Source organism: Halonotius terrestris (assembly GCF_006861665.1).
GTDB lineage: Archaea > Halobacteriota > Halobacteria > Halobacteriales > Haloferacaceae > Halonotius > Halonotius terrestris.
Genome location: NZ_RKLU01000006.1, coordinates 1 through 113,376, shown reverse-complemented (window position 1 = coordinate 113,376; position 113,376 = coordinate 1). Strand labels below are relative to the sequence as shown.

At 51.9% G+C, this 113,376-nt stretch carries 86 protein-coding genes and 2 pseudogenes; 61 read left to right on the top strand and 27 right to left on the bottom strand.

Features of this window, described 5'->3' with window-relative positions; all coding sequences use genetic code 11:
* The 8 genes and pseudogenes from EGH24_RS12465 to EGH24_RS12425 all read left to right on the top strand — a co-directional run.
* Positions 1-1,665, top strand: a 1,665-nt coding sequence (locus EGH24_RS12465; protein WP_142980465.1) for a prenyltransferase/squalene oxidase repeat-containing protein, incomplete at its 5' end; no start/stop codon positions are given.
* A gap of 411 nt (positions 1,666-2,076) precedes the next feature.
* The gene (locus EGH24_RS12460) at positions 2,077-2,580 is read left to right on the top strand and encodes a winged helix-turn-helix domain-containing protein (RefSeq protein WP_142980464.1); all 504 of its coding nucleotides are present in this window, start codon (positions 2,077-2,079) and stop codon (positions 2,578-2,580) included.
* A complete protein-coding gene (locus tag EGH24_RS15520; protein WP_142980463.1) occupies positions 2,577-3,023 on the top strand; it encodes a hypothetical protein in 447 nt (148 codons plus the stop codon). Before EGH24_RS12460 ends, EGH24_RS15520 begins: the two co-directional genes overlap by 4 nt.
* Positions 3,024-4,039: 1,016 nt before the next feature.
* Complete coding sequence (locus EGH24_RS12445) at positions 4,040-5,032, top strand: transposase (protein WP_142980461.1); 993 nt, start codon at positions 4,040-4,042, stop codon at positions 5,030-5,032.
* A gap of 64 nt (positions 5,033-5,096) precedes the next feature.
* Positions 5,097-6,791 carry a DUF2254 family protein gene (locus EGH24_RS12440; RefSeq protein ID WP_142980460.1) on the top strand — a complete coding sequence of 565 codons (1,695 nt, stop codon included), beginning with the start codon at positions 5,097-5,099 and terminating at the stop codon, positions 6,789-6,791.
* A gap of 137 nt (positions 6,792-6,928) precedes the next feature.
* Positions 6,929-7,726 (top strand): hypothetical protein, encoded by a 798-nt coding sequence (locus tag EGH24_RS12435; protein ID WP_142980459.1) that lies wholly within the window; start codon positions 6,929-6,931, stop codon positions 7,724-7,726.
* A gap of 250 nt (positions 7,727-7,976) precedes the next feature.
* Positions 7,977-8,267: pseudogene (locus tag EGH24_RS12430) on the top strand (hypothetical protein); the annotation flags it as partial.
* Positions 8,268-8,851: 584 nt separating this feature from the next.
* Entirely contained in the window at positions 8,852-9,748 is an 897-nt protein-coding gene (locus EGH24_RS12425; protein WP_142980458.1) for a DNA-binding protein, read from the top strand.
* A gap of 325 nt (positions 9,749-10,073) precedes the next feature.
* Here EGH24_RS12425 and EGH24_RS12420 read toward each other — a convergent pair whose 3' ends face one another.
* The 3 genes from EGH24_RS12420 to EGH24_RS12410 form a co-directional block, all read right to left on the bottom strand.
* On the bottom strand, positions 10,074-11,009 hold the full coding sequence (locus tag EGH24_RS12420) for a hypothetical protein (protein WP_142980457.1): 936 nt from the start codon (positions 11,007-11,009) through the stop codon (positions 10,074-10,076).
* A 1,080-nt stretch (positions 11,010-12,089) separates the two neighbouring features.
* Positions 12,090-13,472: a hypothetical protein gene (locus EGH24_RS12415; protein ID WP_142980456.1), complete on the bottom strand. Its 1,383-nt coding sequence runs from the start codon at positions 13,470-13,472 to the stop codon at positions 12,090-12,092.
* A complete protein-coding gene (locus tag EGH24_RS12410; RefSeq protein ID WP_142980455.1) occupies positions 13,465-15,642 on the bottom strand; it encodes an AAA family ATPase in 2,178 nt (725 codons plus the stop codon). Before EGH24_RS12410 ends, EGH24_RS12415 begins: the two co-directional genes overlap by 8 nt.
* 239 nt (positions 15,643-15,881) lie before the next feature.
* Between EGH24_RS12410 and EGH24_RS12405 the strand changes: the two genes are divergently transcribed.
* From EGH24_RS12405 to EGH24_RS15625, 13 genes and pseudogenes are all read left to right on the top strand, one after another.
* Positions 15,882-16,307 carry an SWIM zinc finger family protein gene (locus EGH24_RS12405; RefSeq protein WP_142980454.1) on the top strand — a complete coding sequence of 142 codons (426 nt, stop codon included), beginning with the start codon at positions 15,882-15,884 and terminating at the stop codon, positions 16,305-16,307.
* A 69-nt stretch (positions 16,308-16,376) separates the two neighbouring features.
* Positions 16,377-17,306: a transcription initiation factor IIB gene (locus EGH24_RS12400; RefSeq protein ID WP_142980453.1), complete on the top strand. Its 930-nt coding sequence runs from the start codon at positions 16,377-16,379 to the stop codon at positions 17,304-17,306.
* 73 nt (positions 17,307-17,379) lie between these two features.
* Positions 17,380-18,459: a TrmB family transcriptional regulator gene (locus EGH24_RS12395; RefSeq protein WP_142980452.1), complete on the top strand. Its 1,080-nt coding sequence runs from the start codon at positions 17,380-17,382 to the stop codon at positions 18,457-18,459.
* Between the two features lie 184 nt (positions 18,460-18,643).
* A complete protein-coding gene (locus EGH24_RS12390; protein WP_185903319.1) occupies positions 18,644-19,993 on the top strand; it encodes an extracellular solute-binding protein in 1,350 nt (449 codons plus the stop codon).
* Positions 19,994-20,045: 52 nt separating this feature from the next.
* Entirely contained in the window at positions 20,046-21,038 is a 993-nt protein-coding gene (locus tag EGH24_RS12385) for a carbohydrate ABC transporter permease (RefSeq protein ID WP_142980450.1), read from the top strand.
* Positions 21,035-21,979: a carbohydrate ABC transporter permease gene (locus tag EGH24_RS12380; RefSeq protein ID WP_142980449.1), complete on the top strand. Its 945-nt coding sequence runs from the start codon at positions 21,035-21,037 to the stop codon at positions 21,977-21,979. The genes EGH24_RS12385 and EGH24_RS12380 overlap by 4 nt, the downstream gene beginning before the upstream one ends.
* Positions 21,979-23,160: an ABC transporter ATP-binding protein gene (locus tag EGH24_RS12375; RefSeq protein WP_142980448.1), complete on the top strand. Its 1,182-nt coding sequence runs from the start codon at positions 21,979-21,981 to the stop codon at positions 23,158-23,160. The genes EGH24_RS12380 and EGH24_RS12375 overlap by 1 nt, the downstream gene beginning before the upstream one ends.
* On the top strand, positions 23,153-24,112 hold the full coding sequence (locus EGH24_RS12370; protein ID WP_142980447.1) for a carbohydrate kinase family protein: 960 nt from the start codon (positions 23,153-23,155) through the stop codon (positions 24,110-24,112). Before EGH24_RS12375 ends, EGH24_RS12370 begins: the two co-directional genes overlap by 8 nt.
* Positions 24,109-25,434, top strand: coding sequence for a glycoside hydrolase family 68 protein (locus EGH24_RS12365; protein ID WP_142980446.1), 1,326 nt, complete (start codon positions 24,109-24,111; stop codon positions 25,432-25,434). Before EGH24_RS12370 ends, EGH24_RS12365 begins: the two co-directional genes overlap by 4 nt.
* Positions 25,435-25,532: 98 nt before the next feature.
* Entirely contained in the window at positions 25,533-26,411 is an 879-nt protein-coding gene (locus EGH24_RS12360; protein ID WP_142980445.1) for a biosurfactant protein 1, read from the top strand.
* A 153-nt stretch (positions 26,412-26,564) separates the two neighbouring features.
* Complete coding sequence (locus EGH24_RS15635) at positions 26,565-26,843, top strand: DUF7389 domain-containing protein (RefSeq protein WP_142980444.1); 279 nt, start codon at positions 26,565-26,567, stop codon at positions 26,841-26,843.
* Between the two features lie 52 nt (positions 26,844-26,895).
* The gene (locus tag EGH24_RS15630; RefSeq protein WP_142980443.1) at positions 26,896-27,117 is read left to right on the top strand and encodes a hypothetical protein; all 222 of its coding nucleotides are present in this window, start codon (positions 26,896-26,898) and stop codon (positions 27,115-27,117) included.
* Between the two features lie 186 nt (positions 27,118-27,303).
* A pseudogene (locus EGH24_RS15625) lies at positions 27,304-27,547 on the top strand (IS5/IS1182 family transposase); the annotation flags it as partial.
* Between the two features lie 30 nt (positions 27,548-27,577).
* On the opposite strand, the gene EGH24_RS12340 reads toward EGH24_RS15625, so the two are convergent.
* Positions 27,578-30,277 carry a restriction endonuclease gene (locus EGH24_RS12340; protein ID WP_142980442.1) on the bottom strand — a complete coding sequence of 900 codons (2,700 nt, stop codon included), beginning with the start codon at positions 30,275-30,277 and terminating at the stop codon, positions 27,578-27,580.
* Between the two features lie 565 nt (positions 30,278-30,842).
* On the opposite strand from EGH24_RS12340, the gene EGH24_RS12335 reads away from it, so the two are divergent.
* From EGH24_RS12335 to EGH24_RS15620, 3 genes are all read left to right on the top strand, one after another.
* On the top strand, positions 30,843-31,769 hold the full coding sequence (locus EGH24_RS12335) for a DUF955 domain-containing protein (RefSeq protein ID WP_142980441.1): 927 nt from the start codon (positions 30,843-30,845) through the stop codon (positions 31,767-31,769).
* A gap of 304 nt (positions 31,770-32,073) precedes the next feature.
* Positions 32,074-32,931, top strand: a complete 858-nt coding sequence (locus EGH24_RS12330) for a ParA family protein (RefSeq protein ID WP_142980440.1) — start codon at positions 32,074-32,076, stop codon at positions 32,929-32,931.
* Positions 32,931-33,362, top strand: coding sequence for a hypothetical protein (locus tag EGH24_RS15620; RefSeq protein ID WP_246057989.1), 432 nt, complete (start codon positions 32,931-32,933; stop codon positions 33,360-33,362). Before EGH24_RS12330 ends, EGH24_RS15620 begins: the two co-directional genes overlap by 1 nt.
* On the opposite strand, the gene EGH24_RS12320 is transcribed toward EGH24_RS15620, so the two are convergent.
* Positions 33,359-34,660 (bottom strand): tyrosine-type recombinase/integrase, encoded by a 1,302-nt coding sequence (locus EGH24_RS12320; protein ID WP_142980439.1) that lies wholly within the window; start codon positions 34,658-34,660, stop codon positions 33,359-33,361. The genes EGH24_RS15620 and EGH24_RS12320 overlap by 4 nt on opposite strands.
* 313 nt (positions 34,661-34,973) lie before the next feature.
* On the opposite strand from EGH24_RS12320, the gene EGH24_RS12315 reads away from it, so the two are divergent.
* From EGH24_RS12315 to EGH24_RS12300, 4 genes are all read left to right on the top strand, one after another.
* Positions 34,974-36,707 (top strand): hypothetical protein, encoded by a 1,734-nt coding sequence (locus tag EGH24_RS12315; RefSeq protein ID WP_142980438.1) that lies wholly within the window; start codon positions 34,974-34,976, stop codon positions 36,705-36,707.
* Positions 36,704-39,661, top strand: coding sequence for an AAA family ATPase (locus EGH24_RS12310; RefSeq protein ID WP_142980437.1), 2,958 nt, complete (start codon positions 36,704-36,706; stop codon positions 39,659-39,661). Before EGH24_RS12315 ends, EGH24_RS12310 begins: the two co-directional genes overlap by 4 nt.
* A 186-nt stretch (positions 39,662-39,847) precedes the next feature.
* Entirely contained in the window at positions 39,848-42,436 is a 2,589-nt protein-coding gene (locus EGH24_RS12305) for a PD-(D/E)XK nuclease family protein (RefSeq protein WP_185903318.1), read from the top strand.
* The gene (locus tag EGH24_RS12300) at positions 42,433-45,294 is read left to right on the top strand and encodes a UvrD-helicase domain-containing protein (RefSeq protein ID WP_142980436.1); all 2,862 of its coding nucleotides are present in this window, start codon (positions 42,433-42,435) and stop codon (positions 45,292-45,294) included. Before EGH24_RS12305 ends, EGH24_RS12300 begins: the two co-directional genes overlap by 4 nt.
* 142 nt (positions 45,295-45,436) lie before the next feature.
* On the opposite strand, the gene EGH24_RS12295 is transcribed toward EGH24_RS12300, so the two are convergent.
* Positions 45,437-46,600, bottom strand: coding sequence for a hypothetical protein (locus tag EGH24_RS12295; RefSeq protein ID WP_142980435.1), 1,164 nt, complete (start codon positions 46,598-46,600; stop codon positions 45,437-45,439).
* On the bottom strand, positions 46,593-48,347 hold the full coding sequence (locus tag EGH24_RS12290; RefSeq protein ID WP_142980434.1) for a DEAD/DEAH box helicase: 1,755 nt from the start codon (positions 48,345-48,347) through the stop codon (positions 46,593-46,595). The genes EGH24_RS12295 and EGH24_RS12290 overlap by 8 nt, the downstream gene beginning before the upstream one ends.
* 781 nt (positions 48,348-49,128) lie before the next feature.
* Between EGH24_RS12290 and EGH24_RS12285 the strand changes: the two genes are divergently transcribed.
* Positions 49,129-52,344 carry a DUF499 domain-containing protein gene (locus EGH24_RS12285; protein ID WP_142980433.1) on the top strand — a complete coding sequence of 1,072 codons (3,216 nt, stop codon included), beginning with the start codon at positions 49,129-49,131 and terminating at the stop codon, positions 52,342-52,344.
* Positions 52,341-55,049 carry a DUF1156 domain-containing protein gene (locus EGH24_RS12280; protein WP_142980432.1) on the top strand — a complete coding sequence of 903 codons (2,709 nt, stop codon included), beginning with the start codon at positions 52,341-52,343 and terminating at the stop codon, positions 55,047-55,049. The genes EGH24_RS12285 and EGH24_RS12280 overlap by 4 nt, the downstream gene beginning before the upstream one ends.
* A 2-nt stretch (positions 55,050-55,051) precedes the next feature.
* On the opposite strand, the gene EGH24_RS12275 is transcribed toward EGH24_RS12280, so the two are convergent.
* The gene (locus tag EGH24_RS12275) at positions 55,052-57,490 is read right to left on the bottom strand and encodes an AAA family ATPase (protein ID WP_142980431.1); all 2,439 of its coding nucleotides are present in this window, start codon (positions 57,488-57,490) and stop codon (positions 55,052-55,054) included.
* Positions 57,471-57,665 carry a hypothetical protein gene (locus EGH24_RS12270; RefSeq protein WP_142980430.1) on the bottom strand — a complete coding sequence of 65 codons (195 nt, stop codon included), beginning with the start codon at positions 57,663-57,665 and terminating at the stop codon, positions 57,471-57,473. Before EGH24_RS12270 ends, EGH24_RS12275 begins: the two co-directional genes overlap by 20 nt.
* Positions 57,666-57,776: 111 nt before the next feature.
* Between EGH24_RS12270 and EGH24_RS12265 the strand changes: the two genes are divergently transcribed.
* Positions 57,777-58,160, top strand: a complete 384-nt coding sequence (locus tag EGH24_RS12265) for a hypothetical protein (RefSeq protein WP_142980429.1) — start codon at positions 57,777-57,779, stop codon at positions 58,158-58,160.
* Positions 58,161-58,177: 17 nt separating this feature from the next.
* On the opposite strand, the gene EGH24_RS12260 is transcribed toward EGH24_RS12265, so the two are convergent.
* The 3 genes from EGH24_RS12260 to EGH24_RS12250 all read right to left on the bottom strand — a co-directional run bounded on the left by EGH24_RS12260 (position 58,178) and on the right by EGH24_RS12250 (position 61,884).
* Complete coding sequence (locus EGH24_RS12260; RefSeq protein WP_142980428.1) at positions 58,178-59,938, bottom strand: 5-methylcytosine restriction system specificity protein McrC; 1,761 nt, start codon at positions 59,936-59,938, stop codon at positions 58,178-58,180.
* The gene (locus EGH24_RS12255) at positions 59,938-61,167 is read right to left on the bottom strand and encodes an AAA family ATPase (RefSeq protein ID WP_142980427.1); all 1,230 of its coding nucleotides are present in this window, start codon (positions 61,165-61,167) and stop codon (positions 59,938-59,940) included. Before EGH24_RS12255 ends, EGH24_RS12260 begins: the two co-directional genes overlap by 1 nt.
* Positions 61,168-61,464: 297 nt before the next feature.
* Positions 61,465-61,884, bottom strand: coding sequence for a TRAM domain-containing protein (locus EGH24_RS12250; RefSeq protein WP_142980426.1), 420 nt, complete (start codon positions 61,882-61,884; stop codon positions 61,465-61,467).
* Between the two features lie 49 nt (positions 61,885-61,933).
* On the opposite strand from EGH24_RS12250, the gene EGH24_RS15415 reads away from it, so the two are divergent.
* Positions 61,934-62,218, top strand: a complete 285-nt coding sequence (locus tag EGH24_RS15415; RefSeq protein WP_185903317.1) for a hypothetical protein — start codon at positions 61,934-61,936, stop codon at positions 62,216-62,218.
* 254 nt (positions 62,219-62,472) lie between these two features.
* Here EGH24_RS15415 and EGH24_RS12240 read toward each other — a convergent pair whose 3' ends face one another.
* Both EGH24_RS12240 and EGH24_RS12235 read right to left on the bottom strand, forming a co-directional pair.
* Complete coding sequence (locus EGH24_RS12240) at positions 62,473-63,333, bottom strand: GIY-YIG nuclease family protein (RefSeq protein ID WP_185903316.1); 861 nt, start codon at positions 63,331-63,333, stop codon at positions 62,473-62,475.
* A 217-nt stretch (positions 63,334-63,550) separates the two neighbouring features.
* Positions 63,551-64,276 (bottom strand): DNA replication initiation control protein YabA, encoded by a 726-nt coding sequence (locus tag EGH24_RS12235; protein WP_142980423.1) that lies wholly within the window; start codon positions 64,274-64,276, stop codon positions 63,551-63,553.
* A 296-nt stretch (positions 64,277-64,572) separates the two neighbouring features.
* On the opposite strand from EGH24_RS12235, the gene EGH24_RS12230 reads away from it, so the two are divergent.
* Positions 64,573-64,827, top strand: coding sequence for a hypothetical protein (locus EGH24_RS12230; RefSeq protein ID WP_142980422.1), 255 nt, complete (start codon positions 64,573-64,575; stop codon positions 64,825-64,827).
* Between the two features lie 538 nt (positions 64,828-65,365).
* Here EGH24_RS12230 and EGH24_RS15790 read toward each other — a convergent pair.
* The gene (locus EGH24_RS15790) at positions 65,366-65,497 is read right to left on the bottom strand and encodes a hypothetical protein (RefSeq protein WP_281284939.1); all 132 of its coding nucleotides are present in this window, start codon (positions 65,495-65,497) and stop codon (positions 65,366-65,368) included.
* Positions 65,498-65,915: 418 nt separating this feature from the next.
* Here EGH24_RS15790 and EGH24_RS12225 point away from each other — a divergent pair, with 418 nt between their 5' ends.
* On the top strand, positions 65,916-66,920 hold the full coding sequence (locus EGH24_RS12225) for a ComEC/Rec2 family competence protein (protein WP_142980421.1): 1,005 nt from the start codon (positions 65,916-65,918) through the stop codon (positions 66,918-66,920).
* A gap of 79 nt (positions 66,921-66,999) precedes the next feature.
* Entirely contained in the window at positions 67,000-67,971 is a 972-nt protein-coding gene (locus EGH24_RS12220; RefSeq protein WP_185903315.1) for a ComEC/Rec2 family competence protein, read from the top strand.
* On the opposite strand, the gene EGH24_RS12215 is transcribed toward EGH24_RS12220, so the two are convergent.
* Together EGH24_RS12215 and EGH24_RS12210 are read right to left on the bottom strand one after the other, a co-directional pair.
* Complete coding sequence (locus EGH24_RS12215; RefSeq protein ID WP_142980419.1) at positions 67,965-68,702, bottom strand: hypothetical protein; 738 nt, start codon at positions 68,700-68,702, stop codon at positions 67,965-67,967. The genes EGH24_RS12220 and EGH24_RS12215 overlap by 7 nt on opposite strands.
* 116 nt (positions 68,703-68,818) lie before the next feature.
* Positions 68,819-69,430, bottom strand: a complete 612-nt coding sequence (locus EGH24_RS12210) for a hypothetical protein (protein ID WP_142980418.1) — start codon at positions 69,428-69,430, stop codon at positions 68,819-68,821.
* 372 nt (positions 69,431-69,802) lie between these two features.
* Here EGH24_RS12210 and EGH24_RS12205 point away from each other — a divergent pair, with 372 nt between their 5' ends.
* Together EGH24_RS12205 and EGH24_RS12200 are read left to right on the top strand one after the other, a co-directional pair.
* The gene (locus EGH24_RS12205; protein WP_142980417.1) at positions 69,803-70,450 is read left to right on the top strand and encodes a rhomboid family intramembrane serine protease; all 648 of its coding nucleotides are present in this window, start codon (positions 69,803-69,805) and stop codon (positions 70,448-70,450) included.
* Positions 70,451-70,886: 436 nt separating this feature from the next.
* Positions 70,887-71,894, top strand: a complete 1,008-nt coding sequence (locus tag EGH24_RS12200; protein ID WP_142980416.1) for a hypothetical protein — start codon at positions 70,887-70,889, stop codon at positions 71,892-71,894.
* A 22-nt stretch (positions 71,895-71,916) separates the two neighbouring features.
* On the opposite strand, the gene EGH24_RS12195 is transcribed toward EGH24_RS12200, so the two are convergent.
* Positions 71,917-72,144: a hypothetical protein gene (locus EGH24_RS12195; RefSeq protein WP_185903313.1), complete on the bottom strand. Its 228-nt coding sequence runs from the start codon at positions 72,142-72,144 to the stop codon at positions 71,917-71,919.
* A 522-nt stretch (positions 72,145-72,666) separates the two neighbouring features.
* On the opposite strand from EGH24_RS12195, the gene EGH24_RS12190 reads away from it, so the two are divergent.
* The 4 genes from EGH24_RS12190 to EGH24_RS12175 all read left to right on the top strand — a co-directional run bounded on the left by EGH24_RS12190 (position 72,667) and on the right by EGH24_RS12175 (position 75,455).
* The gene (locus tag EGH24_RS12190) at positions 72,667-73,311 is read left to right on the top strand and encodes a hypothetical protein (RefSeq protein ID WP_142980415.1); all 645 of its coding nucleotides are present in this window, start codon (positions 72,667-72,669) and stop codon (positions 73,309-73,311) included.
* 430 nt (positions 73,312-73,741) lie between these two features.
* A complete protein-coding gene (locus tag EGH24_RS12185) occupies positions 73,742-73,909 on the top strand; it encodes a DUF1931 family protein (RefSeq protein ID WP_142980414.1) in 168 nt (55 codons plus the stop codon).
* A 296-nt stretch (positions 73,910-74,205) separates the two neighbouring features.
* Positions 74,206-75,141, top strand: coding sequence for a hypothetical protein (locus EGH24_RS12180; RefSeq protein WP_185903312.1), 936 nt, complete (start codon positions 74,206-74,208; stop codon positions 75,139-75,141).
* A 2-nt stretch (positions 75,142-75,143) separates the two neighbouring features.
* Positions 75,144-75,455 (top strand): hypothetical protein, encoded by a 312-nt coding sequence (locus tag EGH24_RS12175; RefSeq protein ID WP_142980413.1) that lies wholly within the window; start codon positions 75,144-75,146, stop codon positions 75,453-75,455.
* A 120-nt stretch (positions 75,456-75,575) separates the two neighbouring features.
* Here the strand turns inward: EGH24_RS12175 and EGH24_RS12170 are convergent, their stop codons facing one another.
* Entirely contained in the window at positions 75,576-76,292 is a 717-nt protein-coding gene (locus tag EGH24_RS12170) for a hypothetical protein (RefSeq protein WP_142980412.1), read from the bottom strand.
* 40 nt (positions 76,293-76,332) lie between these two features.
* The gene (locus EGH24_RS12165; protein ID WP_142980411.1) at positions 76,333-80,085 is read right to left on the bottom strand and encodes a hypothetical protein; all 3,753 of its coding nucleotides are present in this window, start codon (positions 80,083-80,085) and stop codon (positions 76,333-76,335) included.
* Positions 80,086-80,722: 637 nt separating this feature from the next.
* On the opposite strand from EGH24_RS12165, the gene EGH24_RS12160 reads away from it, so the two are divergent.
* Both EGH24_RS12160 and EGH24_RS12155 read left to right on the top strand, forming a co-directional pair.
* On the top strand, positions 80,723-82,888 hold the full coding sequence (locus EGH24_RS12160; RefSeq protein WP_142980410.1) for a type B DNA-directed DNA polymerase: 2,166 nt from the start codon (positions 80,723-80,725) through the stop codon (positions 82,886-82,888).
* 474 nt (positions 82,889-83,362) lie between these two features.
* Positions 83,363-84,589: an orc1/cdc6 family replication initiation protein gene (locus EGH24_RS12155; RefSeq protein ID WP_142980409.1), complete on the top strand. Its 1,227-nt coding sequence runs from the start codon at positions 83,363-83,365 to the stop codon at positions 84,587-84,589.
* A gap of 273 nt (positions 84,590-84,862) precedes the next feature.
* Here EGH24_RS12155 and EGH24_RS12150 read toward each other — a convergent pair whose 3' ends face one another.
* From EGH24_RS12150 to EGH24_RS12140, 3 genes are all read right to left on the bottom strand, one after another.
* Positions 84,863-85,186, bottom strand: coding sequence for a hypothetical protein (locus tag EGH24_RS12150; protein WP_142980408.1), 324 nt, complete (start codon positions 85,184-85,186; stop codon positions 84,863-84,865).
* A 323-nt stretch (positions 85,187-85,509) separates the two neighbouring features.
* Positions 85,510-85,797, bottom strand: a complete 288-nt coding sequence (locus EGH24_RS12145) for a PadR family transcriptional regulator (RefSeq protein ID WP_142980407.1) — start codon at positions 85,795-85,797, stop codon at positions 85,510-85,512.
* Between the two features lie 308 nt (positions 85,798-86,105).
* The gene (locus EGH24_RS12140) at positions 86,106-86,519 is read right to left on the bottom strand and encodes a PadR family transcriptional regulator (RefSeq protein WP_142980406.1); all 414 of its coding nucleotides are present in this window, start codon (positions 86,517-86,519) and stop codon (positions 86,106-86,108) included.
* Between the two features lie 127 nt (positions 86,520-86,646).
* On the opposite strand from EGH24_RS12140, the gene EGH24_RS12135 reads away from it, so the two are divergent.
* The 3 genes from EGH24_RS12135 to xseB all read left to right on the top strand — a co-directional run bounded on the left by EGH24_RS12135 (position 86,647) and on the right by xseB (position 88,723).
* Complete coding sequence (locus EGH24_RS12135) at positions 86,647-87,195, top strand: hypothetical protein (RefSeq protein ID WP_142980405.1); 549 nt, start codon at positions 86,647-86,649, stop codon at positions 87,193-87,195.
* A gap of 113 nt (positions 87,196-87,308) precedes the next feature.
* The gene (gene xseA / locus EGH24_RS12130; protein ID WP_142980404.1) at positions 87,309-88,547 is read left to right on the top strand and encodes an exodeoxyribonuclease VII large subunit; all 1,239 of its coding nucleotides are present in this window, start codon (positions 87,309-87,311) and stop codon (positions 88,545-88,547) included.
* Positions 88,544-88,723 (top strand): exodeoxyribonuclease VII small subunit, encoded by a 180-nt coding sequence (gene xseB / locus EGH24_RS12125; RefSeq protein ID WP_142980403.1) that lies wholly within the window; start codon positions 88,544-88,546, stop codon positions 88,721-88,723. Before xseA ends, xseB begins: the two co-directional genes overlap by 4 nt.
* A gap of 34 nt (positions 88,724-88,757) precedes the next feature.
* Here xseB and EGH24_RS12120 read toward each other — a convergent pair whose 3' ends face one another.
* The gene (locus EGH24_RS12120) at positions 88,758-89,786 is read right to left on the bottom strand and encodes a Cdc6/Cdc18 family protein (RefSeq protein WP_142980402.1); all 1,029 of its coding nucleotides are present in this window, start codon (positions 89,784-89,786) and stop codon (positions 88,758-88,760) included.
* Positions 89,787-90,171: 385 nt separating this feature from the next.
* Here EGH24_RS12120 and EGH24_RS15410 point away from each other — a divergent pair, with 385 nt between their 5' ends.
* On the top strand, positions 90,172-90,354 hold the full coding sequence (locus EGH24_RS15410) for a hypothetical protein (RefSeq protein WP_185903311.1): 183 nt from the start codon (positions 90,172-90,174) through the stop codon (positions 90,352-90,354).
* A gap of 60 nt (positions 90,355-90,414) precedes the next feature.
* Here the strand turns inward: EGH24_RS15410 and EGH24_RS12110 are convergent, their stop codons facing one another.
* The 3 genes from EGH24_RS12110 to EGH24_RS12100 form a co-directional block, all read right to left on the bottom strand.
* On the bottom strand, positions 90,415-90,711 hold the full coding sequence (locus EGH24_RS12110; protein ID WP_142980400.1) for a DUF3006 family protein: 297 nt from the start codon (positions 90,709-90,711) through the stop codon (positions 90,415-90,417).
* Positions 90,711-92,147, bottom strand: a complete 1,437-nt coding sequence (locus EGH24_RS12105) for a lamin tail domain-containing protein (RefSeq protein WP_142980399.1) — start codon at positions 92,145-92,147, stop codon at positions 90,711-90,713. Before EGH24_RS12105 ends, EGH24_RS12110 begins: the two co-directional genes overlap by 1 nt.
* 95 nt (positions 92,148-92,242) lie before the next feature.
* Positions 92,243-92,503: a hypothetical protein gene (locus EGH24_RS12100; protein WP_142980398.1), complete on the bottom strand. Its 261-nt coding sequence runs from the start codon at positions 92,501-92,503 to the stop codon at positions 92,243-92,245.
* Positions 92,504-92,723: 220 nt separating this feature from the next.
* Between EGH24_RS12100 and EGH24_RS12095 the strand changes: the two genes are divergently transcribed.
* The 14 genes from EGH24_RS12095 to EGH24_RS12030 all read left to right on the top strand — a co-directional run.
* Positions 92,724-93,152, top strand: a complete 429-nt coding sequence (locus tag EGH24_RS12095) for a hypothetical protein (protein ID WP_394348374.1) — start codon at positions 92,724-92,726, stop codon at positions 93,150-93,152.
* Complete coding sequence (locus EGH24_RS12090; protein WP_246057987.1) at positions 93,146-94,906, top strand: hypothetical protein; 1,761 nt, start codon at positions 93,146-93,148, stop codon at positions 94,904-94,906. Before EGH24_RS12095 ends, EGH24_RS12090 begins: the two co-directional genes overlap by 7 nt.
* A gap of 4 nt (positions 94,907-94,910) precedes the next feature.
* Positions 94,911-95,768, top strand: coding sequence for a hypothetical protein (locus EGH24_RS12085; protein ID WP_185903310.1), 858 nt, complete (start codon positions 94,911-94,913; stop codon positions 95,766-95,768).
* Positions 95,769-95,770: 2 nt separating this feature from the next.
* Positions 95,771-96,859: a hypothetical protein gene (locus EGH24_RS12080; RefSeq protein WP_142980397.1), complete on the top strand. Its 1,089-nt coding sequence runs from the start codon at positions 95,771-95,773 to the stop codon at positions 96,857-96,859.
* 12 nt (positions 96,860-96,871) lie between these two features.
* A complete protein-coding gene (locus tag EGH24_RS12075; protein WP_142980396.1) occupies positions 96,872-97,987 on the top strand; it encodes a hypothetical protein in 1,116 nt (371 codons plus the stop codon).
* Positions 97,980-100,181 carry a VirB4 family type IV secretion system protein gene (locus tag EGH24_RS12070; protein WP_142980395.1) on the top strand — a complete coding sequence of 734 codons (2,202 nt, stop codon included), beginning with the start codon at positions 97,980-97,982 and terminating at the stop codon, positions 100,179-100,181. Before EGH24_RS12075 ends, EGH24_RS12070 begins: the two co-directional genes overlap by 8 nt.
* Positions 100,174-103,971 carry an ATP-binding protein gene (locus EGH24_RS12065; RefSeq protein ID WP_142980394.1) on the top strand — a complete coding sequence of 1,266 codons (3,798 nt, stop codon included), beginning with the start codon at positions 100,174-100,176 and terminating at the stop codon, positions 103,969-103,971. The genes EGH24_RS12070 and EGH24_RS12065 overlap by 8 nt, the downstream gene beginning before the upstream one ends.
* On the top strand, positions 103,968-104,849 hold the full coding sequence (locus EGH24_RS12060; protein WP_142980393.1) for a DNA primase: 882 nt from the start codon (positions 103,968-103,970) through the stop codon (positions 104,847-104,849). The genes EGH24_RS12065 and EGH24_RS12060 overlap by 4 nt, the downstream gene beginning before the upstream one ends.
* Entirely contained in the window at positions 104,846-106,357 is a 1,512-nt protein-coding gene (locus tag EGH24_RS12055) for a primase-associated protein (protein ID WP_142980392.1), read from the top strand. Before EGH24_RS12060 ends, EGH24_RS12055 begins: the two co-directional genes overlap by 4 nt.
* 629 nt (positions 106,358-106,986) lie before the next feature.
* Positions 106,987-107,538, top strand: a complete 552-nt coding sequence (locus EGH24_RS12050; RefSeq protein WP_246057985.1) for a DUF7342 family protein — start codon at positions 106,987-106,989, stop codon at positions 107,536-107,538.
* A gap of 357 nt (positions 107,539-107,895) precedes the next feature.
* A complete protein-coding gene (locus tag EGH24_RS12045; protein WP_246057983.1) occupies positions 107,896-108,414 on the top strand; it encodes a DUF7342 family protein in 519 nt (172 codons plus the stop codon).
* Between the two features lie 285 nt (positions 108,415-108,699).
* A complete protein-coding gene (locus EGH24_RS12040; protein ID WP_142980391.1) occupies positions 108,700-109,845 on the top strand; it encodes a Fic family protein in 1,146 nt (381 codons plus the stop codon).
* 350 nt (positions 109,846-110,195) lie between these two features.
* Complete coding sequence (locus tag EGH24_RS12035) at positions 110,196-112,820, top strand: efflux RND transporter permease subunit (protein WP_142980390.1); 2,625 nt, start codon at positions 110,196-110,198, stop codon at positions 112,818-112,820.
* Positions 112,821-112,911: 91 nt separating this feature from the next.
* Positions 112,912-113,376 (top strand): hypothetical protein (locus EGH24_RS12030; protein WP_221886738.1); only part of this gene is annotated, 465 nt, incomplete at its 3' end.

Sequence of the window (113,376 nt, the reverse complement as noted above, 5' to 3'; positions counted from 1 at the left end):
GACCAGATTTGGGGAAACGAAGATGAACGTGACGACGCTCTCTCGTATCTGCTTGACCGGCGGTCGACCGACGGCGGCTGGAACGACACGGTAACCAACTTCGGGATGCTGCTGCTGTTCCACCAGATGGACGACCACCAATACGAGTCGGTGGTCGAAGACGTTCTCCGGGAGATCGACGCGAAAGACCAGTCGCTGATGACCTCCGAAGACGAGGCAGGCTTCACAGATCGGTTCCAAATGCGACTGCTGTATGCGGTGCTCTCGGACGACCACAGCTTCGACGAACTGTTCCCACGGGAGCTACCGATCCGGGCCGGCGAGTTGATGGCACTCACGTCGGCTTTCGACGGAGAGGCGGTTTCCGCGCAGGATCGGACTGCTCGGCCGGGCTACATCGCCCAACAGATGGCGTATTTCCTGCTTGGTGCGACCGCCTACGAGCGAGAACTCGACGAAGACGAAACACAACTGATCGAGGTCGCCGAGAACGTGCTCTTGAGTCGGCGTCTGACGAACGGCGCGTGGAACACCGTTCCGACGACGATTGTTGCGACGTTCGCGCTCGTCGAACGCGGCTATTCGTGGTTCGACGACGAGGTCGGCGTGCCCGTCCGCTGGATCACCGACAACCGGCTGACCGACGAGGGACGCGTCGAGAGCTATCGGCTCCCGGTCCGGGATACGGCACTGGTTCAGAAAGCGTTGCTCGCCGCCGGCAGCTCGCCGAACGCCGAGTTCCTACAGGAATCGGCCCAGTGGCTCTCCGAGGCGCGGACGCCACAGACGGTCGGTCGTGAGCTGGACCGCGAGCCAGCGCCGTTCCGACGCCACCACGGACACGGCTGGGGATACCTGCCGCACGCGTTCTCCGACTGGAACACCACTGCGGTCGCACTTGGCTCGCTGTCGGTGCTCACCGATCGTGATCTCGACGAACAGATTGACTTCCTCCGTCGTGTACAGAACCGCGACGGGAGCTGGTCGGCGTACACGACCGACTTCGCTCCCTTCCAGTCGGCGGAGGTCGCCAGCGAGGTTCGGTCGACGATCTGTGACGAACAGTATCAGCTCCGCTTCGGCTACATTCCCGCGCCAGACATCACTGGAAACGCCCTTTCGACACTCGGTATGCAGGGAGATACCGTCGACGACGATCGCCACATTGACGACGCCGTTTCCTATCTGCGTGAGAATCAGATGGACAACGGGCTGTGGCTCGGTGTCCGGGGACAAGGCTACACCTACGGCACCGCACGCGTAATGGAGGGGCTCCGAGCCGTCGATGTTGACTTGGATGACGACTTCGTGATCGCTGCCCGCGGAACATTACTCAGCCGACAGAACGACGACGGTGGCTGGGGCGAACAGACTCACTACGATCCGAGCCAGCCGGAATCGAGAAGCATTGAGTATCAACCGAGCGAGTCGACGCCGATACAGACCGGTTGGGCGCTGCAGGCCCTCCTTTATAGTGGCATCGGCCCCGATCGGGAGGCGGTCTGGGACGCCGTCGACTACCTGCTCGAAACACAGCAGGCCGACGGCTCGTGGGAGGTCGATCCCGTGCTGTACACCTTCGGCGGTCCGGGGTACAGCACCGAAGCGATCACACAGGCCGCAGCCCTCAGAGCACTCTGTCTATACGAGTCGACTATCGACTAATTGCGACCCAACAATCGAGGTTTTCACTTGTGTTAGGGTTTCAACTATTATAGTTTGAACTATAATTGCTGGCCCTCTACTCTCGGCTGCGCTTGTACATCGGGTCGACGCGTGGGTTTAACCAAGGCGAATGCCTCGGGGGTTGCCCCCGAGGCGGTTCACAAGGCACTTGCAAGCAATGTCTGAGCTTGTGTACGACCCAGCATTTTATCGCCCCCTGAGGGGTGGGGGCGCACAAAAACGCCCGCTATAACAATGTCTAGTGAATACAACTCATCGAAGAAGCACCTGAAATCGAAATCTGTCTCGACCGACTTGCCGAAGAACTCGGAAAAACAGTAGACGAGTGACTCTAAATAATATATGCGATTCTAGGAAAGATATATTTGTTTCGGGACCGAATAAGCACTCATGACCGATATCAACGAACAGGTAGTCGACGAGTGGACATCCGACACTACGGCTAGAGAACGTGTCAAAGAGATACTCGAAGAGACAACCACCTACTCGAAAGTAAGTACTATTGCAGACCGTGCTCGCGTGAGCGAACCGACTACTCGAAAGTACCTCAATGAACTCGTTGAGGAAGGGATTGGCACCACCGAACAGGAAGGTCGCACTACTCTGTACAAACGCAATCAGGGCCGACTCGTCGATAGACGTATCGAAGAACTCCGGGCGACGTGTTCACATCAAGAACTGGTTGAAGGCATCCAGGAGATGAAAGAATCAATCGCGGAGTTCCGCGAGACCTACGACGTCGAGAGTCCTGAGGATCTCGTGATCGGACTTGAACCCGGCGATGAGGGATGGAGTGATGTCGGAGAGTGGCAGTCGACACGTCGCAACCTTGCAATTGCGAAGGCTGCCATCCAAGTTGACGAAGCACACCGACTGGCCGAGGCTGAAGTGTGACAGACGACTGGGACCGAGTCGATACGGGTGCTCCAGATCCAGATATAATGGCGCGGGTTCGGACAGTCGCCGAGGACTACGAACCACTGGTTACCTCTAGCGAATTCGACAATCCACTCAATCCTGAAGCAGTTCATCTACATCTTGATGACGGTATTGAGAGAAAGTCCGGTCGATTCGACGTTACCTGGACGACCAAGGGATATTATCGATACCACTACACAGAGGGTGACGATTTCAATTATCGATATGATTGCCACCCTCGCGTCGAACTCCCAGATCCTCATTTTCACGAGCCACCACAGGCGGCCCATGATGATGCAGTTCCGTCTTGTATAGAGGTTCGAACCGTTCGGTTGGTTACGCTCGCCGTCCTCCAGCTGTGGCGAGATACAGTTGAGACTGGTGACCTTCGTCAACTCCAACAACCGAATCCACCCTAGTGCATTCGGTCGGCATACGGAGCTGTCCGTGTTTGTACTCGTAGACGACGCAGCATTTTATCGCCCCCTGAGGGGGTGAGGGCGCACAAAAACGCCCGCTACAACAATGTCTAGTGAATACAACTCATCGAAGAAGCCCCCGGAATCGAATCAGATCGACTGCCCCAGTGATCAAGCTTGGGCCGATCTCACATTGACTGTCCCAAACGAAGAGAGCCCACTTTCTATCGTCTCATTCGTCGAGTCGGTTCTCGTCGAGCTCACCCACGAACCCGTGGCTGCGGAGTACGTCTCCTCGCACATCTGGGGTGAAAAACGGACGCGATACTTCGCAGTCGATGGGTCTGGAGAGCACTTTGAAAAACGATATTCTGATGATCTCTTGGGGAGTCACACTACGCTACTCAATCGCCGGCGTGTTCGCACCGAACTCATGAATCGACTCTCACGGAATACAGTCACAACCACTGGCAGATTGAACGAGAGAGTTGAGGAGTCAGATACTTTCCGCGTACGGCCGCTTCGGGAGTTGGATCTCTAATGGATCGTGAATTCGACCCTGTCGATGGGGGTACCCTTGTATACAACGTTCGAAGTGAACACCGTGACCATCTTCCACATAAAGTCGAAGTCAGCCGCCGGCTGCTCGGGTTCGCAAACGTCACTGACTGGGAGAAGATTCGCTCGGAACTCACCCGACGTGGTCATGGCGTTGGTGCGATACATAATCTCCCAGTCTTCGAGGGGTAATTCTGAGGCATGTTCTAGTAGAATCGAATTTAAATGCACGCTTTTTAAATTGAGAAGAGGGTTTCAAAATAGCCCGGATCGCCCGCCGTTTAGCGAAACTACAGAGTCAATTAAAGAGATATGCTGGGCTGGAAGCCCTTGCTAACAGAATATAGTTGGAAACGTATGACTTAGCTGTAAATCTCAAGCCCTTGTTTTGATATCCACAGTAAGAGGGTGTCATAGAACGAGTAGCACACCAAAGAGCAGGGTGAATGCTGAGGTGGATGAGTTCAGCAACCCTGCAAGGTGATCCTTCGGTAGACTCGTTCTTCAATGTCGTGGAGACAGAGACATTAGCGTTGTCTGAGTACGTCTCCTTCGAGTTTCTCGAAGAGTTCGATGTGTTCGCCCCGGCGGAGACGGGGCGAACACGAGACCACGAGCCACCCGCGTTGATGCGCGGTTTTCTCCACTGTTACTACAAGGACATCTACGGCATTCGACCCGTTGCACGAGAGCTTCGGAACACGATCGTCTGGCTGGGCTGTGGGTTCGATCGACCGCCGTCGAGAGACGCGGTCGATCGCTTTCTCACCGACCTCGAACACGTTGTTGAGGATGTCTTCGAACGGCTCGTCGAGCAGGCCGCCCGCCGCGGCCTGCTCAACATGACGTACTGCATCGATTCGACCGATGTGAGGGCGATGCCCGCCGATTCAGACGCCTCAAAGTGCTATGATCCAACCGACGACGAGTATTACTACGGCTATGGTTGCACAATCGTCTCGACGGGGCAAAAGATCCCAATAGCAGCGGAGTTCACCGAGAGTAAACAAGCACCAGAGGAGACGGCGATGCGCGTCACACGTGACGCGCTCGCCGTCGGCAAACCGTTGTGGATGCTCGGTGACAGTGCCTACGACACGCTCGACTGGCACGACCACCTGCTGGCCGCAGGCGTCGTGCCAGTCGCTCCATACAACGCTCGAAACACTGATGACCCGAAAAACATCGAGTACAGGGTCGAAGATCGCATCACTGACCACAGCGAGGACATACAGATGAAGCAATCAACGCTGGACGAGACGTACAACCGGCGGAGTGGCGTCGAACGAACTAATGAATCAGTGAAGGACTGTGGCCTCGGGCGAACGCACGCCCGAGGCCGCGTCCATGCGCGAGCACAAGTTTTCCTCGCGCTGTGTCTTCGACTCGTCGTCGCAATCACCAACTACGAACGAAGAGACAATCCAGGAAGTACCGTGATCACGGTGTGAGAAGTGTTCTATGACACCCTCATCCACAGTAAATTAAACAAGCCGGTGTCATTGCCCTTACTAAATGGGTGAATATCTGCCATGGCCGATCACAGCAATCTTCGCAGTCATAACCGGATCCTCTCTACTAATAGCAGAACTCTCCACGTGGAACCCCTCCGGCAACGGGCAACAAGTACTGACCACCCTGGCATCGATACAAGCAGCAGTCTTCGCAATCGTATTCTCCGTAATAATCTTGGGAATCCAGTTGTCCACATCACGGTACTCAACAAGATTAGCCGACTTATTCAGAACTGACATAGTATACAAAAAGACAGTAGGCGTCTTCGCAACCTCCCTCGCTGTGGATGTAGCTGTTCTCACCGCGTTCAACCATCTTACTCCCTACCTTCTCAGGTTCTCACTTTCCTACGCTATCGGTTTAGCAACGGCCTCATTCTTCCTGCTATACTTTTTCGTCGACAGAACGCTGGAACAAACCACACCAGAAGGAATCATTAAACGAGTCAAACAAGAGCTCACGCCAAGCCAGATTATATCCGACGCAGAAAGTGCTGATAACGACTCATCGGAAACAGACCCGTTTCTCGTACCTGTATCCATCATCAGATCCGCAATCAATGATCGAGACGTACCCGCTGCAACACAAGGCCTCAACGTCATCGACGAACAAGTTGGGAGACTGCTAAAACACGTTTCCACAGACCAACTGAGAGAAGACAAATCGGTAGGCGACTCCGTCGAGGAACTTTGTAAAAACAGGCTTCACAATGCCGGAGAAAAAGCGGTTGAAGAAGACTTAGATGAAGTAGGCACAGAAACAGTCAGTACCATATCCTCTATCGGATGCAACGCCGTAGATCAACAACACGAACCAGTCGCAGTACACAGCTCTCAAGGCCTATCTAAACTGGTTGGCACAGTTGGTTTCGATACTGTCAGTGAAAAAACCCGTCAAAAAGCAGTAGACGACGCCGGTGAAATGCTGAAGGAAGCAGCAGATGCACAGCTTTGGGATACAGCTGGTACAGGTATCCGTTTGCTCGGTTGGCGTGCAGCCCAGTCTGTGATCCGTCGAGATCCTACAGCGATACATAAGCTTCCGTACGGCTCGTTGTCTATGAATTATATCCCTGACGTGTTCGAGCAAGTTGTCGAGGCCGGATCTGATAACGTGGATGAGGACAACCTGTTTAATACAGTTCGGAGAGACGGTGATAACACATCTGCTGTAGAGTGGGCACTATGGAGTTGCTATGCTTCTCTCACTGAGGTCACATCTGCTTTCATACGATTTGAGATAGAACACGGGGAAGAGATAGTGGATTGGACCTTTGTTGGTGCTGGTTGGAGAGACTGTCTTTCAGCACTGACTGAGTCATCTTTCAACTTGATTCTACAGCAGTGGTTGGCGACACTTCTGTACTTAGAATATATCGAGTTTGAAGTTGAAAGCGGTATGATGTCCGGATTCCGCTCTGTTGCCCAGTACGACGTTTCCCGTGAATTGATGAAGGACACGATAGATAAGATTCTAGATGGTGATTTGAAGCCTCAAAACCATGTTGACCGTCTTCCTGGAAGAGGTAATCCAGTCGAAAGGCCACGTTCTGGAGTTTCTGTAGCACCTGTTTCAGATCCAGGTTATGAGTTCAACGATTGGTTGAGACAGGTCAGGGGAAGATATCTGGACATCACAGAAGGAGAAGGCAAGTTTGCACAAGTGAGCGTTGAGAGCGAGGGGTCAGACTCTTAGCATCAGGTTTGGATTGGACACTCCGCTATCGATGTGAACAAAGATGGGATCCGAGAAAAACTGGTTTTAGCGGAAACTTGATACATGTCAGATCCGAACATGTGAATGTAATAGGCACATCCCGCCTCAATTTTGCAATGTCTGAAGACAACCAATCCTCCGGTGAAGACCGAGATCTCGACTCAGTGTTCGGTGTTCTGGATGATTCAGTGATTGCTGCCATCAATTTCTCCGCATTCAATGAAACACTCAAAGCAGTACAACACTTACAAGAGCTGAATTTCTTCACCAAACAATTACCAGCAATAGCAGCCATGCAGCAAGGCACACCGGATTCAGCGTACCTAAGCCTTCACCACCGGTTTCAACAAGACATACCGTCACTAACTGCAATCCACTGGCTTCAGCAACTTCCCGAACTGAAGCCGCAGAGGTCTCTTGGCCCTGCTCTCGTAAGTTCTACTCTAAACCAACATACTCTTTCGATTCAAAAAATGCTGCCAGCAATACGTAGCATTCAGCAGCCAGTTATGCCATCGATGCAGTTCTTCCAGGCTATCGACAACATTCAATCAATAAACTACGCAGTAAGCGAGTTCGCTACTACAGCAACATACAATACCAGTTTCGAGACCCAGCCGGAATCTGTAGATATCGAAGGTACAGAAGCAGAACCGGTTGTAACAGAGAAAAAATCGAATTTTCAGTGGACAAAATATGACTCACTTGAACTCTACTACAACTTTTCAGCAATCCTGCTGGATGAAGCAATAAATGCAACCGGTGTACGAGATCTTTCCGACAAGCAAAGAATCGGGATCTGCCTGACAGTTGCCATCATGTTCTATGTCTCCTCAAACAAGCGAGGAGCCTTCCAGAGTCTTACACCGGCAGCATTCCTTTACGCTATGCTTCGAGATCTTGGAAACGAGTAACCGGCGAGAGAGTTACTCCTCAGAAAATCCGTACGTTCCAACCGGTTCATCGAAATCGACTGTTACGAGTTCGTTGTAGTCATCCCACTCAGACCTGTATCTCGTCGTAACTTCGGGGGTGAAAAGCACTGTCTATTTCAGTGAAATTGAGCAATGAGCATGCCATAGTGAGTGGTGACCATGATACTCGCAGACCTGCTCAGAGAGACGATTGACCTACCAGAGCAAGAGAATTCCTCGTTGACGGCATGGGCTCTTGACCGCTTTAGCTCGGCACAATCTGAGCAGTGATCTCGACTACAATGATCGCAATTACATCGAGAAATGGTTTGATACGGTGACAATGCGAATCGACCGCTTTCACTCCATTTGGATGGGTAGTTCAGCCAGCGCACACTGCTGGCTGAACCGGTTCAGATACCGTTACAACCGACAGCGGCCCAATCAAGCACTAGACGGAAGTACTCCTGCCGAGGAGGTGCTCAACTACTCAGTGCCCCTGTTATATGTCGCGCGTGGTTTTGGATCTCGTTTCTACTGAAGATCTCTATTGATTGTTGAGACGAGGCATGCGATTGGAGCTCAGTTGATTTGCATTCGTTTTCGGCCCGTCCCGCTCGCCGTCGTCCGCCTCCGCGTCGCTCGCGACCGACCATTCCGGGCTGCGGCGAGCATGCTCGCCGTTCCGGGCTAAAATGAATATGGCTTCGACGCCATCGGGTATCCCCGTCGGTTGCGCCCCTTGTGGGTTTTCGCGTTCCACTGCTTTGTGCCGATCCGCTCGCCGAGCCACGCTGCGGCTCGCCGTGCTCTCGACAGTCTCAGTGGACACGAACCCACCCAACGGGCCGGACCGAGCGGGCATATCCCGATGGACGCTTGCTCTCGGCGGACACTGGGGCACTCACTCCTTCGTGCCCCGAGTCTCAACTCGCTGCGCTCGCTGAGACGGCGCGCGGTACTGGTTGGGTCTTCTCTTCGGACACGCTCTCACTCGCGCCCGAGGGCGCTCGTGAAGGCGCGAGCGAGAGCGTGTGATGGGTGAGTTGGTCGATAGAGAGAGCCACAGCTGGAGAGTCGTGGTGTCGGAAGAAGACGCCGAGTGAGCGCCTTCGGTGTTACCCAATGAGAAATAGGAACGTAACCAGTAATGAAGTTTCGGTCGATGAGCAGGCATTCAAAAATACGGATGAAGTGACGGTTGATGAGGAAGGATTCGAGGTCGTCGATGAGACTGTTGAGTTCCGGCCGTCGGTGGAGATGGAAATTCAGGCGAAAGTGGATTCAAACCACCCCAATGGGCGTCTCCAAGCAGGGCCAGATCATATCCACGGAAAAACTCTGGTTCAAGAAGAGCGAATTCAGGGGCGAGAGGCCGAGTTAGCATCGATCAGTGCGAAGGCGGTATTCGGGAGTCAAGACGGACGAGAAGAGCGGACGAGAGACGCGGTGGTTGAGCAAAGTGCGGCGCGGCGTGTGGAGTTCTTCAAGCGGGCGGGGTGTGTGAACCCGATGGTACATCCAGATCGGGCGGATCCTCGTGAGATGCTCAGTACTGAGCAGTTGGGTGCAGTGAATACGGAGGCGATGCGGTTGGCCGAGACATTGAAGGGCTGGTCGAGGGCGGCGATTGGTCGCCAATTGGCTGAAGCCGTGGTCGGTGGAACGGATCTATCGAGTGCAGTGGTTGGGACGTTCGAGAAGTTGCAAACGGCCCCTGGACAGGTGGTTCCAATTGGGAAACTGGAGGCGATCAATCGAGAAGAGGTGAGCATTCGTGGTCGTATCGTCCAACTTTGGGAGCCGGCGAGTCCAGCAATATCCCAAGTGGGGCTTATCGAGGATGAGACTGGGAGAACGAAATTCACGGTCTGGGTGCGGTCAAATGCGAAATCAGTCCATGAAGGCGAGACGGTGACTATTCTCGGCGCGTCGAAAAATTGGTACCAAGGGCGTGTCTCAGTAGCCGTCACTGGGTGGAGCACCGTGATGTTCCCAGAACGCGGTCGGTGGTGGGAATAGCCGGTCATCGCGGCTCTTTTTTGCTCTATGCCGGAGCCGACCCTAACCCCACCTCCCCACCCACCGCTCCGTGCTCGCTCGGTGAGACAACAGTCGTCTCACCGGCTCCCGTTCGCAGGCTCACGAGAACGTCGCTGTGCGCGCAGCCACGACCTTGACAGCACCGGCAGATTAGAGAGTATATTTCGTCTGTTTTGGTTCAACCCTACTATTTGGGTGGGCTGGTGATAAAGTAGACCTTAACCAACAATCGATCTGTGGTACGCCTCAGTGTTGGTTAATAGAAACTCTCGCATCTAAACCGTTGATTGTTTCATCATCAATACTACGTCAGGAGCTTATCCAACGATGCCCGGAATTCTACTATTGGTGGCTGAATCAAATTTAGTAACATCGAATTGACAAGCCTCATACCCTCACCAACAGCTTGATAGAACTCTTCGAAGTCCCGAAGCGTAATCGTTTCTCCCCGACCAGTTACATAGTGGCTGATATCATTACGTGCATCAATCACTAACTCATCTATTTTTGTAGTATCATAGTCACCACTCTCTGGATAGTGTTCTTCAATATCTTTCAATACTTGTCGGGGACTTGTTTCATCCAGATCGTAGCTTTCAGCCGCCACATAGGCATTAATGTAGTTTGCACCGACCTCCTCGATCATAGTAGAACAGGCGATAGTCGCAACGATCAGTGGCGGATGAGCAATGTAAGGAAAGGCACTTTCTGAGAATTGTTCGAAATCATGCTCGCCCATCAGCAGGCCTGCAAACCGGTTTGCTTGCCTGAGCGATTCATGGGTCCACAAAATCCAGAGATATGTATGAGCGAACAGTCGTACTCGGGGGATAATCGTAGTACAGAAATTGAGTCCCTCTTTAGCCACCTCTTCATAGATATCTGCAGCACTGAATGATGCGATCTCAGCGTACTGCTCGTGGGAGTCGACATACTGGTCTAATATTGGTTCAATCTCCTCCAGTAATCTGATCGTATCTAAAACACCGCCACTCAGACGAACCGGGTGTCTGATCGCAACAACTCGCCCGTCGCTATTGGCTTCAATATTGAGCTGATCGTAGTATGTTTCAATCGCTTGTTCAACGGTTGTCTGTACAAATTGGCATAGCTGCTGGGACTCGCGAATAATGGCAGCGTTCCATCGATCTTGAGGCATTTGAACTGAAGTCTTCCCATCCCGTTTGATACCGCTGTTGAGAGATATCCTGACTGCCTCAACATCCCCAAAATCCCTCATGATGTGTTAAAGACATGCTCGATAGATAACCATTACTGCTGAGTTAATACTATTAGAACTATGCTGCGAGAGCCAATCCAGGTGGCTATTGAGGTGGTTTGCAGGATGTCAGGAACGAGGTACCGGGGGTATTCAGTGCCTTACCTGATGGGGTCATAGAGCGATTCTTTGATCAAGAATGTCTGAGGATTTTGGTCGACTGATTTGAGTTGAGTCATTCAGAAACTTCGGTCATCGATATGGATAGGACAGATCCAGAGCATCGAGGCATTATTGACGTACTCAAATGGGTGCTGATTCTGTCAGCTCTAAGAACGCTTCCATCTCAAAGCTATAGATACGGCTCCGAGACCAGTTACCCCAGTCACAATTGTGGATAAACTCACAAATCCAAAGAGATTAGGATTGAATCGAAGAATCCAACCAAGATATCGGATCGTTCTAAAATCGGCTATAACCAAGATGACAGCGTATGAAGTTGCTCGAAGTGTTTCGATAGGATCTACGACTCCTAAGACCGATAGTGCAAATAGAATAACCAGAACACCACCAATAGCACTAGTACTGACTCTAAGTCCATGGATGAAGGCAGCTTCCTTGTTGTGGCGAAAGTCACCCAGTAGTTTCTTCCAGAAACTCATAGTTGTTGACAATATGTGTCTGCATATTATAGGTTTTCTGGAACAATCGGGGCGACAAGCTGCGCATTCAGTTGGCCGCCGTCTCAACACAGGCTGTCGACGGCAAAACCCGTGAGCATATCGAGTTTGTTGAGAACCTCCGGTGCCCGAACTGTTGGAGTGTCCCGTGTATGGGCGGAAGGGCCTTCCAGAGCGGATCATAGAGCACAACTGTCGGAGTAAGTCGACACACTAACTGAAGTCGAAACAACAAACGGAGAGAATGATTTTCCAGTCGAACAACCCTCGTCGACCATTCTGTATTCCTTACCCAACTTGACACCCGGGAGATTGGATGCAAATGCCGATAGACGAGCGAATAGGGTTGCTGATGAAAATTCACGCAATCTTCCCCAATCCGACTCTCTAATCTCAATACTCCCATCTATCTGCAGACATGCTAACTGCCGAATAGGGATTCAGGGATGTTTTCATTCGTTTCTAAAACGGTTACGCTGTCGTAAGTCCCAGAAACGCCAGTGGATTCATCGACAAATAGTCCTCCGTGTACCCAGTTTAGACTTGATCCAGAATCACTCATCAGATACTCATTGTCTCCTTGGCCAAGGTAGAGATATTCAAGTAATTCCTCAAGACCTCCAACAGCTGTACTCCGTTTATTAGTGTATTTCACCTCACCAATTAACACACCGGTTAATTCGTCTCCTTCGTGCTCTTCAAGTAATAAATCTGGACGACCCTGCCACTGTCTAAGCTGACTCTTCGTATCGAAGGCTTGGGTAGCAATGTCCCGCTTATTTTCCATTACTGCCATCCGTCGACGAAGATAGCCAAATGGAACCATCTCTGCAGTGGCTTCTGCTTCAGACTCCAAATCTTCGTTCGTGAGTCTGAATGATACTGCATCGCTGCCCGAAGAATTGTGCAGCATTCGATAGGTTTTCCCGTCTGCTTCCCACTCAGCGACAGTGTTTGTCCCGGCAGTTATAAGGTTGAACGTAGGATCCGAGAACCAATCTAAGACACGGAATACCCAGTAGAGTTCAAACAGTGTCTTTGTATCGTCATCGTCTGGGGCTATGAACAAGATTTGTAATAAACGATGAACCTCAGTTGTATGGATATCATATCGAAGCAAGCGTCTGAGATAGCCCAATAGTTCTGCTGCGTCTCGATATATCTGGTGCCGTGAGCGACCGGCCTTTTTTAGCATACGCTCTGTAATCCCTATCTCATCAGTATCGATACGTTGGACGTGGATATTATCCATTATATCTTCTTGAAACGTTTCGGCAGTGCTTCTCCCCCATTCGCCGATCCAGTCGTATTTGTCTGGCTGATCGACTGCATAGGAAAGTGGTCCGTCCAGTATGGTCTTGATCTCATCGAGCAGTGACTTCAAAACCAGATTCGAATCATCAGAGTATGACTCCTGATATGTCTGGACTTCATAATGTGTTGAATCAGCGGGATTTCTTCGCAACCGCTTTTTTTGTGTCTCATTCCAGTCCACTCGACCTTCGATATGCCTCGTGAAAGACGATTCACGAGCTGTCCCTGTTGGAAGTGTCTCTAACTCCTCCGAAAGTGTGTCAAGAAACTCACGCACACTTGTTGATGGTGCAGTGGGCCCGATTTCCTGGAAGTCGTCTTCCGTAGCCAATAGAAAATATATTTTCAGTAGGGTGTCAATATCGTGGATTTCGAGTGTGGGTTCACTGTCTCCAAGAATCGAACCGAATCGAACCCCCTTCTTTAGATAAGTGTTGAAATCCCCGGCAATCTGCTCGATTAGTTCCTGGTGGCTAGTCTTGTCACTCATGCTGTTCAAACCGATCTGCTTTGATACCAAAGTAGTCACTACAGAAATCTATTAACTGCTGGTCTGCTAGCTCCGAAAGCTCCAGCTGACGTAGGGCACGAACGATTTCCACTATACGCTGTGTGGCTAACCCCTCCAATTGAGGGAGCACATACATCATTAGGGGCCGCGTTAGGTCTTCGCTTTCAGACTCCTCAAGGTATGTGAGTACCCGTTCAAACAATGCGGGGCCGAGTGATCGTTCTGGTTGAATCACGTCCCAGATCTGAGCGATAGCATCCACCGGTGCTGATTCACCGACGTCCCACGTATCGGCATACGTTTGAACCACTTCTTCCGTAATTTCGGACGGTGGCTCAATGTGGACAAACGCGAATCGCCGCATGAATGCATAGCTCATCTCATAGAGTGACGTCTTGTCATAGGTATTCATCGTCGCAATAAGTCGCCAGCTCTCTGGAATATGATACCGCGACCCGCATACATCTTTGTCTGTATCGGTAGGGCCAAGAATTTCAACTGGTTCTTCATATGGTCCGTCGAATGGTGTCTCCACTGAATCGCCTACGATAGCAGAAAATAGTGAGCCGAAGGCTTTGTCAATATCCGCGCGATTAATTTCGTCAATGATCAGCCACTCATTTTTCGGTTTCATATCTGATGTTTGGAATCGATCGAGAAACACGCCTTCACGAAATTCTAACTTGTTGTCTTCTCCTTTTGGCCGATAGCCTCCAATTGTATCGAATGTTGACCAATCGGCAGTGGCTGTGACCATACTGTATTTTTCGTCGACAAAGTGTTCAGTCACCTGCCGTGCAAGTTCGCTTTTGCCAGTGCCGGGTGGACCCACTAGGATGATGTGATCTCCACAATAGAGTGATGTGATGATTTGTTCAACCAATCCCTCTTCGTCTTCATAGTGGAGTCCTTCTAGTGTCGGTTTTTCCTTCCTATCAGTGCTGAATGGTGAATTTTCATACTCGTATTGCTTATATGTCGTGTCTAAGTACCCAAATTTTTCGCGCTCCTCATTGTCTTCATCATCTGAAAAGCGAGATTCAGACTCTTCAGGAACATCCCCATCAGGAAATCCACTTTCTTCATCATTTGTGGATTGTTCAGGGTTGGTAGAATTAGAAAACGTATTTTCAGCATCATTGGTAGATGCTTCATCATAAGGATCGAATTCTTCGGGTCCTGGTAGTGATGGATATTTTGCTATGTTTTGAGTTACAGTTTGGTACAGTTCTGACCCTTTATTTAGAATAGTGACAGCATCGTCTGGACTTACTCTAAGTATACCACCTGTCTGCGGACCATCAAAATTAACATTTCGCGCACTGCTGAATTTCCGGAATTGTATAGTTATTATATCATAACTTCCGTTGTTATCATCAAATTTACCGCTTAATCTCCCATATCCGAGGCATTTGTTCTCGTCATAAAGCAAAAATATGGATTTATTAACATTTGTACCCAATCGATCTTCAAGAATTTTCTGATCTCTCGTATCCAGTTCATTATCAAAAAAGAGCGCTTGATCCTCTGGTATTGTCAAATCGAGTGCGGCAGTCTCAATCTGATAGAAATTAAATTCAAATTTATTATCGTATATTTGTCGTGGATGAGGTATTCCAGACTTACTACGTCCAAGCACGTATCTTATCCCATCATCTGTCAGTTCGTAGTGCCGCGAGCCTTCGACCATCTCAACAAATCCCAGTGACCGAAGCCAATCGACTCGTTTCTTGGTTTGCTTCGTACCGGACCAGTCAACATCGTAGTGCTGGCTAACGAACGAATCAATTTGTTCGATCGGTGTTGGCGCTGCAAGTAAGAAATACATAACATCGTAGAATCCGATTACATTGTCATCAAATAGATCCAAAACCCGTTGACGGTATGCGAATGTATAGTTCGGTTCTTGTCGTAGCTCCGAATCGATTGTCGCAAACCCTTCCGATGATTCTTGAATTACTGAAGTACGTTTAAGGAAATTTATAAATGGGTTGAGAGTACTTTCTGTATATTCGAACTCTTCATTTGCACGCGTGGCCACATTTTCATACAATATGTCTTCAGACTGGTAAATTTTCTCTAGAGTTTCAATATATGCCAGATCATTTTTACCCAAGCGGCTAACTGTTTTCGAACGTGAAACTGACATTAATCTACCATTCTATACCATCCAAATATGGATTTGGATATCGGAAACACATCTACCGACAAAGGCTCGCTTCATTCCCGTAAGATAATACAGGAAGGGTAGCTTTTGCTCTCCAATGTCGACGAGCTGGAAATCATCCTTGCCAAAGTTTACTCAAATAGCTCGAAAAACGAATCCGCCAGAAAATTTTTTCGTGCCCCGAGGGGCGCGGACACTCAATTATCGAGTTCCGTTCCTCAATGACTCAAACTGTACTGGAAAGACTTAGCCCGACGAATCGTGTTCTCAAACGAGCTCAGTACGAGGCTTTCGCGTTCTCGTTGTACGATGGCGATGTCCTTGTTCGCAACGAGAGCCACCTCAAACCAGCTGAGCACGAATACCGCGTCACCGTCGTCGACGGGATCCCAACTGCCTGTGAATGCCCTGCAGAAGAGCGATATGAGGGCCCTTGCAAGCACCGAACGGCAATCGCAATCCGGCCTAAAATCTTGGACGTAGCCACCCAAATGCAGCTGGTCGCAGACGGTGGAGTGCGTACCGAAAATACACCGATTGTAGCGGAAGACGACACAGACCTCCAAGAGTGCGACTGCCAGTACCTCAACGATGACTTCCCCTGTTGGGAGTGTGTGAAGACCGGGCGACGCGAACTGCCCGACTAGACAGCCCTGCGTATTTTGTCACCCCCCAGAGGGGTGCGGGGTGTCCAGAACGCACTTCGTGTGTTACCGATGGCTACGAGAGAAATCTACGGACAAACCTTCGATGAGGATGTAACGAGTGATCAATCTGCTACCTGCGTTGAGTGCGGTGGTCAAGTACGGACAAATAGTATGGAAACTGCTTGCGAGGGCTGTGGTCTACTCATTGATGAGCAGCGGATCGACCACGGCCCAGAGTGGCGAAACGTTGGCGATGAGCCAGACTCACAACGTCGAGTGGGGCCACCACGGACGGTGGCTCGTCACGATAACGGCTTATCGACCGAGATCGGGCGATGGAGAGATGGAAACGGCAACCAGCTCGCTGGATCGAAGCGGGCTCGACTCTCCAGGATGCGTCGGGAACACAGCCGTGGTCGATTCGGATCGAAAGCAGAGAGAAACCTTGCTTTCGGGCTCGGTGAGGTCAAGCGAATTGCGGGTGCCCTCGGGCTTTCGAGGTCGATCAGAGACCAAGCCTGTCAGCTCTTTCGCAGTGCCCAATCTGAAGAGCTTCTTCGAGGTCGCTCACTCGAAGCGATGGCTGCCGGAAGTGTGTATGGGACATGTCGGTGCAACGGGCTCGGCCGGACAATCGAGGAGATCGCGGCGTTGGCCCGAGTGAATCAGCAGCGGGTGCTGAACGCGTACAAAGTCCTGAATACAGAACTCGGATTGCCAACCCAACCGGTTCGTCCCAGTGGGTTCGTCCCACGGCTTGCATCCGAACTCGGCGTTTCGGATCAGGTTCGACACCGAGCTCAGCGATTGGCAGAACACTCCGAAGCAGTCGAGAAGACTGTGGGTGTCCGCCCCTCTGGATTCGCAGCAGCGTGTCTCTATACGTCCGCACAGGAATACGGCCAGCCGCTCACACAACGGGCAGCTGCCGATGCTGCAAATGTAGTACCGAAAACCGTGCGTTCCCATCAAAATAAGTTAGCAGGACTCTCGCACTGAGCGGCCGCCAACATTCTGATATAGGAAATAGTTGAGCGAATTCTTTACAGTGGGTGATAGCAAGGAAACGGTAATGGACAGTGAAACCTTTGTTACCGTCTTAGAAGACGCTGGTTTGTCGCCATATGAAGCGAAGGTCTATGTCACACTCTTAGATCTTGGAACAGCATCCGCGACTGAGATAGCCGACGAAAGTGATGTTCCTGGGCCACGAATCTACGATATCCTCCGGTCGCTCGCAGACCGTGGTTACGTGGAAACCTACAAACAGGATACACTGCAGGCCCGTGCACACGATCCAACGGATGTTATGGAGAATCTTCAGGAGCGGGCCAATAAGTTTGAGGCCGCCGCAGCTGAGGTCGAAACGCGGTGGGAACAGCCGGAATTAAAGAGTAACAAAGCGAGCATCGTCAAGCGGTTCCAAACTGTCGTTGATCGGGCCGAAGAGTTCATCAGGGACTCTGAAAATCAAGTCCATCTCTCAGCAACGCTTGAAGATATCGACCAACTCGAAGACGCCCTTCGGGAAGCCCATGATCGAGGGGTCGCTATCCAGATCTCGTTGCATACACAAGCCGATGAAGACCCGCCCCAAGCCGACCGGTTCAACGGGATTTGCAAAGAGGCTCGTCATCGGCGACTCCCAGCACCGTTCGTTGCCCTGATAGATCGACAAAAAGCCTGTTTCTCGCATCATCCAGATTCAATCGACCAATATGGGATGTTGGTGAACGACCAGACGCACAGCTACGTGTTCCATTGGTATTTCATGACCTGTCTCTGGGATCACTGTGAAACAATCTACACTGAACGGAAGAGTACACCGCCCATCGAGTATGTCGATATTCGGCGATTGGTTGGTGATATTACGCCCTTTGTCGAAGACGGCGTCACGTTCATCGTCAGCGTCGAGGGCCACAATGTGCAAACTGGGGAACCCCAGGCATTCACCGGCCGGGTTACCGATACCGAGTACGCCACCGGCATCGACGGTGCAGAAGCCCCCTATCGCGTTGCGGGACAGGCAACGTTGTATGTCGAAACAGATGACGAACAACTGAGCGTCGGGGGCTGGGGGGCTGTAATCGAAGACGTCGAAGCGACCCAAATCATCGTCGAAGACGCTGATCACTCGGTCGAATTGAATTGAATTGAATAACGCTTTCTATTGGAGACAATGAGTTGTTAACAACAGGTGTTGTAGTGTATTTAGGTTTATCAACTACCATGATATATAATCTATTGTAATGGCAGACCAGGCGACACCGACGAATGATGCACAAACCGGCTCGATAACACGGCGACGAGTACTCCAGGCGACGGGAGTTGCAGGAATGGCCTCAATCGCCGGCTGTTATGGCGACAGTGGGAGCGACGCGGTCGTCATTTCCGGCAACCAAAACCTTGCACAGAATCTCGACATTCAGGCGTTCTATGACGCCGGCGTCTCCGAGGAAATTGACATCGAGATTTCGGCTGGCCCGGAGGACACCGACTCCCGGTCGGAGGCCTTCGTGAGCACGCTTGATGCCGGACAGTCCAGTCCCGATATCATGATGATGGACAACGGGTGGACGATCCCGTTCATTTCGCGGGGTGACATCGCGAACCTCGAAGCAGAAATGGACAGCTCGTTCATCGAGGAAGTCAAAGCCGACAGCTTCGATATGCTCGTTCGGACCGCAAGCAACCCCAACACCGGCGAGATGTGGGCACTCCCATTCTTCCCGGATTATCCGACGATGCAGTACCGAAAAGATCTGTTTCGGGCAGCGGGGTATTCCGACAGCGATTTCGAGACGTGGGCGACCGACCCGCCATCATGGGAGGAGTGGAGTGCGACCGTCGCAGAAGTCCACGAGCAGTCCGATGTCGACTACGGCTATGTCTGGCAAGCCGACAGCTACGCCGGACTCTCCTGTTGTTCGTTCAACGAACTGATGTCAACCTACGGCGGGGCCTACTTCGGTGACCTCGACAACCTCTTTGGCCCTGTCGGTGACCGTCCGGTAACGGTCGAAGACGAAGCTGTCCTTGAGTCGATCAACGTCGCCCGTGATATGGTGTATGGCAACGGTGAGGCCAGTCAGGATATTACCCAGTGTGCTCCCGAAGAAGTCTTTGGGTGGTCTGAACCCGACACTGATGGCGCATTCGTTGGGGACTCCAACGCAGTTGCGATGCGCAACTGGACCTATACCATCGGCATGGCCGAGGGTGATGAACAGTTCACTGAGGGCGAGGAACTCGGCGTGATGCCAATGCCGTATGGTCGAAGCGAAAGCGAAGTCGAGGCTGACGGCCTTGGCGGCACGGTCTCCGCACAGGGTGGCTGGCTATTGGGCGTCAATCCGCATACCAACGATATGGCCGAAACGCTTGAAGTCCTCCGTGCAGTCCACTCGGAGGAAGTCCAAGCAGCCGTCCTCGACGGCCCTGGGTTCCTTCCCCACCAGCCAGATCTTGTCGAGAGTCTGGCCGGTGACCACCCGGCATACGGCGATTACTCGGAGACGCTCGCTATCGCCGGCGACAATGCCGTCTCCCGACCTGTCACGCCGGTGTGGCCACAGCAATCTCAGCAAGTTCACCAAGAGGTCAACGACGCCTTCCAAGGCAACAAGACGCCGTCGGCGGCGATGAGTGATCTCTCGACAGCACTGTCGGACTTGGAAGATCTATAGAACCGACCTCATGATTCACCCATGTACACTACTCACATAACCGGAGACCACGATGGCAACTGAATCACAGCCATCCCGCAGTAAGAACCCACTCAAACGTGGGCTCGCGTGGATGGAAAACCTCAGCGAGGAGGCCTACGCCTACTTGCTGTTGATACCAGCATTCCTTGTCCTCGCCGTCATCGCCTTCTGGCCGTTATGGCGAACGTTCAAACTCTCGTTATACGAGGATGAACTGTTCGGCGCGGCCAAAGTCGGCGATTTCGTCGGGCTGCAGAATTACATCGACGTTCTCACGAACCAGAACCCGCTGCTCGCTCGGCCGCTCATCGATCTCACCGGCGGCACTCCGTTTTTCCGCCAAGCCTTGCTGGTCACCATCGCGTTTGCAGTGATCAGCGTGGTCTTCGAGACCCTGATCGGCTTCGGGCAGGCCTACATCATGGCCAAGGAGTACCGCGGTCGCCGCTGGGTACGGGTTGCAATCATCCTCCCGTGGGCGATTCCAATCGTCATTCAGGGGATGTTGTTCTATCTCCTGTTTAATCCTTCAGTCGGCTTCCTTTCGGGGCCACTGCAGTCAATCGGCGTCTTCGGGGCGAATCCACTGACTGACAGCACTGACGCCTTTATTATCACCACAGTCGCCGATATCTGGAAGACATCGGCGTTCATGGCGTTGCTCATCCTCGCGGGGATGCAAAGTATCGACAAGAGCCTCTATGACGTGGCTGAAGTCGCCGGGGCCTCGCCATGGCAGCGGTTCCGCCACATCACACTCCCCCTCATCTTGCCCGCCTTGCTCGTGGCGATGCTGTTCCGCACCATCGACGCCATGCGCGTCTACGGCATTATTGAGGCCTCCGGAGCTGGCTGTGGCACCGTTCCATCGCTGTCCTGTCTCGTAGTCGATACCATGTTTGGCTCGACGCAAGCCTATGCGTCGGCCGCGACAGTCGCCTTTATTACGGCGATCATCATCGGGGCGGCGATCACCGTCTACCTCCTTGCACTCAAATTCAGTTCGGGAGGCACCCATCAATGAGTCAATCAACACAGCCCGAGACGGACAGTACAGACACCGACACAGGCGGTCTCTTCACCAACTGGGTCGATAGTGCAATCGCCAATCCGAAGAAAGTCTACCGAGCGATGTTCGCTACGGTAGCGATCTTCTTCCTGTTTACCACGCTGTTTCCGCTGTACTGGCTCACGATGATCGCGTTCTCGGATGGCAGCCGGGTCAGTGAGGGCGTTGGTCTGTTGCCGACTGGGTTCGATCCCAGCTCGTTTATTGAAATCTTCCAGCAGGTGCCGTTCCACCTCTATATGTTCAACAGCCTCGTGTTTGCGACGCTGACGACGATCTTCGTCCTGCTCATCGCGAGCCTTGCGGGCTACGCATTCGGTCGGCTCCAGTTCCGCGGCAAACGACCGATGATGTTGGCGGTATTGGTAATCAGCTTCTTCCCCCCAGCGGCGTTTTTCATCCCGCTGTTTCAGCTGTTCAATCAGCAGATCAGCTTCTTGGGAATTACGCCGCCGGAACTATACAGCACGCCCGGCGGGGTCGTCATCCCGCTGAGTGCGGTGTTCCTGCCGCTGGCGATCTTCATCCTCACCACGTTCTACGGGCAGATTCCCGACGGGCTCGAAGACGCCGCACGCATTGAGGGCACCACCCGACTCGGCGCGCTGTTCCGAGTCATTGTCCCACTGTCGGCACCCGGTGTGGCGACAGCTGGGATTCTCACGTTCATCGCCGTGTACAACGAGTTCTTCTTCTCGTTCTTGATGACTGGCGCGGCGGCCCAAGATTGGGCCCCGATCGTTGATGGCATCATCTCCTATCGGTCGCAGTTCCAGGTTCGGTATGACCTGATGGCAGCCGCAAGCATCGTCGCAGTCCTGCCGGTGGCGACGCTCGTCGTCATCGCCCAGGAGAAAATCGTCAGCGGACTTACTTCCGGAGCACTGAAAGAATAATGGCAACCATCGAACTCGAACACATCAGAAAGGAGTACGGCACCGACATCGCAATCGAAGACCTCAACCTCGATATCGAGGATGGCGAGTTTATCACACTCGTCGGGCCTTCTGGATGCGGAAAATCAACCACAATCGAAACCATCGCCGGACTCACCAAACCCACCTCGGGGACGGTCTCAATCGGCGAGCGTGACGTAACGAAGCTCCCACCCAAAGATCGCGGCATTGCGATGGTGTTCCAAAATATCGCGCTGTTCCCTCACAAAGACGTCTATGATAACATCTCGTTTGGACTCCAACTGCGGAAGTTCGACGAGGCCGAAATCGACAAACGCGTCGAGAAGGCCGCCGATACGGTGCAGCTCAACGGCATGCTTGATCGGATGCCCAGTGAGATGTCTGGCGGGCAGCGACAACGCGTCGCTATCGCCCGAGCAATCGTCCGCCAACCAGATGCGTTCTTGATGGACGAACCGCTGGCGAATCTAGACGCCGAGTTGCGGGTTCACATGCGAACCCAACTCCAGCGCATCCACGACGAACTCGATACGACCATCGTCTATGTGACCCACGATCAGGCCCAAGCGATGACGATGTCGGATCGGATCGCCGTCATCGATGATGGCGATCTCCAGCAATTCGCGCCGCCGCTGGAATGCTACAATGAGCCAGCGAATTTGTTCGTGGCAGGCTTCATCGGCTCGCCGGCGATGAACTTCATCGAGGGCCACCTGACAGCCCAGGGCTTCGAGTCAGATGCGGGGTACCTCGATGTCGAATTCGATCCAAGCACGGTCGATGCAGCCGTCGGACAGGACGTCGTTCTTGGGGCCCGTCCCGAACACGTGTTGCCGAGTGACACCGCAACCGGCGATGTGACCGCACAAATCGACACCTACACTGATGTGACCGAGCCGATGGGCAAGGAGATCTTCGTGTATCTCGTCACCGATCAAGGCGCGACTGTCGATATGGAAGACCCTGGAGCCAGTGGCCAGCTGCTCATGAGTGTCGGGCCAGCCGCCGATGTTGGCGAAGACGAACCACTATCGGTGGTCTTTGACAAATCGAACCTCCATCTGTTCGATGCCGACAGCGAGGTTGCACTCGCCCATGGGCTCTCCGAGCCAGCAACCGTCGACGGGAGTGAGGACACCCCAGCCAGTGCCGATGACTAATTCCGAGCCATCCGTGCTGGTCGCTGGTGAAGCCCTGATCGACTTTATTCCCGACCACCCCGGCGCACTGTCGCACGTCGAGACGTTCGACCGTCGGGCCGGCGGCGCGCCCGCGAACGTTGCGGTTGGGTTGGCCCGCTTGGAGGAGACACCGTGGCTGTGTAGCACCATTTCGACTGATCCATTCGGCGAGTTCCTTGCCGAGCGTTTGGCAAGCGAGGGGCTTCCTGAGCGATTCATTACCCGAGTCGAGAACTCGACGACGTTGGCGTTCGTCAGCCATGGAGAGAATGCCGATCGGGAGTTCAGTTTTCATCGCCAGCGGACGGCGGATACGGTTTTGCAGACCGATGTGGTTGATACCGCGACGCTGTCGGCGGTTGATTGGGTCGTCGTCGGCGGTGTGACCCTGTCATCTGAACCAGCGCGCTCGGCGACGTTCAAGTTAGTTGAGCGGGCACGGGCAGCGGATTGTCGGATCGTCTTCGATCCAAACACCCGACCGGAGCTGTGGACCGACACCGACGACATGACGCTGACATTCGATCAAATGCTCGAGCAAACAGATGTATTGAAAATGACTCGCGAGGACTTCGAAGCAACTGCATTTAACACTACCAATGAGGACTTCGCTGAGCGACTCCTCCAGAAAGGACCGGAGATCGTACTACTGACCGAAGGCCAAGCAGGCGCACGAGCGATTGCTGAGAGTGATTCGCCGTGGGGTGGCGGCAAGTGGCAGCATCCGGGCTATGAGATCGACGCCGTCGATACGACCGGTGCTGGTGATGCATTTCTCGCCGGCGCGATTACAGCCTTTGTCGAGAACCGTAGCCCGTCTAAGTTACTTGCCTTCGCCAACGCTGTCGCCGCACTCGCAACAACTGAGGGTGGGGCGATGACCGCACTGCCAGACCGGGACGCTGTCAACGACCTCATGGAGGGACGATGAGCGACTCCAACACTGAATCACAGTGGAGCCGATGGAGCCGTGAGGCAGCTGATCGAATTGAGCGAACCGAGGGTACAGTCGCACCTCCTGCTGGATTGCCAGAAACAGAGCCAGCTCCCGACTATCATGTCTGGGATACGTGGCCGCTGCGGACCCGAAACGGCGAAATTGCCACCATCGACGGCTGGCAGGTGCTGATCTCGCTGACCGCTCCGGCCGATGTGACCCCGGGCGAGCGGCACGATATCGCCGAACACCGGTATTTCGTCTCCCGAGATGGTTCTGAGTGGACCGACTGTGGGCCTGTCTTCGGCGATGATGCACTCGGCACTCGGCAGTGGGCTGGGTCGGCACTGTACGACGACGGTGAGTGTTACTTCTATTATACTGCTGCCGGCGACGCCGATAGCGATGATCTGACCTACACTCAACGGCTTGCAGTCGGCCACGGCGCGAGTATTGACACGGACGGCGGCAAGCCCACCATCGAAGGGTCCTGCACACACGAGATACTGCTAGAGCCGGACGGTGAGTGGTATGAAACACAGGCCCAGTCGGGCGAGATGACCTACACCTTCCGCGATCCGTGGTTCTTCGAGGACCCCGAAACCGGCCGGACACACCTCTTGTTTGAGTCGAATACGCCGACAGCCTCCGACGACTGCGGTGGACAGAGCGATCAGCAGGCATTCAACGGGTGTGTTGGTCTTGCGGTGTCACCAACGGGTGATCCACTTGACTGGGAATTCCGCCCGCCAATCTTTGATAGCGTCTGTGTGAATCAAGAGATCGAACGGCCACACCTCGTCCACCGTGAGGGCCGCTATTACCTGTTCGTCTCAAGCCACGTCGATACGTTCGCGCCCGGACTCTCGGGGTATGACGCGCTGTATGGCTTCGTCGCCGACTCGCTTAGGGGTGACTACCAGCCACTGAATGACTCGGGATTGGTCCTAACGAACCCGGCAAGCGCGCCGTTTCAGGCCTACTCCTGGTTGGCTATCGCTCACGGCGACGAACTGCTTGTCAGTGGCTTTCTTAACTATCCCGACTTCGATGGTGTCGCCATTGGCGAGCTCGGCTCGCTATCTGGCGAAGAGCAACGACAACGATTCGCCGGGACACTGACGCCGACGCTTCGATTGGTACTAGAGGCCGACCAAACGTGGGTACGGGGGTCCCTCGGCCATTGGGAATTTCCACACTCCGAGCAACGCCTTGGGAACTTTGACGAGGATTTGAGCCTTCCGTCAACGGAGTTCGATCCCCAGCCGGGACTCACCCAGACGGAATCTCGACGGGAGGATGGTCCATTCTGGTAGGCCGGCGTTGATTTTTCGATCTCGATTTTCAAGCCGACTCTGCAGTTTCCAGCTTGAAGTATATATGCGAAGACGGAACCACTACTGTCAGACTCCGTATGACGGATCAACAATCTGATTTTGAAGAACTCCGACCGCTTGGCGAAGCAACGTCGACTCCTGATGCAGAACTATCTGAACATACTGAGAAAGAGGTCGAAGGAGCTACTACTGAACAACACAGGGAATACCCAGACGAGATCGCTCAAACTGAGAGTGAATGTGCTTCCTGTGGAACCTCTATCCCCGCTACCCAAACGAAGTGCGAATTTTGTCTCACCTACCACCTTGATGGTTTTGACGACGACCAGGATCATTCAACAGATGAGTCGGCACTTCTCCATGTGATCCATTTCCTCGTCGAAGCCTCAACGTTCTATGCTGCGGTGGCAAAGGGATCAGCGGCAGCAACGCTGCTTTCGAACCCCGACAAAGACCCCGCAGTCGACGAGTGCCAGATGGTCTACGATCTCGATGGGGAACCTGCACAACAGTTGGCTGACCGGTGGCCTTCGCTCCCCGAGGCAGTACGAGTCACTTCTCACGAGGGCCAACAGCTGCTCGCTGCTGTTCGTGATCAGACAGTATGGTCAGATCAACCGCAGTCGCCTCGTGAGGATCGACATGGGAGATTCCTGTATGATGAGGCGGGCAATGCGATTACCGAGACAAAACAGCTCACGAGCCTGCTAGGGAATATAGATGATCGCTGGTTAGTTCCCGCAATTGCGCTCGAAGACTCTGTCGACGACAACCACGAAGAGAGCCATCGACCGAGTGTTCCAACGAAACACCGTATGAAGTGCTGGGAGTGCGATCGGGAGACTACCCACCGCTTTGAGGAGTTCGAGTCTCTTCCTTCTGAGGACTGGAGTGGCCAACCGATCTGGGAATGTGGAGAGTGTGGGAATCCCCGATACGGACCAAAGCCTGCATAGAACACCATTGTCAGGCTTAACCAACACTAACAGTCCGTTGCTCAGAATGTTGGTTAAGCGTAGAGGAATCTTTGAATGGCGTATCGAGCCGCCGGGCAGTTTTATCTCCCTCTGAGGGGTGCGAGGCCGATACACGTGCCTCGATGAACCCAAATGTCTAATTCGAAACACCAAACAGCTGATACAGAGGAATCGTCAACAACCCAATCCCAGCCGGAGCAAACAGAGTATTTTGAGCGGAGCGATGTCGGAGTCTCTCTCACTGTGCAACTCACTCGTGGGACGGGAACACGAGATCAAGACAAAATAACGGCGAAGGTGAAAGCGAAGACCCTCGAGGATGCTCGGAGTGACATGGAGACTCTTCGGGCGTACATCGACGACCTTGCTGAGTCCACTCGGCAGATCCAACCCGCAGAGGGAACCAAGTAGGGAGCCGTCCAGATTTTTTCATCGCCTCACTAGGGGGTGGAGGCGAATCAATTTGAGTAAGTCAGCAGATCAATCCAGAGAAGCGAGTGGTCTCACCCCACAACAGCGTCTCGAATCGTCGAATACACGGCTCGTAGACGCTGGCATTGCCACGATCAAGGATATGGAGACGTTGCGTGCGTGTGTCGCCTACGAAAATGCGAACCAAGGCCGAGTTCAGATTTTGCAACGTCTCAAGCGACGAGCGGACGAGATCCGGGTCGAAGTCGAATAAGAAAATGCTCTCAGAATTGGCAAATCCGGATGTGCAAGATATAGAGGTTGTATCGAGCACGGAGGCCTTTCGTTCGTTCCGTTTCATCAGCTCTCAGCTGACCCCAACGTAGTGCTTGTGGATTAACCACTGTTTGCAGGATGAACGGATCGTTATTCGGCCGAAGGTACGCTACGCGCTGTTTTGATAACTGCGCTTGACGTTGAGTATCTTGTTTACTCCCGCAGAACGTCAACAAAAGCAACCATGAACAACGCGCTCAATGAGGTAAACGGCTACTCGCAATGTTGGATGGCTGATGCTTCATACTCGACAACGAAGCGCTTGCCCAGCGATGCAGGGTGAGTGCTGGGGGTGGTATTTACAGTTTCGTGAAATCATCTTAATGTTCGCTCTTATCAACATTGAACCACTGTGTGAACCGCTCTAGCCGTGACTCAGCTGCTATTCAACCGAGCAGTTATTGCCGTTGCTGAGGTTGTTTGTTAGCCACTCTGACGTTCTCTCCAGGCGGTATCAGACTCGATTGCGATAGCATGTTTTTCAGAGACCTTCCATCAATGAGTTCCATCCGATGGCCAAAATCACGACTGGCCTCTTCGGCCGTGCCAGTGAAATCGCTGGAAGTGATGACAATGGCTTTGTCTGCTCCAAACTGATCACGGACACCAGCGGTTTGTTGAACCGTTGGACGACCGATATTATTATTCGTGTATTGTTTTACCTGAATTATCAGTGTTTCATTAGGGCTCTCGGCAATAACATCCACTCCACCATCAGTTCCCTCTGTCGTGACTTGGGTTTGATATCCGAGATCTTTATATAGATCAGAAATCAGCACCTCAAACTCGTATGGTGAATATGCGTGAAGATGTTCTGTTTTCCAGACACCATGTTTGAGATTGCGTATGGTATTGCGTATCTCCTCCATTTCATCGGTAGATACAGTTCTCAAGGCAGTGTGAATCCATCCCTGAATGTCCATCGAAGAGAGATCACTATGTGTGAAATCTGTAGATTTCCGGTCAGTTTCGGACTCCATAGCAAGGCTCAAAAGTTCCTCTATATTCCCAAGGTCGGCTTCGGCTGTGCTGTAGTCTGTATGGCGCACATCAATACTGTCTTGAAGATTATTCTCTACAGTTGAGAGATCATACTGTGTAAGTTCACTGTGAGCGGTTGTAAAGGTCTCTACCGCCTGCAAAGCGATCTCAATGTATTCAATGGGATGTTGATTTTCACTTGTCGGTGATTGTGTGGACTGAATTAAGGAGTCAAGAGTGGCCAAATTAAGCCTCTCTTCTGCATTCGACTGCTGGACACGGTGATAGCTTTCAGTCAGCCGAACAGCTTGATTACCCAAGCGAAGTAGCTCCTCAAGTCTATTGAGATCACTATCGACTGTTTCTACAAACTGGCTTTTCCATTTTTGTACGGGAATATGATCCTCGAATTCGGCAAGGTCTTTTGAAAGAGCAAGAAGATCTTCATGTTGGTTGTTGACTCGGGCGAGTTTCTTTATCACTCCTGAATAATCATCTGATTGACTGACGAGAGATAAGAGACTGCAACCCCACCGTATGTGATCAAGTTCCTCCTCCGCCTCCTTGCCTTGCTGAATAATATTATCCGGGCTAAGCCCTCTAAGGGCACCGGATTGCAGGGGATAGAGTTCATCTGATTGATGCAGCCACGATTGTAACCGCCTTTTTTGGATACGTGTTCCTGTATTTCGGGCGCCCCCGTAAACGATCCCACTGGAAATTAGTGCAGCAGTCGCCTCAACACTTTGTTTTTGGAGCGTTGCGTTGGTTACCTCATCCAATGCAGATTCGTACTGTTGATTTTCAATATCGGTTTCTGCTCGTGAAAGTGCCCGGTCTCTACCGAGAAGATTTGCAACCACAGAGCTAATGCTTCCTAAACCTTCCGTTGAGCGTGAATTTTCAAGTGCTGCGATTGCTTCCCCTCGTTTTCCTGCAAACACCGACACTCTATTCTGAGAGAAAGTATAGAGATTCCCGTCAAGTATCCGGAGATAGCCAACTCCGTTCGGATGAGCTGCATCCCATACAGTTTTACCTGTTGCTGCGTCCAAAGCATAGAAATTTCCTCCATCTGCACCAACAAACAGAAGCCCACCGTAGTAATTGATATCAAACGGCGAAAGTTCGGTTCGAGTCCATCTGCGGCTTCCTGTTGTGTAGTCAATTGCTTGTAAGTCATTACCCACGCCGATGTAGACATTGGATGGGCCAGCATCAAAATCTTTGACACCAATCCCAGTTTCTACGGTCCAATCCACAGTTCCAGAATCGGAGTCAATCCCACGTATCGCATCGTTCCGTGAGTGTGTAAGAATCGTTTCCGAGCGTGTCGGGCGAATATTCCAAATATCGAAATCAGAACTTTCCCACTGTTTATCACCAGTTTCGAAGTCGCGACTAACAACCCGGCCACTGGAAACATGGTATTCGTCATCGGCTCGGTATTGTTTGCCTTCAATGTGGATTATAGAATCATCATATGAGTACGGATACTCGATGTACTCACCTTCGACAGCCCATTGCTGAGTCCCATCAGGATCATATAGTGCTAATCGGCCTTGTTCGTAGCTATAGTCATTATCACCACTATCACGAGGCTCAGCGTTGTATTCAGGGACCACAAATTTATCTTTGATTCTTTTAGGCCATGACACAATATCCATCGTTGCTTCATGTTCCCATAGAGTCGAATCGGGTTCCTCCAACGCTGAATAGGCTTTTAGATCAGAGAGGACAGAGACGAGAAGTGTTCCATCGATTATAATTGGTGGGGAGACGTAATCATCAGCTGTCGTCTCCCAGATACCTGAGTTGGCTTCAATGTCATGTGCTACAAGTTTGGCCGAATCTCTATTGGTCGAATCCAACTTTAGATACAGTACTCCATCCGCTATCGTCCCAAGGGTAACTCGAGGAGTGCCAATTCCACCAAACCCTGTAAAATCAGTTGACCATTGTTTTTCCAATGGTAGCCCGATCTTGTATTCTGCTTTATTTTCTGTAGCCTGGGCTATAGCACCGCCCGCGCCAAATGCTGACGACGTTAGTGCAATAGCAGTCGTCAAAAATCCCCGACGAGTAAATGGTATATCCTCTTCATCACCATGATTCATAGTTTTCCTGATATTCTCTCATGATAGGTTAATACTTTCGTAGAGATCTAAGTTAACTTGTTCGAGCAGTAATTGAATTCTCAGTATATTTTATTATATTTTAGAATCCGATAATAAGTTAATATTTCGAGTATTTTGTAATAAATTGTTTACATCATACACCTGACTTTGTATCATGCAATCAATACCGTTGAGCCTATTCCAATATAACAGTAATTGAAANNNNANTGNTNNATANAGAGCATGTATTCATCAGGGTAGCTGTGTCGGCAGTAGAAGTATTACGTACCGGTTCCAGAAATCGGTATGAGCGAACGGCAAGGGCGTCTCCTCGGTATCGTCGGCATCGTCCTGGCTATGCTGACGTTGACCTATACGGGTCTCTGGTTCGCTGGACTCGTTTGAACTGTGCGACCGACTCGCGCNNTNNATNNNGCACGTCAATCATTACCAATGTCGTTGATCTGATTACTACTTTGCTCAATTAGGCAAGAACCGCAGTATTTTTTCGCGCCCCGAGGGGTGCGGCGCGTTCCGGGAAAGTAGAACTCGTCGTGTGAATTTCATGGATATAACCAGTGCAACGTCGGTTTCCTTCGAAGAGCAGGATACCCGGCACGATGAGATGCACAGTACGATTGAACACTGGATCGACGAGCTCGTCGATCACGTTGATGATGCCCAAGAGAGTACAGAGTTCCAGGCGTGGCTCGATGTCCAGAGTCGGTTCCACGAGTACTCCCATCAAAATACGCTGTTGATCAAACTCCAGTGTCCCAAGGCAACGAAGGTTGCAGGCTACCACACCTGGCGAAACGACTTCGAGAGGCACGTCCAGAAGAGCGAGCAGGCGATCTGGATCTGGGCTCCGATCATCTCCAAGCGCTGTCCGAAGTGCGAAAATGCACCCAGCTATCACGAGCAGATCGACTGTGAGTATGACGAAACCCCGCCAAGAGAGTGGTCGAAAGGGCTTGTCGGCTTCAGACCCACGACTGTCTTCGATGTCTCTCAAACGGAGGGTGAACCCCTTCCCGAGTTAGAGACTGCGGCCACAGGGAATGCTGGCGATCTCGTGGTGAGGCTCACGGAGGTAGCCGAAGACCTCGGGGTGACCGTTCGCATTGTCGAGGCCGACGAGTGGGAGTACGGAGCGGCGATGGGAGTCTGTAAGTACCGATGCATCCATTCGTTTCACCCTGTTGTTGAAGCAAAGGCCCGAGCAAATCAGGCCGATCTGGCGGTGACGCTGATCCACGAATATGCGCACGCACTGCTGCACTTCGATGTCGACAGTGAACCCGAACGAGCGAAACGAGAGGTCGAAGCCGAGGCTGTTGCGTACATCGTCGGTCGATATTTCGACTTGGATACGAGTGGCTCTGCGTTCTATCTAGCGGCGTGGGAAAACGATGATTCGGCGGTGATCCAAGAGCGTCTTGGTCGGATTAGCTCAACTGCTCAGGAGATCATCGAAGCTCTCGAATCTTAACCAACATAGCCGAGTTGTGTGGTGTTGTGTTGGTTAAGTTGGGAGTGCATGTTCACTGAATTGCCAACCCTCGTTCTTCCGAGGTAAATATAGTAGCTCACCAAATGAGATAGCTATTTCTCATAACTATAGTTTTCAGCTATAGTTTATAACTATACTATAGCTGCGTATTTTTGACTTGGAGAGAACCATAGACTATAGGTGTGTAGTATAGTCACACAGTATAGCTACACCATATAGCTATATATTCTAGCTACAATGTCTGACTTAGATTTATATTCACAGCTTCGTACTATTACCTATAATGCTCACCTATGCGCCAGTCTCAGAAGCTGGAGGGGTCGGAAAGACGACCACTGCTGCGACCCTCGCAGCGAGTCACGCCCGTGCGGGCCATGATGTCCTTGCTATCGACATGGACACACAGAACGGTAGCCTCACCTACTTTTTCGGCCCTGATTACGACAGAGGAGATCCGAATGTCGATAACTTAGTTCGACATCTCGTAGGACGGCCACAAGGAGAATTCCAGGATCTCACAATCGAGGTCGAGGAGGGAATCGATCTAATACCCTCTCACAATATGCTGGAGGACCTCCACGAATTCCTCCTGAATGAAAAAAATCAGGCTGAGAATTTCGGAGAGTCATACAGCATGTATCATCAACTGCACCGAGTCCTCAGTGAAGCGAATGTTCGAGATAAGTATGACGTCGTCATCGTTGACTCTGCAGGCAAAGCAGGTCCGATCCTGTACAACGCATTAGTCGCAGTCAGGAACGTTGTAATTCCATTTGAGGCGACTGCAAAAGGACAGGAATCAATTGAGGGACTGGATGATCTTGTCGAAGGTCTTGAGGAGAGCATTGATATTGACGTTGGAGTGCTTGCGGTTCTCCCTATTGGATATAAAGATACACGTGATCAAAATGAGATTCTACAAGATCTTCGCGGGAGTGGATTCCCAGTCCCTGTGGTTATTGGCGAACGTGGATCACTGATGGAAGGCTGCTGGAAACAACAGTGTAGTCCATATAGATACGTAGAAGAACATCGTAGCAGAAAGCGAGACTACGAAACAGAGACGCTTGAGCAATTTGACGAGCTGGCTCGTCATCTGGAAGAGGAAGCAGGACTCGAAATGCCAGAGGTGACTGCATAATGGGGCTCAAATCTGGTTCACGAGATGCTGGTCTCGATGAAGCTGATGACGACGAGGATCAATCCGCTGAACAGCGAGATCAGCCACAAACAGACAGGGAAGAAGCTGATCCATCAGCAACCGATCTAGACGACCCAAGTGAGGATACACCGTCGTCGAGTACTCCTGAAACAGAATCTCAACGACCGACGATGGACTCAATCCCATACAAGCTACGACGAGACAAAGTAAACGAAGGACGCGAGCAGGTGCCTTACTTTCTTCGTGAAAGCGTGCTCGAAGCAGAGGACGAGCTCAAAGATACGCTCGAAGAGCTGCTCGGAGAGAATGTTTACAAATCTGATTACCGAGAGGCCTCCATGGTCGTTGCACAGCGAAATCCAGAGCTCATCGCAGAGGTACTCCGTGAGTGGGGGTATGACCTCGATTAGCCCTCACTGGTGAAGACTCCAGCCAGTTGCTCACGCATGAATTCACGACGTAGCTGGCGAGATCGTGCATCAGAGAGGTAATTCTGCATTACGACTTGTGGGTCGCTACTCCCCTGCTCTGCAGCGATTTCTTCGACGCCTTCGAGGACACCTTCGAGGACTGCTGTATAGGTATCATACCAGAATCGACGACAAAGCTGTGGGCTCGGCCGTTCTCCTTCGATTCGATCTGGCAGCTCAGCTTCCGAGGCAAGCTTTTGGAACCAATTGCGGATCGTATCCCGCGTTACGTGTGGTGATTCACCTCGTGATGATGGGAAGATGTATCCCTCCCATGTCTCGTCCTCACTTAGCTCGCTGATCTGAGCATCTAGTTCCTCAAGCCCGAATAATATAGACACCTCTCCGGGGCCGTTCTTTCGACTCTCGAATTCGATATGGGGAACCTCGTCATCATGGACATCACGATTGAACTGCGAAATGTGGAGTGATGCAACCTCGTTTGCCCGGAGTCCCCATCCGGCGAGGGCAACTACTAATAGCTGGTCTCGTGGGGTCGTTGCAACCTGCATCAATCGGCGAATATGCTTCGCTGACAGTGATGGAGTCGGCGAGTCCTCCGTTTCCCACTTGAATTCTTCATACAGCCCGCTAGCGGGGTTCATCGAGGCGACTCGTCGGCCGACAAGATGCTGATACCAAGCGTCGACAATGCGTCGAACCCGTTGGAGCGTCTGGGCACTGTACTCGCGTTCAACACCTTCATTCAGCCAGTCAAACGCGGCATAGCACGCGTCAACAGCCTCATAGGCTGGTGTGTCTCCTTCGCGGTGAATCGGTGAGAGTAGATCGTCTGTGTCATTTGCCTCTACGTAGGCTCGAACATAGAGATTCAGGCGTGTTCGAAGCGTGTCAACGGAGGACGTCGAAAGACCATACCGCGATTGTCTGCGATCTAAGAATCGTTCGAGAGCCTCGATTGTTTGCTCATCAGAGGTTGCCCATGTGTAGGTGGTATCATCGTCATCAAGGCCCAGATCCTCCCTCCAGAATTCCCCGAAAGACCGGTCGTGGTATCGACGCAGAGCGGCGAGGAATGACCGTACACCGTTATCTCGAAACCACTGGTGAGTTGGTTTCTCTGTTGTAGGATCGAGTCCCTCTGCTTCGAGACATGGAGCGATCTGTTCCCAGTAGAGCTGTGTGAAGTCTTCGAGCGAACAGGTTGACCACCGGACATCGTCGAATGATGGCTGGTTGTTGAGCCTGTTTTCTTGCTCGATCTCAGAAGGGCTCATTGGGCTACACTCCGGCGGTTTCGTTTGGTTGCTCTCCTGAGCGTTGATTTCGCCGGAGAAGCCTGCTTGCTGCTTGGTGGGGTGATTCTAAGAGTCCCATATTCCGGTTGTTCAGCGATTTAGTAGGATGCCTAATCAATCTGTGGGTTTAGCTGACTGCGAGAGTCTGCTGAACCCACGCCAGAATGTGGGTAAATGGGCCCACAGAGCATATATTGTATTTCGCTATACGAAATCAGCAGTGATTTTGCGACGAATTGCGAAATTATATCAGCACAACTTGATATTGGATATCATAACACACCTCTCAACAATGTCTGAGTCCGACCGAATTCGCGAAGCTGGAAAAATTCTCACTGAATTTGATACTAAGAGGTATGAGGTATTTGCAGAGGAAGACTCCCAAAACATCGTTACAATTTGGCAACCAAGCGGCAGGGTGGAAGACATCACAGTCTTTCCGAAACCAGTCGATATGCAATCGAAGGCTGAATCGTTCCTCCAGCGAGCATCCAAAGAAGGTGCTCACCTCGCAGCAGCACCGGAGTGGGCCTACAATATCGATTGGATTGAGGATCATGATGAATTCCTCTTCGCAGATACGGGTCCACTATTTGTCCTAGGGTGCGCCCCCATACAGGTAGACGAAATGCGGACCCGGCTCGCGGAATTGAATGAGGAGTATGACTGCTATTCGGCGGAAGGTGAAACTGACGGGAGCCCCGCTGTACCAGACGAACCGGGAGAATTCGTCACACCGACAATCATACCAATAGCTGCGAATGCGAGACCTGGTGAGGACCAAGACGCGTTATTTGTTCAATTTAAGAACAAACACATGAGCAGCCGTGCGAATGATGTCGAGCTAAAGAGGCTCTGTGAGGGTACAAAGATCTGGGGCTTCCGCTTTTTGAGCGGTGCCGCCGTTGTTCCGTGGACATGTTCCGATGTAATGCAGAGAGAACTCAAAAATGAGGTTCTTACGTTCTGCCAAGACGGTCCCTCGTATTCTGTCCATGTCCAATGCAACCCTGATCCATTCAACAAAACGTGGGTCAACTATCGAAAGGAACTCTTTGAGACCGAAGCCCAGGTGTCATGTATCGTCGCAAACTGGGGGAGTGTGCCACCTATCGGCCCCTTTGGCTATTCCGGGATCTACACTACAACAGATGATTCAACTACGCTGGAGTCAGAGTATAACGACTCCTACGAGCGAGGAGGGTTGGTAGCGACCCAGCCAGATATCGGGTGTGAGTATCTCTGCCTCATCCCAGATGACATCGTAAGTACAGTCATATTCCGACGAAAAACAAACCACGGAACGCCCAGTGGGTCGGCTTTGATGGCAGATCTCAAAGTCTCAACGACAGCTGTCTTCGATACAGCTGCAGATGAGTACCAAAACAAAAATCCAGTCTATCCGGCACCTGAACCGGATCCCTGCAAAGAGTGGCGAAAGCAGCTTAACACGACCCCACTCAACCGAGAGCTGTTGACCGCACTCCTTCGCGCAGAAATCGAAGCGGACAGTCTTCCAGAACAATTTCCCACCAATCAAAAAGTTTCTTGGGAAGCTGTTGAATCCCTCAACGGCGAGATGTGTGAAGAATTAGGACATCTCTTGGAGAATCACCCACGCCGACGTGGTGCCGGTGAGATCACGCCGAGTACGAGGGATGCGCCTGAAACAATTGCCGAACGGCTAATGGAAGCACTCTCATTTGCAGAGGATGAAGCCGATATTGTCCTCAAGAACGCCTTCGAGCGAACTGACGTTCCGGTCAACGCAGAATATCGGGTTGAACAGGTTCCCATTTGTTTGACGACACTTCCCAACTCAACTCCTAACAGTGAGATCGACAGAGCTCGCTGGTTCGTAGAGTGGTTGCGAGTAGACGGAGTCAACTTCAAACCAGTTGCGCTGACTTCTAATTTCAGCTCCAATAAAGTGAAAACACTGGCCGGATATGAGGATGTCTCTAATATGGTTCGTAATCCAGAGCGAGTCGATGCAACCGAGGGATTAGAGGAGATCACGCTATGAACGGATACAATCGTCTTGAACGGCTATACGATGAAGAACACGTAGAACAGATAGAGGGTTCGGACGACCTCTACAAAATTACACATCCTCGAAGAGGGTACGATGACGAGACGATCCTTGTTCGGTTTATACAACCAGATGATGATTTGGACAAGCTCGAAACGGAAGACAACCGTCAGCTCGAGGTTCTATTCTATGATGATGAAATTCCGAACCAGTGGAATATCCAGCTATTCTGGGCATACCCCGAAGAGATGGATATAGACGAATCAAGGCGTACAAGATTCGAGTCTAATACGCGATTTGCGATACGACGATTTGTCGCCATCGACTCGTTGGATGCGTTTCTGCAACCGCTCCAAACAGTTATTCGAGATCTCGAATCGATAGAAGTCGATTTTAACCGGGGGGAACTTATCCAAGAGATTCTCGAAGCAGATCTGGGACTTCTCTTTGAGATCGACTCAACCAACCGGGATGAGCGGCTTGAAAAACTACGCAAAGGAAGTGATTCGGAGGCTGGACCCACAAAACCGAATTTGCCAAAGGGGCCTGAAGGAATCATTGAGTCAGTAGAATTAGGGCCAGACTTCCGCCGACCGGCTAGCAAGAGAACGCTGGATGCAAAACCGTTTACACTTCTCTACGGACGGAATGGAAGTGGCAAAACTAGTCTTCTTGATGCGGCCGCGCTGGGAATGGTTGGGCAAGTCCGAGGTGAGACTACTCAGCGGAGCTGGAAATATAGTGGCTTGAATGTGACCCTCACAGGCAAAGGAGACGGACCGATCCGGCTTTCGAATGACACGTCCGACGTGGCTGATCGGATCAGCGCTTGGTACGGATTTCGACCAGAGGGTAAGTCAACACGTCACACCGAATTCTATCATGTAAATTATCACGAGGCAGGGTCGACTACGCGACTCGCAGAACTCGATACAGACCTAGATATTGAACAAACGATTCGGCGTTCGTTGTACGGAGAGCAGTTGTCGAAGGCCCGTAATGAAAAAAGAGAGTTGGTAAAAGAAGCCGATAGGCGAATTAAACAGGAAGAAAACCGGATTGCGGAGTTGACTGCCGAAATCAAAGAACTAGAGAATAAGGCTGATCGAGCAGAGAACTTATTTTCTACTGCACGGACAGCTCACGAAGAACTATCATCAGGGATGAGAGAACTCATTCCGAATCCTCCGTCGCACCACCATGACGACGAAGAAAGCGGGGACTCCAACGAAGAGTGGGTCGATACCTGGACAACCTGGGGTGAACGAGTTGCAAGGCTTGACGAGAGTCTCAATAGTGGGGGTCTAAGCAGCGATGAGCCAAAGACACCTGAAACGTTAGTATCCGAGCTGGCTAACGAGAGAAACCGAACAGAAACAGCGATTGACAAACTTGAGGATATTGAAGAGCGGCAAAATAAGCAGAAGCAGCTAAGAGAGCTTCAGGAAGAACTCAATAGCACACGCTGGGGTGAAGCACAGCCAACTGTAGCTTTCGTTGCAATCATCCTCTCAACTGAAGAATTCGAGATTTCAGATCTGCGCGCCATAGACAATGTACTCTCTGATGAAGATCCTGAGTCAGGGGAGTCGCTCGAAAAATGGCGATCACGTGTAACGGGTGTTCTCAAGGAGGACCTGGATAGACTCTCTGAGAAGCGAGAGACGATTCGAGAGATTTCTGACCTACAGGCGAGGCGTGAGGAGCTCTTAGACGAGATTCGCTCACAGACCGAGGAATATCTTGATATCACTGACGAGGTATCACACTGTCCAGCCTGTTATCTCGAGCAAACAGAATCCTCAATTCGAAACCGAGAGCCGCCAGAGGGTATTCTTTCCTCAGAATCGGGAGTTCCAGATCAGCTACAAGCAGATATCGAACACATTGAAAATGCACTCGAAGTTCTGGAACGACCCACCTGGGCAAGGGTGACGGATAAATTTGAAACCCAGTATGGTGATGTTTGCCGTGCTGAAGACTTCTGGGGAGTGTTTAAGCGAACAAGTTTTGAGTCTTTGCCAAGCGTGTCCGACGCTCACGTCACCAGATTTGGTGAGGCGATCCGACAAAACACGCTTTGGGATCTTAGCAGTGAAGAAGCTATTGAATTAGTGAGGGCTACCCGTCAGGAAACTACTGAAAAGTTGCAGTCACTGCAAAAATCCGTCGAAGACTTTGCCAAACCGATTGATGACGTTCTGAAAGCTATTCAGCGACTAGAAGATCGGCGTGTAGAGATTGAAGCTGGCATTCAAGTACTAGACACAATCGGAGAACACGAACAGAACGAGATTCATGTGGCAGCTGATCGTACAGTGCTGCACACCGCCAAGGCGGAGTTCCAGAGCGATTCGGTCGTCGTTGAGTCGGTCGCGCAAATAAACGAGCAAATCGAGGAAAAGCAAACTGATCTGGATTACCATCAACTCAGGAAGGAAGGTTATGAAGACGGCATTGAGCGATTACAAACGGTCTTTGATAAAGCGGGAGGTGACGAAAACCTCACAGCATACGTCCGAGAACACATGTCGGCAATAACGACGCTATTTCAGGCGTTCCAGCGTCCGTATCAATTCAACGAGGTGCAACTCAATGAAAACGACGAAGTTCGAGTGATTCGACGGGGGCAGGATGACCCGAAGCCAGAGCCGATTACTGATATGAGTTCAGGCCAACGGGCTGCCTTGGCGCTCGCAATCTTCGTTACGAACAATCTCACCCATGCACATGCGCCGCCGGTGATGCTGCTTGATGAGCCGTTCGCACATCTGGACGATATTAACACGATTTCATTCTTCAATTTACTCATTGAACTGGCAACACGCCGAGATGGCGAGCAAGACCGGCAAGTAATCTTCGCGACAGCAAATGAGGACATTGCAGACCTGTTGGAGCGGAAGATCGGCGACTCGCCCAAATTTGACCGGATCCCCATTGAGGAATAAGCTCCTGTATCGATTATCCTTGTCACACTCAGGACACTGAGATCGCGCACATCTTTAGTACCCCATACCTCACCAATCCCCGATTTTGTGCATTGCTCGGAAGCTTATGGTGTTTCTGTGCAAATTCTAGTTTGAGTCGACTGTTCCGACGACACATTTTTGAAACTCACCTGAGTCCAATAGTCCGTGTCAATTACACGAGCGAAGTCTATAGATTCTCTTTACGAGGAATGCAAGGATTTCGACCTTGTGCTCGTGCCGGATGCGCCGATGGCGAGTGCCCTGAACCGGCGTCTTGACCAACCTCACTTCGGGCCATTCGCGATCACACCACGGCGCCTGGCTGCGCGACGGCGAGAACAGGCCGAGGATCGACTCGCGTTCCTCGAAATCATCAAGACGACTAATCTCAACTGGAAGGAGGCATCCTATGCGGTCGGGAACATCCTCCAGTGCTGGGAGTACCAAGGAACGGCTGACGCTGTGTTGGACTACGAGCAGTTCGCGACAACGGCAACGCATACTGCTGTCGACTGTATCACAGAGATGGACACGACGTCTAACCGTCTCACCGAATACAGCATCGAAGCCAACACGTCGGTCGCTGTTGTTGGGTTCAAGCAGTTTACCGAACTCGAACGCTCGATACTCCCCCCAGATTACGAGACGGTCGACCCGTTCACCGGGGAACCATTCGATCATCCACCCTTCCGCATTCTCGACTCACCGGCCGCAATCGTCGACGCGGTCCTCGATACGGTCACACCGGAGAACGCCGACCAAGTAGCTGTCGTCCTCGATGCAGATAGCCAGTATTCCTCGCTCATTGAGTCGGCGCTGGAAGCTGCAGAGATTCCATACTATGGTGGGCCGGGATTCAATGACGATGCCAGCCACCGCGCATTTCTACAGCTCCTTCGAAGTGCCCATGCTGGCCAAGATACGCGAGTAGGCGACGTTCGACCACTCCTCACCCAGCTCGGGATGCCCGTCGACATCAAACACGACGAGAAGCGTCTCTGCGATATTGACCGCCCGGAAGTAGACTGGATCCTTGAGCTCCGCGAGGAGATACGTTCCCGCACATTCGAGGAGGTTATCGACGAATATGAAGCAGTCACAGATGCCACAATCGAAGACTTCAGAGATGAACTCGCGACGCTCGGCCTCCTTGACGACGCCGTCACCGAAGCGGCAGTTGACCATCTTGAGTTCTACTTGCAGTCGTACGAAGTGCCTGTAGATCGGGAAAACGAAGGTGTCCTATTGGCGGATGCAAAATCGGCTGCTCACGTCGACCGTGCCGTCGTGTTCTATCTCGGCCTCGACGAAGGGTGGACACATTCGTCGCCTCGTCGCCCGTGGGTCAACCGAGATCAGGAGTTTGAACGGAACATCCGACAGTTCCAACTCCTCTTGCAGAACGGCGTTGACCAGTACTATCTCGTGCAGGACACCACCGGTGGAACGCCCGTCAGCCCGTGCTTATACTTCGAGGAACTATTCGATGAGGAGTTCGACCGATTCAGTGACTTGGACTCACTGCAGCATTCACGGGCGTCTCGAACAACACAGGATGGATTCGAAAAAGAACAACTCGATGTCTCACCCGAGGAAGTAACCGCGCTCAGCCAATCGAGCCTGAACACGTACATCAACTCTCCCCGCGATTACTTCTTTAGCCGACTCGTCGACAATCCGGACAAGGATCACTTCAGGGAAGGGAACCTGTTTCACGATTTCGCTGAGTTCTATGTCTCACATCCGGATTTCGTCACGTCTGATACACTCGACGATGTAGCCGCAGTCATACTCAACGAGGTCGATCCGTTCCTCCGAGGTGTCGACCGGGAAGTCCGACTCACCAAGTACCACATCGGCCTCCAGACCATTGTTGAATTCCTCGATGCAAACCCGCCTCACGGTGACGGGATAGTGACGCCTGATGGTAACTGGAGAGAGAACTTCTTCGCGGAGTATTATGACCGCCCCATCGATGCTTCGCACACCGAACACTGGTTCGAAAACACTGATCTCGGATTGAAGGGCAAGATCGACCTCGTTCACAGCCCGACCCGACTCCTTGACTACAAGAGTGGCTCAAAGAAGTCAGCATACTCGATTGTAAAGCATTCGGCACTTGATCCACCGAGTGATAAACCGAACTTCCAGGCGTTGCTGTATCTCGCTCATCAGCGAACAGAGCACCCGGATGAGGTACTGAGATTCACGTTCTTCCACTTCCTCGAAACGCTTGATGATGTGGTGACTGGAGAGGAATCTATCGAGGACTGCCTCACAACGGTGACCTACTACCCAGTCACCTACGAAGAATACATCGCGAGCCCAGCTGTCTTCACCGAACTGCAGGAAGACGCCGCAAACGACTGTAACAAGACCTTCTCGAAGTCCACATTTGAGGTTTACCAGGCGGTGTTAGATGCATACCAGTTCCCGGACACCACCGACAGTGACGAACTCATCGAATCCGAGTTCGGCGACGCGTTCACAGAGCGACTGATCGCTGATGTTGGGGACTACAAGTACGTGAAAAACGGCTGCAAACAGGCCCTGAGACACTTGCTCCGTATTCGCAACCAGAACTATTTCACCGGCGACGTGGACGCCTTCGAGCAGTTCGTCCAAGATCGCCTTTCGGAGTTGAACGAGCGTCGTGCAGGTGATGAGCGCTTCCCGGTTCAGGGACTCGGTGGCGATCCAAACTATCGGTACGTGGACAACCGCGATTGTATTCTGGAAGGTGAGTCACGATGACTGTTCCAAACGATCAACAGCAAGACCTCATCGACAGCAAACAGGGCATCCACATTGTCGACGCCGGCGCAGGGACTGGAAAGACATTCACCGTAACCCGTCGCTATGCCGAAATCGTCGACGAAGACGATGTCGAACCTGAGGACCTCCTCCTCGTGACGTTCACCAACAACGCGGCGACAGAGATGAAGGATCGAATCGTCGCCCACTGTGACTACGGGATGCGTGAACTCTCGGACGCACCGATACAGACGTTCCACAGCCTCTGTCACGATATTCTTATGGAGGACGGCTTCGAAGCACCGACGCTCCTCGGCATCGACGACCGCATCACTGGGTCCACACGTATCCTCGAAGACGAAAACATCGAGAAGGCGCAGTTCCGCGAGTTCATCCGTCGGTTCAGCGACGATCACCCCGAGTACGACGACTTCTTCCGCGCCGTCGAGGAACCCGTCGAACTCCTCGGGTTAATCAATCAGCTTGCGGCGAAAGGTGTCTTCCCGACGGTTGAAGGCTGGTATCGCAACGGCGAGCGGTATTTGGACGGTGATTTCGAGGCATTTCGGGAGATCTTCGACGAACTGAACCAGCCCCGAAACGACGGGAACAAACAATCGAAGCTTCGTTCGAAGCTCGGAGGCTATGGGGACGACAAGTGCTATCTCCCAGACGCGCCCGAGGAAGACGAAATCCGTGGCGGATGGGGTGAGAAGCAGGTCCCTGATGGCGTCGCACAGTTGGTGTTTGACGAACGGCGAGAGGGCCTCAAGAACTTCGTTCACGACATCTACCACGAGTACCTTGAGTTCGCCCTCAGTCGGAATTACCTCAACTTCAGCTTCCTCCAGCTGTTCGCGTTTGTCCTGCTCTGCGATGACCATCAACTCCGCGACGATGTCGCCTTCGAGTACGTGATGATCGACGAATTCCAGGACTCTAGTGAGATCCAGTTCAAACTTGCTCTCCTCCTTGCAAACACGAACAACATCTGTGTCGTTGGTGACTGGAAGCAAAGCATTTACTCGTTCCAGTACGCTGCTGTCGAGAATATAACCGAATTCGAGTCCCGCTTGGATCGGTTCGTCGACGAACTCAACGAGGATCACGAGAGAGTATCGTGGTCGACCCGACCGATCCATGATATCGAACTCATCGAGAACTACCGGTCAACCCAGAAGATTCTCGACTTCTCGGAACATAGCCTCGTGTCACCAGCGGCGAGTTCGGACGACGTCGACGAGACAACCGTGCGAGATAGTATTGTGTCGCTCTCCTCGAACGCCTCTCACGAAAATTCGCAGATAGAGGCGATTCAACACGAAGACGAACACGAAGCCGTTCTAACCAAGATTCAGGAGATCGTCGGGAACGACGCGTATCAGGTCGAAGAGGATGGGGAACTTCGGCTGCCAGAGTACGGTGACATTGCCGTCCTCACCCGGACTCGTGACTTTGGCCGAGAAATCCTCTCTGTCGCCGAAGAGTATGGGTTGCCGATGGCATACGAAGGAGGTATCGAGTTGTTCCGGTCTGACCCGGCGAAGCTCCTCCTAGCATGGCTGCGAATCCTCGAATCCGACGCGGAACGGGGATGGGCAGTCGTGCTTGAGGAAGCTGGTTACACGCTCGACGAAGTCAAACACGTCCTCGATATCGAGGAGTACCCCACCAACATGCAGGCGTTCAAGTCGGAGCTTGCAGCCTTAGAGACTGTCGGGGGGATTGCCCAGCGTGTATTCGCCCAGTACGACTACGACGGGGCCTACGCAGACGTGCTGCTGACAACAATCCAGTCCGTCCACAGCGCGACGACATTAACACGAGGTGACCTCATCCGATTTATTGAACGCGGCATCGAGGACGGAAGCACCCACGAAGTCCACGCGAGTGCAGGTATGAACTCTGTGACGGTCCAGACCATCCACGCGGCCAAGGGACTCGAACATCCCATTGTCTTGCTTGCGAATATGAACTCCCATTGTTTCCCACCTTCAGGCGGGAACAGTAACGCGATCACGTTCGACGATCCGGTCGGGATACGCCAACGGAAACTCTACTCTGACGATCACGGGTATCCTCATATTCACGACAACTGGCGGGCCGACGTTCTTCGAAAGTGCCTGCCGCGTGGATATGATGAGGAACGACGCTTGCTCTACGTCGCGATGACGCGGGCTGAGAGCCACCTCGTGTTCGCTGCAGGCGAGAGCCCGAACAGGTTCATTGAAGAGCTCCCAGTTGACCTTGAGGAATTAGAACCCAACGTTCAGAAAGAGGATATCGACGAGACGACACAGGCACACTTGCAGATTGCTGTGCCGACGCCGGATGGTCCAGTCGGTCACTCGCCGCATACGCTGATGCGTGATGATGTGTTTGAGGATATCGCCGACGGAAGAGGGACCGCGTTCGGAACGCAGACTCACGAATTCGCTGAGCGGTACATACTGGAAGGAGATGTCGCGCCCACGAACGACGATGAACGTCACCTCAAGTCACTCATAGATTCGCTCGGTGGTGAGCTACGAGTTGAGGAGGATGCGTATCTGCCACTCACCGTCGACGGCGAGCAGGTCAATATCTCTGGAATCGTCGACCTTGTTCACATTCGTCCCGATACTGTCGAGATTATTGACTTCAAAACTGACCTCGGACGGCAGGCCGAGGATGAGTATCGGAAGCAACTCAGCGTGTACTATCACGTGCTGAATGAATGGTTCTCTGATCGAGAGGTGACTGCAGATATCTTCTATACTGCACAAGGAACCCGCGTTGATATTGATCCACTCTCGAAAGCGAGCTTAGTCGAACTAATTGGTCAAGGACATCGTTCGGAAGCCAGCGTTAATGAGTAGTCATACCGTAAATCCAGACTCTCCTAGAAATAACCGGAATTCGTTCAGGATCGAGTTATTTCACGGTTTCATTGACAAATGAGTGTGGTAGCTCTATTCGCTCAGCGGTATTGCTCTTATGAACCATCGAGAGGTCACCATATCACCGCTCTTTGGTACAACTCTGGCATTTGAGTCCATCCGAAATCGCTCGAATCGGGTTGCCTTCGGTGAGTTTCCGTTCACACGACGAACAGCGAACTGTATCAGCTACACCGATCCCACTTCCGTATCCGAGAGTAACGGTTTGATGTATGCTACCATCTACAAGTTCGAAATCGATCTCACCTCGGTCGTACTCAACTTCAGTCAGCGTAAGGGGTCTGACCTGCACGTCGAGTGAGTGCCGCTCTCGGATTTCTCGTTGTCGTTCGGGGAATCCACTGTCACGGCGTTCCTGTAACTCGTTAAGCGTCTCGTCGAGTTCCTCATACTCTGATTTGAGTTCTTTCCGTTCACGTAGTGCTTGAACTCGTGAATCCTCGTCTCCGGAGTTGATCTTCTCACTTAGATCGTTGATCTTTGACGACAGATTCGAGTGTTTTTCCTGTAGCTCTTGTATACGCTGTTGTTGCATCTGACGATACTCTTCGACTTCTGAATCTGCCGCACGTGAGGCTTCTCGATGAATAGAGTCGAGCTTACCCTGTACGTTTTTCAGCAATAATTCCCGGGCTGTTTCGAGAAGAGGCCGTATATTTGTCTTGGTCAGCTGAACATCATCACTAGTGGCTGTCTCCGTCTCTACTTTGGTGCTATCAAGGAATGTCTCAGCCAGTTTTGGAAGGATCTCCTCTGACCGCGTGTCTACAGCGATGGCGCGTAGAAGCTCTTGCTGGTATTCACTGACAGTCTCGATACCAACACGAAAGAGAACCACGATGGCTATGCGGTCGTAGTACGGAGTGAATTGGGCATTCTCTACCTCGACAGAACTGTGATGGATCCATTCCGGAATCTCGATATCAGAGTCGGTCTCAATCGACACCTTACCAGAAGGCGACCGTTCACTAGCCTCTCGGAGTAGCTCTTGAAAGAACGCACTCTCTGGATGCAGCCGTTTCGTGTTCTCATCGTCATCATCTGGATTTACCTCCCCGCGAATGAGCATGTGTTTCCCCTGTGAGATTACGGTTTCCGTGGCCTCAGGTACCGATACCTCCCAGTGGTCGTCGCTTTGCTCGATGGAACAGCCGAGAGAGCATAGATACCGTTCTGTAAACTTCTCTACCACGGATTGCGTGACAGAAATCGAAGCCTCAGTCATCGCTCTCTCCCAGATCGAATCCTTCGAACACACCGCTATTGAATTCCTCAAGTTTATCAGCGAGTTCGCGCTGTTCCTGGAGGTCAACTGCCATCGCGTCAAAATCGTTTTCGAGATCGACTTCGGAATCAGCGGCCACCAACCGTTCGAAGATCTCGTCTTCGAAGCTTGTCCCCGACTCTTCCAAGCGGCTCAGGATGGAGCTTAGTTCCCCAACGCTCTGCTGAAAGAGATCGATCTTGTGGTACAATCGTTCCAATACGTACTCCTCGACCGTATCTTTCAACGCCATATTGAAAATGAACACATCTCGCTTCTGGCCGATCCGATGTACACGTCCGATACGTTGTTCAACACGCATCGGATTCCATGGCAAATCCAAATTGACTAATATATTGCAAAATTGTAGATTGCGCCCTTCGCTCATAGCGTCGGTCGATACGAGGATCCCTCCTTCCTCTTCGAACTCCTCGACAATTTGTTCCTTCTCGCTGCTTGAGTGCCCGCCGTGGAATGCGTGAACTGTGTATCCCTCCGAGGCGAGTCTGTCGAGGATCTGCTGTTGGGTTGCTCGGAACTGAGTGAAGACGATGACTCTCCCCATCTCAACATTGTCGCGGGCTTCTTCGACGATATCCAAGAGTCGCTCCTGTTTGGTCACGGTATCGATCTCATCAATCAGATCCAAGATCGACTCTAGTTCATCTGCGTGCGTGAGCTCTGACTGATCGTAGAGTCGCTTCTCGATGGTTTGCTTCAGGGCTACCGGGCTACTGACGACCTCCTTCTGAAGCAGCATCAACACGAGCTTCTGCCCCTGGTCCTGACTGTAAGCTCCTTTGACGTAGTCGGAGACTGCTTGGTAGAGTTCACGTTCCTTCGGGGTCGGGTCGAAGGTTCGCGTGTCGATAGTCCGATCTGTGAAATCGATATCCGTGTCTTCCCGTCGATTCCGGATCATCACCTTATTCAACCGATCCTGTAATTCGTCTCGATTCACCAGTGTCTCCTGATTGTTGTTCACGAAGTATTGGTGGAAGACGTCCCGTGTACCAAAGAGTCCAGGACGGAGAAGCGAGACCACATTGTAGAGGTCAGTCAGCTCGTTCTGAATCGGCGTTGCAGTCAAAAAGAAGGCATAGTTGTAGGAGAGCCGGTCAATCAGGTCGTAACGATCCGTCTCTTCGTTTTTAACGTAGTGGGCCTCATCAAGGACTAGAACGTCCCAGTCGCGGTCGAGAACCGTCTGACGATGTCGCTCGCTTTTCGCAGTGTCGATGCTCGCAATGATGTAATCGTGGGCGTCGAAATCTTCGAATTCGTCGTCGTAGTTGCAGACGAAGTCAAGACCGAATTTCTCTCGGAGTTCAGCCTGCCACTGTTTGGCCAGCTGTGCGGGAGTGAGGATGAGGACGGATTCGTCCGTTTCACGGAAGTGCATCTCCTTGAGAATCATCCCGACCTCGATGGTCTTTCCGAGGCCCACTTCGTCGGCCAAGAGTGCTTTTCCGTCCATCTCGAAGAGAGCCCGGTAGGCTGCATCCACTTGGTGTTCGAGAAGTTTGACGGCGTTCTCGTCCAGCTCCTTCAGTGATCGAAGTTCTGAATCCGGCTGGCCTGCTTGCAGACGGACTGCCTGGATACTCTGCAAGTGACTCCCATCAGTACCGTCCTCAGACAGCGAATCCAGAAGATCATCAGCAGATTCGTGTGTGACCTCGATATCGACGAGGTCGTACCCGCTCATACGTCCGTACAAACAAGTGTGCCTGAAATACGTTTTGTGACCACCGATCAAGCACCAACCCAGGTGGCCTCTATTTCAGAAGTAGCGATATGTAGCTGGAATTCCACCAAATCACTAAGTGAATGTGAAATAACATTAAGTTAGGTGCTCAATTAGGACGCAGTGGGCTAGTCATTACTTAGAAATCCCCTAAGCAATCCGAGGTAACGAAGCCCTTCAAACGCAGATCGCTGATCTCATTCCTGGTCGCCCAATCCATGGAAAGAGGGTAGAGGGCGGTGACCGAGAACAACATGCACGAGATATTCTGATCGACTTCTTTGACTGCAAAATCGACTACCAAGAGGCGTATGAACGTGTTCTAAAAGAGCTCCCACGACGTGAATCACCACATTCACACGATAATAATACGTTTAGCAGCGATTGGAATGAGGCCCTGGTTCGAATGCAAGCTCTTCGTTTCTACAACCACGGGGTGTTTCTACAATTGAAAGAACTCGGGTGCTCAGAATGCTATATTCCACATTCACCACACGAAAACAGAAGGTCAGAGTGTACAAGAAAACTAGCTGGCAACACGTGGGAAATTGACCCGTTACTTAATCGATTAAAAGAACGGTATGATAACGAGAACTACGATACACCCGTAACAATCCCGAGTCGGCCGAATTGCACACACACTCCGATTCCATCAGATATGGCTGAAGATTACTAACTCAAAATTGTATTCAAAGGATCATAGTGTTTATTGGGTGTCACTGAGCTTTGGTTTAGTATCAAGATGGCACAGACGGGATCCTTACCAAATACGCTTGAAGACACAGTAACCCTCAGCCGGGAGCTTCGGGAAGAAGGGCAGATCGATGGACAGGTAAAACTCTACAATGTTGATGACAACGACGAGTTCGAGTCTGACGCAGCACTCTTCTTCGAACGGACGCTGATGACCCAGGGGCTTCGAGAGGCTCTCTCGATTCTTCGTGATTCTTTGACTGGAGACGACCCCCGGGGCACGCATATACTGTATGGTCCGTACGGCAGTGGGAAGTCCCACCAGATGGTGGCTCTGTACCACTGTTTCGATGATCCCGCCGCCGCAGGCACTTGGGCAAGTGATTCAATTGAGGAATTCAACGCTGCCCTTCCGGAATCGGCGACGCCAATCACGGTTGCGATGCAGAACGAACAGTACGAATACCTGTGGGAACCTTTCTTCGAGGCACTCGATTACGATCCCGGAACGTTCGAGTCGGGTGGCTATCCCGATATGCAGACGATTCAGGAGGCTGTCGGCGACACCACAGTCGCATTCTTCGTGGACGAATTGGAGGACTGGTTCGATACGCTTCAAGGAGACCGAAAGAGCGCAAATAAAGCGTTTCTCCAGTCGCTACTCGAATCGACCGCACTCTCTGATCTCGAACTCTACACGATTGTATCGGTACTCCGGGAAGGCTCCGAGGTCCATGATATCCTGAACCGTGAACAAGCAGTTGAAGTCAATATGAACAATCAGGTGGACAAGCGCGAGGTCTTGCGCCATCGCCTGATAGATTCCGTGAACGAGAGTGCGGCCCGAGAGATTGTAAATGGGTACTTCGATGCGTACGACCAGGCCGATGGACACGTCGACCTCCCCGACGACTTGCTGTCCGAGATGCACGATCTCTATCCGTTCCACCCTGTGCTTCTGGATGCCCTTGAGACACGCTACTACGCCGATGAGGGTAACCAGAACACACGCGGGATGATCTACCTCTTCTCGAAAGTCCTCTTGCAGATGCAAGATCAGACCGATCTGATCACACACGGCGACATTGACGCCATCGAGTTCGAGGACGAACTGGCGAAAATCAACTACGAACGCCTGAACGCCGCTACCGGTGACATCAAAAGCCGTGTTGACACGGAGGAAGTACCTCACGGTCGTCGCATCCTGAACACGATCCTCCTCTACTCACTGAAGCCGAGCGAGGGCGAGGGTGCGGAAGTGTCGGAGATTGTGATGGGTGCCTACCAGACAGGTGACCTCGTCTCCGATGTCGTTCTTAATCTCGAACGATTACACGGCGTTGCATGGCACCTCCACAAGCTGAACGGGAAGTACGCCATCCGTGACCGGCAGAACCCGAACGCACTCATCCGGAACGCAGCTGTGGATGTGTCGGAGACGTCGGCGAAGGCCGAGATCGCGGACTTCATCTCGGATATCTTCGGCTCGACCGCGCACCCAGTCGGGTTCCGGACGAACGATATGCGGGACATTCCGGACGACCGTGAGGTGAAGGTCGTCGTGAAGGACGGCCAGTGGACCCAGGACGAGGTGAAGAAGGTCATCACGAACGACGGTCGCGGACGCGAGTGGCGCAACACACTCGTGTTCGTCCAGCCCTCAGGGGACAAGGCTATCGAGTCCGGCACACGGTACATCGACAAGGCGCGGTACATTGAGGGCGCACGACAGGTACTCGCCGACGAGTCTCTCGACGACGATATCCGCACCTCGATTCGCAGTATGATGGAGCAGGAGGAGAACGAGCTCCGTGAAGAGATTCAACTCCTTTACGGCGATGTGATCGACGGCGACAATCTGATGGACGATGAGGAGTGGGCGAAAGTGGAGCCGATGGATCTCGATGTCTTCGTCCTCGACGAGGCGGAACTCGACGCCTCGAACATTGCGGACTCTGCGGCAGCTGACCCATTCGACCTCCAGTCGCATGTCTGGGACATCGCCGAGGACCTTCTGGAGCGACGTGGAGAAATATCAGTCGAGGATATCTATGAACAGTTCCTCCGTGATCCACAACTCCCGATTCCCGGCAGTGCCAACGATGTGTTGAACGCAACCGTCGAAGCACTCGACGGCAAGCCGGTACTCGCCCGTGATACTGGTGGGTTCCGTGACGACCTATCCGGAAGCTCACTGGACACTGTGCTCGTTCAGCAGGACGAAGTAGATGTATGGGGCGTCGATGACGCCGAGCAGGAGCTCCGCCAGCGGTTCGGGAGCGGGACGACTGCACTCGACATTGGTGACTTCGAACTGGAGCTCGTTGAAGACGGCGAGATCTGGATCGAAGGCGATAGCCACGACGTTGTGATGCGGGCTATCGGCAGGCTCGCCCGTGAGGATCAGTACGTCATCGTGAAAGGCAACGAGATCCTGGAAAAGCCGCAATCCGACGCGACACTCCGCGATGTCGGCGGTGCGGAGGTCGTCGGTTCATCGTCCCTCGTGGACCGTATCGAGGAGCATATCAACGACGACGGGTACGCGAATCTCGACACGATCATCGGAGAGGTTCGGTCGGACGAAGCGGTGTTCCTGCCGCCGGACGAGACCGAATCGGTTGCTCGTGAGGCGGTCAACGAGTTCCTCGTCGACGACTACGTGCTGGAGGCCGGCGGTCGGTATCTCGGATCGCTCGGGGACCGGGAGCCGACGACAGTCAAGATCGTCCCGACGGTATCCGACCGAATCGGTGACCAGATTCTGGCATACATTGAGGAACTAGAACCGGATGACCAGTTCACGGTCAACAAGGTCACCGACCGCTTCGACGACAGCGTTACCGAGTACATGGTGCGGACGTTCCTGCTGGAGAACATCGGGAAGGACGAGGAACCGGAGTACGTGGTTAACACGACCGGGTCGGACAAGGCCACCGACTGGGTACCTGGCTATCCGTTCCGGAAGGCCGACATAGATGCTGACACTTGGCGGTTCGAGTATAATGGCGACGACGTCGCCGCGATGCGGAGCAAGTGGCGGAACAACCACCAGACGGGGAGCGTCGAGTACGGCGACGTCACTTTCATATTACCTGACAGAGAAGGCGTTCCCAGTGCATTACAGGGGACGGCTGATGTCGAACGAACTCAGGTAAGTTTGACATTGCAGTCTGAACAGGATTACACGAACGTGCAGGACCTGTTCGAGCACATTCCAGATGAGGCATCAAGCCTGAAAATTGAAATCAGCTTTCAGATATGAGTCAAGACACACAGCAGACGAGTAAGCGAAAAGAATTACCCATTGAAAGAGGGTTCCCTATAGAACAATTGAATGATATTTCAGAAAAAGAGGGTTATGGGGGTGCTCGTCAATGGTACCGTCCGATCTATACTATGCATAAATGGTGGGCTCGACGTCTGGGTAGTGTCTTTAGAGCGATTAGTCTCTACACACTAGCCGATAATCCAGACGATATTGATGTTTTTGAACCAGGTAGTAATACAGAGTTATCAGACTTCAATTCGGATTCCATAGATGTTGAGGAGTTAGTGAACGGAGTATCTGTAAAAAATCCGGACTCACTCTGGGAGCTCTATCCGAAAGACATTCGCATCAATAATAAAAAAGTCCTTGATCCGTTCATGGGTGGGGGAACCAGTATTGTCGAAGCATCCAGATTTGGTGCAGAATGTCATGGGCGTGATCTAAACCCAGTTGCTTGGTTTGCAACTAAAAAGGAGCTCGAAACAGGTCAGACAAAGACCGATGAAGTAGTTGAGAGTTTTGAAGAAGTAAAGCGTCAGGTCAAAAGTGAAATTCAGAGCTATTATAAAACACCTTGTCCACATCACCCAGAAGAACATGATGCAGAGGTGATGAATTATTTCTGGGTGAAGCAATTAGATTGTACATCCTGTGGTGATGTGGTTTCCCTCTTTGATGATTACAGAGTAGCTAAAGGAAGATATGAGAACGATGATAAGTATCATGTCTTCTGCCCCGAATGTGAGAATATCGTTCTTGTTGGTGATTGGCAAAATGAGTGCATCTGTAGTGAGTGTAGACATGAATTTGTTCCTAAGCAAGGAACCGCTCATAGGGGTAATTACACTTGTCGTTCCTGTGGACAAAAGTACAGTATTACTGATGCTATTCAGGAACAGGATGGCTATGACCTGAAACTGTATGGACTAGAATACTACTGTTCAATCTGTGATGAGGAGCATGACTATGGCCGGGCAAAAGTCAAAGGTTACCGGGAAGTTCAACAAATTGATTTGGAACTGGCTCAAGAGGCAAAAGAAGAGTGGGAAAGTCGAAATGATCTACATGATTACATCCCCAAAGAGGAAATACCCAAAGGTGCAATCACAACGGCTTCCTCTGTGTCTGGAAATGACGTTTTCCAACATAGTATAAATAGTTGGGAGGATATGTTCAACGAGCGTCAGAAACTCACACACAGTCTTCTGATGAAAGCAATTGATAGCGTAGAGAATGAAAATGCACAAGAGTATCTTCTTCTTGCATTTTCTGACTGTCTGCGTGGGAATACTATGATGATCGGATATAGTCAAGCCTACAACCAGTCTGACGATCTTTTCAAAACGAACTCATTCTCACCGCCACAGCGTCCTTGTGAAAGTAATCTGTGGGGTGCAAAATACGGAACTCGAACATTTTCGTCATCTTGGGATCAAGTTCTTAGAGGAATTGAGTGGGGTGGTGCTCCAACTGATCGATATGTGGAATATCCGAATAAAGACGGCTATCCAAGAATTCCGCGTAATTCGTCTCTTGATGATCCAGAAACTGTCGAAACAGAGCCCTTTGCGAAACCTGTAGGGGAGAACGCAAGTGTGGAGATAGGGGACGTTCGTAACATTGAGTCTGAGGACGAGTACGATGCGGTGATAACCGACCCACCTTACTATGACAACATTATCTACTCGGAAGTCTCTGACTTCTTTTACGTATGGTTGAAGATAATCCTTTCAGAGAGATATGAGGGATTCAACCAAAATGCCACGCCACGAAAAGAGAGTATAGTTGCAAATCCTGCTGAAAACAAGGGAGCTGAAGAATTTGAATCGGAACTCCATGAGTCATTCACAACTATACAGAACGCTTTGAAAACAGATGGAGTATTAGCATTCACTTATCACCATAGTGACTCCGAGTCCTGGGGAGAGCTGCTTGAATCCTTATGTGATAGCGGATTTGAAGTTACAGCCACCTACCCACTGACTGCCGACATAAGCAAATTCATCGAGGGTGAGGCAGTTTCCTTCGATATCTTAGTCGTGGCTCGTCCTGTTAGGGAGACAGAAGTAGCGTCGTGGAAATCACTCCGACGAGACATCTACCGTACGGCCCGACGCACCCGCAAGCAACTCGAAGAGAACCGCGACCTCTCCCGCGGCGACATCGGCGTAATGGAGATGGGCGCGTGTTTCCACGAGTACTCGAAGCACCACGGGAAGGTCCGACGCGGCGACAACATTATGTCCGCCAAGGAGGTCGTCCAGGAGATCTACGGCATTATTCAGGAGGCTAGTGACATCGGCGTCGAGGACGTGTTCATCGACCTGCTCGATACGTCGAACGTCTCCTACGACGATGTCAATAAGCTCTGTCGGGGGACGAACGCCGCTCCGGAAGACCTCAAGGAGACGCATCTATACAATCAGGACGGCGGCTTCGAACTCGGCACGTGGGACAACGAGAAGCGTCAAGCGTACATCCAGGAACGCGTAAACGGCGAGAGCGGTGACCACCTCTCGAACCTTGACAAACTCCAGTTCCTCCGGTACCGCTACGAGAAGGGTCAGGCGGTCCAGAACTACGTCGAGAAGTGGGACGTCGATGACGACCTGCGCGAACTCGCCGGTCGTCTCGCCGACGTGACCGGCGACGACACGTACACGCGGGTTCTTGGAGATCGGGATATCACGAGCTACTGAATCTATGGCTTGACCCGAATCGTACAGTCACAGTAGACGTAATCCCCTTTCTTTACCCAGGAATTACAGTCTGAGCAGTGTAACAAGTTGTACGCCTTTTTAAATACGTCACGCTCGTTTTTTAGCTCCTCCCCAGTGTAGAACGCCGCCTCAGCATCGTTATAATGAACATTCTTGTGTAGCAGCTTCAGGTGGCGATCTTTTTGCTCTTTGACTTCTTGAATAGCATCTAACTCATCCTGCACATCCTCGGTACTATACAGACCCTGACCATACTCCGTTTCATCGACGATAGAGCCGTTTTCAATCAGCGATTCGTACTGTTTGAGAGCAGATTGATAAAGCCGGCCAAGGCTCAAGGTCTCGTCTTCCAGTTCGTGGTATGGTACGCTGGCTTTAAGATTTGCGCAGGCTCGCCGGGAATACCATTCTACAGTCTTACGAATCCATGCAGCCGCCGCTGTGACATCGTCATGTTCGATGTGGTGATCGATTCGAGTCCAAGGATCCGATAAGCTAGCGACTGGAAGAGGACCTCCTTCGAGAGAACATTTTGAAAATCGAACTTGTTTGTTGAACTCCTGAGTAAGATGGAGATGACGATTCCAGGTTTTGTCGTGAGTTGTGAGAAGAATTTGATAATCATCAGAGACTTTTTCAGCTAAAAGGTTAGCTATATTCGAACGATGTCCGGAATCAATAGACATCATCACGTCGTCCAATAACAGGATGTCAATATCATCACCACCAACATCAGACATAGCGAGGAATAGTGCCAACCCCATACTATCCCGGTGCCCTTCGCTGTGGACTGCACCAGGATGGTGGTGCCCTTGGTCGTAGAACTTCAGTTCAAACTTGACACCGGTGTCAGTTGGTTCGAGCATTGCTGAGAAATCAGCAGCTTCTTCATCTCTGTGTATCTCCTGATAATATGTTTCAAATTTTTCACATATTTCATTGAACGCCTCATTCAGAACCCGACTACGAGCATTCATGAAGTGTTGTTTAACACCATCTAATGCGTCATAGACAGCTTTAGCCTCCTCTAAATCTGCCTCTCGTTTTCTGAGCTCCTCGTATCGATCATCAGCTTTGGCCAGTAATTCGATGTTCCTTACCGAGGACCTCACCTCCGGCTTTTCATCAGCTATCTGTACTAGCTGTTGAATCTCTTCTAATAGTGAATCCGGGAACACTACCCTTTCCAATTCACTCACCGATGGGAGGTTCGTCATGGTCCCATCATTCAGCTCATCTTTCCACGAATTAGCTGATTCAATCGTAGTTTCGAGTTCGCGCGAAGCCGCTGGATAATCATCGTCTATCTCAGATTGTAACTGTGCAAGATCATCAGTATACTCTACCAGAATGCCATTGAGTTCTTCATAGGCCGAATCTATGTCGTCCTTGAGAGATTGAACGCGAGAGGCATGGGCCCTACGTTCCTGAAGGTGCTCGCGAATCTCATTGTTGTCCCAATCCGCCAAACAAAGTGGACACTCTCCATCGTACTCATCAAGAAGAGGGATCCCCTTCTCTATGAGATCTAGCGTATTGAGCGTCTTCTCGGGGGTTTCTGCATCATCCAAGCTTGAAACGAGATCATCAATTTCATTGTACTTATTTATACCTTGTTGCCGTGTGTCTCTGAACCCATCTGTGATTCTATTGAGAAGCTTGACAGTGCCTTCACTCTGGAGTGCGTCAATTGAAATTTTGTCGCTGATTTCAATTTTTCCGGTAATCTCATCGTCAAGTGATTCGATGGGGTGTACACCTTGTTCCTCCCGCCTGTCATTGATGTACTCAACGGCCTTCGAACGAGTTGAAATTCCAGCGGGGAACAACTCAAAGAACCGTTTATCTGCTTGCTCTTTTTCTTTTGATTTTGATTTTATACTCTCTTTTTCATATGACCTGGCTGCGTGCTTCAGAGACTTACGCTTCTTGTCGATATGTTCTATTCCAAAGAGTTCGTCTATCCGATCACCACGTTCACCTTCGGGCGCGGTGACAAACCGAAGCAAGCGGTCTCGATCTAAGATTGAATGACCGAGTTTAGCGGCATCCATTTGTTTCTGAAGCCAATCTGGAATTGTATCGATATCCTCGGGTGAGACAATCGTGGGATTATCTGGATCAGAAACCCACCGCTTGATTTCGATATCTCTACTACCATTGGTCGCAAACGTAGCAGCTACCCACGCTTCTTCTGGCTCCGCTTCCACGTGAGATGCATATTGAGAAAATGGAATGTCTTGTGTCCCAGAACCACGCAGACGGGAGATGTCACCTGTAAGTGCGAATTCTACAGACTGAATCACAGAGCTCTTTCCTGACCCATTTGGGCCAAGAATCCGCACATTTTGTTCACCGAACTTCTCTCCCCAAGAAGTTATTCCCCTTATGTTCTGAACCTCAATCTTCTGAATGTACATCAGAGAGCACCTCCTCTGCAACTCTAATCACTTTGGAAGAATCAGTCAAATCGTCTTGGTTCTCAAGCCGTTCCAGTTCGGCTGCCACATCATCCGGTATTGAGTCGTCTCGGCGTACTTCTTCAAAAAATGAATCTATGATTTCTTTCTCCAGATTTCGGCCACCGTCAACCATACTGGCCTAAATGAATTGTCAGTGAATAAAACCACATCAAAACGAGCTATCAGATATAGAGTTGGCAAGCAACACAATTACTTGACTCGGCGAAGATAATCTCCAGTAAGAATGACAGGCCCCGGACAGATACCTGGACAGTACAATCTCATCATCGAAGGTGCCTGCGATACCTTCGAACACCAGATTCCCGTAAAGGAGTTCCTCCAGCGGCTCAAGGAGAATAATGTTCCCGAGAAAGTGAGTGTCGTCGGACTCGCGGATGCCCTGAGTGATGAGGATATAGCGACCGAACTCGCCCGTGAGATGGATCAACGTGCGAACGATCTGGAGTATCAAAGTCCCACGATACAGTTCGTCGTCGAAGGGTCGTTTCATCGAAGTGGTAAGACCTACGACCTTCGGTACGATGACGAACTCCACTCGCTTCAGCGGGTCTTTGGGCCACAGCTCGACCGGAAAGAGAGTGGAGAGTGGCTCGTCGCGCCGTTTTAATCTCACGATAATACTATTCAGAGCAGTTTCAGCGGCCCTTCTTTCTCCACTTTATCGGATCCGCCCTGGAGGAAGTAGAGGTCGATCCACTCCTTCCCGTGCTCGCGCGAAAATACCGGTACGCACGTCGTCGCATGCTCATAGCGTTGTTCACAACGTGTCTCTATTTGTTCTCGCGTCCAGTCGCCGTCTTGCTCTAGATCGTATCGATTGCGAACTTCCCATGAGTGTTCGTCGGCGGCAGCCTTGAGGACGCGAAGTGAGAAGTCCCGAGTATCTTTGAACGTGAACGGACCGCTCATCGATGTCGCCTCGCTCAGGTCAGTCTCTTCGACACCATCGAGACACAAGCGATTCTCTGCGACTGCGCGGAAGGCTTCAAGTTCGGCAGATTTCTCGACGAGGACATCGTGTAGGTAGTTGTGGACGATGTCGCCGAATCCATCCAGTGAAAATGACTGCTCGGGTGAGACAATCTGGAGTTCTGCTCCGGTCTGGGAGACTCGACGACGCTTCGATTCGAGTAGCGGACACAGAAACGCCAACCGGTCGGCGTGGAGAAGGTAGGCATAGCTGAATAATCGAGATCTCGACGGCGATTCTTTCACTGGATCGTGGCCTTCCGCGTAGTACTTCGAGTCCAATACAGCGAGTGTCTTCTCGCCCTCCTGTAGCGCGTGATCCGGTTCGTGGTAGATCTGGCCCTCACCCTCGAACGGATTCACTGACGGTGACCGGACTGGCGTCACGTCGTCGAGGGCTCCGAGGTGGTCGTAGGACTTGATATACGAGAGCTCTCGCTCGATGACGACCTGTGAGTACTGCTCAAACAGCGACTCCATATTCAGAACGTAGTCCACAACGAGTTCTCGCGGACCGTCCCGAAGTTGTTGTCCGAGTGACGAGGACATCACCGCCTTGGCGACATCGAACGCCTTCTGGTAGTATCGACGCTGCTTCGGAAGGTCGCTGAGCGAGAGGCGTCGATACGCATCCATCCGATCTAATCCACTACTAACACCCATACTCTCTAAGCGTTCGACCTCTCGGTGAACCTCTGAGAAGATACGGTCATATGCAGGGTGCTCATTCTCGTGGGAGTTCTGCCGAAAGAGCCGAAGCAACGTCTTCCCCGCGAAGTGGAGCAACGAGTTCGCGGCGTTGTCGTACTCGGTCTCGTTGCGTATCCAGTGTGGCTCCAGTGTCCCCCGCGCGTGGTTCAAAAGCGTTTGCTCGACGTCGATCTCCCCTCGTCCGTCTAGACTGTCGAGCCGTCGGATAACTAAGTCTCGAATGTACCCCTGCCGGTGGATCGTCTCTAACCCATCGAGGTAGTTGATTGCCAGCACGACGAAGACATCATCGAGATGGATATCATCAGAGAGGAAGTCCTGCAGTGGAATCCCATGATACTCGATGGAACGGTTCTGGTCGTAGACCGCCAGCAGCATATCGAATATGTGCTCCCAATCGATCTTCGGATCGACCTGAACCTTTGACGATGGTGTCAGGCTCACGACGCCGATAATGTCCGTCGCTTCGACATGGAGTACCTCGTTCTCGTCGCCGTCAACAGTGACTGTAATGACTTCGTACTCTTGCTCGCCGTTGAGTGCCGCTTGACTCTTCGTGAAGACACCGGGACTCTGCTGTGTAAAGGACGCGCGACGAAGCTGATCTCCAATGGACGACGGACAGCCCTCTATTCGAATCTCCCCACGTTCGGGGATATTGAAGGTATCCTGCCCATACTCGTAGACTTCGTCAACGGTGCTCATTACTCGTAGGAGCCCATCTGGTGGCGTTCCTGTTCGAGTTCCCGTTCGGCTAGCTCAGCAGCAGGGGCGAGATCAAACTCCTCGAACTCTCCGTTCATCGCGCGATAGTGTTCCGCGATCCGCTCGATCTGGGGGAATGCGGCGGCGTTCAGGAGTCTAGGAACGATGTATGTCCGGAACGCCTGCCCGACTGCGTCTGTCTGGTCATATTCGTACTCTCCGCCTTCTCGACAGCCGACGCCAAGGAAGACGGCAACATCGCGGTAATGCATCGGGCCGAACCGCATAATGGACCCTTGTGATGTCGATTCATGACCGTGGTTGATCCCTTGGTAGTCCCGCTCAAACAGGTTGAGGATCTCGCTTTCTCCGAGATCAGTGTGGTCAGTAACGTGCGTGGTTATCCAGTCTTTGAACAGCTTCCGCCGCTTGTCCTCCTCATACTCGTCCAACTCAATCATAGCGAACCGCCGTGTGATCGCGTTGTCGAGTTCGTTTACCGTCCGATCCGACATATTCATCGTACAGATGATGTTCACCCGTTCATCCAGTTCAATAGTCTCCCCTTCATCGGTCTCGAAGATGGTCTGATGGGGGTTTTCGATGGCTGTGTACAGCGGGCCGAAGATTTTCGAGATGTCGGCCCGCGTGATCTCATCAAGGATCACGCCGTACTCTACATCGAACCGGCGAGCACGCTGTACGGCTTCGGACACGCAGCCGAGTTTCGTCCGATAGCTTAGCGAGTCACCAGTGTAATCCGGGCTAATTCCACCAATAATGTCCGACGGCGTCCATGAGGGTGTCGCAGTGTTGAGAGCGTACCCGATGCCGGTCTCACGGGCGAGCTGCTTGGCGAAAGTTGTCTTCCCCGTTCCGGTCGGCCCGTACAGGACAACCGGCTTCCCGGCTTCGAGTGCGACTTTGGTGTTGCGCTCCACGTCTTTTGGGACGAGTATATCTTCTGGTGTTTCGTCACCACGGAGGCTCACGACGCGCTTGAGACGGTCTGAGGCCAGCGGTGACTCAAGCACGGCACGTCGCACCCGGCCTAATCCACGCTTTCCGTCGTGGATCACGTCAAGTTCCTCGGTCTCGATTAGGAACTCCAGTACGTCTTCGCTCTCTGCATTCTGAATTGCATCGACAACGTCATCAGTTACACGGCGGAGTATTCCGACTTCGTCTTTCGCATCTTCAAGCGTATAGTCGTCCGACGAATCACTCATTATCGGATACATGTCGCCCACAGTATATAAAAGCCCGTTCAAAACCAATTTGCATAGGTTTACTATGAAATCATTTGGAAGCACGGACTCCTGGGGCCGACTACCATTGATGAGCACTACACGGAGGAAGTTAATTGGTTATAGACGAAGATCCGAACCGACCTCCCGAAAACGGAGCAGTACAATCTATTGAAAGTCGCGGGGTCGAATCAAGATCAAATCTATTCACTCGTCAATACAAAGGCTGGTTCGCCGATATCCAGATCCCTGATAACTCCAACCAGCCCCTGAAGAACACTAGTATCCGGGATCGTATCGTTTGACAACCTCCGCAAAGGCGACGTTTTCTTTGGCCTCGCTGATGCGGACACTGACCCGTTCGCCAACGTCGGTCTCAGGAACAATGACGACGTATCCCGGGCCAACACGTCCAATACCGTCACCCTGATCACCGAGGCTGTCGATTTCAACATCTACGATATCGCCATCATCGACTGGTGGTGACTCAGAGTGAGTACGCTGGGTTGCTGATTGTGAATTCGAGGGAGAATCAGAAGCAGAGGGGGCTGTCGAAAACACCGCTACTTTCGTCGTCTCATCTGGAGTGAGCTCGCCGGCTTCGACCTCCCGTTTGGGTACCTCAAGTGTGAAGGTATCGCCACTGCTATCGATTTCGGCCGTATACAAACACAACAAATCGCCGGATATTTCGACCATACTCGCTAGTTACCAGACTTGTATTTGATTGCTCTGCTTGTGTGTGACAATGTATCTTGAATTGTCAGCACAGAACTTTGAATACTCCGATGAGAAAGCCCACTCACGACTCTGGATGATCGTATTCATGATAACCGAATTCGCCTTTTCGGACAATCCAATATCTGTCGTTCACACAGACTACGTCGTCGTTGGAGGTAGCTTCTTCGAGGAGCATTTGTGCGTCTTCACCCTCAGATATGGCTTCGATTTCATCGGCTGTGGAGCCGGGGTTTTCAGCGACTGTGTGGAGTATGGAACGGTAGTCGGTCATCACTTACAGACGCTGGGTTAGAGAAGGGCTGGTAGTAGCTACGCACATCGAGTGGATCATTGTGAGTGTCGGATTCGCTAACGAATCAAAGAGCCATCTGCGGGGCAATATACTTTGTCAGACTCAGAGTTCGCGCTGAATTCGGGCAGTCAGGTAGGTCGGGGGCTCTTCATCGGAATGCTTAACCAACAAATTATCCCATTACGAATCGGTTGTTGGTTAAGACTCTGAACCGATTGGATAATCCAGCAGGATCGTTTGTATCCACGGCCTCCTTAGAATTGGTCACGCGGCGCCATGTCGAGGGCCAGCCAGTGAGCTCCGATTAGATCCGTCTCGATTTGTTCGAGTATGTGTTTTGCGTCAGCTACAGAGTGGGTGGCATAGCTGAAGTGAAGCTCCTCAGAGCGGGTGCGTCGATGCCGATACAGCCGATTTCGGAGTCTCGTACTCTGCCCGATATACTCCAAGGGATGAGGCTCAGATGGATCCCAGATCCGATAGACGCCGGCGGCTTGTGGAATCGATTGATCTGCTTGCGCCAATGTCTGAAGCGGAGACCACTCCAAGCCCATCCACTCCGAAGCGGTGGGATTCGAATGATTTTCCCAGGGTAGTGGCCCAATGCCAGCGGCTGTATTCGGCTCTGTTTGGTCGTCTTCCAGTGGCCCACCGACGACACCATCGCTACTCCGCGAAGATCGCTTGTAGCCCTCGATCATGCGGCCGAAGTTGGCCTCGGTATTTGATCCTGTTTCACGGCGATAAACCGCGATCAGTGCTTCTTCGATTCCTTTGCGTCGTTGGTTGTCCCCAACGCCATCAGGAGTCGCCACAGAAACCTCGAAGGCGGGGCCGGACTCTTGACGAATCGCCCACAAACAGGGTGCCGTGACGTGCGGATCGGTGTAGGGCATCTCCTCGTTGTAACAGCCCGCCAGTGCCCGAAGTCGTTCACGAAGATCCCGACCAGTTTGACCGATGTAGGTGAGCCCCTCTCGGTTGTGATGACGCACCCGATACAATCCCGGCTCTGTGGTGATCGCTGTGAGTTCGCCGGCGGCCGGATCGAGCGAACGCCATGGTGACCACGCCAAATCCAACCAGTCGTCGGCCTCGTAATCTGCGGTATTCATAGAGTGGATGGAAGATCGAGGATAGAGCGTATTGATAGCCCCACCCTCACTGACAGTGTTGTCAGAGCTAATCTACTTTGGAGTGTCTCTATATTTCGATGTTGTGTTGTTATTCGGGAAGAGCCAGGCGGTGGTTGTCACTAGCCACAGGGGAAAACACAGCGTGGGTTGTGTGCGGCCTCTCGTGGTAGAGTCGGAGTCAGTGTGTCACTGACGGCTACCCTTCGGCCTGTACTGACGACGCTGTCAGCGACCCCTGCAGTCGGTCATACACCTCTGAGTGTTCGTGCAAGACGAGCATCTTCCCGTGGCGATCCGAATCGACAAACGTCACCGCACCATTCGACAGCGATTCGACGGCTTCACACGCTCTGTAGTATTGCTTCCAGCACAGCGACTCGTTTTGATCCGCCTGAAGGAGTGCGAGGGGATTGTCCTTCGCTCGGAGGCAGTACCCTTTCGGCGTTTTCTGGCCCCACTTCGAGAGATGCTCGAAGAGTGCGACGGCCCGTTGTGTCGTGACTGAGTTGGTGAGTTCACTGAGATCTTCGGCCCGAGTGAGTTGTTCGATCGGCGTGAGTTCGCTGGGGGTTGGTGAACTGTTCGAGGAGACCTTGGGATCAGACGCTTCGAGGTCTGTTTTCAGCGCGGGTTTCAATTCATTCTCGAATGCCCACTCCGAGACAGCCCCACTGATCTTGCGACCGACGGGAATGTCCTCAATCATGAGTGTCTTCACGGGTTCTTTCTGGGTGGTATCGATCGAGATGTCTGGGATAGTGGTGAGGGTTGCTTCGGTAGAGTCGAGGCGGTCTCGGAGCTGCTCGTTCTCGGTTTCGAGTTCGTCGACGCGCTCGGTGAGTTCCTCATTGGCTTCTTTGAGCTGGGTGGTTTCGGCTTCGAGCACTTCGATTCTGGCTTGCAGGGCGTCGAGAGAACTCATTGGGCACTCACTCTCGGACGGTGGGATGTAGCAGAGGTCGGTTCAGTCGGGTACCGTAGCGTTGCCACTCTGGATGTGACCGTCGTTGTTAAGACGGCCCGGATGCTTGCTTTCATTGAGGTTCTTTGACGCCACGAACGTCGGCCGGACTCCACTCCGGTCGGTGTTTTACCAACCCGATAATGCGTTAGTGACGTCTGTAACTTCTGGTTCAAAACAGAGCTACTTAACCTTTAGTACATGCAAGAGGAAAAAGATAGCTGGAATTTTATCAAATTCTGTACTATAGATATGTAGTGACTCGTGGCCCAGATCCAGAAATCGACCCGATAAGCATCCTCCGGGTTTTCTTGAGATCTACTGATCCAGCCTTCGTCCCCTCTGAAATTGCTGAGGAGCTTGATTGTACTACAGAAGGTGCTCGACACCAGATGAACAGACTCGTCGACGAGGGGTATTTAGCAAAGAAGAAACCCGGACAGCGGACAGTCATATATTGGATTACCGAAGGAGGGAGCCGTCACTACTTCGAACAAACAACCGACGACTGACTGGTATCCACCCACCAAATTACTGATCTTGAGCTTGGCTTCTTGCATCGAATTCGGCTTTGATTTTCGAGTTGCTTGAGGCGACCCCGGATTCCCTCAGTTGTCATTTCGAATTTCTCGGCTAACTCACTCGTGGTAAAAGCTGGATCAGATGCGGTTCTCATTTCATTGACGATCTCATCATCAGTGATTGTTCGTTTTCCTTGAACCATACATACATACCTCTGGCTATAACAAAAAGTATTATGGTGGTGGGAACAGGACACTAAAACAGACACAGAAAGCTCAGCAAAGTCGATAAGGCCAAAATCCCGCCTGGTGTCACAGGCGAGCTGGGCTGTGTCTACTACAGATGAGCCAAAGCCCAACAGCCACTACAAGTGGCACCGAGCAAAAGCGTACCGACGCACCACTACCCACTCCCGACTACGCAGTCCCAGGCGTAACCGACCTCTCAACGTATCGCCCCGACGATCAGATCATTCTCGAAGGCCATTCGAGCCCCCTCACCGTCCAATTCGTTGGCGTTCGAGAACGCTCAACATGTGTAGGTCTCAGGACCCAATACGCCCTCGAAGCCACACATGACCGCGACAATGCAGTCACCCACGAGCTGTATGAGCACATCAACGTCGCCGATGGCGAGGTTATCGAACTTGTCGATGAGCATGGTCGCCCAACGCGAGTCTTTGAGGGCTCCCAATGAGCTGTACGGTCGAAGAACGGAATCGAGCCCGCGGAGTGATTCATGAATTGGGGAAGCGATCAGACGTGATTGGAACGGATCTCATTGCGCCGGCGAGAGATCCATCCGGTCGGTGGACGATTGAAATCGCATTGGATACCGATGGCTTGCCTGCGGCCGTTGTGATGATCTTAGGAGAAGCGGAGATGACGATCTGGGATGTCGGGCCGCGGCAAAGCTGGTGGCACTGTACGGCTGTTGTCTAAACCGCGATTTCTTCTCACCCCTCTACTCCGGCGAAGAGAAAAGCAATGATTGCCAACTAAAAACACCATGTAGGATCCATATATGTAGTACAGATACAACCAAAGCTCTTGTATAGTTGACTATAATTGAATTTCATATGTTGGGTGAGAGATCAAAGTTTGAAGCTCACTTTCTGAACGTTGATCACGGTGACTGCACTATCATTCACCACCCTGGTGATGAAAAGGATCCAGAAGGGCGTGTAACATTCGTTGATATCAACGATTGGAAACACAAACAAGACGCTGACGTAGCCGGGCTTGGTTACTTTCTCAAAAATTTGCTGAGCTCCAAAGGGCCTGAGTCAGAAGAAGAATACGCATATGAGTATCTTAATTCCCCTGTTGATTACTTCCAAAATAACATAGATGATGGTGGCAAAGGGGTCTGGAGATTCATTGCAACACATCCGGATATGGATCATCTGTCGGGACTAGAGCACCTCGATAACAAAATTGAGATTACAGAGTTCTGGGATACGTTTCATAAGAAAACGTTGAGTGCGGAACAAGATAACTGGCCAGAACGATTTGATCCAAATGATTGGAGGCGTTATGAGGAAATCCGTCACGGTAAAACCAACCATCACTACATCCAACCAACAAAGGGAACCAAAACGTCAACTTGGAAAGAAGACGACATAGACATTCTGCATCCCTCGTCTCCATACATACAACAACTAAACAAAAAGTATGCTGACCGTGCGGATGAGAATTATAATAGGTTGAGCTACGTCTTAAAAATAAATACACCTGCTGGAGGAATCCTTCTCCCTGGAGATATAGAGGGAGAAGACGCTTGGAGAAGAGTGTTAGAATACGCTGAGGACGATCTTGAAGATATTCGAGTGCTGAAGGCAGCTCATCATGGGCGTCAAAACGGTTTCAACGAGGAAGCAGTCAAAAAAATTGATCCAGATTTTGTAATTCTTAGCGTCGGTAAGAAAACTGAGCATGATGCACAAGCGGATTATAATCGTGTATGTGATAATCAGACAGAAATCTATTCAACCCGACAACATGGTCGCATTAAGATTACCGTTGAAGAGGGTGAGTTAGATATTGATCTCGAACATCCAGACGGAATATTTGATCTCCCCTGATAGCCATTCCACTTTCACTGTACTCTGAGTAGCTTTATGCCAATAATCCAACTTTACTCTGCATAGACACATGGGTTGGATGAGTAATCACGTTCTCGATATTCGTGTGTGGGACGTTAATCACGGGAGTGCGATGTTCCTTCATGTTGGAAGACGTGATATCGTGATTGACGCCGGAGCTAACAGTGATTTTTCGCCAGCATGGTGGATAAGCAATAGATTTCGACGGAACAAAATTGATTATATGATTATCAGCCACCCACATCATGATCACATTGAAGATTTAGATGCATTCAAAGAAGAGGATCTTCTCCCCGAAATCATCCAGCGTCCAAAACAAGCACGAGATATCCTCGAAGAAAAAATTGAGGAGGAAGATGACGAGGAGTACATCGAAGATGTGGAGGTGTATTTTGAGCTTGATGATTATAGCGGTGACCCAGATCCTACACCGAGTGATCCAGAGTGGGCAGGTGTCGAAAAATCGGAGAGAAGATTCCGATCTGATGGGGGTCATAGATCCGGAGTAACATTTCACAATTTTTCAGCTCCAGAATCGGGCTGGGGAGAGGGAAATTACGAACGCTTGAATAATATGAGCAGAATGACCGTCGTTAATTGTCGAGGATTCAAGCTGGTTACAGCTGGTGATATGCTCGAAGAGGGTATTGAGGGATTGATTCAAAAGGATACTGCAATGGAAGCCTGCGAAGACGCAGATATACTAATTGCACCGCATCATGGACGCGATAGCAGCTACGTTCATGAGTTTGTCACTCATGTAGACCCGGATATCGTCATCTTTTCAGAGAAATCGGAAGGTGATGATCAAAATACGGTACCTACAAAATACGGAAACATTGCTAATGGTGCCACCGTGAAAAACGAATCTACCGGTGAAACTAACGAACGAAAGGTTCTGACGACTCGATCAGATGGCCGGATTCGCATTCAAGCGAATTCAAATAATGATTGGAAAGTATCTCATTCACCAAGCCATACTGAGGAATTAGCAGAGAGTCGTAAATATAAACGAAACCATTCCTACTGACTCTTTTGTTGAACATAAAAATCGACAATGGCGTACTCTACGACCTTTTTATTGAATTTCTCCTTACGCTCTCCGAAAACTCGGATCCCAAGGAGAGAGACTGAACCAACCAATATGAAGACACTTAGTGAACGAGTAGCTAAGATATTATAATGACCCCCTATTTGGATTGCTATTATCAATGGAATCGACAAGATCCACATGCCCCACATGCTTCTATGAAACGTGTGGATAGATTGAAACCGTAGTGCTCGCGCGGCTGAAACAGTCTCCAGATAGCTAAGTACTAATTGCATGAGCCGGCCATGGTTTTTGAAGTCATCTGATAGTTCAAATTCATCCCTGGCCAACGACCAAAATTTTTCCTCTACTTCAGTAAGATTCAAATCGGAAGTCGTGGCTCGTTTAAACCCAAACCAGTCTCGAATTTGTGGGTTCAATGCCTGAAACGTCCCATCGGGATCATACGGTTCAACATTCCTCATCTCTGAGAGTACCAAACCGAACAGCCTTGGTGTTCCATTCAGTTTACTGGCTACTCCTTGAATGACATGACCAATAATAAAACCAACAACAAAAAACCCGGCAACAAGTAGACTCGTCGAGATCCCACTAAAATACTCTTCTACACTTATCGTGGCCGCAATAATTATCAAAAGCATTAGCCCGGGGAGAAGATTCGCAAGGATATCATAGATCTTCAAAGAACGGAATGTACTCGCTACAACCATTTGTTTTTCATTTGGTTTGAAGTGTCAAATAGGTTTTGTATGTGTTAGGAATGTTTTTTAAGTGGAGTAATCTGGGAACCCAAGAAGGCGAATACGTACAGAGGATCTTTTCTTAATCAGCTTGATTCATCGCCCAATTCAGAACCACTCCATGAAGGTAACAACCCGGCCGCTGAAACAGCTAAAACAAATAGTCGCCATAAAATAGCAGCGAGCAACAATACCGAGGCCGTCATAGTGAGTATTCCAGTTATCACGAGAATGTCCAGTGCTGTATACCCAAATACCGACCCCAACTCAAACTCTGCGATCAGATATGTTGTGACACCCATCACCAGCCCAACCCCCATCAACAGGCCAAACAGTAAAGTCGGCAAATACGCTCCACCCAATCGATCCAGTGTAAGGAACGGCCGGAGTTCACTTCCAGCCTGCCACAGCTGCTGTGGAATCAGTTCCCGGGCCCAGTATCCAAGCCCGCCTGCGCCACGGCCATCCCATTGAACATGTCGTTCGCCTTCAACCTTCTTCGAGAGGATATAGCCATCCTCGTGGAAGTCATCAAGATGCTTTGAGACCACACTGCTGTGGAGATCGACCTCTGAGGCCAACTCCTGTTGGGCAACCCACTGGGCCGGGCGATCGTACAGATACTCACCCAAAACCCGCTTGCTGGATTGATTATCTCCATCGTATTCCGACTTGAGTGCAGCTAAGCTTCCACCCATATGCTGTCGCCCGATTGTAGGGGTTTGCAAACCCCCCTGCACGGGTTCCTACAGGGTTGCAAAGCCGCTTGCAAGTTATAATTTGCGTGAAAGGTCTGGTGGCTATATGATTCTACCAGTCATGACTTAGGGTATGATGCGTGCAACCGACAGACCAGTTCGATACAGGTGTCTCGGATCACCAACCGCGTTTCCCATATCTAAAAAATCTCGCCGGATGCGGGTGGCCCGAAGTCGGTGCAACTCGATCATGGCTGTTCAGGAGCGTAACCAACGACACTGCACTGAAAAACTCCGCCACATCGTCTCTCTAGAGCGGTTCTGGTTTGCCGATGTCACTGTGCCAACCTCCATGGGAGGGTATCGGTTGCTATGAGCTGGCATTCACACATCATTCGACAAGAGCCATTGGGCGAAACCGCACGCGAGGCAAAGGAGCAATATCTGGCAGCTGATGCACCGGTCACACTAACGTTGATCTGGATTGTGGCCGCCGTCTTTGCTGGTGAAGTTGCTCTCTCTGTACTCTTGGGCACTCAGAGCATCCGTGTTTTGGCAGTTGGGTCATTCAAGCTCCATCCCGAGATTGCGTGGCTCGCTGCGCCCGTCCTCCATGCTGGCTTCGGGCATGTCCTGACGAATATCGGGGGACTAGCCATCTTGGGAATCCCACTAGAACAGCACTTCTCAAAGCGTCAATTTGGAATCTTCGTCATTGTCACTGCCTATCTATCGACCGCGATTGGTGGAGTCTTCATAGCAGCGTTTACAGCTGATCAGGTGGCCATGTATGGGATCAGTGGGACAGTGTATGCGATGGCGGGTGTTGCGATTGTGCAGTTCTGTAGCTCCAGAAATCCTCCAAGGGGATTCGAATGGATCGCATTGTTACTGGCGATAAGTGCGGCTGTTACGGTTGTTTTAGATCCGTTCACTGGCCCATTCTTCCACCCTGATTGGATCAATGGTGGTCATACAGGTGGGTTAGTGACCGGTTTGATCGTAGGGCTGTTGCATTAATTATAGGGCAGAAACGTGTAGCAATCAACTATGCTATCGAGATTTCATATTAGATTGCTAGATTTTCAAATAACAGCCTTACTAATAAAATAAATTATAAAAATTGTATTTAAATCTGATTATTTTAGTTATATTGATTAATAGAATAACGATTCAATCACATTGGTTATTCTGGAGTTTTATCAAAATTTCAATATAAAATTGGTCTAATTATTCGAGAACTTGAAATAGCATAAGAAGTAACATAAGAATATCAGCTATAGAAAGCGAATGGTGGGAAGCAACTAGATTAACCTTCAGATTTGTGTTTCATATGATTGAAAAAAGAGTCGAAAAGCTGATTATGAATCTTAAACACTTCCGAAAGAATCTAATAAATAGTTTTTTGATAGAATTATCTAGTGTATCAGAAAGGTTCAGCAAATGGATTTGCAGTGTGGCACCATCTGTATTTAATATATTTGGCCCACCGATCAATGCTGAAAATATTGAACTAAATGAGCGGATTAAAAATAATATTAACAATGGTATTGATGATCTCTTGGTGAAATTTCGAAGTTTTAATAATACAGTAGACAAATATTTAATAAAAGGTTTTGTTTACTTTCTCCTTGTTATTGTAGGGGCGTTGGCCTTCGATTTTATTAGGCAAATAGGACAACCTATTTCAGTAATATCAATACCTGTTGGCCTGCTTGCATTCCTCATATCTGCTTTATTATCATTGAGTCTATTATCTTTTCTCGTTGCTTATTTTTATATAATATTTAATTTTGGAGTCTTAATATGGATAAGTCTTCAGAGTATAAAGAACTCGTTTAGTTTGCGAGATGAAGGAGTACAAAATAAATATATTGTGAAGTTTCCAAGATATCCAATAGGATATAACTCGAAGAGAATTACTGTTTCTGAAAAAAATGCACATTATCTCTACTACATAACTATATATGGTATATTTGCGTTCATATTCGGCGTCGTGGGGAGACTAACTCCTGATATCGTTATGGCTGGATATAATATATTAGCAATAAATAACATTCCAAATGAATTATCTGGATTCACAAACTTATCTGTTGACTTCCTACGTGCTATTGATTTTATAACTCCAATAGACCTAACAAGTCTATTGACTGTTCAAAATATTTCTATATTATCTTACATATTATCAATCATATTTTTATTCTCTTCATTCCGTTATTTTAAATCTATACAACATGATGCTTCAAAATCGTCTCTGGAATGGTCTGATGGCCCAGAATTCACATGGAAAGAAAAATTTATAGATATATATCATATGATTAGAATTTCATCATTATATTATTTAGAATATGATGAGAATTCGCGCGTGCAAAAGTTGTTCTATGAACTCACGAAATCAGGGATTATATTCTCTTTATTCACATTTGAGTTGTTTATTTTTCTTTATTTGTTCATAAATATATAGTATTTGTGAGGTTGATATATATTTATAACACTTTTGATCCACGTTTGTGGTTCGAGGTGATCTGGCCAATGTGGGTCATCGAAGGTGTCGGCGATCGCTTCGGCCGAAAGCCACCGTTGGTACCCACGTCCATCAGATCTGGCAGCGGTGCAGCCGAGAGGTAGTTTGCCGACCCGCCTTCATAGACGGCGTCGACGACGAGATCTGCGGTGGCCAGTTCTGCGTGGCCAAATACCGTTGAGGTGGGCATAGTGTGCGCTGTTTCGGGTGGGACATAAACATGTTCCAGCACTGTTGAGTGGTCAGTTCTGAAGATCGACTCAACTCAAAATTGTGAGTCAGAAATGAACTCACAATCGCCGGCGTAGTGGATATCACCTTCGTATTCAACCAGTAATCTGCGTAATTCATCGATCGAGGAAGCCATCTCATCTAAGATATCACCGGCTGTATCGGCCTACTCGGCGGGAGTTTTGTTGGTTAGCCCGCTACAAATGGTTCTGACTCTCCCAGCTGAGTAAATCAACTGTCAGAGCATCGAATTGGTACTGATTGACGTGCAAGATGGACGGCGCGAATCTCGCACAGAATCATCTCCCAATTTGAGTAGAGTAGATCGCTCTGAGTAGGAGAACAAACGTTGGGTAGAGAACTTTCCGTCAAAAGGTAGTTCACAGGCGATTGTCCGAAAGTGTGTCTAAAAAGACCAGTCATAGACTATGTACATATGTTTCAGCGAAAGGTTTATTTCTTGTCACGTCGTGATTGCGGTATGTTTTCATTAGAAGACTTAGCAGAACGCTTGGAAGACGGGTATACGAGGCTGTTCACCCGGCTTACTGGGACCCCTATCGAAGAACGGGGATTAGTCGAGCTTAGCAATGGCGAGGAGATAGAGGTATGCTGGTTCTCGGACGATTCGGCGAAGTTAGGTCAGAACATCCCGTTTGCCGACACTATTATTCTGAATCGAGAGCAGTTCGATAGACTACCGAGTGAGGCTACAGAAACAATTATTCAACATGAACGGAGCCACCAACAGCGGGACTCGCTCATCCGTGGTGCTTGGTTGGGTCTTGTCCTTTCAGGGTTCTCAGTTGGGCTCGTGTCGTTGTTCTACGCAGGACTCGGAGCCGCCCTCGGTGCTCAAACCTCGGCTGTGACCGAGGCTGCTTATTTTGGAGCCACGTTGACCTTCGTCGCGTGGGGATTAAACCGGGCTGAAGAAACTGTTGCTGATCTAGATGCTATCCACGCAGTGGGTGAAGACCGATTTATTCGCGGATACGAAGCGATCAAGTCGACCAGCGATGGCGGAGTTATCGCGTCAATCCTAGGACGACTATTCTACAACAGTCCTGAAGCCACGAAAAAATTATATCACAATCTCCGTAAACTGGGTATTTACACCGACTAAGAATCCTGACCCAACAGAAAAATAGGGACATATCCGCCACTTCTCAACGGTTCACTCAGTATTGTTGGCTTCTACTAAACACTCAGATTCGAAACGCAGCGTGAAATTGATCTAAGTGATCCCAAAACACCAGAGATCCCAAGTATCGAACTGGCAAGGCAACTGTCCTAAGTCCTCAACTCGCAGTTTTCATCGACCGGCTGTTTCAGGCCAGAATATATCTGAAGAATAGGATTTCAACAGAGCCAAAATAACGTAGTTCCCGTGCTGACTACAACCTCTATATCTTGCACGGCGTTCATATCAAAATATAGGACGGATAAGTAGTCCCATAGTATTCGACAGGACGATTTTCATTTGCTGGGGTAACAAATCTACGAGCTCAGAACCTCAAACGTTTATATAAGGCTGGGGAGAACTCTACGTTGGAATGACTGACCTCATTGTCAAATCAGGCGTGAAGGAAGCACTGGCAGATCACCCGGTTTCAGCGGATTTCTACGAAGCTGTCAACGACGAGGTCGCTGAACTGCTCACCGAGGCTGCCGAACGAGCCGAGGCAAACGACCGGAAAACTGTCGAGCCACGAGACCTGTAGGCCGGGACGGCGTATTCGTATTCATTTCTCAAACCGATAGCAGTGATCGGTTGGATACTAATTTCGAGCAGCGTAACTGACTGTAGTGTATTAACCAACAGACTGCTCGCAAATCCCATATTGTTGGTTAAGACATCAGCGTAGGTTCCGGCCGCTTCTGGAAACGTTCTCGGAAACAGTCGATTATCTACAGAATCTCTGCCACAGAAGGCGGATCACCAGCCATCTCGTCCCATTCCCTGAAGCGCGGAAGTATCACGCAGCGGCTTATCGGGGACAATGAAAACTAGTCGAATATGCCAATCCACGCAAATTCGAATCGATTGGGGGTCGACCAGCCGACCCGCGACGCCGATCGGAATCAGGCCCTCGCTGATCAGGCCGATCCGAACACCGACGAAATGCTGTTGCCATCCCTCAACGAAGGCATCACGCTACTTGACGTCGAGGAGAGCCGCGGCGTTCCGATTCTACAGTCGCTCGTCCTCGATCATCTCCTCCTACACGACGGGCCTGCCTTCTGGGTCGACGCAAACGGACATGCGACCACGACGACACTTGCCCAGATCGCACCCAGTCAACGATTGCTCAACAGAATCCATGTCGCTCGTGGGTTCACTGCCTACCAGCACTACAGTACCGTCTGTGATCTCCCAACGGCGGTGAACCAGTCTATTCAAGCGTCCACCAGCGATCCCAGAGCAGGGAGTCAACACCCAGCGAGTCATGGCGAGGACTCATCACCACACACACCCGCCCTCATCGTCGCACCGGCCGTCGACGCGCAGTACCGTGCCGACGATACGCTCGGCGAGGCCGACGCAGAAACCTTGCAGGCACGAACGCTCACCCGGCTATCGACCTACGCCGAGGGGTACGACATCCCGGTGCTCATTACGCGAAGCGAACGAAGCGAATTCACCGAGCCGGTTGGGACGGCTGCCGATCACCACCTGGAGTGTTCACAGACCCGGATGGGGCCACGGATCGTCGGCGAGGACTTCGAGACGCTCGTCTATCCCGTTGGTGACGGCTCATATTACCAGACGACGTTCGCCTACTGGCGACAGCTGCTTGCGGCGCGTGCCACACAAGTTGGTGTTGAACCGACGACGCCGGCGTCGACGCCGACTCTAGAGGGCGTCGGGACGGGCCTCACAGCCGACGGTGAGACGGTCGCAGCCACCGCAGACCCGCTGCTCGATGCGTGGACGACAACGGGAGGGCGATAGCGATGGGACGAACGAATCCGACATACCGAGATGCACTCCGAGCCATCGAAGAGCGGTGGGGTGAGTTCCGCCGGGCACTCCGCCGGCGCGATCAACCACGATTTGATCGGCTCTTCGAGTACGCCCGTGAACACGCTGATGCAAGCGGATTCTTGAACCACCAGAATCCCCTTCTGTCGGCACTGCTCAGCATTGACCTCGAACAGGAGAGCCGACTCGATGAGCACGAACAACGACTGGAAGACATAGAACAGGCGTTAGACCACGATGACGTGCTAGAATCTGGAGCTGAAACGAAGGAGTGTGAGACTTAATCACACAATTAGATACGGTCGTCATCGATGTGCGGAAAAGAGGAGTATTGAATTGCTCGTACGGTACAATGTGGCCGATATTCGAGGCTCGGAATGGTACTCGTCGAAATCAGTTGCTCCTCAATTAGTCGCCGTTTCTGTTGCTTTTTCCACTTCCTCATCGGTTTCGACGTCGTCATGATCGTCGTAACCTAGAGCGTCGAGGGCATCGCGTTGCCGCAGCGATATTTCATCAAGTTGTTGTTTCAGATTGCGTTGCAACACATCGTTGGTTAGTAATTCCTCGTCGCTGACTCCCTCTAGTTCGTTCTGCAAGCCGATGAGCGAATTGTAATAGCTGTAGACGGCTTCTCGGGGAACTTCGTCAAACTGCCCCGCTCGCCACGGATCGCTCTCGTAGATTTGAGTTGGTGCCAACGAACCGTGATAACCTTCCTCGATTATGTATTGACGCGTTTCGTCCCAATCTTCGACGTGACTAATTTCTTCTGCCAAAGCACGTTTTGTATTCTCGATCTGTTCTTGCTTGCGTTTTTCTTCTCTTTCGTTCCGTTTCTGATTGAGGTTGACTAGCCGCTTGGTTTCGTTCGAATAACTATATGTGATTGACACTAACAACACGGTAGCCAAGCCAGTAACGGCTGCAGGCAGAGTAAACGAACTCGTTTGCCCCATGAGAATCAAATAGATCAAGTACGCTGTAAAGCAAAGTACGATAGCCCCGAGAAAAATATTGAAAACGTTCTGAAACCCTTCAAACCGGCCCGCAGTGGCAACAAACACGTCCGATTGGTCACCATCCTCGCCGTCGTCTTTTAAATTCTGAGACGAACTCAATTCGAACCACCTCTCGGAGTCATCGACGCGTTAGAAACCGTCATTCCTCGTAATAGTCCAGTTCTCTGACCTCTGTCGAGAAATTGGGGCTCGGCTCGATATGCCCCCATCCAACTTTGAGTTCTTTGGATCCATTCGAGAATCGGATTACGTCCAGCTCCCACCGAGCTTCCCCACCGGAATTCGCGAACGAAACGAGCGACTCAAGCTCGTCTGGAAGCACTCCACCCCACTCGTTTCGTACCCCTGGAGCCACGCAGATCTTGTGGGATCCGTCGGGTGTCTCGACACCGTCGCCGCCGTCCGGCTCGAATTCCGCCAAGCCCATCGAGACATGCATGTGGTCGCCGTTATCTACTTTGTCGAATTTTTCCGACGTGTTGATTTTATGATTGACGTCCGACTTGGTCACTATGCCCAGTGTTAGTTCAGCTGTGTCGTGTCCGTCGACCAGCGTCAACAAGTCCGTCACCAACTTCTTCATTTCGAGTGCATCGTCAGCTACGAACCATTCGAGGTCGTTCGTCTTGCCCAATTTCACCAACTCGTGGGTGATCTCTGGGTCGTCGTCGGCGTTCGAAACGGACGCGTGAAGACCGAATTTGTGCTCTCGTTTCCAGACGCTCGAGGGGGCTTCTTTCAATCGGTCTCTAAATTCTTCTTTGCTGTACTCAGCCTCGTATATGTATTTCAACGTCTGATAGATTTCGTCGTAGTCTTCCAGGCGTTGGAGCAGACAGGATTTCGTTTCCGCCTCAGAGAGCTTGTCCGGGTGCAGCTCCGAAAGTTCGGACACCGAGAGATCTGCGAGCTGTCGGTAATACTCTTCGAACCTATTTGGATCCGCTTCTCCCCCGAGGGTAGAAAGATGCTCGTTGAAACTCGCCACTTGCTCGTGGTAATCTTCAAGCGTGGCTTGCCAATTTACGTCGTCGAAGTTTTTAATTTGATAACTCAAGTCGTAAAATTCTCTCAAAAGAGAATAATACTCGCCGCAAATTTCGCCAAAGTCTTTCGTAAATTCTAAGAAGTGTTCGGTCTTCGTCGGTACCAAATGCGACTCGTGGCGATCTTTTACTTTATCTAGGAAGTCCGGCAAACCCGTCGCGTTGTAGAGGTCCCAGACCGTTTCAGCCCCTTCCACGGTTTGGACGCGAAGTTCATGACGTTCGTTGAAATTGTTCTCGATATCTGTCGCAATATCGTCCATTTCGTCCCACGCTTCCAACTTCAAATCGAGTTGAGTGGTCGGCCGTTTCAAGTCCGCTTTGTCCGTCAAGAGGTCTCGTGATTCCAAATCGCCCTTCATGTAATCGTCCAACGTCCGCTCTGATATCATGTCCTCCAACTTATCTAGGAACAACTCCACATTGGACTGCCGGGTCTCGTCGTCGGTGTAATGGTACCGATTGCTCCATCTGTAGTCAAGGAGCAAACGCAGTTCCTCTTGAATCGCGTGTAAGAAGGATTTAGCGTCCGAGCAACTTGTTAACCCGATTAGGTATTTCGCGTCTGCGCTGTCCTTATCAAATTTATCGTGTACCCAATAGAGAGCTCTGGCCAAGGACTCTGCTTCTTGAACGATTTGAGCAGAATTGGACCTGAAGCCGTAATTATCTTCGCTCGACTTCAAATGAATCATAGAATCAGATAAGTTGGCACTTGCCCCTTTGGCGATCTTATACATCCCGTCGTCATCCTCAGATTTCTCCAACATATCAACTCGTTTGGCCCATTTGACGAGATTGTCCCCGGACGAATTCATAGCTATCTCATCGTATTCGTACCCCTCTTGGAAGTCCGACGTGTCTTCGACGACGTCTAAGGTATTTCCGTATGGCAAGAAGGTATTCTTGATGTGGATCGACTCTGGATGCCCAGGGTTGTCCAAATCGTCGATATGTTTCTGATCGTTCAACGTCTGCCACAGTAGCACGCCTATTTTTTCGAGGACGAGGCTCGGAAGTGCTCTGCGTTTTTGTTTGGTGACCAGTATCTCGCGGAACGCATAGAACATCATGTCGTGGAACTCGTCGTACAAGATGAAGGCACTCTCACCGTGCCTGTAGGCCCGCGTCCACTCGGTCCCTTCGTCAGATTCGCGCTTGGTGAAAATTGGGATTTGCTCTCCCTTGTCTACGAGTACATCGAATGCAAGAGAAAAGTGACGTAGCTCTTTCGGGGAACTGAAGTCGTACTCCGTGCGTTCGCTCAAAATGCCCGCGAGTTCAGAGGCCGTGAAGCCGCTGTCCAACCGCTCTATCATCCTCGGGAACCAGCAATCGATATAGTCTTGATGGCCGTTGAACCTAGAGGACGCAGCTTGAGCCAAGCATTCAATGTTCGAATACATCGATTCGAAAATAATAGCTAGATTCGAATGCAAATTGTTGGCGTCGGAGATCCGGTCAATGTACTTGTCGTCGTTGCTGGTGATTTCTTCGTATTCTCCGTCTTCAACGGTGGAAATACCCTTCAAGGGGTCCTCTTCGTCTACGTAGTCCTTGTCGTCGATTTTGGAGTAGATCTCGGCCGGGTCGTCAGCGAAGTCCGCAGACAATTCGACATCGAACTCCACTGTCTCGTCGTTTTGATCTTCGGCTGGACTCTCCGACAAGGAACTGACGAAGTCGCCTCGATGAAGGTCGATGAATTTGAGGATTTCGCTACTGACCTTCTCTCCGAATACCATTTTGAGGTCGCTGTAATTCAGATGTTGCCTCGGTCCCGTCGACTGCGCGATGTCGACCTCGTCATCGAAAATGGTCTCTTCGACGAACACGCCGAACAAGTAGCTGACGAAAAACCAGATCAGCCGGAATTTACACTTTTGTCGTTCGTCCTCGTCCTCAATGTGGCCGGTCCATTCGTCGACGAACTCGTTGAGGTAGCCGAACTCCTCTGAATCGAACGCCGCGTCGGTTTCCAAAATTGAACTCGCGACAGAGAACATGTACATTGGCGCGATGGTTACGGAGCCAGCCTCTCGGTCGAAATACACCCTAAGTTTGTTGATTTTGTTCTCGGGTTCGACGCCATCGAATACGACATCGTGGAATTGAAGCCCGTCTTTCGGCGGAACCAAGACGCTCATTCGGCGCAGGCCCCGTCGCGACTGCTGGGTCGTGGTCAACTCTTTGCTCTGATACTTATCTTTGAGCCGTTCGAAGTCGGCTGTAGAGAAAACGGCGTTGATGAGCGCGTAGTCGATGTCGTAGGGTTTGTTGAGCGTAGCAATCGTATGGATCAGGTCTTTCGAAAATTTGAATCGCTTGCGAACGCTCGTAGAAAGGAACGTCTTGAACGGAACCGCCATGTGGTCGGTCTCTTCGTTCAACACCAGATCGACTTCGTTCGCAGGAATGCGGTCGCACTCCTCTTCGGAAAAGAGGCCCTGACAGTCGCTGTCGATGGCTAGGGTTACGACCGTGAGTTGGCTAGCGTCGAGATCGTACTTCAACGCGAGTTCGGAGACGAAATTCCAAACCGTGGTGCCCGCAATTAAGATGTCGTCCATTACGACGACATCGGCGGTTTCGATCTCTTCGTCATCGATATACGGAAGTGCTTTTTCCGTAACGATCTTGTCCCCGAAGTCGATCAGCTCTTCCTCCTCGGCCCGTTCCAACAACCGGGGGCCTGATCGAGAGAGAGCGACGACATATTTGGGGTCCTTCGCGACCACATATTCGTTGAGTTTCTCGATTTGGCGGCGAAACTGCTCGATCAGATCCTCGTTCTCGTTGTTGAGAGGAGCCAGAGAGGGCGGCTCAGGAATAGCACGGCTGGACATAAGATTCGATGTTGTTTGTGGAGCACTGCCCTCCGCGGTAAAAGAATTGCGAGATGTCATTTTGGGTCGTGCTCTCCGCCATCCGACCGCTGGTATTAGGCCGCGACCCCGACGGAAGATGGATAAGACCGCGTTGAGGATACGTCGTCACAATCTTGCTGAACCACTTGACCCTGAAGTCCCGAGAGCAAAAGAACCCAAGAGAATACGACAACCGCGCTGTCCATATAATAGTACCTTCTCCGAGGAACCCGAGCGAGACTCTTGTGAGTCGTTCGTTCATATTGGTAACGTAGGTTGTGAACATACAGAGGTTGCAGTGGTGCCTCCGGATAGCAACCGAACGGCGTGACCGACTCGCGTTTTGTACCTTCACACGACCATTGGTAATAATGAGAGCAGTACAGGTTCCAATCATTCCAGAACACAAAATTAACCAACAAATCCGCTGGTACCAGCGCGTTCGTTGGTTAAATAACGATTCCGGAAGCCGTCCCGGAAACGGCTGAGAATGACGTATAGTGGAATATATCTCGATAGCGGGCCACCAAACCTATTCTCTGAAATCCGGAGACGACACGCAGGCACCTATCCTCCACTGCCTCGTTCACTCCGAAGGAGGCTCGACAACTCACAGATGCCGTTCACCATTGACTTTCTGGACGACGGTCGCATCTTAGAGTGGGAAACAACCGCCGATGGTGCCGTCGCAACCGAACGGGACGACTACACACCACGGTTCTACGTGGCCCCTCGCGATCCAGCGTCCGACCTCGACCTCACGACCCTCCGATCAGTGTACAATCAGCACCCTGAGGTCGTCGGAACTGAGATGGTTGGGCGGCGACCCGGCTTTCGACGAGATGAGGAGACAGTTCTTGCCGTCGACGTCGCTCACATCAACCGCGTCACCACACTGGCTCGGCAAACACGCCAGCTGTCGGAGTATCCAATCGGCGATCTGGCCTGCTTCAATGTCGATCTCTCACGTGAGTTCCGGTACTGTCTGGAGACCGGGATCGATCCGACACCGACGAAGGAGCTGTCGACGCTCCGGCTCAGCGTGCCAGTGACCGAGACGAGCAACGATGTCTATGGAGAACTCTCGGTCGCCGGCGATACTGTTGCTGGATCACCCCAAGATATCCTCTCGACGGTGCAGGCAGCATTCGAAACACACGACCCGGACGTTCTGGTTTGCTCGACAAGTGAAATCATTCCAACACTCTATGAAATGGCGACAGACGCCGGCGTCGATGAATTCACACTGAGCCGCCATCCTGAGATCGACTACCAGCAACTCGCCAGTCGATCAACCTATGCAAGCTACGGTCGTGTAGGTCACTCTCCGGCGCGGTACAACGTACCCGGCCGGGCGATCATCGACGAGTCGAATACGTTCTTTTACGGGGAGACGAACCTCGACGGCGTCCTCGATCTCGTCTCGCGCTCGAAAAAACCGATTCAGGAGCTTGCATGGGTATCGATCGGAAACGTGCTTACGGCGATTCAAATCTGTGAGGCCCATGACCGCGACGTTCTCGTCCCGTGGAACTCCTGGCGACATGAGTTTTACAAACCGATGGGAACACTCCACGACGCCGACCGCGGCGGCTTCATCTTCGCGCCTGAGGTCGGCTTGCATGAGGATGTTCACGAACTCGACTTTTCGAGTCTCTATCCGAACATCATCTGTACTCGGAACGTCTCGCCGGAGGTCATCCGGTGTGATTGCCATAGCGACCGTGAGGACGTCCCCGGACTCGGATACTCAATTTGTGACGACCGCGGCTACCTCGTTGACGTATTGCAGCCGATCATCGACGCTCGCGACGAGATTAAGGCGGCCATCCGTCGAGAGAAACAGCGGGACTATCCCGATGAGGAACGACTAGCTGAACTCGAAGGACGGTCGGGGGCGCTCAAATGGATTCTCGTCGCTTGTTTTGGGTACCAGGGATTCAGCAACGCGAAGTTCGGTCGCATCGAGTGCCACGAAGCAATCAACGCGTTCGCTCGCGAGATTCTGTTGTGTGCAAAACAACGCTTAGAAGCCGGCGGGTGGCGTGTGATCCATGGCATCGTTGATTCGATCTGGGTGACGCCCGATCCTGCCGTCGACGATGAAGACCGCGAGGACCTCAGCGCGCTCGCAACGGAAATCACGGAACGTGTTGAGATTCGACTCGAACACGAAGCTCACTACGACTGGGTGGCGTTTGTCCCCCAACGTGAGAGCGATGCCGGCGCGCTGACGAAGTACTTCGGGAAGGTCGCCGGCGAAGACGACTTCAAGATCAGAGGCATTGAAGCTCGGCAACGCTCAACGCCGGCGTTCATCGAGGACATCCAGCGTGATTGCCTCAAACGACTCGATGCGACCCGGTCGGCGGACGCGGTGCTCGGACTGCTCGAACGAGCAATCGACGAACTGCAGGCGGGCAACGTTCCAGTGGAGCAGCTCGTCGAACGAAATCGTATCTCCAAGCCGCTGGAAGGCTACTCACAGAATACCCAAAACGTTGCGGCGTTGAAGCGAGCTCGGGAACAGGATCTCGCTGTCCATCCAGGACAAGACATCGAGTACGTGGTCGTCGACGACGAGAAGACCTCCCGAGAGCGGGTCGCGTTGGCTCACGAAGAGTTCGAGTCGTACGATCCGTCGTACTACGAGACACAACTGGTCAGAGCGGTCGAGAGTTTGTTGTCACCGCTCGGGTGGGATCGGACGGAGATTCAACGAGAAATCGGTGAAACACGAGAAACCAACTTGGCTGCCTACGCTGAGAGTGAGAAAAGTTAACCAACACAGCACGGTAATCCTCGATTATGTTGGTTAACAGTGAACGGGGGCACGGACTGGAGGCTGTAGTGAATAAGATGGACACACACCCTCGTCAAGAGTGAAAACCAGTGAATTAGCCCGTGCTGTCACCGCTTAGATGGGAGTAGACGGAAAATCAAGGAGGGATCAAAAGATATGTCGGATTCCTTGATTGATCTACCCCAGACACACACCACTCTTGCAAGTGAAGCCGGGAAAGAGGACGGCCTGGCCAAAGCTAAGATAGCATTCAATCGGAAACAACTACTCTAATCAACTCAGGATCGGGATTTCAAACGGTAAGTGTCAACGCTTTAGTTGAAACGTCGGACTGTTGTTCTTCTAGAGTACTACTAACTAGCTTTTCACTTGTAATAGTGGTGTGTGTCTGTCTAGTTCACTTGAAACAGATGAAGGAGTGGTTTTATATGCCGCTGATGTGATACCGTTGATATGCCGCGGTTCGAGCGGAAACAAAACATCTTCCGCAACAAGGACGCCCTCGGCGAGTCTTACCAACCAGAAACTATCGAGGAACGAGAGGAGGAGATCGACCAATACATGGACGCACTCCAACCAGTCGTCGATGGTTGGGAACCGAATAACATCTTCCTCTATGGGAATACCGGCGTCGGAAAAACAGCTGTAACCGACTATCTTCTTGACCAACTTCGTGAAGATGTCTCTGATTACGAGGACGTCAACCTCTCCGTTATTTCTCTGAACTGCAAGACGCTCAACTCTTCATACCAGGTCGCGGTTGAATTGGTGAACAAACTTCGGCCCAGTGGTGGGGAAATTAGTTCAACCGGCTATCCACAACAAGCTGTTTTCAAAAAACTATACGCTGAACTCGAAGATATCGGCGGGACGATTCTGCTTGTCCTCGACGAAATCGATGCCATTGGTGATCGTGATGAATTACTGTATGAACTTCCGCGAGCTCGGGCAAACGACAATCTTGATGACGCGAAGGTTGGGTTAATCGGGATCAGCAACGACTTCAAATTTCGTGACCAGTTGGATCCACGTGTTCAAGATACACTTTGTGAACGTGAACTCCAATTTCCCCCCTACGACGCTCCTGAGCTAGAGAATATTCTTCAATCTCGTGCATCTATCGCAATCGTCGATGACGCTATCAAGGATGGGGTGTTAAAATTCTGCGCAGCTCTTGCCGCCCGTGACAGTGGGAGTGCGCGGCAAGCTCTCGATCTCCTACGGCTGGCCGGCGAGATTGCTGAGAACAACGACCGCGATGCGATTACGGAAGATCACGTTGAGGCTGCTCGATCTCGACTTGAACAGGAACGAGTGGAAGAAGGGATGAGAGAACTCACAACGCACGGCCGGCTAGCGTTACTGGCTGTTGTCTCGAAAGCAGCAAAGGCTGAGACGCCGTGTCGAACTCGGGATATTTACGAAGAGTATCTCACTCTGTGCGAGTCCTCTGACACCGACTCATTAGCTCAACGGTCCGTGCATAACCATCTTTCTGACCTTCGGATGCTCGGTATCCTTTCGGCAAATGAGAACCGCAGCGGATCTCGGGGGAATTACTATAGTTATGAACTCGACGTTCCGTTTAGCAGTGCTGTCGAAGCAATGGATGATGTACTCCGTCTAGACGAGGAAATTGAAACGATACGTGATATTGCGACAATGAACAATCGCTCTTAGACCCTCCACCTTTGCAAGTGAAACTATGAACCCATAGACGGTGTGGCCTTCACTTGTAATAGTGGTGTGTTACGCTTCACTTGCAAGAGTGGTGTGTTGGATTTCGCTTGCAAGGGTGGAGTGGGTCTTCACTTGCAAAGATGGGGTGTGATTTCACTTGCAAGAGTGGTGTGTGGTAGACCGATTTAATTCTGAGATCCTTTCGACCTAGATATTTTGAATTCACTTTGCATACGGAGTATGTGGTCCCACTGAATCCGTATCGTTGATGGCTTACTCGTCAGAACTGACTGGCCCTTTATATTTGGACGTGATTTTGTCTCCCTCTCTCCATTGCCAGTAGTAGTAGCGGTTGTCGTTGATTTCCTTGATCGTGATTGTAGCCTTCGAGGGTACATCGTCTGGAAGGTCATCGGGTCGGTTGTCGATCTCGTCATCACCCGACTTCTCTTCGAGACGGGCCTCCCGATCTTTGTGCTCTGCCAGCTTCTCAGCGTAACTTGCGACATATTGTAGCTGTTCTGGGGAGTACCCGTTGAGAGTGTTGACAATATCAGTCGGGAGTTCTGTAGGCGGCGTCGGTGGCTCGTAGGACATGGGACGATAATCTCGTGTTAACCAACAAAAACCGTGTCAACATAGGTTTGTTGGTTAAGCGAATTTGTCTCCCAATGCCCTGAAGACCGTGACATTGCGGCTATTTAGTCTGTAAGCAAATTCGCCGTAGTACCATATCACGAATCAATTGAATCTGGGGAGAAGATCCACGGCGTAATGGACAGAAACCGTGGATCAGGGGTGGATTATGGCTCGCGATGTCCTGTAGACGGGTTGGCCACTCGGGTCTAAAAGCAGCCAATCGATCTTGTGAATGGTGGCAATAAAAATCTACTGTATGAAATGATATTTCGATTCTAACTTCAATTATCCAGTACCCTACCGAGTTGGTTAGCTTCCCACTCTCGCCGCTCAGCAAGCAATTCTCGACCTGCGTCAGTCAATTCATACTGATTCGTTCGGTCGTCGATCTGGCTCTTGGCCAAATAGCCTTCATCGATAAGCGTGTCCAGATTTGGGTACAGTCGACCATGATTGATTTCGGTATCGCTGTAGGCTTCTAGGTCGGTCTTGATACCCAGTCCGTAGGGTTCCTCCGCCCCGGCGATACAGTACAACAGATCGCGCTGAAACCCAGTCAACTCGAACATTGTCCGCTCGTAGTGTCGAGAAGACGACTTATAGGGGTAGCGATTCTGTCAGAAGCGGCGTATGTTAAGGACCAAACCAAGTCGGTCAGTTGCTATCTGCTGGCCTGACGACCCGTTCAATACTGTAAATAGTCGTCTTTCCCATATCCCACTACCGTTGACAGCGTCGGTGGCTCATAGGATATCGAGGGTCGCCTTGCGTTAACCAACAAAATGTCTATACTCTCAGATTTGTTGGTTAATTAGATTTAACTCCCTCGCGGGTTGAAGAGTCAGAATACCAAACTATTCCCGAATAGAACGTCCCGTTAGCTATCTCCGGGACGTGGGGCGTTTTCGTATTTGACCATCTTCTCTGGCTTATCCGAGATTGTGTCGTAGATCTGCTGGAGGGTCTCTTCTGCAGCGAGCAGATTGTGTTCTTTGAGGAACTCTCGGCCATCTTCGCTGAGGCCATAGAATTTCCAGGGGTAGCCCTGTCGGCGTTGGTCATCATTGAGTGCGACCTCCTTGACGATGCCTGCGTCGATGAGCTTCTGGATATGCTTGTAGACCGTGGCGTCGCTCACGCTGGGGTTGAGTTCCTCGAGTTCATACATCGAGGGGAGTTGCTCAGGATGCTGAAGGATATTATTGATCAGCGCGAACCGCGTCTGCTGGGTGACGAAGTGGACGAGTTCCCGTGATTCCATCCCCTCAGCAGTCCTCAGGTCGGTGCTCATACAACACAATACACGTCCTGTCGGCAAGTAGTTTACCCTTGAGTAAATCACTATGGAGTAAACTAAACCTGATTAAACTAGTAATTTACTTCATAAACCATATCACACGCCACTGAGAGGTTCGTGTATGTCCGACGAGGAGTCACCCGTCCCTGAAGAGGTGCTCACGAGTGCGAAAGACCAACTCGACGACGAAGCAATCTCGCTGTCGGACAACGAAGAGATTCTTCACGCCCTCAGCGAGTTGACACCCGTCTATGAGAACGACAGATCGTACTTTATTCTCGGAAACTATGACCGAGAGCCGATCCATCGGCTGAACCTCGTAGCTGATAGACTCAATTGCCGGAAAGACGCCTACGCCTTCCGGATGGTCGATATCCGTGGTGAGTGGGACAACAGTATCCAGAAATTCTGTCTGATCGCCGATATCGTGACCTACCTCATCGGGGTCGCAGAAAAAGAGCCGAGTGACTTCCTCGTTGAGCAGGGCCTACTCGTCGGTACAACGGAGTTCTTCTCGAAGAGTCATGTTCTCAAGCGGGAGTACGAGGACGAAGAGCACCCCTTCGGCTGGATGCAAGACGGTGTCTTCGAGCTGTTTGATCAAGAGGATCGATTGTATCGATGGCAGACCGAGGAGGAACTCGTCGACGTGACAGAAGACCTCCCGTGACGGCGATGGGACAATATCTGTCTGGTTACCGCTGAATCAGTTGATCGCACCAGCTTATTTCCATGAAACGACCCGGATAGCTTTTTGCCATTCTAGTCTGTGCCAGTAATCGGATGGCGAACGCAGATGTGACAACCGATGCTGTCGCCGAACTCGATAGTGACGATGTCGTCACTGTGGCGACACTCAATGAGGAGATCGCCGCGGTCATCGATGATCGTCGTGAACTCAATCACGACTACGTCGTCGGTGATGCCTCTGACTGCCGTGAGTCCAACGGCCACCTGCATTTCGATTTGGTTTTCGATAGTAGATCCATCCACTGTGTCGTCTTCGGAGTTCGCCACAAGTCGTTGAATGCAATACCTGACGAAGATATGCATGTCGCCGTTCGGGGTGAACTCTCTTACTATGAGCCACAGGGATCGTGCTCGCTCATCATTGAGGATGTTGTCAACATGGGCGAAAGCGAGTACAGCCAGATCTATAAAGAAAATAAAGAGAAACTCGCAGCCGATGGCTTGCTTGACGATGATCAAAAACAGTCGCTTCCGGAATTGCCTGCCACGGTTGGTATCGTTACTTCAGCCGATAGTGATGCGCGGATCGACGCGGTCACCGCAATTCATGACCGCTATCCCGAGGTAGATATCAAGATCCATGATGCCAACGTGCAGGGGCCAACCGCCCTCCAAGAGCTGATCAGCGGCGTTGCAGCCTTCGATGAAGACACCACTATCGATGTGATCATCGTCACCCGTGGTGGTGGCGCAGACAAAACACTCCGGACGTTCAACGAGACACCACTCTGTCGAGTGCTTGCTAACACCGAGACACCGACCGCGGTAGGCATCGGCCACGAAGACGATCAGACGTTGGCCGATGAGGTGGCCGATTTCCGGTTTATGACGCCGACACATGCTGGCGAAGTCGTCCCGAAGCGATCAGATCTTGACCGAGAACGCACCCAGCTTTCGGAGCGACTCGATACGGCCTACCAGAGTGCTATCGAAGCCAAACTCACGGCTTCGGAAACCGCGCTCGATAACGCCTACGAGAGCGTGGTTGGCAGTCGCCTACAGCAGTTGGAGGCCTCACTTGCGCATGCTGCTGACCGCCATGTTGAGGCAGAGATTCTGGAGCTACGGAATCAGCTGGAGACTGCCTACCAGACACTTGAACAGGAGAAAGAGCACGAAGAACAACTCGAAGAAACAGTCGAAGAAGTTCGCGATGAAGCTATGACCGAAGCGGAGGCGAGGGTGGCCAGACAACAGCGACGATACAAGATTGCAATCGCCGTGCTGGTACTGGTCGTTCTTGGCCTAGCCGCTCTCTACGTGATCACATGAGCGAGAATACCCCAGTCAGCGACAAGGTGGACCGAGTCGAAACAATCATCGAGCAGCTCGAAGACGGCGAGGTTTCCCTCGAAGAAGCACAAGAGCTCCGCGAAGAGGGTCAAGAAATCCTTGCTGAGCTTGAGGAGACGCTCGACGTTGGTGAGGGAGACATCATTGAGCAATGAAGCCAGACGTGAATACGCGATGAGCCGGTGGCACTTACGTCGTCGGTGACGGCGTCGCCTCCGTCACGAGTGTGTACTGACGATCCCGACTCGTTCCTTCGGCTACCAGCAAGTTGTATTGGCTCATCTTTGAGAGATACGTTCGGACAGTCCGCTTTGTCCGTGGATCCTCGACTTCCTCGACATACTCCTCGTAGATTCCAGTCGGACTCACTGGGCCGTCGTCTTTGATAATATCGTAGACGATCCGTTGATGCGGTGTCAGTGAATCCAGACTCTTTTGTCGAATCTGGGTTCGTGCAGCCGTCGCTGCATCACTCAGCATCTCGTCGGTAATCCGGCCGTGGGCTTCCCGATCAGCCGTGCTTGCTGCCGTCCGAAGAATCCCAATCGCTAGTCGAGCGTCTCCGGCCGCTGCGTCAGCAATCGAGTACAACTGCTCGTCGGTGATCACATCTTCTTCGAGCCCGCAGCGAACACGAGCAGAGAGAATATCGAATAGCTGCTCGTCGGCGTATTTGTCCATCCGGACGTGCTCGCTGGCTCGCAGTCGGCTCACAAGCCGGTCGTCAACTCGCCCGAAGAGATCCTCCTCGTTGTTAGTGATGCAGATCACAGCGAACTGTGGGAGGCTGTGGAGGTCGTAGATGACGCTCGTATCTTCGAGTTGGTCGGCTTCATCGAGAATCACGACTGTCCGATTACCATCGTACTGTTGGAGGCGGTCGATCAGTTCATCATGCGGTGTTGATTGGCGGTGAATATCGATAGTCCGGCCGATGTCATCGAGGATTTGATAGAGCGTTCGGAACCGTGTGTAGTTGCGCCAGCAATTGATGTAGGTCGCCTCGATATCGAGGGCTTCCTCACGGAGTCGTTCGGTGACGAATTGCGAGATACAGGTTTTTCCAGCCCCACTTGGACCAGTCACGATAGCCGTTTCAGCGGGATCACCGTCGGTGAGGGGACGAAGGACACTCGAAAGGTGGTTGACCTCCGCGTCTCGATGCTCGACCTCCTGTGGGACGAAGCCAGCACGGAGCACGCGAGCATCGCGGATCATATCCTATGTCACTGCTCGGGGACAATAAAAGCGTAACCGGGTGATTTCCGGAAACTTCGTGAATCACTCAGGGGGCCACAGTTGTCTTTGGGCTTCTGTCGGAGTCAACTCCTGTCTTTCTGCGTGTTCGATAGCCAACTCCCACGCTCTGTCTGCGATCTGAGAGTCAATGGCTTCGGCTTCGTAGCTGTAGCAAGCCAGGGCGACGGTCCGTATCAAGTCATCTTGAGCATCGGTCATGGGCCGGTGTGGCCCCATTTTCGTATTAAAACCTTCGTCAGTGAACTCCTAGCAGAAAATATCGATGTATGAAAATAGGATGACGGAGCTAATCGAGTGTCGCTAGGACACGTATATCGCTCTCAGAGTATTGTTCTCGTTGAGTTTGGGCACCACATTCCTGAAGGAATTTATCGAGACGATCCGCAAGAGAAGACGCATCATCTCCATCGATATGAACGATCAGTGTCGGATGTATCCTTTCGTCGTTGTCGATCACAAGCGAGATGTCTTTGAACTCATTCGGCTGTCGATATACTTCGAACTCGTCGTCAATTTGGTCAGCTAAATCACTGAGAGCGTCAGTAGGCTTCTCTGTCATGGGATTTGATATTGAATTGTCCTACCGCTACTTATCATCCTTCGATGGCGGCCGTTCAGACAATGAATCGAATCGATCTTGCGCTGTGGCTTTTCGGTCAGATGTCTGCTCTGGTTGATACGACGCCGTCTGTATTGTTCCGTCCTCAATAGTAACCGAGAGGATGGCATCGGCATGATGTCCCGAGTCAGGGAGGGTCTCTGCGTCGAGCACTGCATTACCTTTCTCTACTCCGTCTTGTTCGAAAAACACTGTTGCGAGGCCATCTTCGATAGCATCTACGACGGCTGTATAGGTGCCATCTGGGAGTTCAATATCTGGCATCAGTACGTTTCCTCCAGTATAGTGTTACCATCTGCGTTCTGGACGATGATAGTATCGCCCCCGTTGTTCCAGATCGGAGAGCCCGACCCCCAGTAGAGATCTGTGTCGCTGTTGGTGCCACTCCCAGTTCGGACGGTAATTGTTGCTTGGGGATCGACAGTGACCCCATCGGGGATAGTGTAGCTCCGTCCAGCTGCATCTTCGAGTGTCCACCCGCTGATGTCGAGTGGTTGCTCACCGGTGTTCTCGAAGGTAATATACTCGTCATTGAGGTTCTCTCTATCGTCGCCCTGGGCGTCTGCGTTGATGTCCGCAATCTCGAAGTTTGTCTCTGACCCGCCAGTGGAGATCGTTTCCTCATCGCTGCTGTCAGTCCTCTCTGAGTCATCTACATCAACTGGCGGTGTGCCATCGCCAGTGAGCACCAGTCGCTCGGCAACCGCGCCGGTCGTCCCCGGAGAGATGGCTGTGCCGTCTCGGAGTGCAGATGGTGCAGCCGGCGCGGGTTGTTGTGTCTGCACCGACACGGTCGTTCCATTGCTGACGAAGACGGTGTTTCCATGCGTGGCCGTCCAGAACGTGGGTATTAATCGATCAGCAAGCCGCTGGAGGACCGTCTCGGTTGGATGGCCGTATTGTGAGTCGTAGGCACTGGAGATAACGACTGTCTGTGGGGTAACCGTATCAAGGAACGGTTCACTCGATGAACTGGACGAGCCGTGGTGGCCGGCCTTCAGCACGGTTGATTCTAGTTGGCTGCCATAGGTATCGACGAGGTAGGACTCTTGATCATCTTCAGCATCACCTGAGAGCAGAAAACTCGTCTCACCGTGGGTTATTTTGAGCACGATGCTATTTTCATTCCGAGCGCGATTTTCGAGATACGGATCGGGTGGCCCGAGGACTGCAACATCGGTTGTCCCAAAGTCGATTGTATCCCCTTCCCGCGTCTCATAGAGCGTCACGTCGTAGGCCTCGACTGCATCAAGGTATTCCTCATAGGTTTGGGTGCTGGCGGCGATTCCGGGATCATAGATCGCGCCGATACCGTTGGCTTCCGTTTCGAAATACTCGATTACGGCTGCGTTCCCGCCGATGTGATCGGCATCATTATGCGAGGTGACGAGGTGATCGATGCGATTGATATCCTGTGCTTGGAGATACTGCAGAACGTACTCACCGTCATCGTTGTAGTGGCCGGTATCGACGAGCATCGTGTTGCCATCAGGGCCGATGATGAGCGTACTGACTGACTGGCCGACATTGATGTAGTGAACTTCAACCGTTCCGTTTGCCGTCGTCGTTTCAACGGTCGGCTCATCAGTGGGCTCACCATCAACGGCTGGAGCGTCTCCCGGGAGAGCACCTCCACAGCCAGCGAGGAATATCAGCCCAACCACCAGCAGAATCTGCGTTCGACCACCTGCTTCAAGCATACTAGTAGCTGGGGTGCCGCTGAATTAAGTTTGTGTCACTCCGAGCAATTTCCAGAGAAGAGATTCCACATAATTCGAGATTGAGAATTAGCACTTCAATCGAGATCGAGGGTTTCGTAGTCAGCGTCGTCAGCAACCGCTTTCCGCCCTAGCTCTGTGATCCGGAAGGCTGGTTCCTCGGGATGTCTCTCAGCCAATTCGTGTTCGACATAGACTGGACCGCGTTGTGAGATCCACTGACGGCTGAATTCAGTGTTTATCTCCAGATTTTTCGCTGTGTGCCAGCCCTCGTATTTGGCCAACTCTTCGAGAATATACGGATCAGCCGGTACAGCCCATTCAATAACCGGATACATACCAATTAGATATTGATTGTCGGGTGTGAGATATATATCATTCGATAATATTCTAGACAGTATATTAAGATGCTTACTAGTGTCATCGAAAGCTATAGTTTACGTTCGTATGTTCAAATTTATATAGCGGTTGCTCAGTAGTAGCTCTTAGAGCCGATTCCGTGCTTCCACTTTGCTCGAAGAGTATTGGTGGCAGCGGAATGGCCACCACTACCCATACATGTCAAAGATTGACGAATTATCCTTACAAGAATACTGGCCTGTTCGTCCTTATCGACAACCACACAGAAAACTAGCCTTCGCAGCACTGACAACCCTCCTGGTGTCGAGTGTCGCTGTTGGGCCCGTTGCAGCACAAGTCCCCTTACAGAGTTCTGTGTGCGATGCGCAGAACCTTCCTGGCATTATCGAGGGGTTCTTCCAGATTACGACTTCCCTCGGCATCATGGGGCTGGTCGTGATCTGGCAAGCTGATTCACTCGTCGATATGTTTACCCTTGATCCCGAGCAGAAACGGGGACTCAAACGTCACAAGCGGTCGGCGATGAAGTCGGCGGTCATTCTGGTAGTCTTAGGGCCGTTGTATACGGTCGCTGGGCCGATCATGGGACTGCCATTGGCTGAGTGCGTGAATCTCGTCCCGTGGTGAACACGGGATCGCTCCCGGGTAGAAACCTATTGGAGGGGCCTCGCAGCGTGATACTCGGTCTTCTCCTCGTAGGGTGTATAGCCACAGGCACCGTCACGGCAAGTCCGCCACAGTCAGGAACAGCTGCAAATGGGCTTAGCGCGAATGAAACGGCGACACTGTGGTCTGGCGACGCTGATCGCTACATTACTCAAGAGGAGTACTTCCAGCAATACGGGACTGAACGCTCGACACCAGCCCAGGTCGCCAACGGAACTGATATCACGTTCAAGCGACCGCCTGCCACTGCCGAAACGTGGACGCGGAATGATTTCACAGACCTCAACGCCGGCGGCACTCAGACGTCTGTGTATCCCGCTCACGCTGATCTCGAAAGTGGGACGTACATCAAGGATGCCCATGCGACAGTGTTCGCAGTGCAGCCATCGACCCGTGGTCACCTCGACTTGGATACCACGCCACTGTATATCGCTCCGAAAGGGGAGATGCGGGGGTTCATCGATTATCGCATTCGCGTTCCCGATGGTGATTCCTCGGGGAGTCGAACCGTCAATTGGGCACTCATCGGTCACTCGATCCAAGAGACTCGTCTCATCGTCGACGGCGATACAATGTCCAAAACAAGTGGCTCACATTCGCCGGTGCTTCCGTATCAGTTCGGTGGTGCCCGAAGTGAACGGCTCACGCTTGAAGCAGACATTACCACCCGACTGAGGAAAACAACACGAGTTGACCGGGGCAACTACACTGACGTCTACGTCGATTTTCCAACCGAGACGCGGACGGTTTCTGACTCAATTGACGTAGAGATCTACGATCCATCGGCGACGGTCTCCTATGCTGAGTACCCCAACGGCGATCGTGGAGTTGCGATTTTTCACTCCCGTCCATGGCAGGGCTATACGCTCACTGAAAATGGAGAGGCAACGGTCAGAGGTGTCTGGCGATTCTATACGGCACGGGATGCTCGCTGGGACCACATAGTAACCGCAGATCGGTCTGGACGTACCGAATCCGAGTCACCGGCACTCCCAGTATATGTTCACGCCTATCCTTCCGACATTGGTCCACGCGCCGAGCCTGAACGCGATGGGCCGATTCTCACTGGTACGTGGGGTGATGAGCGAAACTCTCCTGCTGATTCGATGGACGAGGACATCAACGTCGAGGTGGTTACTGAGTCCTACACGCCGACTGATGGTGTCGCTGTACGGGCGAACACACTTGATCGGGAGGCACTGCGTGTTGGTGGTATTGTCCGCGGTGTTCAGGCATCGCTCATTGAGCCTCCGGCTGGCTATGAGCGTGATCTTCGAGAGAGTAACCTCTCGATTGGCGTACTCACACAGAACGATACACACGCAACACTCCAGGTTTCACTCCGGGATAACAAGACTAGCGAGGCGATTGCGCTCAACACTGACGACCGGTTGAGCCCGTTCGGTGGGGATCTCGGTCGCGGCTATATCACCGTTGACGATCAGCAGCTGGTAACCAACGAATCTGGAGTGGCGTTGCTCACTGTGGACTCGCCGGGATTCTATACTGCGACATATCAGCCCGGCTCGTGGCTTACGCACAATCCAGCGTACGTGGGAACCACTGCAACGACTCGATGGCACCCACTCAGTACGTTTGATAGCTGGGTTGGAATTGTGCTCAACGCAGGCTGGCAACTCATTCCCTTCGCTGTGATGTTCTATGCCGGCCATCGATTACTTCGGATGTTCTGGCCTTCGGAGTTCTTCAATTAGACCTATGAAACACTCATATTCAGACCTTAGCAGACGAACCGTCTCACGAACAATTGCAGGTGCGGCACTAGCAGGCCTTGCTGGCTGTCTCGGTGCGGGTGGATCTAGTAATTCCGATAGGAATACTAACCCGCTGGCGAGTCACGACCTGATCAAACACGTCGGCATCCAAGGAATGACGCTAGTTGCCGAACTCGCTGCCGGTGCCGATATCGACCGAATCAATCTGATTGAACCAAACGGTGAGTTCGTTGGTCAACGTCAGGTTGCTGGTGGTACCCAGCGTGTTTCGTTCGAACTTAGACCAGCCTATACCCCCGGAAAATATCGCTTAGTCGGATTGAAAAATGAGGAGGAGGTGGCAGATGTTTCGTACGGTATCCAGCCCGATCTCCGAATAGTGGATGTTGGGATCGGGAAATATCATCCTGATCGAATGTGGAATGGGTCTAGCAGAGATACCGATGATGAGGCGTTTGTAGCTGTAAAGAATCGAGGTACTGGGCCCGATATAATCTCAAAACTACTCTTCATTGGGGATGTTCCGTATCCCTCTGACGAGGATGGAACGAACTATGAAAATAACGACAGAGTGAGTGGAATATACGATCCCAGTTCTGACTCAGAGCAAGCTGAGGTTGTTATCGCTGCTGGAGACCAAGTTACCCTCTACAGTTCTCGGTCACCATTTGCATTCGTTCCGGGTGCAGGAGTATCTTGTCTGGCGCAACCCCAGAGCGGCCAGTTTGAACTCATACTCGAAAATCAGGTTCAAGAAACCAAAATTTCGAGAACGTATGATATCGAATATTCCGCGTCTAGCGAGTTTGATTCCTGTGATATCGACATTGGTGAGGTATAGCGATGGTCGACCTCATCGATGTAATTCTAGAGGGGTTCAAAGAGGCTGTCGACTGGGTCATTGGCCTCTTTGTAGATGGATTGGAGACCGGTTACGATACTCTCACACAAGCTGCGTTTGGAACTCCAATCCCGGAAACAAATGGCGCATTCGTCTTTGGCACCCCTACAAATAGCCCTTGGCTGGCTATACGAGACAGTCTGGTCGGTGGCGAAATAATGCTCATTTCGTTACTCCTGCTGGTAATGAGTGTCCAAGGGCGACATACTATTCAAATATTCAATATTGGAAGTGCTTACGAAGCTAGAAAAGCAAAAAAGACTGCTTGGGTTGGTGCGTTCCTAATTATCACTTGGTATTGGTTGAGTGTTCTAGGTCTCTATATTGTAGATGGATTCACAATCGCCCTGATGCCTAGTCTCACTTCGTTAGGCAGTATGATGCTTGATTTCCTCAGAGCCACTTTGACCAATCCCGGATTATCATTCGTATTTGCATTTATTGGAGGAGTTTCTATGTGGGCTCTTCAGGCACTATATTACATCCGTGAGATTCTTCTCTACGTCTATGTATTTGGGATGCCAATTGCACTGGCAATCGGATATGGTAATATACCCGTTCTTTCTGACATTGCGATGGGGTTCTCCAAGAGGTTTGTTCCCCTTGCCGTCCTCCCTCTTCCTGCAGCGGTTGTATTCAAAGGATATGATTTGCTATATTCGCAAGGAACACTTCAACCAAGTACACCGTTCCTGAGGCATCTTGTAGCGGTTTCCCTCCCAGTAATTGCGCTGTACGTCACGTGGAAGACGTTCAAATATGCGACACCACTGACTGCCAAAGTTATTGGCGGGACGACGAAGACTGCGGCTCTCGTCGGTGGGGTCGCCGCCGGCGCATATGTCGGTGGGGCTGGCGTTGCGACGACTGCTGCCCGATGGGGGCCGAAAGCCGCCGCGGGGCAGGCCGTCGCCCAGCAATTTGAAACCCGGAACACTGACACAGCGACTGAATCGTCCAGCGAAGCGACTGCTGAACCGAACCCTGCGCCCTCCTACCGGCGCACGGAACACGACCGCGGTATCTACTGAGGACTCACACTAATGGATCAAGACGCAGCAGCACGGCGGATCATGGACCAGTTCGGCGACGAAAGCCGTATTCCCTATCTCAACATCGAGGAAGGCGACGTTGGCGTACTGATCGCCTTTCCGATTATCGGCCTTCTCATCGCCGGCCTCATCGGGGTTGACTCACTTGCTCTCCCCTTCGTGGTTGGCGGACTCGGCTTGGGATTTGCAGTGATCTACGTGACACCCGATCACGTGAATGCATGGACGTGGACAAAAGACGTCTATCGATACGTCAAACGCCCCCGAGTGACGTTCAATGCTCCACTCGAAGCAGACGCTGACACGAATGAGACAGTCCGTAATGAGGGTGGGCTCGCCAACTACTCACCGTTCAAGCCCGACGAACGAACGCAGGATTTGACTAATATCGAACGGGCATGGCCGGGAGCTGGTGCGATCCAACGTGCCGACGGGACGATGGAAGCGTTCATCGAGATCGATCCTGGGAATATGGATTTCGCCATGTCGGATGATTGGGCACAGCTGCAAGAAGCGGGCGAGGGATTTGCCAATAAAGAACTCGACTCCAAACTTAAGCTACATGCGACAACCCGTGCGTTTCCAGTGGAACAAATCACTGAGACCATCGAAGCGCGGCTCAGTGATGACGATGTAACGGAGAATACGGTTTTTCGCGAACTGCTTGAAGAATACCAAGAGACACGGCCCCGCGAAATGCGCGATCGGGGAACCCAACAGATGCGATATTACCTCGGTGTCGAGGTGACGCCGTTGGAGATCTATGATCGATTCCGCGATGAGGGGACCCCAGCCGAGAAACTGACTGGGATTCCAGTCATTGGATTTCTGTTCAACCCGTTTGTGACGCGCCGAGAGGACTTCACCGATGTCGAACGCCGCGTGAAGATGTTCGAGAAGCTTGATAGTCGGGTAAATGACCTCCAGACGGGATTCATCCAACAGGCCTCTGGGTGGTCTGCTCGCCGGCTCAGCACTGTTGAGTTGTTCGTGTTGAATATGGACTTCTGGAACGGCCGCGGGCACGATCACGGCGATGCCGCCGATGTGATTCGACAACAGCCGATTATCAACCACGCACGCCGGGAGGATGCAGCCGATGAATAGCGTGGTTTTGCAGTCCTCTCTGGTGCTACTGGCTCAACTTACTGAGTATCTTCAGAATCCTACGACAACAGAGGGCGCACTAGTATATCTCGTGATCCTCGTCGGTGTTGGTGCTGGGGTACTCATCTGGAAGAAATATACCAGTGAGGACGAGCCCGAAGTCGAGTTCAGCGATCTCCTGGATGAAGAGACGCTTGAAGCTGGTGCAGTCGAGGGCCAACTATTGGATGACATCTCGGAATCACACAAAACGGTGACCGCGCCGGCGGCCATCGAATGGAATACCCGAGCGGCCCATGTCGGCGAGCAGTGGACATCAACGCTGTATATTGCTGATTATGCTGATTATCCAAGTGATGGGTATCTGAGCGATCTGTTCGAGTTGACTGATGTCGAATTCGATCTGACGACGCATGTAACGCCAAAGAACCAACAGCGCGCCCGGAATGAGCTCCAAGATATCGCGGATGACCTGCAAGTAGACGCAGATCTCGAACAGAGTATTCGAGGATCATATCTTCAAGAGCGAGCCAACGAGGCCGCACAGACCTACAAAGCCGTCGAGAATGGTGCGAGCGTCTTTGGTCAAGCACTCTTCGTGACGGTTCGAGGATCGAATAAAGAAGATCTGGAGGATGCTGTCCGGAAAGTCAAAAGCGCGCTCCGAGATGAGCCGGCGAATCTCACGCCAAAGACAGCCATCTGTCGGCAGGATCTCGCCTTGCAATCAGCCGCACCGATCGGAGCCAATCGCTTCGGTCGTGATTCAATCGCTCTCGGTGGAGCTGTCGGTGCCTTGCTGGCTTCACCACACAATGCGACGATCCTCGAAGAGGGCGGAGTAGAGTTCGGCATTCACAAGGACAACCAGAGTCCGGTCGTCATCGACCCGTTTGCTCGCGATAACGGGTATGCGATGTTCACGGTGGGCGATACCGGTTCAGGGAAGTCATTTGGCTCGAAGCAGAATTTCATTCGCTCTATCGAACAGAGCAAAGACCGGATCGGCATCATCCTTGAACCGCTGAATAACTGGGCTGGCGTCTCCGAGGCTCTTGATGCAAAACGAATCACGGTTGGGGGGACGCTTGGATTGAATCCCTTGGAAATCCGCCAGACGCCCGATCACGTCCAACGGGCGATGGGCGAGGATGCGAGTCCGTTCAACGAGAAGCTCGACGACGCCATGAGCTTCCTGACGAACTTCTTTGCCCTCCGTGGCATCTCACTTGGTGATCGCCGAACAACGCTAGAGTTGGGCCTCAAGCGCGCCTACAGACGCAACGAGATCACCGACGACATCTCGACACACGGGAATCCGAGTCCGACGATCCGAACGATGATGGATCTCTTCGAAGAGATGATCGACAACCCTGAGGAGTTTGTCGTTCGTTCGGATGAAGAGGCCGGGAAGATCCGCGACGACGCAACATGGCTCCTCGATCAGCTTCGCCCCTTCGAAGAAGATGGTCGACATGCGAATCTCGGCAAAGCCTCCGAGTTCGACATCCGCGACGAGAAGGTAATCTACCTCGATCTTGCCCAACAGGAAGGCAGCGTCGACAGCAGCACCGCACTCACGATGCAGTTGCTCATCTCGCTTGTCTACGAGCGGGCTAAGGAGACGGACAAAGAGGTGGTCTTCGTTATCGACGAGGCTCGCTACATCATGCAGGACGCTGCGAGTCTCTCATTCTTGGAGACCGTCTTCCGGCATCACCGGCACCATGACCTCTCGATTCGACTTGTTACGCAGACTGTCGATGAGTTCTTCGAGCATGCGGAATCGGAGGCAATATTGGATCAGTGTGCGGTCAAGCAGTTCCATCGCCTCGATGGGATGGACGATGAGTGGGCTGCTGAATTCGGGCTGAATTACGCCCAGATGCGCTACGTACAGGATGCCGTTCCCGGGAACGAGGAGGCTGGCTTTTCGGAAGCCCTCGTCGGCGTCGATGGTGAATGGCGTGGCATTCGGGTCGAAGCAATGGCGAACGAAAAGCAAGTCATCGACTTCGATCCGAGCAACGGCTGGTCAACGCTCCCCGGTGCTGGTGAGGGTTCTATCGAGGCGGATACTGAGCGATTCGGAGAGCAGTTAGACACGCAATCAACCAATGGGGATAGTCAAAAAGCAGATGTCGCACCTCCGAAGCCAGATGGAGGGACACTGGAGGGTGAGGACGATGCGTGAGTACCTCCGTGTGACGCCCACATCTGAAGATCTCAGTCCCGAAGGCATTCCACGAGTTTTCGAGAGCCTGCACAAACTGACGACAGCTGGTTCAACAGGTCTCACTCAGAAGTTGAACCCACTGCATGCAGAGATACCCCTTCGATTCGAGTTTCTCGCACTCAGTGATGGACAAGATGAACCAGTCGAGTTCTATTATGGGGTTGAGGATCATCTTGATACGTTGGAAAAGCGTCTTCATTCGATCTATCCCCAGACCTTCGACATTGAACGAGTTGAACTGGATGTGGAATCACGACTCATTCAGCCGGTCGAATTCTCCAGAGCTGAATTCAGAGACCATTATAAGCGGGGCCGATTGCTGTACGAATTCGCTGACGATGAACTGTTGGAAATTGACGAACAAGATCAGCGTGAAGCAACTGAAGAATTTCCAATTGTAGATGGTGGAACGGCAGCCAGTTCACGTTTCGATCATTCAATCGAGATCGATGATATCGAACTCAAGCTTGCACCGCCAAGTGGAATCCCTACTGAGGGTTCGCTCTTTTCACTCGAAAAGCCAACAGTAACATCGGATGGAACTATTCTCGCCCGTCCTGCCATAGAGGATGTCTCACCAATGGGGGTGCGATGGTGTGGATCTGCTACCCGGAAGAAAGACTGGATGACCTCGTTAACACCGTTTCCCTCTGGAGACGCAACGGAAGCACTGCCGGCTGTCGATCACGCGGGCAGTCCGCTGGCGTCACTCATCGACCACATGATCGAGGCCGCCGCTCCCGTGGCGTTTCAAGTTGTCTTCCAACGTCGAAACGGCTGGCAGGCGGATGCTGGAATTCGAAGAGAGGATTTGATTGATGGGCGAGACACGTTCTCCCAAGAGATCTTCGGCTCGATTTTTGAGATCAACGATCAGCGGCGGGATGAAAAACAGCTTACCGAGTCTGTTGCAAAGCGGATCGAGTATCTTGATGCGAAAAATTCGAAGCGTTCGTTTACAGCCAATATCCGGGCAATCGGCATTCCTCCTAGCGACGTGACGGCTGCTGACCTCTCAAATAAGATGGATTCACTCTGTTCGGTATTCGATCCCGTGGACGGCCCGTTTTACGAAGTCGAAGGGCAACGAATCCGCTCTCGTGGGCTTCGTACGAAGACAAAAGAGAAGAACGCACGGGCTACGCTCAGCCGAATCCTTGACCGCGAGCTCGTCACTGGTCGTGGTAAGGCCCGTCCCGACTTCGTATTGGGTAGTACGGAACTCGCCAACTTTGTCGTCATTCCTTCCTCAGAGCAGCTCACAGTCGAGGGGACACGAGGAACTCGTGCCGAACAGCAAAGTCGAAATCCGCTCCCGTGGCCCAATCCGGATTTAATTCAGCAGTTCCAAGAGGGCATGGCTATTGGCTATGCTCTCGATCAGAATGGTGCTTCTATCTCCGATCCGATTCGTGTCCCACCAGAGCTCTTGACGACACATTTCGGTCGATTTGCGTCAACTGGTGGTGGCAAATCAAAGGCGATCATCAACGACGCCCTCTCGCTGCGAGAAACAACTGGCGGGCCTGTCGTGATCGTCGATCCGAAGGGCGACGGTATGTGCCTGAATTACCTCCGATGTCACTACGAGCGGTTCGATGGCTTGGATGATGTCTACCAGTTCCGTGTCCCCGAGACGCTGCCAGCGTTCTCGTTTTTCGATATCCGGCCAGCTCTCGAAGCAGGACGCAATCGCGAGGATGCAGTCCAGGACAAAGTTGACCACTTTCACGATATCATGCGGATGATCATGGGTCGTGAGCAGTACGGCCAAGCGTTTGTCGCCAACGAGATTCAAAGCTACCTGATCAAGGCCCTCTTCGATAGCGAGTACGGTACTGACGTCTTTGGGCTTGACGACCTCTTCGAGGCGGTTCTCGATATGCAACGAGAGCGTATTGTGCCACCAGTCAGTGGGGCTAATCAGAATGTCGAGGAATCGCTGACGCGGCATTTTGCGAAAGACGACCGCCAGTTCCAACTGTCGATGGACGCCGTGGGGAATCGCCTCGATAAGCTCCGAGAGGATACCCACCTTCGGCGCATCTTCAGTCATGCACCCCACCGAGATGACAGCGGCGAGTACGTCGATACTCATTTCGACTTCCGTGACATCCTTGAGGAGGACGTTACGATTCTGTTTGACTTGGGGGATATTCGTCCAGAAGCACAGCGGGTGATTACGCTGTTGCTGTTGAGCAACCTCTGGGATGCAGTTCAGCTACGCCGGCGTGATGGGAAGAAGAGCTACGAGAAACTCACCAACCTCATCATCGAAGAAGCTGCTCCTGTTGCGTCAACAAAACTCGTTTCCGAACAGTTGCTACCACAAGGTCGGTCATTCGGTCTCAGCATGGGCCTCGTCATGCAGTTTCCGGGGCAGGTTCGAAATCGGAGTCAGCGGGCCTACGACGAGGTACTCAACAATATCAAGACGAAGCTTATCGGGAACATCTCGATAGAAGCCGATCTCGCCAGGTCGCTTGCCCATGAGGATTTGAGCCCGACGGATCTGCGAAACCGGATCAATACGCTCCCCAGTGGTGAGTGGATCGCCCAGTTACCGAGTCCGTCGTTTGGCGAGACAGGGCCATCGCCATTCTCAGTGAAGCCATTGCCAATAGCCGCTGGCCACCCAGAGAGCGACGAGCCGCTTACTGACGAACAAGCAGATCACTTTGAGACCGTTGCACTACCGCGATTACGGCGGCTCACTGAGGCTCGCTATGGCCTTACAAAGAATCCCGATACGTCAGCTTCGTCCGAAGATGAAGGATGGGGAAGCACATCCGCTAATAGAACTGCCAGCCCCCCGAATTCGACCGTCGCTGCTGAGCCGAAGGAATCCTCGTTCATTGGGCAGGCGACCACACGTTCAGATATCAATGACGACCATGAGACAAGCACTGATCCTACTGAGTCGATGGTTGCGCCCACGGCTCACCCAGAGCCGACAACGCCTCCAACAGAGGCGGATTCATTCCCTGTGGCGGAAAGGTCATCCTCACCAATCAAAGCCGGTGGTGGAACTGTCTCTGATGAAGAACTCAACCAACGTGGGCTTACTCACGACGACGTGCGGTTTCTGACTCGTGTTCTTGCGGTAATGAATGGTGAATCGACGGAGTACACGCTATTGGACTCAATGAGTTCGTTCAAAAACGAGTTCGAAGATCTCGACATTCAACGGCTCGTTGAGCAGTCTCTGGTGGATGAAGGGCGAGCTTGTGGGCGGAAGTACTACACTGTCCTGCCGGCAGGACGAGAACTACTCGGCGAGAAACTCAAAGTCGGTCCTGATGTGGGAGATATCGGCGAGAAAACCCCACACAAGGTTGGTGTGAGGCTGCTTGAACGATGGTTAGATGCTCAAGACGACGTTGCGACGGTCAAACGCTACTACCAATATGACGATGAGACGGTCTTCGACATTGCTGGCTTCGATACCGAGGGAACACTCATCTGGGTCGGCGAAGCGGAACTTGCGAGCAATAACAGACATGCGCCCGTTGAGGACTACGACAAGCAGAGTAAGGTGGATGCAAAGGCTATCTGGGCATTCAATCGGCGGGAGACGGCCGTCGAAGTATTAGATTGGTTAGCTGAGGCCGACCGTATCGAGAGTAGCGTCAGTGGCCGCACAGCGCGCTCATTCAGCGACATTCGTGAGGCTGTCGAGGAGTTAGCTGCACCGGGGTTGACGACGATTCGCAGCTTCAACAATCTCGACAAGGAGTTCAACCAATGACGTGGCGACAGGCGACACGCGAGGAGATCTATACCTACTACACAGAGGCGTTCCCCTCGTATGTTGACCAGCTCCCATCGTTCATTACGTCGCGTGGGCCGAAGCAGTATGCCCTTGCATTTCGGGAGCCACACCCAGTCCGGAAAGATGGAGTCCCGGCGAAGGACTTCATTCGTCGGGATACATGGCAGACGAATTCCTCGGGAGATCGCACAAAAGCCGCATTCAACGAGTTCGGGGATGTCGTCAAATTCATTCGCCACCCGGCTCGGAATGATCCACTCGGAAAGAGTCAGTTCGCCCTCGCTGATCCCGATCTACTTGAGAAGCCTGCACCCAGTCCTGATGCCGTGTATTATGCGCTCGATCACTGGGAGCGGCCGTGGGTACTGCTCGTCGATATCGATGCTAAAGAGATAGCCCGACAACGAGCAGCACAAGCAGTCGGAGACGACGTTGGTGAAGTAGACTCTGAGGCTCTCCTGAACCGTGCAGGGATTCTAGAGGCCGATCCAGCAGGCTATCCGTATGCATTCGAGGATGTTGAGCGTAGTATCGAGTATGGGTTTGCAGTTCGGGATATCTTCCAGGACGATTTCAACGCCGAGGAGACGATGGTTGTCTACAGCGGTCAAGGAGTTCATATCTATCTGCTTGATACCGATTTGGCCAACCGATACGACGCGAAGAGCCGAGAGGTGCTGAATGACCTCTTGCAGGAAACCTATGAGATCCCAATCGATCCAGTAGTAACCGCTGACCGCCGGCGTGTTGCCCGTCTCCCCTATTCTTTGCACGCTGATGTGTGTAGTGTTGTTCAGCCAATCGAGAGCCCGAATTTCGATATTCGAGCTGCGACGCCAGAGGTTCTCCAATGAGTATGTCGACGCCTGCTGATGATGAGAGTGATGCCTACCGAGTTGCTGCACTTCCGCTCGAATCCAGCAAGACACGCATCAACCAACTGTTCACGCGAGGCTATGACCGCTATATTGTCGATGGGAACGACCGACCAGAAGACCTGTTGGACGACCTCGAACGGTTCGGCACGGCAGCGTTCAACAAAAAGCGTAGAACTGACGCTGCAGCGGAGCCCTTCGTCGATGAACCGGGGATTTTGGCTGTTCTTGCGACACTGAGCGGAATCTGTGTCAAGGGCCATCCGAAATTCGAGGATGTACCACCCCGTACCATTCAGGTGCTCTACGATATTCGAGAGCTCTATGTCAACAATCTCTCGTCGCTCCTTCGAGAATTCGGTGAGGCAAGCCTCCAACAGGATATTGCCGAGGTACTGTATTCGAAAGATCCCGGAGAAGACGGCCCACATCCCGGACGTGTCTGTACGGCAATAACAGAAATGCCAGAATTTGGTGAGGGGCTGTATCTCGAAATTCCGATGGCTGCTGCCTCTCGAAAATGTCTCGTTCGTGCCGAGAGTGAAAGCGGCGAGTCCGGTGAGTTACTCACTCAGGTGAAGAACAATCGACTCTACGTTCCGGTCAGCGATTTCGATACCAAGTATCGAGAGTACGCCAAACGTGCGTTCAAGAAACTGCTGTGGGTTCACGAGAACAACCTCTCAGAAGATCAACTGACATGGCTGACGACCAACGAGACGGCGATTACGGAGCGTATTGATCGCTTTATCGAAACCGGACACAACGAGCGTATTTGGCGAAACTGGGATCCCGGTGAACGGACAATTCGTGTGCTTCGAGACGCAATTCGAGATGCTCCAGATGAGACCGTTGTACTCGGTGAGTTCTATTCAGCGAACGCTCTCTACGATGCAATGGATGCTTACGAACCGGATGCAGAGTGGAAGCGAACCGTCTGTAGCCGGATCTCTAGTCCACGAAGCCTTGGGAATATTCTCGGTTCACATCGTGAGCATCGAAGCCTCACGATTCGAAAGGAGGGCAATACCAACCACTATCGGATTCAGCAGTCAACAGGTAGCGTTCAGCCCATTACTGTCGATGCAATCGAGGATCTCTTCGAGCTGCCTTGCATGGCGAACATGGCTGAGCGACTTGCTGAACAGAAACCCGTCCGGAAAGACCTCTACAATTTCGCTCGGATGGTGATGTGGCTCCCGCAGTACCAAGAGAGTGATTTGGATACCATTGTGGAGGATCTCAAAGACGTCTTTTCTCGCTGGTCTTGGTATGACGAGCAGGTTACGGACTATCAGCTGCGCTATGAATTTTCGAATACAATTGGTGGAAACACACCGCTTCCGATGAACTGTGGCAACGATGACATGCAGCGGTATTGCATCGGCGAAGACCAATGTCCACACTCGATCTGGGGAAGTCTCCCCTTCCCAGATGAGATGTATGCCCAGTTGGATGAGTCGGATTTGACTGGGAGTGAGTTCTGACCCTGTTGGATCACATACCAGAATTTGCATGTTTTCGTTGTGAGACCGGAATACCTTGATTGCAGAATCCGTCGGGCACTTCTCAGAGCCTCTAACTGCCGGTATTTGCAGAATAGGATGTTTTGATCTTCTAATCGCGTTTGAGTCTGATTTGAGAGTCGATCAGTCTTTCTCGTGATTCTCTTTCACTTAGCTTAATTTGGCTGATTATAGGCGTTTCAACCCCTCGTCGGGCACAATTAGCCACATCAACTTTTTCGTGATTGCGTCGGGGTCATCAAAACGAACAGAGAAGTGCCCGACGGGCCTCTCGGCTGATCTGCAGCCGTGGTGAACCCCTCTGTACCTCTAAAATACTCCAAAGAAAGGGTAGGTACAACGGTGCAAACGCCGGTGGCTCTCTCTGGCCGAAAGGCCATCTGGAGATTAATCTATCCGGTTGATATATCAACGAACACTCAGCGGATACCGGCCCAATTTGTTTTGCGATGTGTCCCTTCTTGGAGGGCGAAATAGCGTTGACCAATAGTGTCACCTACTACTCAGCCCCTCAACTCGCTTGCAATCAAATACTAACTATTCCATACTAATACGAAATTAGTAGTATATGGCTGGCGAAGACTCTCCCAGTGAGTCAGAACAAACCGAAGTGGCCCTCCGGAGTGGATGCAGCAGAACGTGTCCGCCACGTTGCGCTGACACAGACTGAGCCACAGAATGCGGGTTGGATCGCCACCGAGGCAGACGTCTCTCGGGATACAGCTGTGAAGTATCTCACTCGGATGGTGGAGCACGGCGATCTCGAAGTGACCGAAACAGCCGACGGCACCTGCTACAAACCAGATACCGTCACCCAATTCCTTCAAGAAGTTCGTCAACTCGCCGAAGAGAACACACTAGCAGAACTCACCCAGGAACTCAACGCGATCAGTGAGGAAATTGAGGGGTGGAAGGAACGCTTCGAGGTTGACTCGCTCACCGAACTGCGCCAAACCATCGGTAGTGAGGATCTTACCGGCGAGGATCGTCGCGAGCGGTTAGCAATAATCGAAGAGTGGGAGTACAACAAGGAGATACGCGAATCGATCCAGCTCGCGATCAGTCTCAAGAGCTCGCTGTCGACACTCGGGATTGACTCGTTGTCTGCTGACTCGTCGACAACACTCTCGCAAGAAGGGTAGTCAGTAGATTATCCTGTGGAAAATTGCATCCGCTCCTTTCGTGCAAAACCTGTACGGTTGGCTGACCGCCGGCACGTTTACACACCCTGGTTCATTCTCACTTGGTATGGATCTTGAAGAGACCGTCGACTACCTCGCTGAGGAACTCGATCTTGAGCGAAGCGAGCACGTTAGAGAAGTTGGCCGATCGGTCGCAGAGCTTCGTGATTAGTCAGACGCTCTTTAACCAACAGTGGTCGCAGTCCCAATACGCTGTTGGTTAAGAAATTAGAATGGCATATCTGACGAGGTACTCTTATCTGGATATTATATTTCCAGTACAGTAGATATATGTTCTAACGGGTCGAACATACGAGTATGCCCGACAACCCTGATCGAGATTCTGAGGATCTCCAGAACTCGATGACACGTGGAGAGCGGGTCCGTGCGGCCGCACGAACGATTCGGACGCCCCGTAGTGCATCTTGGATAGCTGGTGAGACAGATGTCTCGGTGAAGACTGCACAAAAATATCTTGAGCAGCTCGTTGAGGACAATGTTCTATTGAAGACCCAGCAAGGCGATCAAACGCTGTATTGTGTTGACCAGCTGATGGCGACCTATCGTGAAGTCGCCACACTCCAGCGCGAACACGACCGTTCAGAACTCACTTCCGCTCTTGAGTCGATGAGTAGCAAAATCACCGACTGGAAAGCATCATACGGGGTTGAAACGCCAGGCGAACTCCGAGCAGGTATCGCAGACTGTGAGGATCCAACCGAGATCGAGGATCGTCGGGAGGTTGCGAACGAGTGGGAGCATCTCGAAGATCGGATTCTCATTGTTCGAGCAGCACTCAACGAGTACGGCTTGGCTGCCAAACACGATTCTATTTGAGTCAAACTTCCCAGTTGAGTTCAGATGTTCTATCGGCAAACTGTTCTATGTAAGTTGCCTGTGAGTACCAGTAGATGTGCAACAGCAGCGCGATCGTGATACAGTAGCCCTGAAATCTCCAGCTTTAGTATACTGGTATATAAATACACTATACATAGGGGTCGGCCTCTCGTTCGCAAGTATACTATTCACCCTTGATCTTTCACTATCGTGCTTGAACAGTTTCTATGTATACCCACTATAAAAACAACTATACCAATAGAAACAGATAGTGGTATCACAGAAATGCCCACGAAAGAGCTCCCCGATAGTGCACCGGGAGAATATGTCTCCTATCATCCGAATCCATACTATTCACCGGAGCCGCTCCCAGTAGAGCCGAAGCTTGAACTCTCCGAGAAGACACACGATCTGGTGGCCGATGCAGCATATCAAATCGGTCGTGTCGACGGCATCAGCTCGACGGTCGACTTCTCAACTGTTCTGTATACCTCTCTCATACGTATCGAGGCCGTCGAGTCAGCACGTATCGAAGGGGCAGATGTCGCATATCAAGATGTCGAAGCCTACCACACAAAGCATCCCGATGGCGGGGATACCTCGACAATCAAGAAAGACCTGAAAGAGGCTCTCAATTACGAGAGTGCACTCACATACGGACTCAACAGCATTGAGAGCGGAGCGTCGATCACACTCTCACTTCTCACTGAACTCCATTCGATGTTGCTTGCGGATGTCCGAAACGAGGGTGATGTCGTCGGTGACTTCCGCGACCATATGGTTCATCTCAGTAGCCCACAGTCGGGACAGCGTCCGTTCGTCCCACCGACTCCGGAGGGACTCACTGGACTCATGAAATCACTTGAATCCTATATCCAGATGGGGGGACAGTATCATCCCCTCGTCGATGCCGCCATCATTCATTATTTCTTTGAGACAGTCCATCCTTTCTCGGATGGAAATGGTCGCCTCGGTCGATTACTCATTATTCTGTATTTAGCGAGCGAAGGGTACCTCGAAAGTCCATACATCTATCCGAGTGCGTACTTCAATCGGCACAAAGTCGAGTACGTCGAGCGGATGCGTGCGGTGAGCGAGAACGGGGCCTGGAATGAATGGCTCACGTTCTTCCTCGAAGGACTCAGAAGTCAAGCTGAGACGTCGTATGATCGGACTCACCGACTGAGAGATCTCCAAGCCCGGTATGAGAAGGAGTACCCCGGCAGCACAAATACGGACACGTTTGCTCGGCAGTTACTCCAGTATCCGTATTTTACGGCCCCAGACCTCGTGGAGTATCTTGACGTCTCACGCCGGACTGCCTACAAAGTCGTTGATGACCTCGAATCGGATGGCCTCATCGAGGAAGTGACTGGGAAAGAACGTGGGAAGGAGTACAAAGCAGTCGATGTGTTCGACATCTTGGAGTAAGATCAGCTTCCAGTTGAGCTGTCGTATATATCTGTGAATTTCTGCTCGCCGCGGATTAACCAACATTTGCTGGATTGTCCATCGTTTGTTGGTTACTGGGGTCGACACCGCGCCGACATCTACAGAGATCAATCCGCCGATCCGCTAACATTTTAGAACTAGTTTAGAGTTTAAACATATTCATATACTACATACCGCTAACCTCGGGTAATGATGTTGGGGAAACAAATAACCGATGACAACTCTCTTCGTGCTGTGAGTGGCTTCGGACGACAATTTTCTCGTCGACTGAGTTCCCGCCATAGGGAGGCCGGTCGAAAGAGGTGGTGGAAACAGGCGGTGGCCCGCTGATGGATATGTTCGACCGTCTCGGCGAGGCGATCACCAATCACAGCCGGGCGCTCATCGTGGTGATGCTGGTGCTCACGGCTGGACTGGCTCTCGGACTCGGGAACATTCAGGAGCAGGGGGCTCTCAGCGGCCTCTCGGAGGATACGGCGGCTGCTGAAGCCAACGCGGAGATCCAAGAGCGGTTCAGCGACAACAATGTGAACACGACCTCCACCGCGATCGTTATCCGAAACGATGAGGAGAACCTGCTGTCCCGGGAGGCACTGTTGCGGAGCCTCAGGTATCAGCAGGCACTCTATGAAAACAAGAGCATCAACGCGACGCTCGTCGATGACGAGCCGACCTTCGGGATCGCCAACATCGTCGCCCAGGCCTCGATCGCGGCCGACCGCCGCGGAACGGTCGACGAGCAGACGCTCGTCGGCTGGAACGAGGAGTCGGGCGTCGTCGAGACGAGCGCGACGGCCGACAACTGGCCGACGCCGACGCTCGACGAGCAGATCGACGAGGTGGAGTCGATGGATCGGTGGGAAGTTGAGGCCGTCCTCGAAGAGGTTCTCGATCCCGACAGCGATTCGGCGGCGACGCAGGCGGCCTACCAGCTGCTTCCCGAGGACTACTCGCCCGGCTCGCTGTCGACCGACAGCCGAATGCTGCTTCTCACACAGGAGACCGAGACACAGATCAGTGCTGCCGCCGAGATCTCGACCGAGGTCTCGAATGCGCAGGGGAATGCGCGCGCGATCGCCTACGATCAGGAAACCGACCACTACGACGTCTACGGCACGGGCCTCGTGAACTACGAGCAGAAATTCGTCATTCAGGACAGCTTCGGTATTCTCGGCCCGCTGGTGTTGCTGTTCGTGGTGGTGGCGCTCTCGTTGGCCTACCGTGATGTCGCCGACGTCGCCCTCGGGTTGGTCGGTGTCGTGGCCACGTTATGCTGGACGCTCGGCGCGATGGGCTGGCTCGGGATCAACTTCAACCCAGTGATGATCGCCGCCCCGATCATCCTGATCGGCCTGTCGGTCGACTTCGCTCTCCACGTCACGATGCGCTACCGCGAGGAGCGACAGGCCTCGAAGGCTGGCGTTCGGCAGGCGATGTCGACCGCGCTGACCGACCTCGGACCGGCGCTCGGCCTGATTACCATGACGACGGCGATCGGGTTCCTGTCGAACTACACCAGCCCGCTGTTGGATCTCCGGGATTTCGGTATCGTCACCGCGATTGGGATAGTCTCGACGCTGCTCGTCTTCGGACTCCTGATTCCCGCGCTCAAGCTCGAACTCACATCGGTACTCACACGCTTCGGCTGGGACAGCACGCCCTCGCTGCCGGGATCGCGGGGAGCCACCCAGCACCTGCTCCACGGCGGGTCGACGCTCGCCTCGCGGACGCCGGTCGCCCTGCTGGTCGCGGTGCTGTTGCTGACCGGCGGGGCCGCATATGCTGCGACCGACGTCGAGCTGTCGGCCGATCAGGAGCTGTTTATGGGTGACAACCCACCCGAGGTGACCGAGAGCCTCCCGGCGTCGATCGAACCCGGCGAGTACTCGCTGAAATCCGACCGCGCGGATATCTACGCGGACTTCCAGCCGCCGTACAGACAGGGATTCATTCTGGTCACTGGCGATGTTGCGACGCCGGGGGCACTCGACCGCGTCGACGACGCGAGAGACGAGATCAATGACTCGGATGCGGTCTACGAGTCGGCGACCGACGAGCCAGCAATCATCACTCCGCTGTCGGAGATGCAGGCGGTCGCTAAGACGGACCAGTCGTTCAACGAGACCTTCGAGCGGGCAGATACGACCAATGACGGGATTCCGAACCGGAACATCCAGGAGGTTTACAACGCCTTCTACCGGGCCGACGAGGACCGTGCGAGCCGCGTCCTCGACCGGACCGACGAGGGCAACTACACCGCGATGAGCATTCAGATCGGCACCGACGGCAATGCGGATCGGAGCGCGGCGACGACGGCCGTAGACGATGGGGTCGCGGTGTTTGCTGGCGAACTCGATGCGGTCGGAACCGGGAGCTTCGTCGTCGAGGAGCAGCTCAACACGCGGCTGTCGGCGACGCTGATACAGAGCCTCGCCGTGACGATCCTCGCCGTGTTGGTGATTCTTACCGGCGCGTTCTGGCTCAAGGAACGCCGTCCGACGCTCGGTCCGACGACGCTCGTGCCCGTCTTGCTGAGTGCCATCTGGCTGTTCGGAACGATGGCGCTCCTCGAGATTCCGATCAGCATCATCACCGCGATGGTGGGCAGTATTACGGTCGGGATCGGCGTCGACTACAGCATCCACGTCAGCGAGCGCTATTGGCACGAACGGAAGCACGGCCGGAGCATAGACGAGGCACTACGGCGAACCATCGCAGGCACTGGCAGCGCGTTGATGAGCAGTGCGGTCACGACGGCCGTCGGCTTCGGCGTGCTGGCGTTCGCACTGCTGCCCTCGCTGCGGCACTTCGGGTTCGTCCTCGCGGTGGGCGTCGTCTACTCGTTCGTGACGGCGGTCTACGTCCACCCGAGCCTGCTTGTGGTCTGGGAACGCTACGTACTCGGTTCGGAGACCGTCGTTCGTCTCGCCGAACCGATGGAGGGTGACACATGAGTTATTTGAAACGTCAATCCGTCGCCGTCGACCGGGACAGCCAGCCGAAAACAACCCCTGTGTCGTGTGACTGTATTGGAGGTGTCTGTGCATGAAACAGAATCCGACGCGGCGGAGGTTCCTTGCCGGATCGGTGGGGGCGATGTCGACGCTCCCCGTCGGGACCGCGAGCGGTGAGATCTGGGACGATGAAGACGACTTCTGGGATGACGATTTCAACGACGATGATGACCGACCTGACTGGAACGACCTCTGGCGTGCAATAAACGGAACTGAGACGTATCTCCGCCGGGAGTTGTCGGACGACAACACTTGGTACGAAGACGACGATCTGACACATTGGGACACGACGGTTCGGTTCGAGGGGGCCACGGATCTCAGAACCACCGTCTCCTACGCGCTGTTGACCGACCAGATTTGGGGAAACGAAGATGAACGTGACGACGCTCTCTCGTATCTGCTTGACCGGCGGTCGACCGACGGCGGCTGGAACGACACGGTAACCAACTTCGGGATGCTGCTGCTGTTCCACCAGATGGACGACCACCAATACGAG

Bases quoted from the DNA above. Each gene is read 5' to 3' on its own strand.
- EGH24_RS12085 (WP_185903310.1), top strand. From the start codon at position 94,911: ATGAAACACTCATATTCAGACCTTAGCAGACGAACCGTCTCACGAACA.
- EGH24_RS12375 (WP_142980448.1), top strand. From the start codon at position 21,979: ATGGCAACCATCGAACTCGAACACATCAGAAAGGAGTACGGCACCGAC.
- EGH24_RS12390 (WP_185903319.1), top strand. From the start codon at position 18,644: ATGGCCTCAATCGCCGGCTGTTATGGCGACAGTGGGAGCGACGCGGTC.
- EGH24_RS12155 (WP_142980409.1), top strand. From the start codon at position 83,363: ATGCCGCGGTTCGAGCGGAAACAAAACATCTTCCGCAACAAGGACGCC.
- EGH24_RS12080 (WP_142980397.1), top strand. From the start codon at position 95,771: ATGGTCGACCTCATCGATGTAATTCTAGAGGGGTTCAAAGAGGCTGTC.
- EGH24_RS12285 (WP_142980433.1), top strand. From the start codon at position 49,129: ATGGCACAGACGGGATCCTTACCAAATACGCTTGAAGACACAGTAACC.
- EGH24_RS12435 (WP_142980459.1), top strand. From the start codon at position 6,929: ATGTCTGAAGACAACCAATCCTCCGGTGAAGACCGAGATCTCGACTCA.
- EGH24_RS12160 (WP_142980410.1), top strand. From the start codon at position 80,723: ATGCCGTTCACCATTGACTTTCTGGACGACGGTCGCATCTTAGAGTGG.
- EGH24_RS12195 (WP_185903313.1), bottom strand. From the start codon at position 72,144: ATGCCCACCTCAACGGTATTTGGCCACGCAGAACTGGCCACCGCAGAT.
- EGH24_RS12225 (WP_142980421.1), top strand. From the start codon at position 65,916: ATGTTGGGTGAGAGATCAAAGTTTGAAGCTCACTTTCTGAACGTTGAT.
- EGH24_RS12255 (WP_142980427.1), bottom strand. From the start codon at position 61,167: ATGAGTGATTCGTCGGACGACTATACGCTTGAAGATGCGAAAGACGAA.
- EGH24_RS12445 (WP_142980461.1), top strand. From the start codon at position 4,040: ATGAGTTCAGCAACCCTGCAAGGTGATCCTTCGGTAGACTCGTTCTTC.
- EGH24_RS12335 (WP_142980441.1), top strand. From the start codon at position 30,843: ATGGATATAACCAGTGCAACGTCGGTTTCCTTCGAAGAGCAGGATACC.
- EGH24_RS12205 (WP_142980417.1), top strand. From the start codon at position 69,803: ATGAGCTGGCATTCACACATCATTCGACAAGAGCCATTGGGCGAAACC.
- EGH24_RS12175 (WP_142980413.1), top strand. From the start codon at position 75,144: ATGGGACGAACGAATCCGACATACCGAGATGCACTCCGAGCCATCGAA.
- EGH24_RS12100 (WP_142980398.1), bottom strand. From the start codon at position 92,503: ATGTATCCGGTTATTGAATGGGCTGTACCGGCTGATCCGTATATTCTC.
- EGH24_RS12425 (WP_142980458.1), top strand. From the start codon at position 8,852: ATGAGAAATAGGAACGTAACCAGTAATGAAGTTTCGGTCGATGAGCAG.
- xseA (WP_142980404.1), top strand. From the start codon at position 87,309: ATGGCGAACGCAGATGTGACAACCGATGCTGTCGCCGAACTCGATAGT.
- EGH24_RS12185 (WP_142980414.1), top strand. From the start codon at position 73,742: ATGACTGACCTCATTGTCAAATCAGGCGTGAAGGAAGCACTGGCAGAT.
- EGH24_RS12110 (WP_142980400.1), bottom strand. From the start codon at position 90,711: ATGCCAGATATTGAACTCCCAGATGGCACCTATACAGCCGTCGTAGAT.
- EGH24_RS12340 (WP_142980442.1), bottom strand. From the start codon at position 30,277: ATGAATCATGGTGATGAAGAGGATATACCATTTACTCGTCGGGGATTT.
- EGH24_RS12045 (WP_246057983.1), top strand. From the start codon at position 107,896: ATGCCCGACAACCCTGATCGAGATTCTGAGGATCTCCAGAACTCGATG.
- EGH24_RS12290 (WP_142980434.1), bottom strand. From the start codon at position 48,347: ATGAGCGGGTACGACCTCGTCGATATCGAGGTCACACACGAATCTGCT.
- EGH24_RS12460 (WP_142980464.1), top strand. From the start codon at position 2,077: ATGACCGATATCAACGAACAGGTAGTCGACGAGTGGACATCCGACACT.
- EGH24_RS15415 (WP_185903317.1), top strand. From the start codon at position 61,934: ATGTATCTTGAATTGTCAGCACAGAACTTTGAATACTCCGATGAGAAA.
- EGH24_RS15790 (WP_281284939.1), bottom strand. From the start codon at position 65,497: ATGCTCATCGACAAGTTCGATAACCTCGCCATCGGCGACGTTGATGTG.
- EGH24_RS12180 (WP_185903312.1), top strand. From the start codon at position 74,206: ATGCCAATCCACGCAAATTCGAATCGATTGGGGGTCGACCAGCCGACC.
- EGH24_RS12330 (WP_142980440.1), top strand. From the start codon at position 32,074: ATGCTCACCTATGCGCCAGTCTCAGAAGCTGGAGGGGTCGGAAAGACG.
- EGH24_RS12300 (WP_142980436.1), top strand. From the start codon at position 42,433: ATGACTGTTCCAAACGATCAACAGCAAGACCTCATCGACAGCAAACAG.
- EGH24_RS12105 (WP_142980399.1), bottom strand. From the start codon at position 92,147: ATGCTTGAAGCAGGTGGTCGAACGCAGATTCTGCTGGTGGTTGGGCTG.
- EGH24_RS15620 (WP_246057989.1), top strand. From the start codon at position 32,931: ATGGGGCTCAAATCTGGTTCACGAGATGCTGGTCTCGATGAAGCTGAT.
- EGH24_RS12120 (WP_142980402.1), bottom strand. From the start codon at position 89,786: ATGATCCGCGATGCTCGCGTGCTCCGTGCTGGCTTCGTCCCACAGGAG.
- EGH24_RS12070 (WP_142980395.1), top strand. From the start codon at position 97,980: ATGAATAGCGTGGTTTTGCAGTCCTCTCTGGTGCTACTGGCTCAACTT.
- EGH24_RS12270 (WP_142980430.1), bottom strand. From the start codon at position 57,665: ATGGTTGACGGTGGCCGAAATCTGGAGAAAGAAATCATAGATTCATTT.
- EGH24_RS12410 (WP_142980455.1), bottom strand. From the start codon at position 15,642: ATGTCAGTTTCACGTTCGAAAACAGTTAGCCGCTTGGGTAAAAATGAT.
- EGH24_RS12135 (WP_142980405.1), top strand. From the start codon at position 86,647: ATGTCCGACGAGGAGTCACCCGTCCCTGAAGAGGTGCTCACGAGTGCG.
- EGH24_RS12060 (WP_142980393.1), top strand. From the start codon at position 103,968: ATGACGTGGCGACAGGCGACACGCGAGGAGATCTATACCTACTACACA.
- EGH24_RS12065 (WP_142980394.1), top strand. From the start codon at position 100,174: ATGCGTGAGTACCTCCGTGTGACGCCCACATCTGAAGATCTCAGTCCC.
- EGH24_RS12235 (WP_142980423.1), bottom strand. From the start codon at position 64,276: ATGAGTTCTCTCGACGCCCTGCAAGCCAGAATCGAAGTGCTCGAAGCC.
- EGH24_RS12220 (WP_185903315.1), top strand. From the start codon at position 67,000: ATGAGTAATCACGTTCTCGATATTCGTGTGTGGGACGTTAATCACGGG.
- EGH24_RS12275 (WP_142980431.1), bottom strand. From the start codon at position 57,490: ATGTACATTCAGAAGATTGAGGTTCAGAACATAAGGGGAATAACTTCT.
- EGH24_RS12370 (WP_142980447.1), top strand. From the start codon at position 23,153: ATGACTAATTCCGAGCCATCCGTGCTGGTCGCTGGTGAAGCCCTGATC.
- EGH24_RS12165 (WP_142980411.1), bottom strand. From the start codon at position 80,085: ATGTCCAGCCGTGCTATTCCTGAGCCGCCCTCTCTGGCTCCTCTCAAC.
- EGH24_RS12280 (WP_142980432.1), top strand. From the start codon at position 52,341: ATGAGTCAAGACACACAGCAGACGAGTAAGCGAAAAGAATTACCCATT.
- EGH24_RS12190 (WP_142980415.1), top strand. From the start codon at position 72,667: ATGTTTTCATTAGAAGACTTAGCAGAACGCTTGGAAGACGGGTATACG.
- EGH24_RS12315 (WP_142980438.1), top strand. From the start codon at position 34,974: ATGTCTGAGTCCGACCGAATTCGCGAAGCTGGAAAAATTCTCACTGAA.
- EGH24_RS12360 (WP_142980445.1), top strand. From the start codon at position 25,533: ATGACGGATCAACAATCTGATTTTGAAGAACTCCGACCGCTTGGCGAA.
- EGH24_RS12415 (WP_142980456.1), bottom strand. From the start codon at position 13,472: ATGAGTGACAAGACTAGCCACCAGGAACTAATCGAGCAGATTGCCGGG.
- EGH24_RS12260 (WP_142980428.1), bottom strand. From the start codon at position 59,938: ATGAGCACCGTTGACGAAGTCTACGAGTATGGGCAGGATACCTTCAAT.
- EGH24_RS12140 (WP_142980406.1), bottom strand. From the start codon at position 86,519: ATGAGCACCGACCTGAGGACTGCTGAGGGGATGGAATCACGGGAACTC.
- EGH24_RS12055 (WP_142980392.1), top strand. From the start codon at position 104,846: ATGAGTATGTCGACGCCTGCTGATGATGAGAGTGATGCCTACCGAGTT.
- EGH24_RS12095 (WP_394348374.1), top strand. From the start codon at position 92,724: ATGTCAAAGATTGACGAATTATCCTTACAAGAATACTGGCCTGTTCGT.
- EGH24_RS12420 (WP_142980457.1), bottom strand. From the start codon at position 11,009: ATGAGGGATTTTGGGGATGTTGAGGCAGTCAGGATATCTCTCAACAGC.
- EGH24_RS12075 (WP_142980396.1), top strand. From the start codon at position 96,872: ATGGATCAAGACGCAGCAGCACGGCGGATCATGGACCAGTTCGGCGAC.
- EGH24_RS12380 (WP_142980449.1), top strand. From the start codon at position 21,035: ATGAGTCAATCAACACAGCCCGAGACGGACAGTACAGACACCGACACA.
- EGH24_RS12210 (WP_142980418.1), bottom strand. From the start codon at position 69,430: ATGGGTGGAAGCTTAGCTGCACTCAAGTCGGAATACGATGGAGATAAT.
- EGH24_RS12150 (WP_142980408.1), bottom strand. From the start codon at position 85,186: ATGTCCTACGAGCCACCGACGCCGCCTACAGAACTCCCGACTGATATT.
- EGH24_RS12240 (WP_185903316.1), bottom strand. From the start codon at position 63,333: ATGAATACCGCAGATTACGAGGCCGACGACTGGTTGGATTTGGCGTGG.
- EGH24_RS12405 (WP_142980454.1), top strand. From the start codon at position 15,882: ATGACTCAAACTGTACTGGAAAGACTTAGCCCGACGAATCGTGTTCTC.
- EGH24_RS12320 (WP_142980439.1), bottom strand. From the start codon at position 34,660: ATGAGCCCTTCTGAGATCGAGCAAGAAAACAGGCTCAACAACCAGCCA.
- EGH24_RS12385 (WP_142980450.1), top strand. From the start codon at position 20,046: ATGGCAACTGAATCACAGCCATCCCGCAGTAAGAACCCACTCAAACGT.
- EGH24_RS12215 (WP_142980419.1), bottom strand. From the start codon at position 68,702: ATGGTTGTAGCGAGTACATTCCGTTCTTTGAAGATCTATGATATCCTT.
- EGH24_RS12250 (WP_142980426.1), bottom strand. From the start codon at position 61,884: ATGGTCGAAATATCCGGCGATTTGTTGTGTTTGTATACGGCCGAAATC.
- EGH24_RS12310 (WP_142980437.1), top strand. From the start codon at position 36,704: ATGAACGGATACAATCGTCTTGAACGGCTATACGATGAAGAACACGTA.
- EGH24_RS12035 (WP_142980390.1), top strand. From the start codon at position 110,196: ATGGATATGTTCGACCGTCTCGGCGAGGCGATCACCAATCACAGCCGG.
- EGH24_RS12440 (WP_142980460.1), top strand. From the start codon at position 5,097: ATGGGTGAATATCTGCCATGGCCGATCACAGCAATCTTCGCAGTCATA.
- EGH24_RS12295 (WP_142980435.1), bottom strand. From the start codon at position 46,600: ATGACTGAGGCTTCGATTTCTGTCACGCAATCCGTGGTAGAGAAGTTT.
- EGH24_RS12040 (WP_142980391.1), top strand. From the start codon at position 108,700: ATGCCCACGAAAGAGCTCCCCGATAGTGCACCGGGAGAATATGTCTCC.
- EGH24_RS12265 (WP_142980429.1), top strand. From the start codon at position 57,777: ATGACAGGCCCCGGACAGATACCTGGACAGTACAATCTCATCATCGAA.
- EGH24_RS12365 (WP_142980446.1), top strand. From the start codon at position 24,109: ATGAGCGACTCCAACACTGAATCACAGTGGAGCCGATGGAGCCGTGAG.
- EGH24_RS15635 (WP_142980444.1), top strand. From the start codon at position 26,565: ATGTCTAATTCGAAACACCAAACAGCTGATACAGAGGAATCGTCAACA.
- EGH24_RS12395 (WP_142980452.1), top strand. From the start codon at position 17,380: ATGGACAGTGAAACCTTTGTTACCGTCTTAGAAGACGCTGGTTTGTCG.
- EGH24_RS12145 (WP_142980407.1), bottom strand. From the start codon at position 85,797: ATGTTCGAGTTGACTGGGTTTCAGCGCGATCTGTTGTACTGTATCGCC.
- xseB (WP_142980403.1), top strand. From the start codon at position 88,544: ATGAGCGAGAATACCCCAGTCAGCGACAAGGTGGACCGAGTCGAAACA.
- EGH24_RS12400 (WP_142980453.1), top strand. From the start codon at position 16,377: ATGGCTACGAGAGAAATCTACGGACAAACCTTCGATGAGGATGTAACG.